The organism is Marinobacterium jannaschii DSM 6295 (assembly GCF_000620085.1).
In the GTDB taxonomy this organism is placed as follows: Bacteria; Pseudomonadota; Gammaproteobacteria; order Pseudomonadales; family Balneatricaceae; genus Pontibacterium; species Pontibacterium jannaschii.
This window is the reverse complement of sequence record NZ_KK211069.1, coordinates 45527-143744: the sequence shown is the minus strand read 5'-3', so window position 1 is coordinate 143744 and position 98218 is coordinate 45527. Positions and strand designations below refer to the sequence as shown.

General features: G+C 54.0%; 77 protein-coding genes and 1 pseudogene. 34 read left to right on the top strand and 44 right to left on the bottom strand.

Translation table 11 applies throughout. From position 1 onward, the window contains the following. The coding region (locus Q354_RS0123165) for a transposase (protein ID WP_027859700.1) at positions 1–237 on the bottom strand (237 nt) is incomplete at its 3' end. Positions 238–309: 72 nt separating this feature from the next. Between Q354_RS0123165 and Q354_RS27000 the strand changes: the two are divergent. Continuing rightward, positions 310–1302: pseudogene (locus Q354_RS27000) on the top strand (IS256 family transposase); the annotation flags it as partial. Positions 1303–1460: 158 nt separating this feature from the next. Here the strand turns inward: Q354_RS27000 and Q354_RS0123155 are convergent. Both Q354_RS0123155 and Q354_RS0123145 read right to left on the bottom strand, forming a co-directional pair. After that, complete coding sequence (locus Q354_RS0123155) at positions 1461–1760, bottom strand: hypothetical protein (protein WP_156948467.1); 300 nt, start codon at positions 1758–1760, stop codon at positions 1461–1463. Between the two features lie 1348 nt (positions 1761–3108). Next, positions 3109–3783 (bottom strand): hypothetical protein, encoded by a 675-nt coding sequence (locus Q354_RS0123145; protein WP_156948466.1) that lies wholly within the window; start codon positions 3781–3783, stop codon positions 3109–3111. A 194-nt stretch (positions 3784–3977) separates the two neighbouring features. Between Q354_RS0123145 and Q354_RS0123140 the strand changes: the two genes are divergently transcribed. Next, a complete protein-coding gene (locus tag Q354_RS0123140; protein WP_027859696.1) occupies positions 3978–5024 on the top strand; it encodes an IS110 family RNA-guided transposase in 1047 nt (348 codons plus the stop codon). 464 nt (positions 5025–5488) lie between these two features. Here Q354_RS0123140 and Q354_RS0123135 read toward each other — a convergent pair whose 3' ends face one another. From Q354_RS0123135 to Q354_RS0123120, 3 genes are all read right to left on the bottom strand, one after another. Continuing rightward, on the bottom strand, positions 5489–6118 hold the full coding sequence (locus Q354_RS0123135) for a hypothetical protein (RefSeq protein WP_027859695.1): 630 nt from the start codon (positions 6116–6118) through the stop codon (positions 5489–5491). A gap of 816 nt (positions 6119–6934) precedes the next feature. Continuing rightward, a complete protein-coding gene (locus Q354_RS27735; protein ID WP_051560575.1) occupies positions 6935–8752 on the bottom strand; it encodes a diguanylate cyclase in 1818 nt (605 codons plus the stop codon). A gap of 414 nt (positions 8753–9166) precedes the next feature. After that, positions 9167–10069, bottom strand: coding sequence for a LysR family transcriptional regulator (locus Q354_RS0123120; RefSeq protein WP_156948465.1), 903 nt, complete (start codon positions 10067–10069; stop codon positions 9167–9169). A 103-nt stretch (positions 10070–10172) separates the two neighbouring features. Between Q354_RS0123120 and Q354_RS0123115 the strand changes: the two genes are divergently transcribed. Beyond that, positions 10173–11315: an oxidoreductase gene (locus Q354_RS0123115; RefSeq protein ID WP_027859693.1), complete on the top strand. Its 1143-nt coding sequence runs from the start codon at positions 10173–10175 to the stop codon at positions 11313–11315. Positions 11316–11448: 133 nt separating this feature from the next. Here Q354_RS0123115 and hutH read toward each other — a convergent pair whose 3' ends face one another. The 5 genes from hutH to Q354_RS0123090 form a co-directional block, all read right to left on the bottom strand. Further along, positions 11449–12981 carry a histidine ammonia-lyase gene (gene hutH / locus Q354_RS0123110; RefSeq protein ID WP_027859692.1) on the bottom strand — a complete coding sequence of 511 codons (1533 nt, stop codon included), beginning with the start codon at positions 12979–12981 and terminating at the stop codon, positions 11449–11451. A 56-nt stretch (positions 12982–13037) separates the two neighbouring features. Then, a complete protein-coding gene (gene hutU, locus Q354_RS0123105; RefSeq protein ID WP_027859691.1) occupies positions 13038–14711 on the bottom strand; it encodes a urocanate hydratase in 1674 nt (557 codons plus the stop codon). Between the two features lie 90 nt (positions 14712–14801). After that, positions 14802–16085, bottom strand: a complete 1284-nt coding sequence (gene hutI, locus Q354_RS26985) for an imidazolonepropionase (protein ID WP_051560581.1) — start codon at positions 16083–16085, stop codon at positions 14802–14804. A 304-nt stretch (positions 16086–16389) separates the two neighbouring features. Then, complete coding sequence (gene hutC, locus Q354_RS0123095; RefSeq protein WP_027859690.1) at positions 16390–17100, bottom strand: histidine utilization repressor; 711 nt, start codon at positions 17098–17100, stop codon at positions 16390–16392. A 93-nt stretch (positions 17101–17193) separates the two neighbouring features. Further along, entirely contained in the window at positions 17194–17775 is a 582-nt protein-coding gene (locus Q354_RS0123090; protein WP_156948464.1) for a hypothetical protein, read from the bottom strand. Between the two features lie 219 nt (positions 17776–17994). On the opposite strand from Q354_RS0123090, the gene Q354_RS0123085 reads away from it, so the two are divergent. Together Q354_RS0123085 and Q354_RS29055 are read left to right on the top strand one after the other, a co-directional pair. Beyond that, positions 17995–18618 (top strand): MipA/OmpV family protein, encoded by a 624-nt coding sequence (locus Q354_RS0123085; RefSeq protein ID WP_027859688.1) that lies wholly within the window; start codon positions 17995–17997, stop codon positions 18616–18618. A gap of 13 nt (positions 18619–18631) precedes the next feature. Further along, the gene (locus Q354_RS29055; RefSeq protein ID WP_169828931.1) at positions 18632–18739 is read left to right on the top strand and encodes a MipA/OmpV family protein; all 108 of its coding nucleotides are present in this window, start codon (positions 18632–18634) and stop codon (positions 18737–18739) included. 131 nt (positions 18740–18870) lie between these two features. Here the strand turns inward: Q354_RS29055 and Q354_RS0123075 are convergent, their stop codons facing one another. Next, positions 18871–19602 carry a GntR family transcriptional regulator gene (locus Q354_RS0123075; protein WP_036231298.1) on the bottom strand — a complete coding sequence of 244 codons (732 nt, stop codon included), beginning with the start codon at positions 19600–19602 and terminating at the stop codon, positions 18871–18873. A gap of 782 nt (positions 19603–20384) precedes the next feature. On the opposite strand from Q354_RS0123075, the gene Q354_RS0123070 reads away from it, so the two are divergent. Then, positions 20385–21671: an NCS2 family permease gene (locus Q354_RS0123070; RefSeq protein WP_245601119.1), complete on the top strand. Its 1287-nt coding sequence runs from the start codon at positions 20385–20387 to the stop codon at positions 21669–21671. Positions 21672–21763: 92 nt separating this feature from the next. Here Q354_RS0123070 and Q354_RS0123065 read toward each other — a convergent pair whose 3' ends face one another. The 4 genes from Q354_RS0123065 to ercA form a co-directional block, all read right to left on the bottom strand. Then, positions 21764–24340, bottom strand: coding sequence for a hybrid sensor histidine kinase/response regulator (locus Q354_RS0123065; RefSeq protein ID WP_027859685.1), 2577 nt, complete (start codon positions 24338–24340; stop codon positions 21764–21766). Further along, entirely contained in the window at positions 24333–25478 is a 1146-nt protein-coding gene (gene nosP / locus Q354_RS0123060; RefSeq protein ID WP_027859684.1) for a nitric oxide-sensing protein NosP, read from the bottom strand. Before nosP ends, Q354_RS0123065 begins: the two co-directional genes overlap by 8 nt. 246 nt (positions 25479–25724) lie before the next feature. After that, complete coding sequence (locus Q354_RS0123055; protein WP_027859683.1) at positions 25725–27479, bottom strand: PAS domain-containing hybrid sensor histidine kinase/response regulator; 1755 nt, start codon at positions 27477–27479, stop codon at positions 25725–25727. After that, positions 27463–28626 carry an alcohol dehydrogenase-like regulatory protein ErcA gene (gene ercA, locus Q354_RS0123050; RefSeq protein WP_027859682.1) on the bottom strand — a complete coding sequence of 388 codons (1164 nt, stop codon included), beginning with the start codon at positions 28624–28626 and terminating at the stop codon, positions 27463–27465. Before ercA ends, Q354_RS0123055 begins: the two co-directional genes overlap by 17 nt. Before the next feature lie 372 nt (positions 28627–28998). Between ercA and Q354_RS0123045 the strand changes: the two genes are divergently transcribed. Beyond that, positions 28999–30132, top strand: a complete 1134-nt coding sequence (locus Q354_RS0123045; RefSeq protein ID WP_036231295.1) for a porin — start codon at positions 28999–29001, stop codon at positions 30130–30132. 634 nt (positions 30133–30766) lie between these two features. Here Q354_RS0123045 and Q354_RS0123035 read toward each other — a convergent pair. Then, complete coding sequence (locus Q354_RS0123035) at positions 30767–32158, bottom strand: MFS transporter (protein ID WP_027859680.1); 1392 nt, start codon at positions 32156–32158, stop codon at positions 30767–30769. A 170-nt stretch (positions 32159–32328) separates the two neighbouring features. Between Q354_RS0123035 and Q354_RS26980 the strand changes: the two genes are divergently transcribed. Next, on the top strand, positions 32329–32865 hold the full coding sequence (locus Q354_RS26980) for a hypothetical protein (RefSeq protein WP_051560572.1): 537 nt from the start codon (positions 32329–32331) through the stop codon (positions 32863–32865). Between the two features lie 61 nt (positions 32866–32926). Here Q354_RS26980 and Q354_RS0123025 read toward each other — a convergent pair whose 3' ends face one another. Together Q354_RS0123025 and uraH are read right to left on the bottom strand one after the other, a co-directional pair. After that, a complete protein-coding gene (locus Q354_RS0123025; protein ID WP_027859679.1) occupies positions 32927–33217 on the bottom strand; it encodes a hypothetical protein in 291 nt (96 codons plus the stop codon). 355 nt (positions 33218–33572) lie between these two features. Beyond that, on the bottom strand, positions 33573–33923 hold the full coding sequence (gene uraH / locus Q354_RS0123020; protein ID WP_027859678.1) for a hydroxyisourate hydrolase: 351 nt from the start codon (positions 33921–33923) through the stop codon (positions 33573–33575). Positions 33924–34321: 398 nt separating this feature from the next. On the opposite strand from uraH, the gene puuE reads away from it, so the two are divergent. From puuE to Q354_RS0122975, 9 genes are all read left to right on the top strand, one after another. Further along, positions 34322–35245 (top strand): allantoinase PuuE, encoded by a 924-nt coding sequence (puuE, locus tag Q354_RS0123015; RefSeq protein WP_027859677.1) that lies wholly within the window; start codon positions 34322–34324, stop codon positions 35243–35245. After that, positions 35242–35763 carry a 2-oxo-4-hydroxy-4-carboxy-5-ureidoimidazoline decarboxylase gene (gene uraD / locus Q354_RS0123010; protein WP_027859676.1) on the top strand — a complete coding sequence of 174 codons (522 nt, stop codon included), beginning with the start codon at positions 35242–35244 and terminating at the stop codon, positions 35761–35763. The genes puuE and uraD overlap by 4 nt, the downstream gene beginning before the upstream one ends. A 43-nt stretch (positions 35764–35806) precedes the next feature. Next, on the top strand, positions 35807–36805 hold the full coding sequence (gene alc, locus Q354_RS0123005) for an allantoicase (protein ID WP_027859675.1): 999 nt from the start codon (positions 35807–35809) through the stop codon (positions 36803–36805). Positions 36806–36815: 10 nt separating this feature from the next. After that, the gene (locus Q354_RS0123000; protein ID WP_027859674.1) at positions 36816–37313 is read left to right on the top strand and encodes an ureidoglycolate lyase; all 498 of its coding nucleotides are present in this window, start codon (positions 36816–36818) and stop codon (positions 37311–37313) included. A gap of 56 nt (positions 37314–37369) precedes the next feature. Continuing rightward, complete coding sequence (locus Q354_RS0122995; protein WP_027859673.1) at positions 37370–38566, top strand: urate hydroxylase PuuD; 1197 nt, start codon at positions 37370–37372, stop codon at positions 38564–38566. A 464-nt stretch (positions 38567–39030) separates the two neighbouring features. Beyond that, positions 39031–40473 (top strand): nucleobase:cation symporter-2 family protein, encoded by a 1443-nt coding sequence (locus Q354_RS26975; protein WP_084332732.1) that lies wholly within the window; start codon positions 39031–39033, stop codon positions 40471–40473. 121 nt (positions 40474–40594) lie between these two features. Next, entirely contained in the window at positions 40595–41947 is a 1353-nt protein-coding gene (locus Q354_RS0122985; protein WP_027859672.1) for an 8-oxoguanine deaminase, read from the top strand. A gap of 122 nt (positions 41948–42069) precedes the next feature. Continuing rightward, the gene (locus Q354_RS0122980) at positions 42070–42786 is read left to right on the top strand and encodes a DUF5020 family protein (protein WP_027859671.1); all 717 of its coding nucleotides are present in this window, start codon (positions 42070–42072) and stop codon (positions 42784–42786) included. 226 nt (positions 42787–43012) lie between these two features. Beyond that, on the top strand, positions 43013–43618 hold the full coding sequence (locus Q354_RS0122975) for a TetR/AcrR family transcriptional regulator (protein ID WP_027859670.1): 606 nt from the start codon (positions 43013–43015) through the stop codon (positions 43616–43618). Between the two features lie 707 nt (positions 43619–44325). Here the strand turns inward: Q354_RS0122975 and Q354_RS0122970 are convergent. Further along, positions 44326–44712 (bottom strand): VOC family protein, encoded by a 387-nt coding sequence (locus Q354_RS0122970; protein WP_245601118.1) that lies wholly within the window; start codon positions 44710–44712, stop codon positions 44326–44328. Positions 44713–44739: 27 nt separating this feature from the next. Further along, a complete protein-coding gene (locus Q354_RS0122965; RefSeq protein ID WP_027859668.1) occupies positions 44740–45324 on the bottom strand; it encodes an SOS response-associated peptidase in 585 nt (194 codons plus the stop codon). Positions 45325–45512: 188 nt separating this feature from the next. Between Q354_RS0122965 and Q354_RS0122960 the strand changes: the two genes are divergently transcribed. Further along, positions 45513–45803, top strand: coding sequence for a hypothetical protein (locus tag Q354_RS0122960; RefSeq protein ID WP_027859667.1), 291 nt, complete (start codon positions 45513–45515; stop codon positions 45801–45803). A 108-nt stretch (positions 45804–45911) separates the two neighbouring features. On the opposite strand, the gene Q354_RS0122955 is transcribed toward Q354_RS0122960, so the two are convergent. The 9 genes from Q354_RS0122955 to Q354_RS0122915 form a co-directional block, all read right to left on the bottom strand. After that, positions 45912–47000, bottom strand: coding sequence for a site-2 protease family protein (locus Q354_RS0122955; protein ID WP_027859666.1), 1089 nt, complete (start codon positions 46998–47000; stop codon positions 45912–45914). 103 nt (positions 47001–47103) lie between these two features. Then, positions 47104–48147 carry a restriction endonuclease gene (locus tag Q354_RS0122950; protein ID WP_027859665.1) on the bottom strand — a complete coding sequence of 348 codons (1044 nt, stop codon included), beginning with the start codon at positions 48145–48147 and terminating at the stop codon, positions 47104–47106. Between the two features lie 28 nt (positions 48148–48175). Beyond that, positions 48176–51472, bottom strand: a complete 3297-nt coding sequence (locus tag Q354_RS0122945) for a DEAD/DEAH box helicase (protein ID WP_027859664.1) — start codon at positions 51470–51472, stop codon at positions 48176–48178. Positions 51473–51480: 8 nt separating this feature from the next. Continuing rightward, the gene (locus Q354_RS28380) at positions 51481–53001 is read right to left on the bottom strand and encodes a restriction endonuclease subunit S (protein WP_027859663.1); all 1521 of its coding nucleotides are present in this window, start codon (positions 52999–53001) and stop codon (positions 51481–51483) included. After that, the gene (locus tag Q354_RS0122935; RefSeq protein WP_027859662.1) at positions 52998–54593 is read right to left on the bottom strand and encodes a class I SAM-dependent DNA methyltransferase; all 1596 of its coding nucleotides are present in this window, start codon (positions 54591–54593) and stop codon (positions 52998–53000) included. The genes Q354_RS28380 and Q354_RS0122935 overlap by 4 nt, the downstream gene beginning before the upstream one ends. A gap of 5 nt (positions 54594–54598) precedes the next feature. Then, entirely contained in the window at positions 54599–55708 is a 1110-nt protein-coding gene (gene fic / locus Q354_RS0122930; protein WP_027859661.1) for a protein adenylyltransferase Fic, read from the bottom strand. Between the two features lie 138 nt (positions 55709–55846). After that, the gene (gene hsdR, locus Q354_RS0122925; protein ID WP_027859660.1) at positions 55847–59374 is read right to left on the bottom strand and encodes a type I restriction-modification system endonuclease; all 3528 of its coding nucleotides are present in this window, start codon (positions 59372–59374) and stop codon (positions 55847–55849) included. A 195-nt stretch (positions 59375–59569) separates the two neighbouring features. Further along, positions 59570–61507 carry a methyl-accepting chemotaxis protein gene (locus Q354_RS0122920; RefSeq protein ID WP_027859659.1) on the bottom strand — a complete coding sequence of 646 codons (1938 nt, stop codon included), beginning with the start codon at positions 61505–61507 and terminating at the stop codon, positions 59570–59572. A gap of 217 nt (positions 61508–61724) precedes the next feature. Further along, the gene (locus tag Q354_RS0122915; protein WP_027859658.1) at positions 61725–62156 is read right to left on the bottom strand and encodes a GlcG/HbpS family heme-binding protein; all 432 of its coding nucleotides are present in this window, start codon (positions 62154–62156) and stop codon (positions 61725–61727) included. 684 nt (positions 62157–62840) lie between these two features. Here Q354_RS0122915 and gcl point away from each other — a divergent pair. The 6 genes from gcl (at position 62841) to Q354_RS0122885 (ending at position 70046) form a co-directional block, all read left to right on the top strand. Further along, positions 62841–64616 (top strand): glyoxylate carboligase, encoded by a 1776-nt coding sequence (gene gcl / locus Q354_RS0122910; protein ID WP_027859657.1) that lies wholly within the window; start codon positions 62841–62843, stop codon positions 64614–64616. 69 nt (positions 64617–64685) lie between these two features. Beyond that, positions 64686–65468 (top strand): hydroxypyruvate isomerase, encoded by a 783-nt coding sequence (hyi, locus tag Q354_RS0122905; RefSeq protein ID WP_027859656.1) that lies wholly within the window; start codon positions 64686–64688, stop codon positions 65466–65468. A gap of 25 nt (positions 65469–65493) precedes the next feature. Beyond that, positions 65494–66396 carry a 2-hydroxy-3-oxopropionate reductase gene (locus tag Q354_RS0122900; RefSeq protein WP_456085371.1) on the top strand — a complete coding sequence of 301 codons (903 nt, stop codon included), beginning with the start codon at positions 65494–65496 and terminating at the stop codon, positions 66394–66396. Positions 66397–66479: 83 nt separating this feature from the next. Further along, complete coding sequence (locus Q354_RS0122895; RefSeq protein ID WP_027859654.1) at positions 66480–67763, top strand: glycerate kinase type-2 family protein; 1284 nt, start codon at positions 66480–66482, stop codon at positions 67761–67763. Then, on the top strand, positions 67750–69180 hold the full coding sequence (pyk, locus tag Q354_RS0122890; RefSeq protein WP_027859653.1) for a pyruvate kinase: 1431 nt from the start codon (positions 67750–67752) through the stop codon (positions 69178–69180). Before Q354_RS0122895 ends, pyk begins: the two co-directional genes overlap by 14 nt. 185 nt (positions 69181–69365) lie before the next feature. Beyond that, entirely contained in the window at positions 69366–70046 is a 681-nt protein-coding gene (locus Q354_RS0122885; protein ID WP_027859652.1) for an HAD family hydrolase, read from the top strand. 93 nt (positions 70047–70139) lie between these two features. On the opposite strand, the gene Q354_RS0122880 is transcribed toward Q354_RS0122885, so the two are convergent. Beyond that, positions 70140–70817, bottom strand: coding sequence for a hypothetical protein (locus Q354_RS0122880; RefSeq protein WP_027859651.1), 678 nt, complete (start codon positions 70815–70817; stop codon positions 70140–70142). Between the two features lie 684 nt (positions 70818–71501). Between Q354_RS0122880 and Q354_RS0122875 the strand changes: the two genes are divergently transcribed. Further along, complete coding sequence (locus tag Q354_RS0122875) at positions 71502–72914, top strand: sodium-dependent transporter (RefSeq protein WP_027859650.1); 1413 nt, start codon at positions 71502–71504, stop codon at positions 72912–72914. Positions 72915–73010: 96 nt separating this feature from the next. On the opposite strand, the gene Q354_RS0122870 is transcribed toward Q354_RS0122875, so the two are convergent. Next, entirely contained in the window at positions 73011–74216 is a 1206-nt protein-coding gene (locus tag Q354_RS0122870; protein WP_036231289.1) for an NADH:flavin oxidoreductase/NADH oxidase family protein, read from the bottom strand. 201 nt (positions 74217–74417) lie between these two features. On the opposite strand from Q354_RS0122870, the gene Q354_RS0122865 reads away from it, so the two are divergent. Next, on the top strand, positions 74418–75344 hold the full coding sequence (locus Q354_RS0122865) for a LysR family transcriptional regulator (RefSeq protein WP_027859648.1): 927 nt from the start codon (positions 74418–74420) through the stop codon (positions 75342–75344). 112 nt (positions 75345–75456) lie between these two features. Here the strand turns inward: Q354_RS0122865 and Q354_RS0122860 are convergent, their stop codons facing one another. Continuing rightward, entirely contained in the window at positions 75457–76368 is a 912-nt protein-coding gene (locus tag Q354_RS0122860) for a LysR family transcriptional regulator (RefSeq protein WP_027859647.1), read from the bottom strand. A 110-nt stretch (positions 76369–76478) separates the two neighbouring features. Between Q354_RS0122860 and Q354_RS0122855 the strand changes: the two genes are divergently transcribed. Further along, positions 76479–77321, top strand: a complete 843-nt coding sequence (locus Q354_RS0122855) for a pirin family protein (RefSeq protein ID WP_027859646.1) — start codon at positions 76479–76481, stop codon at positions 77319–77321. A 50-nt stretch (positions 77322–77371) separates the two neighbouring features. Beyond that, entirely contained in the window at positions 77372–77965 is a 594-nt protein-coding gene (locus Q354_RS0122850) for an isochorismatase family protein (protein ID WP_027859645.1), read from the top strand. A gap of 156 nt (positions 77966–78121) precedes the next feature. Here the strand turns inward: Q354_RS0122850 and Q354_RS0122845 are convergent, their stop codons facing one another. Beyond that, positions 78122–78703, bottom strand: a complete 582-nt coding sequence (locus tag Q354_RS0122845) for a TetR/AcrR family transcriptional regulator (RefSeq protein ID WP_027859644.1) — start codon at positions 78701–78703, stop codon at positions 78122–78124. A gap of 109 nt (positions 78704–78812) precedes the next feature. Between Q354_RS0122845 and Q354_RS0122840 the strand changes: the two genes are divergently transcribed. Then, positions 78813–79352, top strand: a complete 540-nt coding sequence (locus Q354_RS0122840; RefSeq protein WP_027859643.1) for a carboxymuconolactone decarboxylase family protein — start codon at positions 78813–78815, stop codon at positions 79350–79352. Between the two features lie 66 nt (positions 79353–79418). On the opposite strand, the gene Q354_RS0122835 is transcribed toward Q354_RS0122840, so the two are convergent. After that, entirely contained in the window at positions 79419–80318 is a 900-nt protein-coding gene (locus Q354_RS0122835; RefSeq protein ID WP_051560570.1) for an AraC family transcriptional regulator, read from the bottom strand. A 203-nt stretch (positions 80319–80521) separates the two neighbouring features. Between Q354_RS0122835 and Q354_RS0122830 the strand changes: the two genes are divergently transcribed. Genes Q354_RS0122830 through Q354_RS0122815 form a run of 4 tightly spaced genes read left to right on the top strand, consistent with a single transcriptional unit; the run spans position 80522 to position 84846 of the window. Continuing rightward, positions 80522–80983 (top strand): (2Fe-2S)-binding protein, encoded by a 462-nt coding sequence (locus tag Q354_RS0122830; protein WP_027859641.1) that lies wholly within the window; start codon positions 80522–80524, stop codon positions 80981–80983. A gap of 10 nt (positions 80984–80993) precedes the next feature. Next, the gene (locus Q354_RS0122825; RefSeq protein WP_027859640.1) at positions 80994–83192 is read left to right on the top strand and encodes a xanthine dehydrogenase family protein molybdopterin-binding subunit; all 2199 of its coding nucleotides are present in this window, start codon (positions 80994–80996) and stop codon (positions 83190–83192) included. 53 nt (positions 83193–83245) lie between these two features. Then, complete coding sequence (locus Q354_RS0122820; RefSeq protein ID WP_027859639.1) at positions 83246–84262, top strand: XdhC family protein; 1017 nt, start codon at positions 83246–83248, stop codon at positions 84260–84262. Next, positions 84259–84846 carry a nucleotidyltransferase family protein gene (locus Q354_RS0122815; RefSeq protein ID WP_027859638.1) on the top strand — a complete coding sequence of 196 codons (588 nt, stop codon included), beginning with the start codon at positions 84259–84261 and terminating at the stop codon, positions 84844–84846. Before Q354_RS0122820 ends, Q354_RS0122815 begins: the two co-directional genes overlap by 4 nt. On the opposite strand, the gene Q354_RS0122810 is transcribed toward Q354_RS0122815, so the two are convergent. The 5 genes from Q354_RS0122810 to Q354_RS0122785 all read right to left on the bottom strand — a co-directional run bounded on the left by Q354_RS0122810 (position 84838) and on the right by Q354_RS0122785 (position 88927). Further along, entirely contained in the window at positions 84838–85833 is a 996-nt protein-coding gene (locus tag Q354_RS0122810; protein ID WP_027859637.1) for an AraC family transcriptional regulator, read from the bottom strand. The genes Q354_RS0122815 and Q354_RS0122810 overlap by 9 nt on opposite strands. A 14-nt stretch (positions 85834–85847) precedes the next feature. Further along, positions 85848–86630 (bottom strand): SDR family NAD(P)-dependent oxidoreductase, encoded by a 783-nt coding sequence (locus Q354_RS0122805; protein ID WP_027859636.1) that lies wholly within the window; start codon positions 86628–86630, stop codon positions 85848–85850. 193 nt (positions 86631–86823) lie between these two features. Continuing rightward, entirely contained in the window at positions 86824–87141 is a 318-nt protein-coding gene (locus tag Q354_RS0122795; RefSeq protein ID WP_027859635.1) for a BolA family protein, read from the bottom strand. Then, positions 87141–88496, bottom strand: a complete 1356-nt coding sequence (locus Q354_RS0122790; protein ID WP_027859634.1) for a DUF3422 family protein — start codon at positions 88494–88496, stop codon at positions 87141–87143. The genes Q354_RS0122795 and Q354_RS0122790 overlap by 1 nt, the downstream gene beginning before the upstream one ends. Positions 88497–88564: 68 nt before the next feature. Then, positions 88565–88927: a hypothetical protein gene (locus tag Q354_RS0122785; protein WP_027859633.1), complete on the bottom strand. Its 363-nt coding sequence runs from the start codon at positions 88925–88927 to the stop codon at positions 88565–88567. A gap of 114 nt (positions 88928–89041) precedes the next feature. Between Q354_RS0122785 and Q354_RS26970 the strand changes: the two genes are divergently transcribed. Beyond that, positions 89042–89746: a hypothetical protein gene (locus tag Q354_RS26970; RefSeq protein WP_051560568.1), complete on the top strand. Its 705-nt coding sequence runs from the start codon at positions 89042–89044 to the stop codon at positions 89744–89746. A 133-nt stretch (positions 89747–89879) separates the two neighbouring features. On the opposite strand, the gene Q354_RS0122775 is transcribed toward Q354_RS26970, so the two are convergent. From Q354_RS0122775 to ycaO, 4 genes are all read right to left on the bottom strand, one after another. Continuing rightward, the gene (locus Q354_RS0122775; RefSeq protein WP_027859632.1) at positions 89880–93317 is read right to left on the bottom strand and encodes an SbcC/MukB-like Walker B domain-containing protein; all 3438 of its coding nucleotides are present in this window, start codon (positions 93315–93317) and stop codon (positions 89880–89882) included. After that, positions 93314–94195, bottom strand: coding sequence for a DUF4194 domain-containing protein (locus tag Q354_RS26965; RefSeq protein ID WP_084332730.1), 882 nt, complete (start codon positions 94193–94195; stop codon positions 93314–93316). The genes Q354_RS0122775 and Q354_RS26965 overlap by 4 nt, the downstream gene beginning before the upstream one ends. Beyond that, positions 94196–95599: a Wadjet anti-phage system protein JetA family protein gene (locus Q354_RS0122765; RefSeq protein ID WP_027859631.1), complete on the bottom strand. Its 1404-nt coding sequence runs from the start codon at positions 95597–95599 to the stop codon at positions 94196–94198. A gap of 222 nt (positions 95600–95821) precedes the next feature. Then, the gene (ycaO, locus tag Q354_RS0122760) at positions 95822–97555 is read right to left on the bottom strand and encodes a 30S ribosomal protein S12 methylthiotransferase accessory factor YcaO (protein ID WP_027859630.1); all 1734 of its coding nucleotides are present in this window, start codon (positions 97553–97555) and stop codon (positions 95822–95824) included. Positions 97556–98218: the final 663 nt, after the last annotated feature.

Sequence of the window (98218 nt, the reverse complement as noted above, 5' to 3'; positions counted from 1 at the left end):
AATCTCAGCTTTGAGGCGCTCTTCGGCATACATCTTCTTGAGGCGACGGTTTTCTTCTTCAAGCTCTTTCATGCGAGCCATGAGCGAAGCGTCCATACCGCCGTACTTGGCGCGCCATTTATAGAATGTAGCGGAACTCATGCCATGTTCACGGCACAGCTCAGGCACAGGCGTACCTGCTTCAGCTTGCTTAAGAATCGCCATGATCTGGCTGTCGGTGTAACGCGATTTTTTCATGCAGAATCTCCTGCGTGTAGATTACGAGAAAATTCTACTTTTGAGCACCGCTAATTCTCGGGGGGATTACCCTTTGAGCTGGACACGCCCCGTGATCGCAACGGCTCTTTTGAGCCACAAACGGTTAAGAAACATCAGACCCGGCTCACCGACGAGATGGAGCGGAAAATCATCTCATTGTTCGCCTTGGGGAACAGTTACCAGAACATCCGTGAACACTTGGTAGACCTGTACGGCATGGAAGTCTCTAATGGCACAATCAACTCCATCACAGACCGCCTGGTTCCAGAACTAAGGGCTTGGCAGGAGCGTGAGTTAGAGGCGGTGTATCCCTTTGTTTGGCTGGATGCCATTCATTACAAAATCAAAGAAAACGGACGCTTTATCTCCAAGGCGGTCTATACCATCCTGGGGTTGACCATCGAGGGGAAGAAAGAATTGCTGGGCCTGTATATCTCCGAGAGCGAAGGCGCACGCTACTGGCTCAATGTGCTGACGGACCTGCAGAACCGAGGGGTAAAAGACATCCTTATCGCGTCTGTCGATGGTCTGAAGGGCTTTCCCGAGGCCATCGAAACCATCTACCCCCATACCGAAGTCCAGCTTTGTGTGATCCACCAGATCCGTAACTCCCTGAAGTATGTGGCCAGCAAAAATCAGAAAGCCTTCATGTCGGACCTGAAATGCGTGTACAAAGCAACGACTCAAAATGCAGCTGAGCAGGCGCTGGACGAACTGGAAACGAAGTGGGGTCAGCAGTATCCACTGGTGATTAAAGCATGGCGCAGTAAATGGGATAACCTGTCAGTATATTTCAAGTATCCAGAGTACGTACGCAAGGCGATTTATACGACGAACGCGGTTGAAGCGGTGCATCGTCAGTTCCGAAAACTGACAAAAACCAAGGGCGGCTTCGCCAATGAAACGGCTTTACTCAAACTGCTCTATGCCGGTATGTTAAAAGCCTCGGAGAAGTGGACGCACCCCGTGCAAAACTGGAATCTGACACTGTCTCAGTTGAGCATCCACTTCGAAGGCCGGATCGACGAATACGTCGATCTGTAAAACCCGGATGACACAGAACTATGAACACCCTCGACACAGAACTATGAACACCCTCAGAGAGCCAAATTGTGCGATACCGAATTGGAAGTTGTCCTGATTCAGAACAACCTCCTTAGTAATCACTAACTAGTCTGCTAACCCGTTCCCACTTTCAAATATTAGGCCGTAAGCTCACGACGAATACGCTGAAATTCTCCTCCTTGATCAGGGAAAGTAAGAATGGAGCGGTAGGGATATCCTTCTTCAGTAAGGTTGAATATTATACTTATCTTTGAAGCTTCTTGATCAATATTGAAAGTTAACACATGATTTTTGTTAAAAAAGGCTTCACCATCTGAGTTGTACTCCAAACATCCAACGTTACTTCCACCAGCCACTTCATCCGTAATCCCATCTTTAAGATGCACTCTAACGAATTGTCCATAAGTCGTATCATTACAGACTTGATTAGCTTCCATGATGCTTCCCATAATTTTCCCTATAAATTAAGTTTTAAATCCAGCGTCTAGGGCTCGTTAACGCTGGCTGTTGAGTCTAATCGCTGCGTATCAGGAAATTATTTTTCGAACACCTGACCCTTATGGGCAACGATGTAGTATGGCTGCCGCCTTAAACTTTTCTGCGAACTCGAACAGCTATATCAGCTTACTAGTTTCCTAATAGCAGTACTGCTTTTTACTACTTCTGCATTCGGCTGGCAAGCAGCCTTCGAAAGATCTCTCTCGATAGCTAAACCACCAAGATACGATATAGCCGAACCAGGCTAAATCTAGTCGGCATATAAGTGAAAAACCAGGGACTCCCTTAGAAACATCCACCTAGAATCACCGACTGAATACGGTCAACCTCAGGTCGCCCCAAGCACCGAAAATCACCGCTGTGACTGAGTTAAACCTTTGACCCAGCTGTTCCCCACCTGTCCGGCGTATAGCTTCAGCCGTTCGATTCTTCTCAAAGCACGACTGAGCTGCAATCCCCTTAGCTGCATCGCACGTAGCCACTATTCAGCATCAATGCCGAGGCGCTATAGTATCGGCGGCAGATTACCTGGAATACGACCGCGCTTATCCTGGCTGCAACAACGCCCGTTCCAGTCGACCAGTTCCAAATAGTCCGCCAAATCAAACGGTACAGCCCGTTCGATATCAGACTGCTTCGGTGACAATGCTTTGAGCGCCAGTGACGCAGTCTCAGCCGGCTGCTACTGATACTCACGTATGCACTTGTTGTATCGAGGTAAAATCAGAGCGCTCCGGGCAATCGGCGATCGCTGCCCGAATGGGGTTCAGATCGACATACGCCATACAGGCCAGCAGCCCCTGAGTTTTAAATCGACCTTCCTAATCAGTAAACACCGTCTGTAAATTTTGGTGGGTGTCCTTTTTCTCTGTAACGAGTCCGGTAGCCGGAGGCTGCGAACTGCAGTAACCAATTACGTTGCACTACGTAGTCTCTTGATCGATAGAAAGAACATAACTAACAGCATTGGCACGAACCAAGCGTACATTCCGAGCATTACTCCATCTACTGAAGAAAACTGATGCGCTGATAGGACTATTTTTAATAGAGCGACAATACCGATTACGTGAAATAGCCAATGTATATCTTTCCCTTTCAACGTCTTAAAAAGCACCACAGCAGGAACCGCAAGAAGAGCCCACCAAGCTACGATTGATGATTCTAATGGTCCGGTATAAATCTCCATTACCATCATCAATAGCTGAAAGAGCGTATACACGACTAGGTAAACCCACAGCAACCCCCTTAAAAACTTCATTAGAATCCTCTTGAGACATAACGTCCAAATCAGCCAGCGCTGTCAGGCATCGGCTGTATTTTCTTGCTCTGCTCCGCTACAAGATGCGTTTTGAACTGGACCATAACAGGTAAAGTCATTAGACCTATGATTTGAACCAGGCCAGATGTGACGATGTTCGCTATGATTCCAGAAATTGGAAGCATACCAAATACTAAGATGAGCACATACTCAATTGCATAAATGGCAAGCCATACGCCACAAAGAAGAAAAGTGACACGGAAAACCCTGCCCTGCAGCAAGGAAGCGCTAGAAGCCACTGCCTCAATTGGGCCTTGGTTCTCCTGCAATATATAGATTGGCGCAAAGAATGAAGCGGCCATGATAATGACCCCTAGAATTATGAAGATCATCATGCCAAGCATCGTAGCTATACCTATATAGGCCGCTGCCATTATGTAGATGATGATTTTTGCAGAAGTAACCTCAACTGCCTCACCCCTAGACTTGAAGAGAACTTGAAGGCCCGCAAAGGCAACCATGGCCTGAAGAATCATTTCTACTGCAGAGAGCAGGAACTCTACAAAGCCATTTAATTTCTCACTGAATACGGTAGAGACAGCACTAAGAGCTACGACAGCAACTATCCATGGCAATGTTGCTATTACCAAGGGCTTTAGCTGGACTAAAAATTCCGACCAACTTTCCTTCAGAACTTCAAGCATAGTGATCATCCATGTTTTTGAGCATAACGCCTCGACTTGTGGAAAATTTGCCTTTAGCTGCGCAGTCGCGTTAATTTGTCCAGCACCAGCTTGCTCGTGCGGTGCAACATCACTTTGATACTAATTGAGCCTTCTCCGTTCAGCCAGGCATTTACCTAGGCTGATAGGTGACCAAACCAATCCGGAGAAGGCTAATGAGATTCTACACCAATAATCACCACTACTACTGTGGTATCGATCTACATGCCGGGGTCCTGTATGTCTGCATCCTCGACGCGTCCGGTAATGTCGCTGTTCACCAGAACATTCCGGCCACCTCGATTGATCTGATTGACGTACTGGCACCATTTTTGAGGCAAGACCTGGTCGTCAGGGTGGAATGTATGCATTGCTGGTACTGGGTTTCCGACCTCTGTCGGGACTTCAAAATTCCGTTTGTCCTTGGGCACGCACTTTATATGCGTGCTATTCATGGTGGCAAAGCCAAAAATGACAAAATTGACTCCCTCAAAATTGCCCGATTAATTAAGGGTGGTATGTTTCCTCTGGCATACGACTACCCTGCCGACATGCGTGCAACCCGGGATCTACTCCGGAGACGCGAACACCTGATGCGTAAACGGGCTGAGTTGCTCGCCCATATTAAAAACACCAATAGTCAGTACAACCTGTCTGCCATCAATCTAAATCTGCGTTACGTGCAAAACCGGGCAAAAATCAAAGATCGCTTCGACGATCCCAGCGTACAACGCAGTATGGATATGGACCTCCACCTGATCGATTTCTATGATCATGAACTCAGCGTGATCGAGTGTTTCATCGAAAAACAGGCGAAACAACACGGCTATCAGGACTATGTCTCGCTGCGCTTGATACCCGGTATCGGCCAGATACTGGCCCTGACCATTCTCTATGAAATCGGTGATATCCGGCGCTTTGAACGTGTCCAGCAGTTTGCTTCATACGCCCGACTCGTGAAGTGTAAAGCGGAGTCTGCCGGCAAACGCTACGGCACTTCCGGTGCCAAAATCGGCAATGCTCACCTGAAATGGGCTTTTTCAGAAGCCGCTGTCGGCTACCTGTGTTCCCCCCCCCCCAAAGGTCAGGCATATTTAGCAAAACTACAAAGACGCATGAGTAAAGCCAAAGCCCAGTCAGCCCTCGCTCACAAGCTGGGCCGTGCCGTATTTTTCATGCTCAAACGAAGGCAGGTGTTCGATGAAACTCAGTTCCTAAGTTAAGCGGAAGCTGTCCAAGCGAAACACATAGCGGGCGTCATACGGTTAAAGTGATCAATAAGAGGGCCGGACAATCCGGTAATACCTGAGGCCTGACCTCTTCACCTCAGTATCACACTCACCGACAGCCCGGGGCCTTGATGAGATGGGCAGCTTCCGCACCTGAATCTAATAATTCGACTGTGTACGCTCTGACTGATCCCGCTACTAACGGGTACACCCAGGTGATCCAACCCTCCTTGAATAGGACAGTCAGAGTTACCGAGTAATTTCTAGCGGCCCATTCGGAGCCGGACTTCCGATATGGCAGCACTTCTGGTGCGTAAGAGACCCTCTATATGTGTTTGTTACCACACAGTAGGCAACTCAAAGAAAGACGAAGTATGTCGATCGAATTATTAAAGAGTACCCATGAGGAAAGCCTCAGGGGCTATTTCGCCTATTGACTTGGGGACGGCTCATATGTGTTATGCAGGGCCAAAATATTTAACTAATGCGAATGAAATAGCTGCACCGAATGAGCCTGATACAAGAGCTATTACTAAATCATCTTTTTTTCTTTTGAGAAATGATTGTTTAGTATTTTTTTCTTCGGTTAATACAACAACTTTATTATTAATTTGGTACTTAATTACAGGGTAAATACTAAGAAGCACTATCAATAGCATTGCAGCTGCATATTTATATTGGCCTGCTACAATGAAAGCCCCGAAACCAATGGCTGGCAAGGCTGATAAAAAATTAGTCACTTTACCGAAATGACGTCGTTGCCGATGGTTTAGTATGTCGCTTATTTTTGATACAACTCCTCTTTGAGAGGTATTGTCCTCACTTATGTATATACGAACACCAAAAGTCCTTAGATCTATTGAAATATATGGCTGAGATGTTCGAATGTAGATATCAGAAAATCTATCTGTGTCAGTGTTGCGCACTAGTTCATCTAGCTCTTCTGGCTCCACCTCATGATATTCCCCTGTTTGAAGCTTAACTTCACCACAAGATTCAGTAAGGATGTTAAGTATCTCCCTGACGTCATTCAGGTAGAGAGTGACGGATGGGAAGTCTTCAAAAGATTTATTTGCAGATCTTTTCATATTTCCTGCTTACTGAATGTGAGGGGCAACGCTTCGCTCACAAGTCCTGCTTATGCTCTTTATAAGCAGGACTTGTGCAGCGACTTGTTGGACTGCACCGCCGTGCGAAAACATCCGCCACTGACGATATTAAAGGTGGTTCCACTGAACTATTCAGTGTGAGATTTCTCCGAAACCGATCAATTATCCTGATAAACCAGCCCATATCCCGATGCAGCCTTGCCGTGAACTCGTCGGTATGCGTCGTTCAGACGCGCATTCTGCGGTTCACGGTACAGCAAAAATACCAACGGAGATATTGGACATTTTCTGAATTTCACTCGTTTGAGATAACTCAGCCCACTAACAGCCCATTTAAAAACTATTGTTAGAAGTGTTCTGATGATATTTATCAGTCAGGTGTCAGCTCCAACAGTCAATTTGACGGATATCTCCAGAACATTGATTCAATAATAGTGGGTAAGTGTATTATTCTACTATCATCTTTAAGCATTATTCCAAAGTCCTTCTGTGGAAAATTGTCAAAGTGGCGTCTATCCTTGCACACCTCTTCGCCATATAAAACCACAGTATAATAATTTCTATGTCTTCGCCATTTATACGTGCATGCGTGATCAGGTTTGTGGCGACATTACAGTAAATGTTGGATTCCCGATGACTATCTTAACCACCGCAGTGTAAATCTGTATCTGTAAAACCAGACACCACTTAGTGAGGGAAAACAAAGCACAGCGTCATAAACAAAACCTTGGAAGGGGCTATTAAGCCCCTTCCACTGATAGCTCAGTCGCAAACCAACAGGTCAACGCAATCTGCTTAATACTGTTCATCCTTCCACATATCCCGGGTAAAGCGTACCGCCTGATTACGGCCCGTATCTTTGGCCTGATACAGGGCTACATCGGCATATTTCAAACCCTTCCACAGAGACTCATCATCGCCGGGGAATTCACTCACACCAATGCTGATGGTCTTGGTGATGCGTTCGCCCGTATCCAGGGTAAATTGATGGTCTTCAAAGGTCTTACACATCTTCTCAGCAATGGTGAGGGCTTCTCCTGGCTCTACATCCACCAGCATGATGAAGAACTCCTCGCCGCCAAAACGGAAGATAAGGTCTGCATCACGCACGCTGTTCTTCAGGATCTTGGCGGTTTCAACCAGGATCAGATCGCCCGCATCATGGCCATGGGTATCATTCACCTGCTTGAAGTAGTCCAGATCACACATCAGCAAGCCAATGGTCTTCTTACGACGTATGGCCCCCGAACAGATATTAGTGGCGGATTCCTGCAGGAAACGGCGGTTATGCAGACCGGTAAGGGGGTCAGACAAAGCAGACTCTCGTAATGTGGCGGTCAAGCGCTTGGACTCAATAACCGGCAAGGCTTCCTTGATGTATTGAGCGGCCTTATCCACCTGATCGGTCACATTCAGACGGGTTTCATTGTCCTGCTCACCCGTAAAGTTAAACTGCACCACGCCAATGGTACTGCCACCAATGGTCATAGGAACGCACACGTGGTGGCTATTACCATGATCGATGAACTGCTTACAGACCTTCGGGAAATCGTATGAGCTGATGGCATGGCCAGTGCGTTTAGCCTTACACAGATTGCAGTTATCCAGTATTTCCTGATTACAGACCTGATTGTTCTCGTTCAGGGTCAGTGGATACACCTGCTTCATGCGCTTATGGATATCATCCACCTCAAAAATCACCGGCGATTCCAGCTTGAGATCCTGAGTGAATACATCGTAAAGGCGGGAATAAACATCCTCCATCACATCATCTTCCTCAATCACCTTGCGGAAGGTAGTGAGGTCACTGATGGACTCCATCAGCGCGTTAAACTCGCTGGAGAGCGCACCAATTTCATCGATAGAGGTGATGGCAATACGTTTACGGAGATCAACATCCCCCTTGCCCTGAGCCACATCTTTCAGGCCGTCGATCACCCGTTCCAGACGTCGGGTCAGGGAGCTACCCACCCACCATGCCAGCGCCATGGTAAGCAGGGCGAAAAAAACGCCTCCGGCAATAGCCAGGTTGCGCAAGTTGAGGATCTCTTCCTGCACATCATCCAGATAGATGCCGCTGCCTACGATCCAGCCCCAGGGCTTGAAACTCTTGACGTAAGAGAGCTTGGGTACCGGCGCCTGCTCACCGGGTTTGGGCCACATATAGTCCACAAAACCCGCACCATAAGCGTTGGTAACGTTAACGAACTCTTTAAAAAGCAAAGTCCCGTTGGGGTCAGCAAAGTCGCTCAGGTCTGTGCCGTTCAGCTTAGGGGCTGTGGGGTGCATCACCATGCGGGGGTGGGTGTCATTGATCCAGAAATATTCCCGACCGCTGTAACGCAGGCCATTAATGGCCCGCTTAGCACGCTCTTTGGCCTCCTCAGTCGATAGCTCATGATTCTCCACCAATGACTGATAGTGGGTCAGTACACCAAAGGTCACCTCCACCGCCTGACGGGTGGCGTCCTTCTTACCTTCCATAATGCGTGACTCAATGTGGGGGATAAACACCATAAAGGTAACAGCCAGGATAATTGATACCCCGATAAACGAGGTCAGCAGGATTTTTGGCAGGATTGGCCAATTGCGCAGATACAACGATTTCAGCATGGCGTGCTCAAACTAACTACCTGATAGGACGGTCATTATTTTTGAAAATTAACATTAAAGCAATGACCGCCGTATATATGGGATATAGAAGTCTGTCGCTTTAACTCTCTGTATTTAGATTATTTATCTGCCTCATAAGGCGAACCCTTCGGCTCTGCTGCGAAATAACAACGGGTTGAATACGCTATAGAGAGCGAACCCATCCTTTAATGTAGCGCGCTAACACGAGCGTAATCCGCAATCGACCAGAGTAATGCTGGCTATATTTGGTGCGCGTACCCGGCGCCAGAAATACGGCGAATAGAGATCGGGATAATAGTTCTTTTAGCGACAGTGTTAATTCACACAAATAAAGATCGAACGCTCAAGTAAATGGGCTTGAAGGAAACATGCTCACACCGCTGGTATTTAATATCATTCGGCCTGATTCAAACGCCGGTATAAAAAGTCCTGCAGCAATTTCAGGCGGTGTGGAGCCATATGGTCTTTTGGTCGGAGGGCAAAGAGTGACAGGGCTTCAGTATCGAAATCGGTCAATATCGGCGTTAGGCGACCGCTGGCAAGATCTTCATTCACCATAAACTCTGGAATCAACATGATGCCCTGCCCGGCCAGCAATGTCGTATGCAGGAGCTTACTGTTGTTCGACTGCAGATAGGGGTCGATATAGAGGTCCAGTGTTTTTCCATCCTGAAAGAACTGCCACTTAGGTGTCGCACCCGGATTGAGGTAGATCAGGCAGGCGTGTTGTTTCAGCTCCTGAGGATGAAGCGGCGTACCATTTTCTGCCAGATACTCCGGGGTGGCACAGGCGATATAACGATACTGGGTGATGCGCTGGCACAGTAAGGCGCTGTCCGCCAGCTGGCGACTCAGGCGCAGCACCAGGTCATACTCCCCTTCCAGTACATTGACATGCTGATCATTGAGCTGGATATCCAGCCGGATCTGCGGATACATTGCCATAAATTCGGTCAGTAGCGGTGCCAGGTGACAGAGGCCCCAGGTCATGGGTGCACTGATACGCAGCTTCCCCTGCGGGCTGGCCTGGGTTTCGGTCAGCTCATCTTTCAGCGCCTTCCACTGCCCCAGCAGTGTTAATGCCTGCCGGTAGCAGCGTTCGCCACTGTCGGTGATCTGCATATGCCGGGTGCTGCGCTTGAACAGTGTAGTTTCGAGTTCTTCTTCCAGGCGCTCAATCGACTTAGATACCCGAGCAGCCGAGATCTTTAGTCGCCCTGCGGCTGCCGTAAAGCTCCCCGACTCCACTACCGCTTTCAAAACCCTGAGGCTTTCGAGTTGATTTATACCGGCCATATTCAATAAAAAGTTATTAAAGATTCAATTAAGACCGATATTCACACTCTTTTTATTGGGTGTCAAAGTAGCCGGGACTTCAGACAACCCGGAGAGTTTAACCATGACAACCGCATTTTCAGCACTGTTTGAACCCGGCCGTATCGGCCACCTTAACCTTCGCAATCGGCTTGCCGTTGCCCCAATGACGCGGGTCAGCGCCAATGACGATGGCACTGCGACTGTGCCTATGCGTGACTACTACCAGCAGTATGCCAAAGGTGGTTTTAGCATGATTATCAGCGAGGGCCTGTATACCGATCAGTTATACAGCCAGTGCTATCAGCAGCAACCCGGTATCAGCAGCCCAGAGCAGGCTGACAGCTGGTCTGCCATTGTCGATGCGGTTCATGCCAAAGGCAGCGTGATCATTGCGCAACTGATGCATGGCGGTGCGCTGTCACAATTCAACAAATACCGATCTGAGGGTCCGCACTCTGCAGGCTACGGGCCTTCAGCAGTACAACCACTGGGCGAGCAGATGAAAAACTACTACGGATCTGGCACCTACCCGGTACCAACGGCAATGACACCGCAGGATATCAGGGACGCTGTACAGGGCTTTGCGGATGCTGCGGCCCGGGCAAAATCAGCCGGTTTTGACGGGGTGGAGATTCACGGTGCTAACGGTTACCTGCTTGATCAGTTCCTGACGAATTACACCAATCAACGCGACGATAAGTACGGTGGCGACCTGAAAAATCGCCTGCGGATCTATCTTGAGATTATCGACGCGGTGCGTAAAGCGGTCGGGCCGGAGTTTGTCGTTGGCGTACGCTTCTCACAAACCAAGGTTAACGACAGCCGCTACAGCTGGCCGGAGCAGCTGGAAGCCGCCGAGGAGATTTTCGGCGCGATGCGTATCGCCGAGGTCGATTACCTGCACACTACCGAGCCTCTGCTGACCCGGCCCGCCTTTCAGGCTGACAGTACGGCTCCTGATGGCCCTTCACTCGCCACCCTTGCCAAACAGGCCAGCGGCTTACCGGTGATTGCTAACGGCGGAGTATCAAAGCCGGAGCTGGCTGAGACGGTACTGGCTGATGGCCAGGCCGACCTGATCGCGCTGGGTACAGCGGCATTGGCAAACCCGCTCTGGCCGCAGTCGGTACTGAACAATAAGGCCCTGAAGACCTTTGACTACGCCATGCTGTCACCCATCGCTAATCTCGAGTGCGCAGATCGCTATTTTGCGGCTGCAGATTAGTGGGCTTGTAGCTTTCAGCACTGTGCATTCCTGCCAGTACAGGCTTCGCTATAGGGCTGCACACTGAAAAAAGAAAAGCCCCTGCTATCTGTTGATGGCGGGGCTTTCTTCGCTTCCGGAAAACGGATTAGCCTCAGAAACCGGGCAGTATATTATCGGGCATATAGCGGTTAAAGGTAGCCCGCTGAATCAGCGCCTTGGCCGCTTCGATATCCGGTGAGAAATAGCGGTCTTTATCATAAAACCCTACCACTTTACGCACTTCGGCTTTGGCCTGCTCCAGTAGCTGACTGGACTTCAGCGGCGCGCGGAAGTCCAGTCCCTGACAGGCGGCCAGCATCTCGATCGCCAGTATGCCCGCCGTATTGTCAGCCATATCACGCAGACGACGCGCCGCGAAGGTCGCCATTGAGACATGGTCTTCCTGATTGGCTGAGGTTGGCAGACTGTCGACTGATGCCGGATGAGCCAGGCTTTTGTTTTCCGATGCCAGTGCGGCCCCGGTGACCTGGGCGATCATAAAGCCGGAATTCACCCCGCCATTGTTAACCAGAAACGGCGGTAACTTGCTGAGGTTGGTATCGATCAGCAGGGCCATCCGACGTTCTGACAGCGATCCGATCTCGGCGATAGCCAGTGCCAGGTTATCGGCGGCCATCGCCACCGGCTCGGCATGGAAGTTACCGGCAGAGATAAACTCATCTTCGTCAGCAAATACCAGCGGGTTATCAGACACCGAATTGGCCTCGATCAGCAATACATCGGCGGCAGAACGGATCTGTTGCAGGCAAGCCCCCATCACCTGGGGCTGACAGCGCAGGGAGTACGGGTCCTGCACTTTTTCGCAACGCTGGTGAGAGGCACCCAGTTCGGACGCGTCGCACAGCAGGTGACGATAACAGGCCGCCGCATCGATCTGCCCCGGCTGGCCGCGTACCGCATGCACCCGGTGATCGAACGGCTTGCGGCTGCCCAGCGCGGCTTCCACGGACAGAGCACCGGCGACGGTTGCGGCGGCATACATATCCTCGGCAGCAAACAGCCCCTGCAGAGCAAACGCCGTCGACGCCTGAGTACCATTCAACAGCGCCAGCCCCTCTTTCGGTGCCAGGGTGATCGGCTGCAAACCTGCGATCTTCAGCCCCTCGGCCCCGGACAGGCGCTCGCCCTTGTAAGTCACTTCACCCTCACCCAGCAGCACGGTGCTCATATGGGCCAGCGGTGCCAGGTCTCCGGAGGCGCCAACCGATCCTTTCTGTGGCACACAGGGATAGACTTCGGCATTGAGCAATGCGATCAGCGCATCCAGTACCTGCAGGCGGATACCGGAGAATCCCCGCGCCAGCGAGTTGAGTTTCAGTACCATCATCAGACGGACGCTGTTCTCATCCATTAATTCGCCAATGCCTGCCGCATGGGAAAGTACGATGCTGCGCTGTAATAACTCCAGATCCTGCGGCTCTATCAGGGTGTTTGCCAGCAGGCCAAAGCCGGTATTGATGCCATAGACGACACGGCCCTGTTCCACTACCCGCGCCACGGCTGCACTGCTGGCGTCGATGCCTTCAATGCTGGCGGGATCCAGCTCCAGGCGCACTGCTTCATTGTTAATCCGACGCAGTTCAGCCAGGGTCAGCTGGCCGGGTTTAAGGGTTAGGCTTAGCATTATTTTTATTCCTTAAATTCAGTCGGTTAGGTTACTTATCTCAACTAGCTTTGCAATCAGTCCTGCAACATCGGAAGATCAAGCCCCTGCTCTCTGGCGCAGTCTTTTGCAATCTCGTAGCCCGCATCGGCATGACGCATCACGCCACTGGCGGGATCGTTATGCAGCACCCGGCCGAGGCGCTTTGCCGCCGCCTCGGTTCCATCAGCGACAATCACCACGCCGGCATGCTGGCTAAAGCCCATACCCACGCCGCCGCCATGATGCAGTGAGACCCAGGTAGCGCCACCCGCGGTATTGAGCAGCGCATTCAGCAGCGGCCAGTCAGATACTGCATCAGACCCGTCCATCATCGATTCGGTTTCCCGGTTGGGGCTGGCAACCGAGCCGGAATCCAGATGATCACGGCCGATCACCACCGGCGCTTTCAGTTCGCCATTCTTAACCATCTCGTTAAAAGCCAGTGCCAGACGCTGGCGGTCTTTCAAGCCCACCCAACAGATCCGTGCAGGCAACCCCTGAAACGCGATCCTTTCCCGCGCCATATCCAGCCAGTTGTGCAGCATCGGGTTATCCGGGATCAATTCTTTGACCTTCTGATCCGTCTTATAGATATCCTCCGGGTCACCGGACAGCGCTACCCAACGGAATGGCCCGATCCCTTCGCAAAACAGCGGCCGGATATAAGCCGGTACGAAGCCCGGAAAGTCAAAGGCATTATCGACACCGACTTCAAACGCCATCTGACGGATATTATTGCCGTAATCGGTGGTGGCCGAGCCACGCGACTGCAGCGTCAACATGGCACGGACCTGTATCGCCATCGACTCTTTGGCCGCCTTCACCACCGCCGCTTCATCCTGCTGGCGCATTTGGGCAGCGTATTGCATCGTCCAGCCCTGCGGCAGATAACCGTTCAGCGGGTCATGGGCGCTGGTCTGATCGGTAACACAATCCGGTGTGATGCCGCGTCCGACCAGCTCGGGATAGATATCGGCACAGTTGCCCAATAGTCCTACCGACAACGCTTCTCCTTTCGTGTTAGCACGGTCGATCATCTCCAGGGCTTCATCCAGCGAGTAGGCTTTCTTATCGAGGTAACCGGTACGCAGGCGGAAGTCGATGCGGGTCTCATCGCACTCCACTGCCAGGCAGCTGAAGCCGGCCATAGTGGCGGCCAGTGGCTGGGCACCACCCATGCCGCCCAAGCCACCGGTCAGAATCCAGCGCCCTTTGGATTCACCAGAAAAATGCTGACGCGCCATCGCGGCAAAGGTTTCATAAGTACCCTGCACAATGCCCTGCGAACCGATATACACCCAGGAGCCAGCCGTCATCTGGCCGTACATCATCAGGCCTTGCTTATCCAGTTCGTTAAAGTGCTCCCAGTTTGCCCAGTGCGGTACCAGATTGGAGTTGGCGATCAGCACCCGCGGTGCGTCTGTGTGGGTCTTAAACACGCCGACCGGCTTGCCCGACTGGATCAGTAGCGATTCATCCGCCTCCAGCCGCTGCAATACTTCGATAATCTTGTCATAGCACTGCCAGTCACGGGCAGCGCGGCCAATACCGCCATACACCACCAGATCTTCCGGGCGCTCTGCGACGTCCGGATGCAGGTTATTCATCAGCATGCGCATCGCCGCTTCGGTCAGCCAGCTTTTACAACTGAGCTGGGTGCCGGTCGGGGCCTGGATAACACGGGTACTGTCGTGACGCTGGGAAGACATAATATGACCTCATATCGGGTGGCTGGGACTGCTGCGATGTCTGACAGCGCAGCAGTCTTTGCATTTCTGATTATGTATTTTTAAGTATTGTTACCGGCGCAGGTCGGTACTTCCGCCCCGGTTAGTGAAAGTCACTTCGCCGTCGAAAATTCGTTGTCTGATCGGGTTGGTGCCAAACTGGCAGGCCAGTTGCGCCGGTCGCTGGATATCCCACAGCACCATATCGGCGCGCATACCAACCCGAAGCTGACCCAGCTGATCGGACTGTCCCAGGGCCCGGGCGGCATGGCGGGTGACCCCTGCCAGCGCCTCTTCCGGGTTCAGTGCAAACAGGGTGCAGGCCATATTGAGCATCAGCTGCAGGGAAGCGATCGGGGAAGATCCCGGGTTGAGGTCGCTGGCAATTGCGATCGGCACGCCAGCGCGGCGCAGCGTTTCAACCGGCGGTCGCTGGGTCTCTCTGAGATAGTAGAAGGCACCCGGCAATAAAGTAGCGACGGTACCGTGTTTTGCCATCGCGTCGATCCCTGCCTGATCGAGGTATTCCAGATGTTCGGCCGACCAGGCCCCGAATCCGGCCGCCATCTCCGCCCCATGCAGATTGCTCAGCTGCTCGGCATGACATTTAATGCCCAGTCCCGCCTGGTTAGCGGCAGCAAAAACCCGGGCACACTGTTCCGGGCTGAAAGCGATGGTTTCACAGAAGGCATCCACCGCATCGGCCAGATTCTGTCCAGCCGCGGCGGGAATCATCTCGTCGCAGACGAGATCGATATACTGATCTGCCCGCCCCTTATACTCCGGCGGCAGTGCGTGGGCCGCCAGCAGACTGGTGCTGATACGGACCGGATAGATCTCGCCCAAACGGCGCGCCGCCTGCAGCATCTTCAGCTCTGATTCCGTGGTCAGGCCATAGCCCGACTTAATCTCAATCGTAGTGACCCCCTCGCGGATTAAGGCTTCCATACGCGGCCGCGCCATCGCTACCAATTCATCAACACTGGCCGCCCGGGTTGCAGTCACCGTAGACAGAATCCCGCCACCCTGGCGTGCAATCTCTTCATAGCTGGCACCGTTAAGCCGCATCTCCGCTTCATTGACCCGGTTACCGCCAAACACCAGATGGGTATGGCAGTCGATCAGCCCCGGTGTGATCCAGCCTCCGGCAGCGTCGATAATTTCACCATTGAACGCAGAGAGATCAGCCTGATCCTGTAGAGCGATCAAACTGATCAGTCCATCTTTCACGCCGATAAGATGTCCGGTCAGTGCCCCGTAGGGTTCGGCCCGGTCAGGATCAAAGGTTGCCAGACGGGCATTTAGCCAGATCCGGTCGCAGCGGTTTAGCGCGATAGTATTTGCAGTGTCATTCATCTCTAAACACTCATCGAAGCTTTTATCGGCTGTCACTGGTTAGAGGAACCGGGCTTCGGTTACTGCCTGTGATCTATCCAGTGACCTATTGTATATACATTTATATACCATTAAATTTCCGAGGGAAACCTCTCCACACCTTCGATTGGACAATTTTTTTACAGCAGGGATCTGCCTGTGATTTCAGACCATAAGAATGCGGCTGTGATTCAGCTCGAATCACAGCCGTATTTTCAATTACAGTATGGCCCTGTAGATAGTCGCCTGACCAGCGTCAGGGCATCGGCGGTGGTGGCCGCAAATCTCAGCCTGACAGGTTTGCCAGCGAGCGTAGCTTGTAACGTGAGCCGGGATGGGTGAGGCGGGCAAAACTGATCAGATGACTGTCAGACCATGTGCGGCGATTGACCAGCAGGCAAGGCTCACTCGCGCTGATATTCAACAGCTGGCAGGCCGTCGTGTCCGGCAGGATGGCTTCAACGATATGTTCCACATTGGAGACCGGACACACTTCTGAGAGATATTCATTGGGGGTTTTGCGGGTAAAGTCCTGAGACAGGTAATCAGGCACCCAAGCTGGAGAGACAAAACGCGCCTCCAGTTGAATCGGCTTGCCATTCTCCAGATGCACCAGCTGACTGTGATAGACCGCGCTACCCACCGGCAGGCCCAGCTGCATCGCCACCTGCTCGTCAGCTTCCACCGTCGCCATCGAGATCAGCTCACAACTGTACTGATGACCACGCAACCTAACCTCTTCGGCGATATTCTTTACATCCAGTAACGGTGATTCGGCTTTCTGGTCACTGACGAAGGTGCCCAGTCCCGGATGGCGGTTGAGGGCATTCTCCTGCACCAGGTCGCGGATCGCCTTATTCACCGTCATGCGGCTGACGTCAAACTGACGGGCGAGATCAACTTCGGCAGGAATCTTCTCTCCCACCGCATACCTGCCGGACTGAATAGCCTGCTTCAGGTATTCCTTGATCTGAACGTAACGGGGCTTGGTACTCACCTGAAATCCTGCGTCTGCGTGAACGATGACGCTATTGTATATACTTTTAATCAGATCATGAAATATCAGGCTCTGTCACTCTGCGATAGCCCGCTACCAGCCCGCCTCCGGCCAGCTGATAGCGGTGACTTTCAGATCAGCCTCCAGTGCCTGCTCCAGCGACACCTGTTCCGGATTGATATCAACCGTGGCTGCCAGTTGTTGGGTGGACAGGCTGTACCAGATTTTTCCGCCGCCGATAAAGTTGTGGTGGTGAGCCGCACCATATCTGAATTTGCTGTCACGCTTGGCCACCAGCGAACGGATTCCCTCCCCAACGCGGATACCATACTGGTCCGGTATTTCGGCGCTGTGGATCTGTAACAGGTCAATATCTACGGCCTCCGCCTGGATATCTGCGGCGCTTTCAATAAAGGATGTCAGCGAGAATAACACCTCGCCCTGCTGATTGATCAACTGGTAGTAGTGATACGCCAGCGAATCGCCCTCTGCGCGCTGATAGTGTACCTGCAGCGCCGGAAACAGGGCCTGCAATGACGGGCCGGATATACGCGTCTGTTCAGACAGCTGCAGAGGACCCAGCCGGTCTGCGCTGAGCGTAAGAGAATCATCCCTGTCACTGCATCCAGCCAGAGTTACAACCACCACCATCACTGTCAAAGCGCACCACTTCATTAACGTCTCCCTAAAATTGCTGCCGGTGGGTTCGGCTCCAGGCTGTTAGCCACACGTTGCTGGCACGAGCTACCAGACTTCCTTAGCTGATCGGCTTTTCTCACTTTCACCTGGCCGGCAATAATAGTTGCAGCACCGCCCCAGCCGTTAACGTGATCTTAACCCTTGATCTTTTAGCATGGCGGCAAAAATACAGAATATCGAATCCAGGAGCCTTTCATGTCTCATAAGCGCCATATTATCACTGCTGCGGCCGCCTCTTTATTATTACCCGCCGCAACTCAGGCCGAGGAGCTTGAAATTGGCCTGGGCCTTGGTATCAGTGCCGGACAATCTATCTACCGTGGCGTGGATACCCAGTATCAGGCGATCCCCCTGCTGAACCTACAGTATGGTGCCTTTTACCTTGAAGGATTCGAAGCGGGCTATCAGATCGCCGATAACGATCGCTTTAACCTCTACGCCGCCCTTGCAGCAGATAGCCTCGACGGTGAGAGAACAGACGGCGACCTGCTGGATGACCTGGGTGATGCCGACAGCGGCGTTAACCTCAAGCTGGGTGGTGAGTTTTACACCCCGGCCGGTATCCTTGGTGGCTATATCGCACAGGATGTCAGCGATGAACACGAAGGCACCGAATTGAATCTTAGCTGGGCTGTGCCAACAAAGCTGGCTGGCGTGCAACTGAAACCGGCGGTCTACGCCACCTGGATGAGTGATGAGCTGACCAACCACTACTACGGTGTCTCGGCTGCTAACAGCCGTCCGGGCCGTGCCGCCTATACGGCGGATTCCGGCTGGCGCTATGGCGTCGAAGTGATGGCACAGTATCCCCCTGTCTGAACAGTGGATCATGATGGGCGGCGTAACAGCAGAATGGTACGGCGATGAGGTGACCAACAGCCCGATCGTCGAAGACGACAATGCACTTTCAGCCTTTATGGGCGTCAGCTACCGCTTCTGATTGTTGCGCCCCCCGGTGTAATCCAGAGTGCAATCCAGAGTGCAATATAGATGAAGCCTGCAAAAAGAAAGGGCCGCTGAATCACTTCAGCGGCCCTTTCCAGGTGTTAACACGCGGGCTTATTATTGCGTCTAGCGGCTAATCAGATGCGAGAATACCGCATGCAGGTCGTCAGATGCGCCCTCGCCATCCAGGTTCAGCTTGGCTTCGATATGATCCAGATGGTGCATCATCAGCTCGACGGCTTTGGCCTGCTCGCCGGACTCAATGGCGGCGATCAGCTGATTATGCTCATCAAAGGAGCAGTGTGACTTACCACCGGTCTCATACTGGGCGATGATCAGAGATGTCTGGGAAACCAGGCTACGCTGAAAGTTCAGCAGCGGCGCGTTTCTAGCCATCTTGGCCAGTTGCAGGTGAAACTCACCGGATAGACGGATACCTGCACCGCGGTCGCCGCGATCGAAACAGGCTTGCTCCTCCACCACCATGCCACGGATGATTTCAATCTGCTCCTTAGTCGCATGCAATACCGCCTGTTCTGTCACCGCCTGCTCGACAATACGGCGGGCCAGAAATACCTGCCTCGCTTCATCTATCGTCGGACTGGCAACGACGGCTCCCCGATTGGGCCGCAGGATAACGATCTGTTCATGGCCTAGACGTGACAGTGCGCGTCGGATGACGGTACGGCTGACGCCGAATATCTCACCCAGTGCTTCTTCATTCAACTTAGTGCCGGGCGCCAGACGCTGTTCCAGGATGGCATCAAAGATATGTGCGTAGACCACATCATCCTGAGTTCCTGCTTTACTGGTGCCTTTTACAGGCTTGTTTGTGCTCAGTTGCTCTTTTACTGACATAAGACTCTGTCCTGGCTTTTTCTTTCCCGCCTCTGTTGCTACCTGACAAAGCGGAATTTCCTATACCTGTATCGCAGTCCCAATGACCAGGCTGATTCCAGGCTGACAAGCACCTTAAATAGTACACAATAAGGGTTATTTTGTACACATGACAGAGCCTCCACTCATTGCGCAATGTGACATAGAGTCCTGGCCGAACAATCCGGTGCTTCAAAGGCCGAATAGAGCTCTGGAAGCGCCTGATTCTGATTAATCGCTTAATATTCACTGAAAAAATTGCATACATTACAACGTGAACAGCCGCCATACCTTAAAGCACCAGGAATAGCGATTTTTTTATCTTTAATATCAAACAATTAGATAGATATTACCGATAATTTTCTGATCTGAATACGGCACTACAACAAGCAGAAAACGGAACAAGCACACAACAAAAACGGATGCAGAATAGAAATTTTCATATACAAATAAGCATTCATTATTGGAATCGATTGTACACAATGCAATAATGACTCTCGCAACCAATTTGCAATACAGAGTGTTTAGTCGCCTGTAGCCCGGTTAATCCAGCCTCTGAAATCTGCCTTTCAGGCAGTCAGAGATGAAACGACAGGTCACAGGCCCCCACCTCAAGGGCACCGTGAGCAGCACGCTAATTAATAACAACAAACCGGCGTACTGGAACCACAAACAACAAATGAGGAACACAAGTTGTGGATAGCGTTAAACAAGAACAACTAAGCGCGGAATTCTCTCAGAACGATGAAGGCAACCGTAGCTTTCTGGATCGCTTTTTCAAACTGAAAGAGCATAACACCAATATCCGGACTGAATTGATTGCCGGCCTGACAACCTTTGTCACCATGGCTTATATCATCTTCGTCAACCCCAACATCATGGCAAACGCCGGTGTCGACCACGGCGCCGCCTTTGTAGCAACCTGTTTAGGTGCTGCATTGGGTTGTTTCCTGATGGGCTTGTATGCCAACTGGCCGGTAGGCCTGGCACCGGGCATGGGGCTTAACGCCTTCTTCACTTACTCTGTTGTCGGTGAGATGGGTTACGACTGGCAGGTTGCACTGGGGGCTGTATTTATCTCAGGGGTGATCTTTGTCATTCTGAGTATCTACAAAATCCGTGAAATCATGCTTAACAGCATTCCACTCAGCATCCGCTATGCGATGGGCGCCGGTGTTGGACTGTTCCTCGGTATTATCGGCCTTAAGACTGCAGGTATTGTGGTCGACAACCCGGTAACGCTGGTCTCCCTGGGTGACTTCAGTGACCCACGTGCCTTGCTTGCCGGTGTCTGCTTTCTGGCGATCGCCGTCCTCTCCTACCGTAATGTTTTCGGTGCCGTTCTGATCAGCATCCTGGGTGTCACCGCCATCGGCTGGGGCTTAGGTCTGGTTGAGTATCAGGGCCTGGTTTCAATGCCACCTAGCATCGCGCCGACCTTCCTTGCACTGGATATTATGGGTGCACTGGATATCACTATGGTCAGCGTTATTCTGGCGTTCCTGTTCGTGAACATGTTTGACACCGCCGGTACCCTGATGGGGGTTGCCCACCGTGCCAACCTGATCCGTCCGGATGGCTACATTGAAAACCTCAGCAAATCACTGAAAGCCGATTCTGTGTCCAGTGTTGTCGGTGCCGGCCTGGGTTGCCCACCCGTGACCAGCTACGTAGAAAGTGCTTCAGGTGTTGCGGCAGGTGGCCGTACCGGTCTGACCGCAGTCGTCGTTGGCGTGCTGTTTGTTGCGGCGATGTTCCTCTCTCCGCTGGCCGGTATGGTGCCTGCCTATGCCACCGCCGGCGCGCTGATCTACGTCGCCATGCTGATGATGACTGGTATGAGTGAGATCACCTGGAAAGATCTGAGTGAAGCGATTCCGGCAATCATCACCGTGGTGATGATGCCGCTGACCTTCTCCATCGCAAACGGTATCGCGCTGGGCTTTATCACCTACACCGTGATGAAACTGGCCACCGGACAGCGTGAGCAGATCTCTATCAGTATCTACGTGCTGACCGCGGTATTCGTCGCCAAGTTCGTCTTCCTGTAACAGAGCGCTGTAAAAGATCGCCCGCAGCGCGGACTCCTGCAATGACGTCAGGTCATTGCCGGGGCCGCGCTGCGGGCGATCTCATTTCTGAATTAAACCAGTGTTTCCAGCATATGCATCAGGGTGGTTTTCAGCTTCAGCGGCCGGACCGGTTTATTCATCAGCATATAGCCCAGCTCACGAATCTCTGCTTTTAACTCTTTGCTGTAATTGGCCGTGATCATCAACACCGGCAGCGGCATATCGATCGCCCGCCTCACCCTGGCGGCAGCATCTATACCGTTGTGACCGTCATCCAGATGGTAATCGGCAATCAGCAGATCCACTTCTGCCGCCTCGGCATCGACCTTCTGCAGCAGATCCTCCGCCGAAAGTGCCGTGGTGATATCAGCCCCCCAGCCGGTCAGCAGGGTTTCCATCGCTTCGCAGATGGCCTGATCGTTATCGATCACCCAGATTCGGGCACCGGCCAGTCGCTCGATGATATCCGGCAGCACCGGCGTATGGCTGAGGTTGTTCGGCAGCGTCTGCCCATAGGGGACTTCAACCGAGAATACCGATCCGGCACCTTCGACTGAGGAGACCGATATCTGGTGCCCCAGTACTCCGGCGATCTTGTCGACAATGGCCAGCCCAAGGCCCAGCCCTTTATCCTGACCACTTCCCGGACGCTTCAGGCGCTCGAACTCCTGGAAGATCTGCACCAGTTTGTTCTGCGGAATACCGACTCCGGTATCCCATACCTCTATGACCAATCCAGTTTTACGATGGCGGCAGCCCAGCAACACCCGGCCACCTTCGGCGGTATAACGAATCGCATTGGAGAGGAAGTTACGCAGGATACGGGCGAGCAGCTGGGAGTCCGAGTGGATGACCGCATTGCTGGGCACAAACCCCATACGCAGGTTTTCACTCTCGGCAATACGGCTGTATTCGGTCGCTATGTTCTTCAGCAGGTCGTTGACGTTAAACGAGATCTTATCGGCGACGACAACCCCGGCGTCCAGTTTTGAGATATCCACCAGAGTACTGAGCAGTGACTCCACATCCTCCAGCGAGTTGCCGACGGCCCGGGTCAGGTTACGGGTCTCACCCTGCAGCGGATGCTCGCTAAGCGCGCCAACAAACAACCGGGCAGCGTTCAGTGGCTGCAGCAGGTCATGACTGACGGCGGCAAGAAACTTGGTCTTGGAAAGGTTCGCCTGCTCCGCCGCTTTAGTGGCCTCACGCAAGCGGTTTTCCATCAGTCGCCGTTCGTCGATCTCGGAACGCAGCTGATCGTTAAGATCGGTCAGTTCGGCAGTACGCTCTTTGACCCGTCGCTCCATATGTTCGTAGGCATTCTGCAACTCGATAGCGGTGCGACGGCGCTCGGTGATGTCACGGATCATCACGAAGAAACCCACCGCCCGGCCGGACTTATCCATGTTGGGTACGTAGGCTTTCAGCATGTAGCGCAGTTCGCCATCGGCATTACGTTCATCCAGCTCGAAAGAGACACTCTCGCCGGCAAGCGCTCGCTCAATATAGGGCGTCAGCCGCGGCATCTGATCCTGACCATGCACCAGACTGATATGTTTGCCGTTCAGCGCATCCCGAGGCCAGCCATACCACTCGTCATAGACCTTATTGGTAAAGCGGTAACAGAGGTCTTCACCTACATAGGCGATCAGCGCCGGGACATGGTCGGTGATCAGGCGAATCCACTGCTCACTCTGGCGCAGGGTTTCCGCATAGCGATGGCGCTCGGTGATATCGGTATAGGTTGCCACGTAGCCACCGCCGGGTAGCGGATGGCAACGCACTTCGATTACCTGGCCATTGTCACGCCGCAATTCGATATCGGCGAACTCTTCCGGCTGCTGCAACGGGCGCAACAGGTTAGGTTCTGCGCCGATCAGGTACTCGATGCAGGTATGGTCGGAGATATGCTGGTTTTCCAGCCCGAGCAGTTCGAGGAAGCGTCCGTTCCACAGCTCCAGCTCGCCCTGATTATTGATCAGCACGACCCCCTGAGACAGGTTATCGACCGCACTCTGCAGCAGTTCGGTTTTCTGTGCCAGCGCCTGTTCGCGGCGAGCGGTTTCAGCAGCTTTGAGGTCGCTGATATCGGTATAGAGTACCACCAGGCCGCCATCACTGGTCGGCCGTTCACTCATCTGCATCCAGCGCCCGTCACAGAGCCTGAATACCTTGCTGCCGTCATTATTGGCGCCATACTCCTCACAGATCAGGCCGTGCTCCAGCGACAACCGGCGTACGTCCTGGATGGCGGTGCCGGTTTCGATGGTGACACCGGAACCTTCCCAGAATTCGCCAAAACGATTGTTGAACAACACAATACGTCGTTCACGATCGAACAGCACAAAGGCATCGGAGATGCTCTCAATCGCATCGGTCAGGCGCTGATGGGCAGTGGCAGCCTGATCATTGGCCTGTTGCAGGGCGTGATGACTGACTTTGAGTTCAGACAGTGCCGCATTCAGCGCCTCGGTGCGTTCACGCACCTGCTCAGAAAGGGTGACCGAATGTTCGAAGGCAGCATAGGCGCTTGAGCCCTGCGAGCCGCTGGATTCGATCCGCTCAATCAGCACGCGGTTAATCCGCCGCAACTTACTATTTTCGTACTCCAGCGCAGCCAGCCGCGCTTCAAGCGCCGGATCAGTCATGACCTGAGCCTCCGATTGCCACCGCCGTAAAGGTCTGGTTCACATGCATCCCTTCGATATGTTCACCATAGGTATTGAAGCCAATAACGCGGTTTTCCCGCAGGAAGTCGGACATCTCCCGGTCACGTCCGCGATACTCGGTTTCCAGACGGCGCAGGAAACAGTCGCAGCCGATCACCAGTTGCGGCTTACCGATCTTCTGGCCGATACGCTCCATCTCCTGCTGCAGTCCCGGCATCATATCGCCCGGTTTCATCACCGTCAGGACGATGCCGTTTTCGATGGCACAATAGAATGTCAGGCTCTGGTCATCATTGACCCGCTGGATGGAGCGCACATAATAGTCATCGCCCAGCCGCACGCCGATCGGTTTCAGCGCAAAGGTCTCAAGGTCCAGCTCTTCCAGCGGCACGCCAACCGCCCGGGCGTACTCACGCGCCGCCGGTTCAGCGTTTATCTCCTGCACCGTGCGGCTTTCACTGTCGGCTGCCGTCACTACCAGCTTCTCCTGCTGGCTTTCCATATGGTGGGTGCTGAACACCTCAAAGTCGCAATCGGTATTAAACAGCATCACCACGGCGGCATCGGTACGGAAACGGCCATTCACAAATACATGGGTATGGGCCAGGTGGATGTCGTCACCGGCCGAACCGCCAAAGTGCGGAATACTACCCAGTGCCGCATTCAGCGCCAGCAGTACGTTCTCTTCTTCACTGGACAGTCCGTCCAGCAGGGTCAGGGCAAAGCTGTTGCCCTTAATCGGTGCGACCTGTCTTGGCCGACAGCCTTCCATCAGTTGCCCGACCAATGCCTGCGCATCGGTCAGCCTGAACCCTTCCAGCGTCTCGATGACGGCAGCCTCAACGGCGAAGTGTTTGCGATTAAACCCAATCGCCGTAATGCAACCCTGGCCATAGCCCTGCGGCGTGATCTCGCCGGCCGTAGTGCAGCCCGCCAGCGGCAAGTCACCGAAATGGGCCTCCAGCTCGCTGGCCAGCCGTTCCAGGTCATACTCAGCAGAACAGAAGAACAGCACAAAGCCCAGTCCGGGTGAAGACAGTTGCTGATAGAGCTCAGCCGCCGCCTGCTGCGGATTCTGGCTCTCGGAAAATGCGGATGTTACGGATTCTGAATTCATCACCTGTTCTACACCTGGAAAACGCCTGATCTAATCCCATACTAGCGACAGGGCAATAGTCGGAAAATACTACTTGCGACCCTGCACCTATGTCGGCCCCACCGTCAAAGTTGCCGGAAACACGGGGAAACAGCAGCTATATAACGCTAATCGAAGGCAATTTCTGTTAATCCACTGACAGCGGCCTGTCCGGCCCGGGTTAGTACTTTGGCACTAAATACACAGAGCAGTGGAATGCAATGCTATTCAACCCAGCAGATGCGTCAGTAGCGCCCTCAGCTTGCCCGGCTTCAGCGGTTTATTCAGTACCGGCAGTTTCAGACGGCGGAACAACTGGCGACTTTCATCACTGCGATCCGCTGTGATGATCACGGCTGGCACCTGTTCGCCCAGCATATCGCGCACAGCGCGAATCGCCTCGGTGCCCAGCCGGTCGTCATCGAGATGGTAATCGGCCAGTACCAGGTCCGGTTTAAAGTTGTCCTGCCGACATAACCCGATCGCCTCCTGCTGGTCGCAAGCCAGCTGCAGCTCGCAGCCCCAGGGAGCGAGTAAGGCCTGCATACTGATCAGGATATTCTCTTCATTGTCGATCACCAGGATACGCGCGCCCTGCAGGGCGTCACTGGGTAGGATGCCCTGAGACAGGCGCTGATTTCTGACGGCCGGGAGTGTTGCCGTCGGCACATCCACGGCAAACATCGAGCCTTTACCCGGCACAGAATGCACCCGTATCGGGTGCTCCAGTACCCGGGCGATACGATCCACGATCGCCAGTCCCAATCCCACGCCTTTACGTTCGCTGCCTTTCTTCCGCTGCAGCTGACGGAACTCCTGAAAAATCTCATCCAGCTGCTCCGGTGCTATGCCGTCGCCGGTATCCCAGATCTGGATACTCAGCTGGCCCTGCTGCCGGCGACAGCCGATCAGAATCCGTCCGCTGGCGGTATAGCGAATGGCATTGCTGATAAAATTGCGCAGGATGCGCCGTAGCAGTCGCAGGTCAGTCTCTACCGCCAGACGGCTGGGTATCGCGGACAGGGTCAGTCCGGCCTGACTGGCAACCGGCTGAAACTCCTCCACCAGTCCGCTCAGGACATGATCGATGGCAAAGATATCCCGCTCCGGCTGCACCGCATTCTGGTCCAGTCGCGATATCTCCAGCAGGTCGGTCAGTAGCTCTTCAGCGCCATCCAGCGCCAGATGCACCCGTTCGACCAGATGCTTTTCATCGCTGCCCAGTGATCGCTCGCGCAGTGCCGATACCAGCAGCCGGGCGGCATTCATTGGCTGCAGCAGGTCGTGGCTGGCAGCGGCGAGGTACTTATCTTTGCTCAGGTTGGCCTGCTCGGCATCTTCTTTTGCCGCTTCCAGCTGGCGCTGAATCTGCTCACGCTCGCTGATCTCAACCCACAGTTTGGAGTTAAGCCGGGTCAGCTCCCGGGTGCGTTTCTCGACCCGGGCTTCCAGCTCCGCATTCATCTGCTTCAGCTGGTCCTGATTACGTCGCCGCTCCGTTATATCCTGGACGAAGGCTTCGATCTGATCCTGGTCGGCATCCTGACGCAGCAGCAGGTTGATCGATACACACACCGGCTCCCCTCCGGCCCGGGCCATCAGGGTTTCATAACCTTCAATGCTGCCACTCTCCTGCAGCTGAAGGGTCAGTTGTTCGAAATCACCGTCGTGGAAAAACAGGGCAGCGGCCTGCTGATCGAGCGCCCCGCTCAGTTGCTCGCCATCACGATAACCGCAGAGACGGGCCATCGCCGGATTAACGGCCAGCAGTTTGCCTGAGATATCGGCCCGGAAGATGCCGTGCAGGGCATGGTCAAACAGCCATTTGTAGCGATTGCGCTCTGTTTCAAGCTCATCAATCTTATGCTCAAGCTCGGCATAGTAGCTCTTGCGCGCAGACTGGGTGCCTAAGCCGATAAGATCCTGAAACGTCGCCTCTTCACGTGCCTCTACTGCTGCATCACGTTTAGAGGGCTTCTTCATAGACAACCTCTACATCGCGTTTACTCGACTTGCGTGGATTGGTGAGGATGCAGGGGTCAAGCACTGCCTTCGCCGACAGCGGTGATATATCGGCATAGTTAACACCGATTTCGGCCAGTTTCTGAGTCAGGCCGACGTGACCTTTAAGTTCAATTACCCGCGCCATCAGCCGCGCCTTCACTTCGGGCGTAGTCAGGCCGCGGGTATCCAGGCCCATGGTCTCAGCCACCACCTTGAAGCGGTCCGGCGCAGCGTTGTAGTTAAAATCGATCACATGCTCCAGCAGCATGGCGTTGCAAAGGCCGTGCGGCAGATCGAGATAACCACCGAGGCTGTGTGACATGGCATGAACAGCCCCGAGAATGGCGTTAGAGAACGCCAGCCCGGCCTTCATGGAACCGAGCATGATCTGTTCGCGCAGCTGAATATCGGCCGGATTGGCGATCAGTTGCTCCAGATTGCCATTGATCAGCCGGATCGCATCCAGCGCATGCATATCAGTCAGCGGCCCTGCTGCCGTGGAGACAAAGGCCTCAATGGCATGCACCAGCGCGTCGACACCGGTGCAGGCGCTGAGAAACGGGTCCATAGTGGCGGTGGTTTCCGGGTCGATCAGCGCCACATCCGGCACCACGGCCTTACTGACGATGGAGATTTTCACCCGTTCGGACTGGTCGTTAATAATTGCGAACTGGGAAACATCGGCGGACGTACCGGCCGTGGTGGGGATAAAGATCAAGGGCGGAATCGGTGCATCGATCCGGTCGATACCTTCGTAATCGAGGATAAAGCCACCATTGGCACTGACGATACCAATCCCCTTAGCACAGTCCATCGGACTGCCGCCGCCTACCGCAACGATGACATTGCACTCATGTTCGCGATAAAACTCGGCACCGCGCATCACCTGATCTTCGCGCGGATTGGGTGATACATCGGTAAAGGTGACATATTCGATTCCCTCCTCTTCGAGGGAATCTGATACATCTTTCACCCAACCGGCTTTCTCCACACCGGGATCTGAGACCAGCAATACCTTGCGCGCACCAAAGGTTCGCGCATAGTTCGCAACGGTTTTACGTGCCCCGGCGCCGAAAATAATCTCCGGAGAGACAAATTTTCGCAGTTTCGAGAAATCACTGCTCATCGGTTTTCTGCCCTTTAGGCCCGGTATAGTGCCGGTACCTGTTTATATTTTTTATTATCTGCTTTTAAGTCAGCTTAAAAACTCAACTACGACTGTGCAACTGGTCTTTGGACCTGATTTTTGCGCCTTTTTTACGCAGCTGCAGCAAAAAAGTTACTGCTTCAGTGCCATGCGTCTGTGTTCCAAAGGCTTACTACCAGCCGACCGTTCGTCCTGAACCATACAGAACGAACGTTTTGTAACTTGAAAGTACCACTGATTCAGATACATAGCACAATTCTTATCGACTCTCCCCGTCCTGATAATCGTTTTGCCTTCCATGGTGAGCGTGCCAGCAATGGCTGGCGCACAAAATTGAAAACGGGGAACATAATGAACAATAAGAAACTGCTTCCAACGCTTCTATCGCTGGCTGTTGCCGCGTCGCTGAGCACTCAGGCCCAGGCCGGTATTGAGCTGTACAATAAAGACGGCACCACCTTCAGTACCGACGGTCTGGTGAACACCTTTCTTGTCAGCAGCGACATAGACGACAGCAATGATGCTCTCGATCGTACACAATCCCGCGTAAAGATGGGTTTCCTACCAAACTGGATTGGTTTCAATTTTGCGAAGGACAATGGCGATATCAAACTCGGTGCCCGTTCATCTTTCTGGGTAAGTATTAACGACTCCGACCCTAACCGGGCCTCATCGGCTGGCCACGGCGTAACCGATACCGGTATCGATGTGCGTCAGTTCTATGGCACCATCGAAAGCGACTGGGGTCAGGTGCTGATCGGTAAAGACTTCTCGCTGTTCAACCGTTCCAATATCCTCGGCGATGAACTGCTGCTGGGTTACGGTCAGGTTAACAGTGACGGCCTGGTAGATGGCGGCAATGTCTCTTTTGGTAATATCGGCACCGGTTACCTGTACCCGTTCCCCAACGCCCAGATCACCTACCGCAGCCCCGAATCACAGGGCTTCCAGATCGCAGTCGGCCTGCTGGACCCGAGTAAATCCGGCACCCTGTCAGAAGAATCAGCACCGCGGCTGGAAACTGAGGTTACCTACAAGACATCGCTCGCTGGCGCAGATATCAAGGCCTGGCTGGGTGGTATGAGCCAGAGCAGTAATAACGGCGCCGCCGATATTGATTCCAGCGGGGTCTCCTACGGCGTCAATGTTAAAGCGGGACAGTTCTCCGTCAGCGCTTCTGGCTTCGATGCCGAAGGTGTCGGTACCGCCGGGTTATCGAATTTTGTAACCGCCGACAGTGCCGATGTCGAAGGCTATCTGATCCAGACCGCCTACAGCTTCGGCCAGGAACGACTGGTTCTGTCCTATGGTGAAAACAGCGGCGGTACGACGCCGGGGGCCAATAATCTGGATGCAGAAAACACCGCCATTGCCCTCTTCCACACGGTCAATGACAACCTGAAGCTGGTGGCGGAATATGACCAATCTGAAACCGCCAGCCGCGAAACTGACACCATCGCCCTGGGCGCGGTACTGACCTGGTAACGGCTGCCCTTCCGGGCCTCATGCTGGATTGACTCCCTCCACAGTGCCGTGATTGTCGTGCGGCTTACCTGCGGGGCCCGGCCTTCGATACCGCTCAGCTCCCCCTTCGCTGCAGCGGTTTTTTACCTATATTTCACTGATGTTTATGAAATATTAAGTTTTGATGACATTTCTTCATCTTAATTGACGATGTCGCTTTCAGACTATACTTTGGTACGGGCATTTGGGGCAGGCGCCAGAAAGTTGCTTAAAAACAACGAATTATATGCGCTAACCAAATGCGGCTTGCATCGGGCACAGCCGGGACAGGCTTCCGGAGATTAACAATGCCCATGCGGGTAATACCTTTATGGAAAACGTGGTGTGAACCACCCTATTCAGTGGAGTCTGAAGACATGGCTAAGAAAATTGCAAAGAAAGACCTGAAGAAAGCGATCAAAGCACGCCAGGCTAAAATCGCCAAGCACGAAGGCAAGCTGAACAAGCTGCAGAAGCTGCTGAAAAAAGCGTAAGCTGACAGCACAGGGTCATCCCAACTGCCTCGCAGATAGATCAGGATGGCCCTGGCCTCAAACCTCCCGCCCCGCCCAACCTCTTTTCAAACTCAGCTTCAATCCAGACAGCTGTAAATATCTTAAGCAGCCTCAGAACGTCCCCGTGAATAGGAAAAGTAGGCCGCCAGCAAGGTGTAGCCCAATGCCAGTGCCAGCGTAAAGCGGATTACGGTGAGTAACTGAGGGTACTGCTCAGGTCCGATCTCTGTCGCCCCCAGCATCAGGTTAAACAGCAACACCACAATTGCCATGCCAAACATGTTCCCCTGCGTTCGCGCCAGATTAAGCAATGATGACGCAATTCCCAAACGCTCCCTCGGTACCGACGCCAGTGCCGCATTACTGCTGGGTGATGAAAACAGGCCGAAGCCAAGCCCCTGCACAAACAGCCCCGAGACTAACAACGAGGTGTTGGCCTGACCGTCCAGCATCAGCAGAATCGCAAATCCCGCCCCGAACAACAGGCAGCCTAGAGTAGCGATAAGATGTGCCGGAAAGCGATCAGACAGCCGTCCTGCCAGCGGGGAGACAAACGCCATTGTCAGGGCCTGCACCAGTATCAGCTGGCCCGACTCTGTCGGTGACAACCCCTGAATATACTGTAGATAGAGGCTGAGCAGAAATAGCACGGGGGCATGGGCACCATACATAAACAGGCTGGTCAGCATCGACCGGTTCAGCACCCGGTTTTCCCGCAGAGCCCGAAGCCGGACCAGAGGATACTCGACACTGAGCTGCTGCCTGACAAAGCACCAGAGCAGCACAACGCCTGCGCCGATCAGAACCAGATAAAGAGGCTCTGGCAGACCGGATAAGCCGATAAACAGCGCCGTCACCCAGAGGGTGAACAGCAGCGATCCGGTCCAGTCGAAACGCTCCTTTTTACCCTCTTTTTTGGCTAATCGGACATTCACCACCACCAGCAACACGGCAATAATAATCAGGGGTACCGGGCCCCAGAAGACACTGCGCCAGCCGGAGTATTCCGTAAGCCAGCCGCCGATCAGCGGCCCGCATGTCAGGCCGAGATAGACGGATGTGGAGGTCAGGCCGAGTGCCGTGCCCCGACTACTGTCAGCGAAGACCGAACTGACAATCGCCATCGCAGTACCAAACACCATCGAACTGGACAGCCCCTGCAACAGCCGCACCACAAGCAGCTGATCGACATCCTGCACCACAAGCACCAGCAGCGAAGACAGTGCGAAACAGAGAGTCCCGAAAATATAGACCCGCTTCGCACCGATCATATCGGCCAGCCTGCCCGCCGGGAGCATCAGCACTACATTGGCCCAGAGGTTTACCGTCGACAGCCAGCTCAGCTTCACCGCATCTGCCTGCAGCTCGCTGGCAATTACCGGCAGAGCGATATTCACGGCAGACATCGACTGAGGTATCAGGAAGGTAGCGACACAGATCGAAACCAGTGCCAGCCAGCGGGACGCGGGCTGAGATGAAGATGTGTGGCTCATATCGATGTAGTCCGGTGACGACAGCTGCGTGCCCAGAAATCAGGAGGCGGCGGAAATATTAAAAAGGGGCGCGATTATAACAATGCTATCCCGTCGGGTGTATAGCAGCCGGGCCGGGATGTTTGATCTATATTGGGAAGCGCCGGCAGTAATAATCAGGGAGCACAGCGATGACAAAAACCATGGCTTTTCTTACAGCAGCCATTGTCCTCAATGGTTGCCAGTCTCCTAAGTATCAACCGGTCAGCAATAATCTGCCCCGACTCGAGATTCAACTGGCAGACCGGGGGTGGAATGGCGAACAGATTCCGACCGACCAGATCTGCGCCAGGGATGGCGGCAAGGCAGCCACGCCCCCGCTTCGGGTCGGAAACATTCCCCCAGAAGCCAACGCCATCATTATCGAGTTTAATAACCGCGACCGGCGCGCCCTGCGCAAGAATGGCGGCCTGGGCAAGATCGGCTTCTGGATCGAGCAACAGACCGAAATCATCCTGCTGCCGGTTGAGGCAGAAACGCTGAATGTCGAAGCCCCGGCCTTTGTCGAATCAGACAGCCGAGGCGATAGCGTCGGCTATCAGCCCCCCTGTTCCGGCGGTAAGGGGCATCGCTACTTTGCGCTGGTCAAAGCCGTTTTCAAGCCGATAAGTGATGAAGAGAAAGCCCGCCTGCTGGCGATCGGTAAGATTGAGCTGGGGCGTTACTAAACCCATCAGATAATGAGACCGGTCGATAGCACCAAACGAATGCCCCGGGAAAGATACCTGGTCAGTAACCCTCGCCGCGCAGCGATTCTGACAGATTTTCACAGGGTCGGGCGCTGCCGCTGAAGTACTTTTTGTAATGTTGATAGCCATTCAGGCTGTACCGCTCGGAAACGCTCTGTTGTTCCTGACTCACTATCATCGTCTCCAGCTGGCGTGTCAGGTTCCAGAGCTGGCGATGAATCCGTGCAGCATCCTGAGTACGCCCGCGGTCAAAGAACTGATGTTCGCAAAACCTCGCCATTCCGGCGAGTCGCGACAACGAACGAATCTGGTCCAGGTTGTCCTCTGCCATAGCACCGCCGGACAGGCTTAAGGCGATAAGCGTACAAAGCAGGCCCGGCACTTTAATAGCACGGTGCCGACATCGGATATGAATAGTTTGAAGCACGATGGCCAGTCTCATTCCTTGGCTGAATAGCGCTCATTATATACCCGAACCCGGTGCAATGGCGTTGCAACGAAGGGGTTTAGTGAGAGCGGTTAGCGTCAGTTGTGACTGTCAGGCAGTCGCACTGCCAGAAGATGGCCGGAGACAGACAAAAAAATCCCCTCCGATGCAATGACAAAGGAGGGGCAAGGAAGATATGACGGACTGAGCGCCGCCACACAACGGACTCTGCAAAAGACCTGTAAACCAATCCAGAGTATTAGCTACCGCGATAGGTCGAGTAGCTGTAAGGAGATATCAACAGCGGAACATGGTAGTGCTCAGCTTCATCAGCTATACCAAAGCGGATCACAACATCCCCAAGGAATGCGGGTTCAGGCAGCTCTACGCCAAGGCGGCGGTAATAGTCAGAGACTGCAAACTGAAGCTCATAGACACCTTTACGAAACTCATCTTTCTCCAGTAGCGGCGCATCAACCCGGCCATCATCATTGGTGGTTACGGTTTTCAGCAAGCTACGCTGCTCACCAATCTGATAAAGCCTGATCTCAATCTCATTGCCCGGTACACCATGTGCCGAGTCGAGTACATGTGTCGTTAGATAACCCATATCCAGTGGATGCCAGCTGGCACCTTCCTCCTGCTAATCAAGTGAACCTCAGGGCGCTTTCAATCCCACGCCCAGCCGATAGATCAATTTTTACCAATGTTTTGTATACAATGCAAATTGTTTTTGTACTTTAGCATACACCTGTATTTTCCTCTCACCTCATCCTTATCTTCGGGAAATCTGGCGCTTCAGGCAGCGGTAACAACTATTGTGGGCGGTGAATCTGCGGCAACTTCAGCATTGATACCATGAATATTTTTAGAACAATTACCCTTTACTAAAAGAAACATCTTTGTATACAATCAAAAAACACCTGAGAAACATACGAGCTACACTTGTCTATACAATATAGACAGAGAGTGGCTCTGGAACACTAACCTGATTTTAAGGAGTAGACGATGAGTGACGCTTACCCACGTGACCTGATCGGCTACGGCGCCAACCCTCCCCATCCTCACTGGCCTAACGACGCCCGTGTGGCCGTTTCCTTTGTACTCAACTATGAGGAAGGCGGAGAGCGTTGCACTTTGCACGGAGACAACGAGTCTGAAGCGTTTCTCTCGGAGATGCCGTCCGCTCAGGCGCTACCCAATGTCCGCAACATGAGTATGGAATCCTGCTATGAATATGGTAGCCGCGCAGGTGTATGGCGCCTGCTGCGCCTGTTTGATAAGCACAATATTCCGCTGACGATCTTCGCCGTTGCGATGGCAGTAGAGCGTCATCCCGAGGTTGCCAGGGCGATGGTGGAAGCCGGTCACGAGATTTGCAGCCACGGCTATCGCTGGATCGACTATCAGTACATGGATGAATCAGAAGAGCGCGACCATCTGGAACAGGCGATCGAGATCATCCGCAAGGTTACTGGCGAGCGGCCGCTGGGCTGGTACACCGGCCGCAACAGCCCGAACACCCGAAAGCTGGTGATGCAGGAAGGTGGTTTCCTCTACGACTCCGATGCCTATGACGACGACCTCCCCTACTGGGTCGCAGGCGCCGATAAGCCCCATCTGGTCGTCCCCTACACCTTAGATGTCAATGATATGCGCTTTGCCACGCCTCAGGGCTTCAACAGTGGCGAGCAGTTTTTTCAGTACCTCAAAGACAGCTTCGACACCCTGTACGAAGAAGGTGCCGAGACGCCGAAAATGATGTCGATCGGCCTTCATTGCCGACTGGTGGGTCGCCCGGGCCGGATCGCAGCGCTGGAGCGATTCCTGCACTACGTCCGCAGTCATGACAACGTCTGGTTCAGCCGCCGTATCGATATTGCGCGTCACTGGTACGAACACCATCCCTATAAAAAGGACAGCAACGCATGAGCACCTCCCTGTTTCAGACCTGCCAACCCAGCGAAATGAGCCGCGAAGCCTTTTGCGAAGTATTTGGTGATATCTACGAGCACTCAGTATGGGTTGCGGAAAAGGCATGGGATAACGGCCTGACCCGCCAGCATAACCAGGTCGGCGTACTTCACAGCCTGATGTCTGACCTGCTGCTGTCGGCAGACAGAGCAACGCAGCTGGCGCTGATCAATGCCCACCCTGACCTGGCCGGCAAAGCCGCCGTGCGCGGCGAGCTGACCGAAGCCTCCACCTCCGAGCAGGCAGGCGCCGGTATTAACGAGTGTACGGCGGAAGAGTTTTCCCGCTTTACCGAGCTGAACGATGCCTACAAAGAAAAGTTTGGCTTCCCTTTCATCATGGCGGTGAAAGGCAGCAACCGGCACCAGATTCTGGCGGCCTTTGAGGAGCGCATTCACAACACACCTGAGAAGGAGTTTGAGCGCGCCCTGACGGAGATTAACCGGATCGCGCTGTTCCGACTGGAAACGCTGTAACCCGTCCAGCCTGATCCCCAAAATCAATACGGATAATAAAAACATGACACAAGCTTCAGATTTCGAAAAGTACATCAACCTGGCGGATGAACGCCTGGGCACCAAGGCCCTCTATGTCACCGACGACTGGTTTGCCGATGTAAACCGCATGTTCCAGCCGGAGCCGGCAGTATGGAAAGAAGGTGTATTCGACGACAACGGTAAATGGATGGACGGCTGGGAGTCCCGCCGCAAGCGCTTTGAAGGCCACGATTACGCGGTAATCAAGCTGGGCGTACCGGGCACCATCAAAGGCGTTAATATCGACACCTGCCACTTTACCGGTAATTTCCCGCCATCCGCATCACTGGAAGCCTGTTTCAGCCCCGATGCCGACCCATCCGACAACACCGAATGGCATGAAGTACTGCCCGCGGTTGCGCTGCAGGGCGACAGCGAACATATCCATGCTATCGAAGATGACCGGGCCTGGACCCATGTCCGTTTCAACATCTACCCGGACGGCGGTGTTGCCCGACTGCGCATCTACGGCGTGCCGTTTATTGACTGGGCTAATGTCGACAGCAACGAACAGATTGATCTGGCGGCATCACTGAATGGCGGCCGCGCCCTGGCCTGCAACGACCAGCACTTCGGCCATATGCGCAACATCCTGAACCCGGGCCGTGGCGTCAACATGGGTGATGGCTGGGAAACCGCTCGCCGCCGTACACCTGGGAATGACTGGGTCATAGTAGCGCTGGGCCATCCCGGCGTGATTGAACGAATCGTCGTCGATACCCATCACTTTAAAGGCAATTACCCTGACAGCTGCTCTATCCAGGCGGCCTATGTGAAGGGGGGTACCGATGCCCAGATCGAAACCCAGAGCCTTTACTGGAGCGAACTGCTGCCCTCCCAGAAGCTGGAGATGCATCAGGAGCACAGCTTCAGCGAGCAGATCAAGGACCTCGGTACGGTCACACATGTCCGCCTGAATATATTCCCGGACGGGGGGATCAGCCGCCTGCGTCTGTTCGGCAAAGTCAGCGCAGCAAAGTGAGCAGCTAATCATGAACGAACTGACGATCGAGCCATTAACCGCCGAAGCCTTTGCTGAATTCGGTGACGTGATCGAAACACGCGACCGCGATCACTTCATGATCAACAACGGATCGACCAAGCGTTTTCACGCCCTTTCGACCGTGGATCTGGCCGGCGAAGATGCCCGCGCGATTATCAGCATCTTCAGAGCAAAGAAACTGCAGTATCCACTGGCGATCAGCATGGTGGAACGCCATCCCCTTGGCAGTCAGGCGTTTATTCCCCTCAGGGGCAACCCGTTTCTGATTGTTGTCGCTCCGAAAGGTGACAAACCTCAGCCTGAAGACCTGCGGGCCTTTATTACCGACGGTACTCAGGGTATCAGCTACGGTCGTGGTGTCTGGCACCACCCGATTCTGACCATCGCCCCGGAAGATGACTTTCTGGTTGTCGACCGGGCCGGGTCAGGCAACAACTGTGAAGAGATTCACTTCGAAGCTGCGCAGCAAGCTGTGCTAGCCCAATAATAAAAACTGACCGGCATGGCCCGAAACATGCCGGCGACTATATCAAGGAGTACGTTATGGATCCTCATGTTACCGAATGGCTAAACCTGGCGGTGCGCTGGGTACATATGATTACCGGTATCGCCTGGATCGGAGCATCCTTCTACTTCGTCTGGCTGGAAAACAACCTTGACCGCCGCAGCCCGAAAGAGGGATTGTCCGGCGATCTCTGGGCGATTCACGGTGGTGGTATCTACCATCTGGAAAAATATAAACTGGCACCGCCACAGATGCCGGAAACCCTGCACTGGTTTAAGTGGGAAGCCTATTTCACCTGGATCAGCGGTGTCACACTGCTGGCCGTCGTGTACTACCTGAACGCTGAGCTTTACCTGATTGCCCCGGGCAGCGGCCTGAGCCCTGCTACGGCGATCGCTATCGGCGTCGGCTCACTGATTGCAGGCTGGTTTATCTATGACTTCCTGTGTGACTCTGCACTGGGTAAAAAGCCCCTGCTGCTTGGCGTCTTGCTTTTCGTACTGATCATCTTTGCTGCCTGGGCCTTCACCCTGGTCTTCAGTGGCCGTGGTGCCTTTATCCATGTCGGCGCCCTGATCGGTACCATCATGGTAGGTAACGTATTCCGGACCATCATGCCGGCCCAGCGTGGTCTGGTCAGCGCAATCGAAGAGAACCGCCAGCCTGATCCGGCCCTGCCTGCCAAAGCCTTGCTGCGCTCTCGTCACAACAACTATTTCACGCTGCCGGTGCTGTTCATCATGATCAGCAACCACTTCCCGAGCACTTATGGCAGTGAGTTTAACTGGGCGATACTGGCCGCTATTGCAGCTCTGAGCATTCTGGTGCGCCATTACTTCAACACCCGTCATGACGGCCAGAAGTTCGCCTGGGCGCTGCCTGCCGCCGCAGTCGGCATGATTGCGCTGGCCTTTGTTTCTGCACCTAAAAGCGCAGAAGTGTCCCAGGGCGCTGCTGCCGGAAAAGCTGCAGTACCGGTATTCGCCGAAGTATCTGACGTCATCAGTAAACGCTGTACAGTCTGTCATTCAGAGAGTCCCAGCAGTGAGATGTTTAAAACGGCGCCCGGCGGTGTGATGTTTGATAGCCCTGAGCAGATCAAAATCCTGGCACCACAGATCTTTGCCCAGTCCGTTGCCTCCAATGCCATGCCATTGGGCAATATTACCGGTATGACTCCGGAAGAACGTAATATGCTGAGAGACTGGATCCAGCAAGGTGCTGAGTTGCACTGACACAAGGGAGACCGGGCGCAACGTCCGGTCTCTTCGCTACTCCCCGAGCAATGTTGTCGATAGTGCTGTTGCCGCGTGCCATCCTGGCTAGCGGCCTTTTTGCTTTGTATACATAAATTCAATTTCATCTGACATATTCATAGTAACCAATGCCCGGCCATAGCTGAATCGACTACAGCTATTCATCCCCCTTCCCGTTAAAAGATCGCCAAAAAGCACGATATATTCGGACTTTTATACGATTTACCGCCTTATTCATAACTTCTTATTTAAAAAGCACCAATATTTAGCCTGAAAATTGTTGTACACATTTTGATACATTTATGTGGACACAAGACAATGTGATGCATATAGTTTTTAACAAGCTGACCTCCGGGTCAGTGAGTAGATGGTGTTCTTAGTGGCAGCCCGGTCAGATGAGCGGGCTGGTGACCTCATAAAAATAAGCAAAGGTAATCTCCACAATGGCGACCAGTCGAAATCACAACTACCGTCAGAAAAGCGCCCAATCGGATCTGGTGTTTGGTCTTGATGACAAACCCTCCCCGTCGGTGTCGATGTTTGCGGCACTACAGCACGTACTGGCGAGTTTTATAGGCATAATTACACCAACGCTGATTGTTGGTGGTGTACTGGGTCTGGGCGCGGAAGTGCCCTACCTGGTGAGCATGGCGCTGATCGTCTCAGGCGTCGGCACCTTTATCCAGGCAAGACGCTTTGGTCCTGTCGGCTCTGGCCTGCTCTGTGTTCAGGGCACCAGTTTCGCCTTCCTGAGTTCCATTCTGGCTGCGGGCTTTATCGTGAAAAACAACGGTGGCGGCCCCGATGAGATACTCGCAACAATATTCGGCGTCTGCTTTGTCGCCGCCTTTGTTGAGATATTCCTCAGTCGCGTTATCCATAAACTGCGTAAGATCGTCACGCCGATTGTGACCGGCACCATCATCACCCTGATCGGCCTGTCGCTGATTAAAGTGGCGATGACCGATATCGCCGGAGGCTACGGCGCATCGGACCTGGGCCATCCGGACAACCTCGGACTGGCAGCGCTGGTGTTAATGACCATTGTGGTTTTTAACCGTTTCCAGTTTCAGATTTTGCGTCTGAGTGCGGTAATTGCCGGCCTGACCGTAGGTTTCGCGGTAGCCTGGTCGATGGGTAAGGTGGACTTCAGCGGCCTGAATGAAGTTGCCCTGATCGCCATTCCAGAGCCGTTTAAGTATGGCTTCAGCTTTGATATCGCAGCATTTATACCCATCGCAGTGATCTTCCTGATCACCCCGCTGGAAACCACCGGCGACCTGACGGCCAATAGCATGGTCTCCAAGCAGCCGGTATCCGGCCCGGTATACATCGAGCGTATCAAGTCCGGCGTACTGGCGGATGGCGTGAACTCGGCAATTGCCGCGACCTTCAACAGCCTGCCGATGACAACCTTCAGTCAGAACAACGGTGTTATCCAACTGACCGGTGTTGCCAGCCGCCATGTAGCGTTCTTTATTGCCGGTATCCTGGTGGTGCTGGGCATGTTCCCGCTGATCGGTGGCGTGTTGCAGCAGATGCCGAAGCCAGTGCTGGGTGGTGCAACGCTGATTATGTTCGGCACCGTATCGATTGCCGGTATCAAGATACTGGCCGAAGCCGGACTTAACCGCCGCAATATCCTGATCGCCGCCACAGCGATCGGCATTGGCCTGGGCGTAAGCAATGTACCTGAAGTGCTGCAGGCAATGCCGCCAGCCATCAAGAACATTTTTGGCTCACCGATCAGCCTCGGTGCATTTACGGCCATCGCCCTCAACCTCTTTCTGCCGGCAAGTTCCGATGAGATTGCCAATACTGCAGAGTCCGCAGCAGAAAATACCGCAAGCGCATCATCCGAGCCCTCTGAAAAGTCCGTTGCATAAACAGCGACACATCGTCTTTCAGACGGGCAACCTGTCCGCTACAGAACCTTTCCGGATTGTTCTGTAACGGCTGACTACATCCGGGCAGATTAAACAGAAGTCTGAGGAACTTAGTATGCCCATGCAGCACGCACGCCGCCTATGGATTAAAGCCCCGGCGGCCACCCTGGAGCCGAGCTATGCCGGTGGAATTGTTATTACCGGTTCGACAATCAGTGAACTGATACCGGCAGGAGCATCCCCCTCCAGCCCGGTTGACGAGGTATTTGATGCCGCAGAACACGTCCTGTTACCCGGCCTTATCAATGCCCATCATCATTTTTATCAGACCCTGACCCGGGCATTTCCAGCCGCGCTGAACAAAGAACTGTTTCCCTGGCTGAAAAGCCTTTACCCGGTTTGGGCGGAACTGAGTCAGGAGATGGTCGAGGTATCCACCCAGATTGCCCTGGCCGAACTGCTACTCTCCGGCTGCACCACGGCCAGCGATCATCACTACCTGTTTCCCCGCGGGCTGGAGGAAGCGATCGATATCCAGATGGCCCAAGCTGAAAGACTCGGGGTACGGGTCCATCTCACCCGGGGGTCCATGAGCCTCGGTGAAGATGACGGGGGCCTGCCGCCGCAGAAAACCGTACAGGAGGAGGAGGTCATCCTGGCCGACTCCGAACGGCTGATAAAGCGCTACCACCAGAGTGACGATGGTGCGATGCGCCGTGTCGCCCTGGCCCCCTGCTCGCCGTTTTCTGTCAGCGAAGCCCTGATGAAAGCCTCGGCCGGGTTGGCAGAACAGTATGGTGTACGCCTGCATACCCATCTGGCGGAAACCCATGATGAGACTGAATTCTGCCAACAGATGTTTGGCCTGAGGCCGGTCGATTACCTGGAAAAAGTCGGCTGGCTGAACAATAAGGTCTGGCTGGCCCACGGCATCCACTTCAATGATGAGGAAATTCAGCGCCTGGGGCGTAACGGTGTCGGCATCTGTCACTGTCCGTCGTCCAATATGCTGCTGGCATCGGGACAGTGCCCGACACTGGATCTGGAAGCTGCGGGCAGCCCGGTTGGACTGGGTGTCGACGGCTCTGCCTCCAATGACTGCTCGAACATGATTCAGGAAGTACGTCAGGCGCTGCTATTGCAACGCTTACGCTATGGCGCTTCCAAAATCACGCACCAGAAAGTACTGGACTGGGCAACACGCGGTTCCGCAGCCTGTCTCGGACGTGACGATATCGGCACCATTGCGCCCGGAAAGCAGGCCGATTTCGCACTCTTCAGGCTCGACGCCCTGCGCTTTGCCGGGGCCGGTGACCCATTGGCGGCACTGGTACTCTGCGGCGCAGACCAAGCCGACCGGATGATGGTCGCGGGAGAATGGCGGGTTAAGGACGGCGAAGTAGCCGGGCTCGACCTCAAGCGCCTGATGGCAAGGCAGCGCGAGCTGGCCGCTCAGCTCGCAGCAACGGTTTAAGGACCCGTCTCCGGCCTTTGCCGTAGCGGAGGCCGGAATCACGACGAACAGGATGTTTCATTCGCGGGGTTACAACCCTAAAACTAAAATCTATAAAAACAACAATTTAGGAAAACTACTTCATGCATCTGAAGAAATCAGCTTTATGTGTACTGGCGGGACTGGGAATCACAGCGCAGGCCCAGGCAGAGATGTTCTGGAACGATTTCAGCATCAGCTACCTGAATGGCGACAACTATGAAGTTGGCGACCCGGAACGCGAGGTGATCACCTTTGAGCATGCCAGTGGCCATAGCTGGGGCGACACCTTCCTGTTTGTCGACCGACTCAAATCTGATAATGGCGATACTGAAACCTACTTCGAGTTTTCCCCTCGCCTGAGCATCGGAAACCTGAGCGGCAGCGACCTCTCCTTTGGCCCGGTTAAGGATGTCTTTCTGGCGACCACCTGGGAGAGCGGCGAAAACTTCGATAACATTCTCTACGGTATTGGCTTCTCTTTTGACGCCCCCGGCTTCAACTACCTGGATGCCAACATCTACCACGCCAGCAATGAAAATGGCGAAGATGACGAGCAGCTCACCCTGACCTGGGGCCTGCCCTTCAACATCGCCGGCGGCGAGTTTCTTTACGACGGCTTCCTCGACTGGAGCACAGCAAAAACCGGTGGTAGTTCCGAGATGAACTTTACCTCCCAGCTGAAATGGAACGTCGCTAAGGCGCTGGGCCATGATGCACGCTTTTACGTAGGGCTGGAGTACGCATACTGGAACAATAAGTTCGGTATAACCGATATTGACGAGCGCAACCCGTCACTGCTGGTAAAATGGCACTTCTGAGCCAGCTGAACTGAACGCCTGACCCCTTCATCCTGAAAGCCAGCCGTTTGCTGGCTTTTTTATATCTGGCCGCAAGCCAAATAACACACCAATGCCCCCGACCCTGCGGGCCCACTCAGGGATCAGCGCTTGAGAAAATCCTGACCCCGGTGATAGTATTCGCCCCTTACTTTATCTTGGAACAGGCGCCTGCCCAGCAGTCACCGCCCTTGGGAGTCAGGAAACCTTGGCCAGCATCCGCGAACGCAACAGAGCAACCATCCTTACCGTAGCCAGTGAAGTCTTTGCCGACAAAGGCTTTGCTGCCACCAAGATAATCGATATCGCCAACAAAGCCGGCTTACCCAAGCCCAATGTCTACTACTACTTTAAAAGCAAAGAGATCCTCTACCGTTCGGTACTGGAATCGGTAGTAGAACCCCTGCTGGCCTCATCTGAACCCTTCGAAATCTATCAGGATCCGGAAACGGCGTTACGGGAATATATTAAAGCCAAGATTACCATCTCCCAGAACTACCCCAGTGCTTCCAAGGTATTTGCCAGCGAGATCATGCATGGCGCACCTCACCTGCCCGAGGATATTACCGAGCGCCTGATGGAGCAGACCCGCGCCAGTGTCGCCCGCATTGAACAGTGGATCGCCGACGGGCAGATGCAGGCGGTCGACCCGAAGCATCTGCTTTTCACCATCTGGGCATCCACCCAGACCTACGCCGACTTTGACTGGCAGATCACCGCAGTCACCGGAAAAGAGAAGCTGGACCAGGAAGATTACGACACCGCCGCCGAACTGATTACCCGCCTGGTACTGGCCGGGACACTGCCTGGCTAGCACCCCATGGCGCGGAGCCTCAAAGCGGAACCCCGGGATTCCTGCAAGCAGGGCTCATCTCTTCAGCACTCACACTTACGTGACGGCATTCAACCGGCCCGCAAATGGCAATACAAAGCGCAGTGAATCTCTCAGCTATCGGCTGGCAAAGCTTTGCCAGCCGATAACTACGCAGATCTCCTACCTTAACCGACACCTGGGCACCCTACTCCCGCGCAGCAAGAACCGGCAACCTACACCATCCGCGACCTGTATACGCTGTAACACTCATATCCCCATACTCATACCTCCATACTCACATCTCCACGATCGGCGCTGTAAGAGCCATCGGGATCACATCCAGGCCAGGCCTGAGCGCCCCGCCTGAGGCCACAGGCACCTGCAGCCGGCATGGCTCCCAGCCCTGATTAACCGGTCAGTTTCACGGAAACGTCAGCACCAAGGCCGATAAGAAAACCTGCAATAGGAACACGCAAGATAACGGTATATATAAATCCCGATATTTTCTGACTTTTAAGTCAATTTCCAATTGACCCAAAAGTCAGGTTTTGCTGTAATGAAGGTGCTCTAAGGGCCCCCTGAAGGTGAGCGATTGCACTTCAGAACCGGGGTTACTCTGTATATCAAAGTTGGCTTTGAAGCCCCATCCTTACCGATGGGGCTTTTTTTTGACGATACGACAGCAGCGACAGAGACAGCAGATGAGATCAGCGGTGCTGATCGATCAGTATCGGATTGCCATCGGGATCGGTGACGATAAAGCTGGCGGGCCCCGCCTCACTTGCGCAGCTTTCATCCTGCTCGATAGGGATATCTGACGCGCTCAGTCGCTGATGCAACTCCCGAATATCGGTAAACGTCTCCAGCTGATTGCCCTGCTGATCCCAGCCGGGATTAAAAGTGAGCATATTGCGTTCGAACATGCCCTGAAACAGGCCAATCAACTGGTCGCCGTTCTGCATAATCAACCAGTTTTCAGCCTCATCACCGCAGCTCGCGCTGAAACCAAGCTTCTCATAAAAGGAACGGGAAGCTTGCAGGTCCCGGACAGTCAGGCTGATAGAAAAGGTGCCAAGTTGCATAGAAAGTTGCATAGAAAACTCCTTAGCTCAGGCGACGCTTTAAGCGGCGCAGATCAGGAAAGACTGAGCATCATCTCCGCCCAGCATCGTGCCGGCAGTGGCCATATCCCCCTGCAACCATTGCCGGACACAATCAGGCCTGATAAACAGCGGCATACGGTGATGGTAAGGCAGGCAAGCGGGATTGGCAGGTCGGGTAAGGGAGACAAACTGACCGCCCTCTTTATCAGGACAGCCACGCGCGGGATACCAGACCGCAGCCATCAGCAGAGGTAAACCCGAAGGCTCAGTGAACAGGTATTTCTGTTTATGCCCCTCGCCTTCTATGCGCCATTCATACCAGCCGGAACAGGGTATCAGGCAGCGAGTAGCGGCAAATGCAGCTTTGAAGGTAATTTTCTCCGCGACTGTTTCCGCTTTAGCGTTAATCAGAAGCCGTTTTGCCCAGGCCGGCTTGATGCCCCATTGCAAATCAAGCTGCGTAGGCTGTTGCAGTGAAACAACCGCAGCCACATTGTCAGTCGGACGCAGGTCACTGTTGCTGTGGGCCTGAAACCTGATACCCAGTAGCTCACTGACCCACTCACTCAGTGGCGCGTCTGATACGTTTAAACGTCCACACACTTTTTGTCACCCTGTTCGCGGCTTTGGCTTCCTTTAGTATAGTGATTGCCAATCTCCGCGATCCAAAGCCTGATTTATCGCAACGACGCGACTAAAAGATCGCCAGACTAAACCTTTAGGTGGTTTTTGAATTGGTGTGATATTGCTAACGTAGGGTCTTCGGGCGAATCAGATAGGGACATTGTTCCATGAGTATTGACCGCGAAAGCATCTGCGACATTCTGCTTGAAGCTTATCCAACAGCCAACAGGAGCTACATTGATGGCGCAATTGAAGGCGCCCTGGACCATGTAGTGCGGATTTTCTCAGCCAGCGCACTGCAACAGATCAGCACCCAGCGCTGGGCAATCATCCTGTGCACCGCGGCCAAACCCAAGGGCCAGTCGCACTGTGATTTCTACACCCAGGTCCTCGACATGGTCTATGAGGAACTGACCCGGGCCAGGCGTTCGGCACCGGACCTTAAGCTGGTTAAATAGATCGGCACCTAGCCTGAACTGATCGCTTTTACCTTCCCTGCCATTTGCAGCAGGGCTAAAACCAAACAGCCACGGAATTCCGGGGCTGTTTGGTTTCAGGCAATGTTATCAGCTCTGCAGTACTTTCAGCGGTAATCCCAGTACCGCATCACCACTACCGGCAAAGTAGATGATAATGCCGACCAGGCCCGCCACCGTCAGCAGGTACCAGACAAAGGAGAATATCTGACCGTAACGATCGAGCGGCAGTAACCGGCTGTACTGGCGGTAGCGCCACTCCAGCAGGATCTCCACACTGCCGATCAGAAGCAGGAAGCCGAGCAACGCCAGTCCGAAGGTATAGCTGACATAGACTCCCGCCACCGCAGCCAGGATGCAGACCACCAGCCCGACAATACTGTTCATCGAAAAGCTGATGCTCTTGAGGATATGCCCGCCATCCAGCGGCAGCACCGGCAGCAGATTAAACAGGTTCAGCAGCGCATTGAAGGCCGAGAGTCCGGCAAAGATCATCTCACCGGTCATCCAGTAAGCCAGCAGTAGGAGTACTGACATCCCCAGACCAAAGGTCGGCCCCATAATGGCGATCACCACATCCTGCCAGCGGGTGTTGACCTTATTCTCACTCAGCGCCAGGCCACCCAGAAACGGAATCAGGTAGATCCCCTTGGTTTTCATACCAAAGTGCTTCATCGCCCGCACATGGCCGTACTCATGCACCACCAGACAGGCGATCAGCGCCAACGCAAACTGCAGCGAAAACAGCCAGGCGTAGGCCGCGACGCTGAGGCCCGCCAGCAGCACTTTGATCACCTTGGCGCTCTTAAACAGCTTAAATCCGAGTGAGGCCAGCCCCATCATATTCAGCTGCGGCCTTTCAGGCGTCACGACCGACGGTGTCGAGCTTCCCAGATCATTGCCATCACGCGCCCCCTCAGCCACCGCCTGATCGTTCACCAGTGCGCGGTAACTGATTGAAAACGGCTGCCACTCCAGATCAAGAATAATGCTGCAACGAACACTGCTTTCATCATGCTGGTGCTGCAGCTCGAAATGGTGCTCGATTGGCTCGCCGTCATCCGCTGAAGCAACCCGCTCTGATACCAGCTGGTTGTCCCAGTAAAGCTGTTGCCAGCCAGCCATATTGCCCTCAAGACGCAGGGGACGTCCGAGAAATTCCGTATTGAGTAGTTCCACTAGCCCGCCTCACAGAAAATTGTGCGGCGATTGTAGCAAGGAGCTGATCGACTCTCACCCATTAGAGCTCGAGCCGAGGTGATGCACACAGGTTCATTAGGCTTTAACTTTCAATGCTAGCAACAGTCCACACACGCTTAAGTGGCAGCTCTGCTTTAATCGATTCATCCAGTTTGTCGTAATGTACAAAGAGCTGTTCCAGCAGATCATGCTGAGTCCATAAACGAACCCTGAAGAAGCTGGACGCTAGTTCTTTTTGGACATTGGACCGAAAACCTCCCCAAGAGACGAATAATCCCTGTGGGGCGTTGAACTTGGTCATTGCCCCGATCAGCTTATCTACCGTAGGTCTGTCTACCAGACCATCACCAGACTTTACCTCCACACAAATATTCTGCGCTCCGAATCCCATCGGACCATCACCAGCGAGGATATCAACACCACCATCCGCCCCTTCCGGGCTTTGCCAGCAGGTATAACCTTTAGCTTCGAGAATCGCTGTCACAAGGCGCGTAAGATTGTGTCCCTTAAAGCGGGCCTTAATCAGCTTGATGATTTGATCGTGAGCGTAAGATTCCAGATCAGACTCAACCTGTTCATCAGTCGCATCTGACTCAACTGAACCTGACGAAGGTGCAATGATCTGCTGGTTACTTTCTGCTTTCCAGCCATTAGCCTCCATCTGATCCAAACGAGCTTCGGCATTATTTCTCTGGATACGACAGATTGTGAGAAAGGCCCCAAAGCTGTACAACAAGTCTTGTGAGAAGTGAGAACGTGGCACTGCATCCGGTAGCCACTGAATAGACCGCCAGTGATAGAACGGGTTCTCAGCTGAGGCATCATGCTGGTATTCAGACGTGATCCGCCCAATATAGATCACTGGCTGAGTTTTAGACGGCAGAATAACCCGATCACCAATCTGCATTGTTCGAGCGAATGGCCAGATCTGGCTGGCATGGTTCATCAGTTTTTTTGGCTTGGCATCACTATCCAATTCAGCCAATACTGAAATTAATTGCGCTCTATCTTCAATCTGAGTTAACTCTGCGTTCAATTCATCCCAGGTAAGGTAGATCCGGTTTTCCTGAATAAACTTTTGTTCGTATTCACCCTGCGCGCCCGCTCTTACTAACCAAACTGCCATTAAAAATCCTCAATTAGTGCGAAAAAGGTTAAAAGAACCGATCCAATAGGGACAATTCTCCATCAGTGACATGAAAACTATTTTTGTCCACATTATCATCGCCCACCAGCTCACCGGTGCTTTGATAACTTTCCATCTCCTCACATAGCAGGTATCTGGACTGCTCTCCTTTCACCCAATCGCTACGATTACCCAAAATAAACAGATGTTTCTTAGCCCTGGTTACCGCTACGTTCAGCAGATTAGGCGTACTGTTTACCCAGCTAATGCCCCCACTCTTTTTACGCACGGTAGATGCAGCCAGACAGAGGATAACCACGCCTGCTTCCTTGCCCTGGAATGTGTGTACGGTACCGATATTGTTCTCAGCAAACACTTTCGGATCAGCGCCTTTATCAGACCTGGACAACACTTTACACATCCATCCTTCGTTCTTGCTTAGCTTCGCGGCTTTGTTCCACTTATTCTCCAGCGCTTTAGCCATCTTGGTAAACGGTGTAATGACAAAAATACCGTCTTCAATTACATCAGGATGCTCCTCTGCCAGGAATCGAATCAGTGTGAGCGCCGCATCCGCTTCCGCATCGTTGATATATCCTTCGGACTGAACTTCCTCCGGTTGTTCGACCACATTTACCCACCCGCTTTTAACTGAGCTTGTCTTGCTGCTGTGGGTTGCTAATACCATCTTTCCGTCATACGCCATCTGATTGGCAATACTGAACATAGGGTCGACACAACGTCGATGGACCAATAGAGGAATTCCGATACGTCTATGCCCGATCATAGAGTAAAAACCAGAGGCACGATCGGCAATTGACTGCGCCGAAAGCATCTTGACCAGATAGTCATCGCCCCACTTGCCTTCATCGCCTTGCACAGATACCGGCATAAAGTCTGCTGCAATATCCCGGTCTATAGATTCAGGCGTGGTTACCACCGGCTCAATTTGAATAGGGTCACCAACGAAAATGGCCTGACGACTCCTTTGCAATAAGCCCGCCACATGGTAGTTCACCGCTTGTCCGGCTTCATCGAACATCACCAGACCAAAACCCTCTTTCTTTTGCATCAGCTTGAACTGCGTCTGAACCGATGACAGTGAAGTGCTGACCACAGGAAAAAACAGGAATAAAGTCGCCCACACGTGCTGATATTCCGGTTGGAGTTCAAAGGTTTCAGAACGGCCATCAATCAACTGCGATAACTCATCCCACTGTATTAAGAGCGCTTTCGCAACGCTTTCAAGAAGCGCCTCGTTTAGTGCAAGTGCGGCAATAAACAGCTCCGAACGTCGTCCATTTATATCCTTACTGCCCAAGGGGCTGGACTTCTGCAACCGTTGCTCAGCCGACTCATCCGACTCACCATAGTTACGGGCATAGGAGTCAGGAAAAAGCAGGTGGTCAGAGATATTCAGTCCACTACGCCCCGCACTCAGTTCGATATTCGTTAATTCCTGATAACAAAGCTCAAAACACGCGCGAGCTTTAGCTAATTTCTCTTCGACTCTTTTATCCCCGAGACCTATCCCAAACCACTGGCGTTTGAAATCGTTTAACGCTTCAAACATATCGGTACATGCTGCTTCATCAGCATCCATCCAAAGCTTGCCCGCCAGTTCAGGCTCATCGAAACCCAAGGCCACTTTATTCAGACAGTTACGAAACGCTCCAAGAAATACTGCGTGCTTCTGATATGCTGGGGTTTTCTGCAGATCACTGGCAAGATCGATTAATAGCGCCTTTTTGTTCAACCTGGCGACATAGTCAGTGATCAACTCTTTCGCACGGGAAGCCTCGGCGCTTTCCAGCCGCCGGATAAGATCGTTCAGAGAAAACGGGTCTCTCAGGTTTCGAAGGTGAGCTTTTAATCGTTCAAGAACAGGTTTGAAATTTCCGCGATTGGACTGATTGCCCAATACCGCACAAAACGTCCCCCAATCCCCGATGTTGGCCGCACTCTTGAAATGGCCAATCTGATCCTGATAGGCCGTGTGGATTTTCGATAGTTGGGGCAGTTCACGGGAGATATTTTCAACCGCTTTGTTATTACTGGAAGCGACGACCATGCTATGGGCCATAATCGCCTCGACCACCGCATCAGAGCCTAACCAATCATCACCTATTGATAGATCCGCCAACGCACGGGTTCGAGCAACAAAGCACGCAGCTATCACATCCTTTAGCAAAGTTGTTTTGCCAGTGCCGGGCGGACCGTTAACAGCCACCACGGGATGGGACTGTGTATCCAACGCTGTATTAACCGCAAAGGACTGCAGCAAACTCAAACCATAATCAGGATTTTCAGGCCAGCGCCCGGAAATAACCCTGGCGGTGTGAGCATGGAAGAACTCGCCATTATCCAATGCGGAACCAACTTCAACCTGGTTGGCGTGACCAAACAGGTATTTTCGCAGCGGTGTAGAAAGACTATCCGTACCATTGTCCATCACCTTATCCAGCAAGCGTTCCAGATCCTTTACGAAGAAAGGCCCCAGCTGCTGATTTTCATTGCCATCGGGATAGAAACAGAAGCGCCAGCGGAAACTGATCTCACCATCGCGGAATCGATGCCCTATGTAGGAATCATCGTATCCCGCATCCAGCGGCTGACTTTGTTCAGCCATAAAGCGATGCGCAGCGCTATTGGGCCAGAACTGTTTTGCTAACAGTCTGTTAACAATTTTGGCACATCTGTAGAGCGTTTCGGTATCAAGCCCCTGACCATCTGCAGACGACAGCTCCCGTGTAATGAGGCCTTCGATATCCTTCAGACGGGCATCCATCCATTCATAGAGCGACATATTGTCAGGTACCGATGCCTGGCATTTACGATACAGGGTACGGATTGATGCCAGATTCACCGTCTGATCGGCTACATCATCCGACAGTTTCCAGATGATGCAATGACGCACTTCATCCCACTGCGGCACCATCGCCTGAGACACCAGAAAGGTTCTGGGTACGTTATAGTTCGGATGCACTTCCGAGTTGTACATCAGGTACCCGGCATAATGGCATTGGAACATCAGTACCAAGCGGCTTTTATCGGTCAGTTCTAACTTACCTTCCCGGATCTGCCGTTGGGTGTTTTTACCCCAAACTTCAGTAAAACGCCCTGCCGGGTGAAAGTGTTTGTTTACGGGTGACGGGCATGTGGGTAGATCGAACAGTTCAGATTCGATCCAGTAACGTAAGATCCCCCTACATCTATCGGCCAAAGGATCAAACCTTGACGGTGCAACCGAGCAGCCGTAAGAGGAGTATTCATCCAAGCGCCAGCCGAAGAGTTTTCCTAACAGCTCTTTGAAAATCCCTTTCATTTTATAACTTATGTCCTTTTTTTACGGCCTTTCTTCTGTGGTGCCAGTTTTTCCTGTTCCGCTTTTATGCGCTCCAGCAACGCCTGTGCTGAATTTTCACCGGAGATCAGTTCTGGATGCTCGGCACGCCAGTCCACGGTGAGTTCACCACGGAAGGCTTTGGCGAGGATGGATTGGGTGAGGTTATTGACCTGTGACTGGGCTTTTTTCACTTGCTGTTCAATCTGTTTTGCAATTGCTAGGTGCCCGGAAACCCTTCTAACAATTTCTTCTTGTTCATCCAGCATCGGCAATGGTATTCGAAATGCTTTCATTTTACCGATACCTAAATCAGGTACTCCTACACTTTGAACTCCATCAAATGCTTGCTTGATTATACTTTCACAAGAAATTACCAACCTCAGAAATGCACCATCAATTACCCCACTTGGGGTTACGATTGCCATCGCATGACTTACCCCGTAATTATGAGGCAAGGGCAAGCTAACTGATTTTCCAATGGTCCCAATTCGGGTAAATGCGAAGGTAGTGTGTGTAACTTCATACCGTTGTTTCTGTTTTTGTAATTCTTCGTCCGTAATTTTTTTTCCCTTATTGAAATCAACTGAATCGTTTCTAGTAATATTTTCACTAGATATAAATGGAAGTCCATCATCAACGTACTTTGGCATGCGATGGGACGGATTAGGATCAATCACTTCTGCAACATTTTCTAATGAGACCGAAACCCAGCCCAGTTCATCATTCTCAATGATTACAGGATCGCCGAACTTCTTCCAATTATCACTTTTGGGCCTTTTTCCCTTTCTCTTAAATTCCCTCTCTTTTGCCTCAAACCATTCACGTTCCATAATTTCCTTAAGCTGGGGAACATCATGTTTCCCTAGTGCCGATCTTTCACGCCAAGTTTTAGTAAGTTCACCTGAAGTAGCAGCGGCTAGGACGGATTGGCGGAAGCGTTTGAGAATGACGGGGATGGCATCAAGGCGGGCTTTAATGCTGTCGACCTGTGCCAGCAGGTTATCCAATCTGTCAGCGATCTCTTTTTGTTCAGCAATTGGTGGCAAAGGCAGAGGGTAACTTTCAACAAACGTTTTTGGCACACGTTTATGGCCTACGGAACCAGACATGTTTGTCGCGCCGTTAACCAAAAACGCCTTTGTCTTCACCAATGCCAGAAGCAGTTTCGGATTGATCGCGTGACCAATAGGCCGTAATACATAATACTCAGTGCTACCCGCACCCCATCCAGAAGGGAAGCCCTCAATAACTGCTGCCTTACTGTTTTCAAAACATGGAGTTATCTTGGCAAAGATCGCATCCCCATCGCGAAACTGAGTAAAGCCTTTCTTTACACTTTCCCATTTACGAAGTTCAAATTGGCAAGTCCCGTGAAAGACCGTAGGCACTCCAGCCATAGGCATAAAGCCTACGTCCAGCTCATCGGCTAAACGTTCTTTAGGGTTTAGTAAACATACAGTTGAGATCGTGGAGCTTTCCCACCCCTCAGGTAAAACAACCTCACTCACGGCTTCACCTCAGCATCCATTGTCAATACATCTGCTAACAACTGCTTCTGCACCGTCGCTTGGTCTCCAGCACCCAACGCCTGCATCAAACCATCCAACTCACGCAATGCCTCTGTCAGCTCACTCATGGCTTCTGCGGCCAACAGTTCCGGCGCTGGCAGGTCGGCGGCATCCACACTGTCGCTGTCTTTTAGCCAGCTGATATCCAACGAGTTGCCTTTGGTTTCGGCAATATATTCACGGCTGAATCTGCGCCAGCGAGAGGTTGTTTCAACCTGCTCGGTATCTGTATCAGTAAATGACCAGTCCCCTGCAGTGCGCTCACTAGTTCCGTTAGGGTCTTCACCGTAAAGCGCTTCAAACGGTTTCAGATAGGTTTCATTAAACGGGGTACGCTTACCAAAACTTGGCATATTGGTACGCAGGTCATAGACCCAGACGTTCTCTGTACAGTTCTCTTCCTGATAAGTATCCGTAGCGCTGCCCTTGGTGAAGAAGAGCACATTGGTTTTTACACCTTGGGCGTAGAAGATGCCGGTCGGTAATCGGAGGATAGTGTGCAGGTTACACTTATCCATCAGGTCACGACGAATATCAGTACCTTTACCTGCTTCAAACAAGACGTTATCCGGTAGTACCACAGCAGCACGGCCACCGGCCTTCAAGTTGCGGTAGATATGCTGCAGAAACGCCAGCTGCTTGTTACTGGTGTCGTAGGTAAGATCATCACGGGTGATTGAAGCCTCACCGCCTTTAGAGGTACCGAAGGGTGGATTGGCTAAAATAACGTCTGCTTTTTCCAGGCCGGCTCCGACCTGACCGAGAGCGTTCCCTAAGTGAACGACACCTTCGTCATCACCTTCCATCCCATGTAACAAACAGTTCATCAGTGCTAAACGGCGGGTTCCCGGTACCAGTTCAACCCCGATAAAGGCTTTGTTTTTCTGGAATGCCTGTTCCTTTGCATCCAGATCAAACAGGTCATCAGTCTGTTCTTTGATAAAGGCATCAGCAGCGATCAAAAAGCCTGCTGTACCGGCTGCCGGGTCCTGAATCTTTTCACCCGGTTGAGGCTTGATACAACGCACCATGGAGTTAATCAGAGCTCGCGGTGTGAAGTACTGCCCCGCTCCGGATTTGGTTTCGTTGGCGTTCTTCTCCAACAGTCCTTCGTAGAGGTCACCCAGCCCATCTTTCTGAGCACTGAACCAATCAATCTGATCCAGTGACTTCACCAACTGCTCAAGGTGGCGGGGCTCACGCAGCCGGGTCTGCGCATCTGCATAGATTGCACTGATCAGCGGATCATCATGCACAAGGTTATCTTCAGCATCCCAGCCGGTAGATAGTGACAGCAGAATACGCTTGTAATCGTTCAGCAGATTAAGGCCCGACTTACCGTTAATGTCAGTCCAGCGGCACCCTTCCGGCAACCTGTGCTTCTGCAGGGTACCGTTCTCAGTATTCTCATGAACCATCTTGATAAACAGCAGCAGAACCAGCTCAGTCACGTAGTCGCTGTAGTTGATGCCGTCATCACGCAGTACGTCACAGAGGTTCCAGAGTTTTTGTACGATATCGTTATTTGTCATTCGGGCTATTCCATTGAATATGCTGGATACTGATTGCCGTCCTGCGTCATCAGTGTCATTAATTTTGGGTGTACGAACAGCTTCTCTTTACCGACCTGCATCTCGTGTAACACGCCTATTTCACAGAGCTGCTTAAGATAGACAGAAGCCGTCTGTCGCTTGGCAATTTCACTCTCGACCAGATTACCGATGCGGCAGTATGGCTGTTCAAAGATCAGTTGAATCAGTTCATAGCTGTAGATTTTGGGCAGTTGTTCACGCACAAATTCTGAGGTGTGTTCTAGCAACGAGCGAGTCGCCGCTATTTTCTCTGTCGTCCAGCGAGCGGTATTCTCCACCGCCTGCAACATAAAGATGATCCAGGGTTCCCAGTTCTGTTCACGGGTAACGTCCAGCAGAAGCCTGTAGTAATCCTGTTTAAACCGGACGATATGGCGGCTCAGATAAAGAATTGGCAATGTCAGCAGCTGCTGGTCGATCAGATACAGGATGTTCAACACGCGCCCTGTACGACCATTACCGTCAATAAAGGGGTGTATCGCTTCAAACTGGTAGTGCGCTACGGCCATCTTTACTAGCGGATCGATGTCATCCTCAGCATTGAGAAATCGCTCCCAGTTACTCAACAGCTCTCGAATAACATGCTCGCCTTCGGGTGGTGTGTAGATCACCTCACCAGTCGCCTGATTGCTTAGGTTAGTCCCGGGCACTTTGCGCACATCCATATCCATCGATTTGATGGTGCTACATACTTCCAAAGCGGTGGTGACACACAGCGGTTTGCGCTCCAGGTGAGTAAACCCTTGATAAAGCGCTGTTCGGTAGCGCAGCGCTTCCTTGGTCATAGCATCGGCCTGACTGTCTTCTTGCGCAAACTGGAACAGTTTATCGGTAGTAGTGACGATGTTCTCAATCTCAGAGCTGTCCTTCGCTTCCAACAAAGGCAACAGATTGATCAGCATGCCTTGGTTAGGCAGCAGTTGACCGGCCTGTTTTAGTTCAGCTAACGCAGCCCGTGCTGATATACATGCTTTAAGCACTGACTTAGTTTCAAAATCTTGGCTTGGAGGCAGTTGGGGCAAATCGTTGAAGGCTCTATCTGGCTGCCAGCTCATGTTTACTAAATCCACTTTTTTCGACACACCGGGAGCTTATGTCGATCGTATCGACATGTAAACAAGATATGTCGATTTTCTCAGGATTTTTCGACACATAAACCAGATATGTATACTTTCTTTTATTTTTTATACATATCATGAAGCCGACTGCCAAAGGCTGTCGTTAAGACCATCCAGCACATCATCCAGCTTCTGCCCTAACGCTTTATCCAGCTGCTTGGCTCCGCCTGGAAAAGCCGGGATAGCGCTAATCGTCTCTCGATCGATAATCACTTCATGAGTCAGCTGCTTGGACAGGCGATCAAGCCACTTCCTTTGCGCGGGTGTCCATTGATGCTGGCCATAAATGCTCTGCATTGCGTTCTGCACACGCTGTTCAAAAGGCAGCAGCGCTTCACCCAATGCGGCCTGCCGGATATGGCCGATGATACTGGCTGCGATATCCTGATTAGTTTTGTTACGCCATGCTGATTGCAACGAAGCCTCACTGTAACCCGCCCCATCCAGCATGATGCGAATCTCTTTCAGCTGTTCCCGGGTCAAATCTCTCGGTTTGCTAACAACAACGGAGAGTGCAGCGGACTGGTTGATCTGTTCTCGGATGAACTGAGCGAAGCTATCCAGATAGTCAGCAGGCTTTTCATAGATGCCGTAGCTCTGCTCCCGGACCTCAAGCACGTCATGATGATCAGAAATCACCGGGTAGTTCTCGCTGCCTAAGAACTGACGTACTTCATCTAACTGATTCAGTATTCCCTGATGTTGCTGCATAAACGCTGAAGCCTGCTTCGGCCCCAATGAATGAAGGTGCTGATGAAGTTTCTTAGGCTCGACACCCCAGAGCCGCTCCAGTTCATCCAGTTTCTGTTTCAGCTGCGGCTTACGTTCTGCCTTTTTCTCGGCTTTGCGTAACACTCGCATCACCTTCTGACTGAGCTGACTCAGAACAGCATCCGCATGTGATTCGTTCTCTGACTCACCCGGTGCCTCTAAAGCTTGCTGTAGCTGCTCTGGATCGGTCAGTTCTTCAACCAACTGCTCCAGGGTGATATTCGGGTCTTTCACAAGCGGCTTCATTGTAGAAACCGGCTCAAGAGCAGCATAGATATCGACTGGGTCGTAGATACGGAATACTGTTTTACCGATCTCGTCGCAGCGGCGAGTGGCACGCCCTACCATCTGTTCGTAGAGAATTCGTGACTTCACCCGGCGAAGGAATACAAGGTTGCAGATCTCTGGTACGTCAATACCGGTCGTCAGCAGGTCGACAGTTATTGCGATATTAGGATAGCGCTCGTTTTTGTACTGGCGGATCAGTTGATCCACTTTATCGCTCTGGCCAGTGATCTTAACAACCGCTGCCTGATTGTAGTCGCCGTTATACAGCTCTTTGAAAGCGGCATCTAAGAGACGCTTCACCATGTCCGCATGCAGGTCAGTCGCACAGAAGATCATGGCTTTCTCATCACCAAAGGGATCAATCTCCTGAGCCAGCTGTTCGCAGATAACACGGTTAAAGTTCTCGTTGATCACTCGCCGGTTAAACGCTTCGATTTCGAAATTCAGCTCATCATCCAGCTCAGCAGATTCAACCTCACCCGTCTGGACATTGATGGCTGATACCTCACTACCTTTCTCAAACCTGATGCCATGCCTGGACAGCAATGTCTGATAGCGGATCGGAGGTTCATGATCGATCAGCCAGTCATCCGCCACCGCTTCACGATAGGTATAGGTGTACACCGGTTTACCGAAGATATCGCTTGTGTGCTTGGCAGGCGTAGCGGTTAAACCAATTTTGATCGCATCAAAATAATCCAGCACGCGACGATAACTTGAGAGATACTGGCTCGCATCCCGGGTTGCCAACTCACCTTCTGTCATCTCCTGATCAAGCGTATAACCACGGTGGGCTTCATCCACAATGATGCAATCGAACTGATCCACAAGCGGTGGCGAATCCGACATAAAGATGCGTTTCACCATCGCTTGTACAGTGGCTACCTGTATCCGGGTTTCAGCCTCCGCTGCCATATCCCCCAGTTCGGCAACATTGTAGATTTTCGAGAGGGTCTGGCTTTGCTCAAGCGGAGCTTCATTAATCGCATCAAGGGCCTGCTGGCCAAGTGCACTTCGGTCCACAAGGAAGAGTATGCGTTTAAAGCGTTCTGCTTTGAGGAAGCGGTACATCAGCCCGATGATGGTCCGGGTTTTGCCTGTACCGGTAGCCATCGCCAGCAAACAATGTTGCTGATTATTCTCCAGTGCGGTCTCAACTGACTGAATAGCCTTCTGCTGGTAGTCACGCAGCTTTAGGTAAGAGAAGCCCTCCTGCTGTAACGTTTTCTGCGCTTCTGCTTTGCTGCGCTTAAGCAAGTCCAGCAGACCCTCAGGACTGTGGAACTGCTGTAACGCTCTCGCGGTATTACTGTTATCGCGCACATCCCGGAACCAGGTCCCGGATTGTTCTGCCAACTGTTTAATGAATGGACGACCATTACAGGAATACACGAAAGGTACATGGTAGTGAGCATCCTGATCATCCGGCCAGGCAACCGTCTGACCAGCTAATGTCCAAGCCCCCGTCTGACTGACTTCAACCCTGAACCCTTTTGAGTAACGCTCAGCCTGGAGGATTTTTCCCGCAACGTTGCTGTTCTCTTTCTTGGCTTCAATCACTGCCACCGGAACCAAGCCGCAAAACAGTACATAGTCTGCCCGGCCCTTCTTTCCCCGGAACTGAGTTGGCCATTCAGCAATCGCCTTGTTGACACCTTTCTCCGGGCGACAGCCTTTCTGATAGGTCAGCTCTTGGGTATCTACTTGCCAACCCACTTCCTGGAGCTGCTGGTCGATAAGGATACGTGTCAGCTCTTCATTGAGTGTGATGTGTTGCGTCGCTTTACGCGTGCTTTGACCGATACTTTTCTTCTGTTCTGAAACCTGACGAGTATCCTTCCTGGCCAACTCGTCCTGCAACTCTTTGACACGCGCTTCAAACTCACTTAGCTGCTGCGTGAAGGCAGACTCGCTTGTTTCTGACTGTTCTGACAGCTGCCTGGCTTCAGCATCCATCTGCTCAGCCAGTACAGCGTACTCTTCCTTCTCACGCTCCAACAACTCAGTTAATTGCTGACTCGAGTCCAGTTGTTGATTGGTTTCTGACAGTTCAACCTTTAGCTTTTCAATCTCCGTTTGCAGATCACGCAGGTGATGACTCGGGTCCTGAGGGGGGATAAAGGCCCCGGCTTTGAAACCGGAAGCCTTGCTGCCGAATGAGCGATGAAACCAGACAGCCAGCTCACGCGCCAGTTTAAGGCCATCCAACGCTTCTTTATGGCGTGTTCGAAACTGGTGGGTCGCCTTGTTGCCCTCGATCCGCAAGGTCTGAAAAAGATTGAGAACGACACGCTCCAGACCCACTTCTCGATTGAGCCGATAAAGCAGGTCTGACTGACTGGTACGGTCATCAAACTCCAAGCCGCAACGTGCTGCAATATCCTGAGCAAATGCTTCGCCCAGCTGACGCAGTTTGATCAGTGTAGTGTTAGGGTCACTAGAGAACGACCTTTCTGCCAACGTTGCCAGCTGTTGAAAGATCGGATCATATTCTGCCAAAAAGGCAAAATTACTTTGTGTTGTTGCGGCAGTTGTCTGAGCCATCGTTCCCTCGCAGCACGTAAAGCGGCTAATTTCAGTCCATTAATGCATGATACTGATTAGCAAGGAAAAGACTAGGCCAGTTGCACCTTGGGGTAAGCCGGTATGCTGTTTCGTTCAGGCTATAGCTTCCCGAAAAACATCCCGGCTTATTTACAGTGTTTTATGACTGTTATTGGTTTGAAGATGTAATGATCACTAATAGCGGAAACGCGACATGGTTTCGCCCAGCTGTTCGACTGAGTCCTGCAACGAATCACAGGCGCTGGCGGACTGCCGTGCCGCCGCCAGGGCGCTGTCGCCGGCATCACTGATCAGGACCGTGCTTTGTGCCACTTCCTCTACCACCAGCGACTGCTGACCGAGATTCTCGGCAACACGTTCGTTCTGGTCGCTGATGCTATGGATTGCGCGTTCGATTTCGGAAAAGGCTTCACCGGCACGGTCGGCCTGTTCAACCGATCGCATACTGCTTTCCAGCGCCTGATCCATCACCGACATGGCGCTGCCTGCGCCATTTTGCAGCTTGGTAATAATGCTCTGAATCCGGCTGGTCAGCTGGTGGCTCTTGGTCGCCAGTCCGCGTACTTCATCGGCAACGACGGCAAAACCGCGTCCCTGTTCTCCGGCCCGGGCCGCTTCGATTGAGGCATTCAGCGCCAGCAGGTTGGTATTGTCAGACACTTCCCGGATCACCACCAGCAGGCTGCCGATCTCCTGTATATCCTTGTCCAGCTGCTGAATGACGCTGTTGGCATCGCGGATCGCCTCGGAGAGCTGATTATTCGCTGTCCGCGCCTGCGTCAGCAGGCCGGCACCGCCAATCGCCTGTTCACGCACCGCACCGCTGGCCCCGGAGGCGTAGCCGGCAATCCGGGTGATCTCCTGAATGGTCGCGCGCATCTGCTCCATCGACGATGCCACCTGCACCACCCGCTGCTGCTGGTCGTTGACGTTGTCGATGGTGGTACCGGCACTCTCAATCACATCCTGCAGTGTTTCCGACACCTGCGCCCGCACCCTGTCCACCTGGCTGATTGAGGCCTGAATACGGGATACAAAGCCATTGAAGCCGTTAGCCAGCTGGCCGATCTCATTGGTTTCACGCATATCGAGCCGACTGGTCAGATCGCCGGCGCCTTCGCCAATATCGGTCAGCAGCAGGGCGACCTTTTTCACCGGCGCCGATACGCTGCGGCTGATCCAGAATACCGGCACCAGCAATATCAGGGATAACAGCGCCACCAGCTGCATAACACCGGTGAATGCCGCTTCCAGCTCGGCAAACACGGCATCCTGGGGAACGGTCGCCACCAGATACCAGCCCAGGCTGGGGATATAGCTGGACGCCAGGAACTGATCCTCTCCATCCAGCTGGGATTCAGACACGTGAAAGCTCTGGTGGCCGGTCAAGGGGTCCGCCAACGCACCTATACCCGGCAATGTCGCCAGGCGGGCGTTATTCACCAGCGCAGTATCGGTATGAACCTTCACCAGCCCATCGGCATCGACCAGAAACACCCGTCCCTGGCCAGCTATACGGTGGCTGTTTACCTGTGCCGCAATCTCGCTCAGATTGACGCCGACACCGGTTACCGCCAGATCATCACCGGCACGCGCCATCCGGTAGTTGACGAAGGCCATCATCACGCCGATCTGCTCATCCAGATCCAGTGCCAGCTCGTAGGTCTGCCCCCCGTTGAGGAAGGCGTAAAACCACTGATCCTGCTGCAGATCCGGGCTGAGTGTTTTCCGCAGGCCCTGATCGGTGTAGTAGCGCCCGTCAGGGGTAACCACAAAGGCCATTTCAGTGTTATAGCTACTCACAATCTGTTTCAGCTGCTGACGCAACTGCGGTTCAGTGACAGTACCCTGTTCGATAGCGTCGGCCAGCAGGCTGTTATTGGCGATACTGCGTCCGGCATCCAGCGTCTGACTGATGCGGTAGTCTACCGATGCCGTGATACGGCCGAGGATATTGGGAAGTTCTTCTGTAAGCAGACGTTTTTCGGCAATCTTTGCAGCCTGATAAACGGATATCGCACCCACGGTACTAAGCGACATTACCAGGGCAAGGCCGAACAGCAACGTCAGTTTAGTTTGAATGGACGCGGATACAGCCCCTGAAATGCGCATAGTTATCTCCGGTACTGGGCCCCTCGGGATCGGACCCTCGAGATCGCTTCCGGCCCATCCCTGCCCTGAGCTTTGCACCACCGGCCGCCTTGCTTTACGCGCGTGCTGAGCAAGGGTCGACGCCACCTGACAACCGGAAAACGATCGGTATTTTTATTGTTGTAGCAATCCTTCTTTCCCACGACCCGGAGAAATACCGGGCCGTGGGGCCTGACTATCAGGCGTTGCAGCGCAGTCCGGCAGCACGGATACCTTCAATGGCGCACAGCTCATCGATATCAGAGGTATCCCCGCTGATGCCTACCGCGCCCAGCACTTCGCCACCGGCTTCGGACATCACCAGCACCCCGCCTGGGACCGGTACCAGATTTCCCTGCGCCAGCGTATTCAGTGCAGAGATGAATGCCGGTCGGTTTTCAGCATCCAGTCCGATCTCCCGTGACGACTTGCCCAGAGCCAGTGCGCCCCATGCCTTACCGATCGCGACATCCGGACGCAGCATGCTGGAACCATCCTGGCGTTGCAGCGCGATCAGTTTGCCTCCCTGATCCAGCACCGCCACGGTTAACGGTGCTGCCCCTACCTCAGTGGCATGCTGAAAGGCGTTTTTTGCAATTTCATTCGAAGTGTTCAGATTCAGAACGGTCATCGGTCAATCTCCATTTTTAAACATAAGGAAACCTTTATCGCAGGCGGACTAAGGCCCGCTTGCGCTGGATAAACGATCTGGCGAATCCGGTTAACACCCACCAGCCGATACAGATCTGCGCCTGCATCAGCCGGCCACCCAGGTGACAAACCTCTATGCTGAACAATCAGGTGCCGGGGCGGCATCCCTTGGCTCGCACACCCCGGACTTTTTCCGAACCACGCCCAGCCGAGGAACGCCGTCCGACGAACCGGCCTGCTCCGCCAGATTCTTTTATTGATCGATCTGGTCTGAAGCCCGCACAGCCCGTTCCTGTACATACATCCTGCGCACAGAGTGCGGGTCACGCTTTTACTTCGGGATAGAAGCGGTTCAGGATTGCACGCACTTCCACATCACTTATGTATCCATATATTGGGAAACATGTTCTGCAGACAGTCCTAGTTGTAATCGATAGGATGACAAAAATACATACTAAAGTTGTACATTTTTTTTATTTTTTGGGCACAATATAAATAACGCAGCCCAACAATACGACCTAAGTCTATGTTTGCAGGCGATTTTCTCTCGAAATACACCCGCATTTAAAGATACACCTCATTTCTTGACCCAAAAGTCAGCATGTGTTTAGAATTATTGGACACATTCGTGTATACAATTATTTTAAAACGAGGTGGAAGAGTAATGGCCAGAATGAAAGCGATAGAGGCAGCAGTGCTGGTAATGGCACGCGAAGGTATCGATACCGCATTCGGTATACCGGGCGCTGCTATCAACCCTATGTATGCTGCATTAAAGAAACATGGTGGGATTGATCACGTACTCGCGCGCCATGTGGAGGGGGCTTCTCATATGGCCGAGGGCTATACCCGGACCAATCCAGGCAACATCGGTGTCTGTATCGGTACATCCGGCCCTGCGGGTACTGATATGGTTACAGGCCTCTACTCCGCATCTGCGGACTCAATTCCGATTCTTTGCATTACCGGCCAGGCCCCGACAGCCCGCCTGCACAAAGAAGACTTCCAGGCGGTAGAGATCTCCAAAATCGCCGAGCCGGTCACCAAGTGGTGCACCACTGTACTGGAGCCTGCGCAGATTCCGTACGCATTCCAGAAAGCATTCCACATCATGCGTTCCGGCCGCCCGGGACCGGTACTGCTGGATCTGCCATTTGACGTGCAGATGGCCGAAATCGAGTTTGATATCGACGCCTACGAGCCGATGGAAGTGCACAAGCCTGCTGCAACCCGCAGCCAGGTTGAGAAAGCACTGAGCATGCTGAATGAAGCAGAGAACCCGCTGCTGGTTGCCGGTGGCGGTATTATCAACGCCGATGCCAGCGACAAACTGGTGGAATTTGCCGAGATCACCGGCCTGCCGGTTATCCCGACCCTGATGGGCTGGGGCACGATTCCGGACGATCACCCACAGATGGTCGGCATGGTAGGTCTGCAGACCTCTCACCGCTACGGTAACGCCACCCTGCTGGCCTCCGACTTTGTACTGGGCGTGGGTAACCGCTGGGCCAACCGTCACACTGGTGGTGTCGATGTCTACACCGAAGGCCGCAAGTTCGTTCACGTTGATATCGAGCCAACCCAGATCGGCCGCGTATTTATGCCGGACTACGGCATCGTATCGGACGCCGGAGCGGCGCTTGAAGTGTTTATCGAAGTGGCACGTGAATGGCGCGAAGCCGGCAAGCTGAAAGACCGCAGCAAGTGGCTGTCCGAATGTCAGGAGCGTAAGCGCACCCTGCAGCGTAAGACCCACTTCACCGAAACGCCGATCAAGCCACAGCGCGTTTATGAAGAGATGAACGAAGCCTTTGGCAAAGACACCTGCTATGTCAGCACTATCGGCCTGTCCCAGATCGCGGCTGCGCAGTTCCTGCACGTCTACAAGCCACGCCACTGGATCAACTGTGGCCAGGCGGGTCCCCTGGGTTGGACTGTGCCGGCGGCGCTGGGTGTCGCCAAGGCCGATCCTGAACGCAACGTTGTTGCCCTCTCCGGTGACTACGACTTCCAGTTCATGATCGAGGAGCTGGCGGTCGGGGCGCAGTTCAAGCTGCCGTATATCCACGTGGTAGTAAACAACTCTTACCTGGGTCTGATCCGTCAGGCGCAGCGTGGATTCGACATGGATTACTGCGTACAGCTGTCATTCGAGAACGTCAATGCACCGGAACTCGGCAGCTACGGTGTCGACCACGTTGCGGTAGCGGAAGGCCTGGGCTGTAAGGCGATCCGTGTACGCGATCCGGAAGAGATCAGTGCCGCACTGGCTCAGGCCAAGGCACTGATGGCCGAGCATCAGGTACCGGTCATCGTAGAGATCCTGCTGGAGCGTGTAACCAACATCTCCATGGGTGTTGAGATCAACAACATCAATGAATTTGAAGATCTGGCAGAAAACGCGGCCGATGCACCGACCGCGATCTCTCTGCTCGACTGATCTGAAATAGACATATCCCAGCTGGCTGCCCGGTTTTAACCGGCGGCCAGCCCTAACCAAGGAGCATTTATGCCACGTTTAGCAGCCAATCTGTCGATGCTGTTTACCGAAGTCGATTTTATCGATCGCTTCGAAGCAGCTGCAAACGCAGGGTTTAAAGGAGTTGAGTACCTGTTTCCCTACGACTTTGATGCCTCGCTGATCAAAGAAAAACTGGACGACAACGCGCTGGAACAGGTGCTGTTCAACCTGCCGGCAGGCGACTGGGCCGGCGGAGAACGCGGCATCGCCTGTCACCCGGACCGGGTTGACGAGTTTCGTCAGGGTGTCGATAAAGCGCTGGAATATGCGGCGATCCTCGGCAATCAGCAGATCAACTGTCTCGCCGGTATCGTACCTGCCGAGGTGACACCTGAAGCGGCAGAAGCCACCTTTATCAGCAATATCCGCTACGCCGCTGACAAGCTGGCCGCCGCCGGTATCCGTTTGGTGATGGAAGCGATCAACACCCGCGATATTCCGGGCTTCTTCCTCAATAACACCGCCCAGGCCGTGGCCATTCGTGAAGCGGCAGGCAGCGACAATCTCTACCTGCAGTACGACATCTACCATATGCAGATTATGGAAGGTGACCTTGCCCCAACGATCGAAGCCAACCTGGGTGTCATCAACCATATCCAGCTGGCGGATAACCCGGGACGCCATGAACCCGGCACCGGCGAGATCAACTACCACTTCCTGTTCGATTTTATCGACCAGCAGGGTTACGACGGCTGGATCGGTTGCGAATACAAACCGACCACCACCACCGAAGCGGGCCTCGGCTGGCTGAAGACCCACAATCAGATTTAAACCAGTAAGCGATTAAAAGCTAACAATCCGGAGAATAACAATGGCTAAGATTGGATTTATCGGCACCGGCATCATGGGTAAGCCCATGGCAAAAAACCTGCAGGATGCAGGCCACACACTGTTTTTCAGCGAACACTTCGACAAGGCTCCGGCCGACCTGGTCGGTGACAAGGGGATCGCGCTGGCGAACCCTAAAGAGGTTACCCAGGAAGCAGAGTTCATCATCATCATGGTGCCGGACACCCCTCAGGTTGAAGATGTTCTGTTCCGCGAAAACGGCGTTGCAGAAGCGGCCGGCGCGGGCAAGGTGATCATCGATATGAGCTCCATCGCCCCGCTGGCAACAAAATCTTTCGCCGAGCGTATCAACGCCACTGGCGCTGAGTATCTGGATGCCCCGGTATCCGGCGGTGAAGTCGGTGCGATTGCCGCCAGCCTGACCATCATGGTCGGCGGTAGCGATGCAGCCTTCGAGCGCGCCAAGCCACTGTTCGAAGCGATGGGTAAAAACATCACTCTGGTGGGTGGTAACGGCGATGGTCAGACCACCAAGGTTGCCAACCAGATTATCGTAGCGCTGAACATTCAGGCAGTGGCTGAAGCCCTGCTGTTCGCATCCAAGGCGGGTGCTGATCCGGCCAAGGTACGTGAAGCACTGATGGGCGGCTTTGCCTCCTCCAAGATTCTGGAAGTACACGGCGAGCGCATGGTTAAGGGTACTTTTGATCCGGGCTTCCGTATCTCGCTGCACCAGAAAGACCTTAACCTGGCCCTCAGCGGTGCCCGCGAAATGCAGATCGGCCTGCCAAACACCTCCACCGCTCAGGAGCTGTTTAACAGCTGCGCCGCGCTGGGTGGCTCCAACTGGGACCACTCCGCCCTGATTAAGGCGCTGGAACACATGGCGAACCACTCAATTCGCGACTAATCGTTAAGAAAACGCCACACCCAGGGAGGCCGCAAGGCTTCCCGCTTCACGCCCGTTATTCCGCTCGATTCAGGAGAAACCCGATGATGACTGACCCCCAAACCTTTCTGACCGACCTGTTCGATACGGCGGTGAATGTCGCCCATCCCCGGCAGGCATTGGCGCCCCATCTCCCCGCGGACAAATCCGGCAGAGCGGTGGTCATCGGCGCTGGCAAGGCAGCTGCATCCATGGCACAGGCACTGGAACAGACCTGGCAGGGTGAAATCAGCGGACTGGTCGTCACCCGCTACGGCCACAATGCAGATTGTGAAAAAATCGAAGTCGTCGAAGCAGCCCATCCGGTGCCGGACGACGCCGGTCTCGCCGTAGCAAACAGGGTGATGGCGATGGTCGAAAATCTCACGGCGGATGATACGGTAATCTTCCTGCTCTCAGGCGGTGGTTCCGCCCTGCTGTCATTGCCGGCACCGGGTATCAGCCTGCAGGATAAGCAGCAGCTGAATAAGGCGCTGCTGAGATCAGGCGCATCCATCAGCGAAATGAACTGCGTCCGCAAGCACCTCTCCGCCATCAAGGGCGGACGCCTGGCAAAAGCCTGCTATCCGGCCACGCTGTACACCTACGCGATATCCGATGTACCGGGTGATGAAGCCACCGTAATCGCCTCCGGCCCGAGCGTCGCCGATCCCACCACCTCGGCTGAGGCGCTGGCGATTCTGCAGCGCTACGAAATCGATACCCCGGCGCATATCCAGGCATGGCTGAATGATCCGGCGTCCGAGACCGTGAAGGCGGGAGATCCCTGCCTGCAGAACAGTCACTTTGCCCTGATCGCCACCCCGCAGCACGCGCTGCAGGCCACACTGGATAAGTGTGAAGCAGACGGCATCCCTGCGCTGGTGCTGGGCGATCTGGAGGGCGAATCCCGCGAAGTCGCCAAGGTACATGCGGGCATCACACAACAGATCATTAAACACGGTCAGCCGATTCAGCCGCCCTGCGTCATCATCTCCGGCGGTGAAACCACGGTGACCGTGAAAGGCAACGGCCGCGGCGGCCGCAATGCAGAATTTCTGCTCAGCCTGACAGAAAGCCTGAAAGGTCAGGCCGGTGTCTGGGCAATCGCCGCCGATACCGATGGTATCGATGGTTCCGAGGACAACGCCGGCGCCATCATGACACCCGACAGCTACAACGATGCACTGGCACAGGGAATCAGCGCCACCGATATGCTTGATAACAACGATGGCTACGGCTACTTCGAAGCCCTGGAGCAGTTACTGTTCACCGGCCCGACCCGCACCAACGTTAATGACTTCCGCGCCATCCTCATTCTGGGAGACCCAGCAAATGATTCAGAATAAGAAAGTAAAAATAGTTGCCACACTGGGCCCTGCTATTAAAGACAAAGCCGATATCCGCCGCCTGGTAGAGAACGGTGCCAATGTATTCCGCCTCAATTTCAGTCACGGTGAGCACGCTGATCACGCCGAGCGCCTGCAGTGGATTCGTGCGGTGGAACAGGAGATGGGCACACCGATCGGCATCCTGATGGATCTTCAGGGTCCGAAGCTGCGTGTCGGTAAATTCGCCGATGGTGCGGTTATCCTGCAGAAAGGCCAGGCATTCCGGCTCGACCTGGACAACGCCCCCGGCGATACGACACGCGCCAGCCTGCCCCACCCCGAGATTATCGAAGCACTGAAACCGGGCATGAACCTGTTGCTGGACGACGGTAAGCTGCGGCTGAACGTAACCGCAGCTGATGCTGAAGGTGTCGACACCGAAGTTCTGGTGGGCGGCGAGCTGTCCGATCGCAAAGGCGTCAACGTACCCGAAGCGGTGCTGGAGCTGAGCCCCCTGACGGAAAAGGATCATCGCGACCTGCAGTTCGGCCTTGAAATCGGCGTCGACTGGGTCGCCCTCTCCTTCGTACAAAAACCGGAGGATATTGCCGAGGCCAAGGCGATCATTCAGGGTCGCGCTTTCCTGATGGCCAAGGTCGAGAAACCCAGCGCCGTGGAATACCTCGATGAGATCGTTTCCCAGGCTGATGCCATCATGGTTGCCCGTGGCGACCTCGGCGTAGAACTGCCTGCCGAGACCATCCCGGCAATCCAGAAACGCATTGTTGAAAGCTGCCGCCAGCAGGGTAAGCCGGTTGTGGTCGCCACCCAGATGCTGGAGTCGATGCGTAACTCACCGGCACCGACCCGTGCCGAGGTAACCGATGTTGCCAATGCGGTGTATGAAGGCGCTGACGCCGTGATGTTATCGGCTGAAACCGCTTCCGGGGACTACCCGATCGAAGCGGTCAGCATGATGCGTAAGATCATCCATGAGGTCGAGTCTGACCCCAACTACCTGGCGCGACTGGATATAAACCGCCCCTTCCCGGACGCGACCGTATCCGATGCGATCAGCTGTGCAATCCGCCGTATCAGCCGGATTCTGCCGGTTGCGGCACTGGTGAACTATACCCAGTCCGGTACCACCAGCCTGCGAGCTGCACGCGAGCGGCCTAAGGCACCGATCCTCAGCCTGACGCCGAGCCTGACCACAGCACGACGCCTCACCGTGGTCTGGGGTATCCAGTCACTGGTCGATGAAAGCTTCTCGGACTGCGAACACATCGTAGAAGCTGCCTTTGAAGCGGTGGAACAACGCGAGATGGCCGACGATGGCGACATGCTGGTGATCACTGCCGGCGCACCGTTCGGCCGTCCCGGCTCGACCAATATGCTGCGTGTAGAAACCTACGAAAGCGGCAAGACCGCCTGAGCATTGCTTTGACAGCCGGCCCTGACCGCCAGGGCCGCATTTTCCTCTTACTGGCAAGCCGGTGCGTGCAGCACCCATGTACAACCCGGCACTTTTAGGCGCGATCCTATGCCGCGCCCGGGGGAAGTTCTGCTTCCCCCTTTTTTATTTCGATTTTACTCCAATGGCGACACGGGACTATTCCTATGCGTTACCTGTTATTCGACCTCGACGGAACCCTGCTTAATACTCAGGAGGGCATCCTCTGTGGCGTCCGCCATGTCCTGCAACAACAGGGATTATCACAGCTGGCCCGGGAGGTCACGGCGCAGCAGCTGATCGGCCCCTCCCTGCGGGACAGTTTTTCCAGGCTGTTACAAACCGAGCAACCGGCCCGGATTAACAGCGCCATTAACCGCTTTCGTCACTACTACCTGAGCAAGGGGATCTACCAGTATCAGCACTACCCCCATATCAAGGCAGCACTGCAACAGCTGAATCAGCGTGGCTACGGCCTGTTGGTTGCCACCAGCAAACCACAGATGCAGGCTGAGATACTGCTGCGCCACAGCCATCTGGCGCCCTACTTTCAGGCGATATATGGCAGCGACGACCAGACACCGGGTCACAGTAAGGCCCTCACCCTGAAAAAGATCCTCGACCAACACCAGATTGCGGCCCATCACTGCAGCATGATCGGCGATCACCGTCTCGATATAGATGCCGGAAAGCAACAGGGCATGAATACGGTCGCGGTTAGCTGGGGTTACGACCCGCTGGACCAGCTGCAACGCACCGACAGTGATGAACTGATCCACACCCCGCAGGCGCTGCTAAGACTGTTTCCGGTCACCGAAACCAGCTGGCAGGCCAACCTTGCCATCTGACACTGCGCAGAAACACCAGCGCCGAGATGCAAAAGCGCCGGACAGTACCCACACTGCCCGGCTTTTCAGATGCTGACTGAAAGCCTACGCCTGTCAGGCAACCACTTCCTTCTGCTTCGGATAGATAAAGAACTGGGCGATGATCGCCAGTTTCAGTAATGCGCTGACACTGCCAAGCATGATCAGCGGCCAGCCATCGGTCAGCCCCAGCACAAAACCGAATGCCACATTGGAAAGATCCTTACACATGAAGACGGCATTCATCGGCAGCGACAGGGCTCCGGTAGTTTTCTCCAGCCAGATTTTACGGATCTGCTGGATACCGCCCTGCACCATCACCACCGTAGCGCCCAATGCCAGCACAACCGAGGTGGTGCGACCGACCACCAGCACCTGCTCGCGAAAGAAAAAAGCCACCACGGCGATCACCATACAGCCCACTCCGACCAGAAACGGCAGGCGCTGGGATAGCTGGTGGCGATCAACATACAATTCAAACAGGATCAGCAAAGTCATCAGCGCCGCAAACAGGCGGGTAATGAAGATATAGGGTTCGATCTCGTCCAGCATGATCGAATAGAGAAAGAAGGCATAAAACGCTATAAAGCTGGAAAAGAAGGCATTTGCAGACAATGACTGGGTTGCATAACCGCTGCTGAGCGCCAGCTCAGAACCCTTACGTTTCCTGATACGGCGCAGCTGGTCGACCAGTCCGAACAGACAGCCAACAAAGAACACCGAACTTAAAATGCCGAAAAAGTTGTATAACATCAGTTTTCTCTTACCCCTTACCCGGACCGCCAACAGAGCGATCAGCTAAAACGGGGCGCAATCTAACACAATCCGGCAACACCAGTCGGTGCCAGAGCGTCATTGAGATAGGCACCAGCTCCGGCAGAAACCAGAGAGCTATTCTGCTCGCTCATCTCTTGTACAAAGGTATATCTTCAAATTATCAAATTTACTGTTGACGTTTACGTCAACGTAGATGTAGATTTACCCAGTCGCTCTACCCGGGCGATAAAGGAAGTACCTGAATCAGCGGCCTATCGGCCGGTTGAAAAACAATAAGACAGGAGCGACCCGCCGTGATCCGGCACAGGGTACGCGAGGCCAGATTATGAATCTGAAACAGATCCTTTTCTCATTCTGTAATACGGACAGCGTCTCTGCTTTCCGCTCAGCTCAGTGTTCAATCCACTCTTCCTGCCTGCAAGACACCTTTTCGCATCGCATTCACTGCCGAATACCCGTTGCGAAAATATCACCGCCCCACAGCTGATTCAAAACCGACCGCCGGATAATTCCGAAGCACTGTGGTTTTGTGCAGCCAGCACATCACGGCAGTGGTCTGTCTTCAGCTATCCGGTAATCGTTATACAACCTCAAAGACCAGGTCAGCGCTTAAATGCTGACTGATTCCAGACAAAAAAAATAAAGATCTTGGAGCAAAACGTGAGCAAGTTAACGCAAAATCTCTCAACAGACGCAACAGAACCCCAGGGCCGTCAGGCCAATACCATGTGGTCTTCCCGGATGGCCTTTATCCTCGCCGCCAGTGGTTCCGCTGTCGGGCTGGGTAACATCTGGAAATTCCCGTATATCACCGGTGAAAACGGTGGCGGTGCTTTCGTACTGGTTTACCTGCTATGTATCTCTATTGTCGGCATCCCGATTATGATTGCCGAGGTGATGATGGGACGCGCCGGCGGTAAGAGCCCGATTAACAGTCTGCGCGACCTGGCACAGCGAAACGGACTCAGTACCCGCTGGGTCGGAGTCGCCTGGCTTGGCGTTATCGCCTCTTTTCTGATTCTCTCCTTCTACTCCGTTATCGGCGGCTGGGCGATCAGCTACGTGGGCCATGCCGCCAGCGGCAGCTTCGCCGGGGCCGACGCCGACGCTATCGGCGCTATGTTCGGCGGCCTGCTCGGCGATGCCGGTACCCTGATGATCTGGCACAGCATCTTTATGGTGACGGTGATCATGATCGTTGCCCGCGGCCTGAAGTCCGGTATGGAGAAAGCGATTAACCTGCTGATGCCACTGTTGTTCTTCTTGCTGCTGGTGATGGTTGGCTATGCTGCCAGCACTTCAGCATTTGATCAGGGCTTCAGCTTCCTGTTCTCTGTCGACTTCAGCAAACTGACAACGGCCGGTGTACTGACCGCGCTGGGCCACGCCTTCTTCACCCTGAGTCTGGGTATGGCGGTCATGATCGCCTACGGTTCTTACCTGCCGAAAAACGTATCTATCGCCAAAACAGCCGTCACGGTTTCCATCGTAGACACGCTGGTGGCGCTGCTGGCCGGTCTGGCGATCTTCCCGCTGGTCTTTGCAAACGGCCTTGAGCCGGGTGCGGGTCCGGGCCTTATCTTCCAGACTCTGCCACTGGCGTTCGGCAAGATGTCCGGTGGTGTGCTGTTCGGTACACTGTTCTTCGCCCTGCTGGTTGTCGCAGCCTTCACTTCCGCTATCTCCCTGCTGGAGCCGGTAGTGGAATGGCTGGAAGAGAAGAAAGGTATCAACCGCTTCGTCGCCACCCTGATCGCAGGCGGAACTGTCTGGCTGCTGGGTATCGCTACCGTACTCTCACTCAACGAGTGGGCTAACTTCCACCCGCTGGCCTTTATCCCGGCCTTCGAAGGTAAGACAGTATTCGATATCCTCGACTACGTTACGTCTAACCTGATGATGCCACTGGCGGGCCTGCTGACTGCGGTACTGGTTGGCTGGTTCATGAAACGTGAGATGGTTCGCCAGGAACTGGCGATGGACAGCGAAGGCGCTTTCAATGGTCTGATGTTCGTCCTGAAGTTCCTGACCCCTGCTGCGGTCATGGTTGTATTTATCTATAACCTGATCTGATAGTCCGCTGATAAAGGAGCCTGATCATTCAGGCTCCTTTCTAATCACATAGTAATACCCCCTCAGGGCACAGCCCAACATTAGATCCGCTATCCGTTATGCCTGCCCGAAACGCTCGCGCCAATTAGCGCTTCGCATCTCATCACGTTCCTCGTAAAGCCTGATCGCCGACGAAAGATCCACCTCAAAACGACTCTCGTTACCATTGGCCAATGCGGTGAGCAACATCGTATACCACGCCGTGATTCCACCCGGTGGCACTGTCTCAAACCGGGGAAAAGCCGGGGCAGCCGCTTGGCCGGACAGCCAGTCATTTGCAAGTGCCGGGTTCAACACCATCGTCCGGGCCAGCCCGACCGCATCCACCGCACGGCTCGCCAGGGCAGCGCCAACCTGATCACCCGTTTTGAAGCCGCCGGTTGCCTGTAAAGGTATGCAAGTAACCTGCTTAGCCCTGGCGGAAAAATCGACAAAGTAAGGCCCGCTGGCAACATTATCCGTACAGGCCTTAGCGCCCGGAAAATAGGTACCGCCGCTGACCTCTATCAGATCAACTGAGGTCCGGTCGAGCATAGCCACCAGCTCTAAGGCATCGGCCTCTGTTAACCCTCCTTCCAACTGATCCGACGAATTGATCTTTATCCCCACGGGAAACCGCGGGCCAACAGCACGCCGTACCCTGTCTATTACCTCGACAACTATCCGGGCACGGGCTTCGATCGAGCCGCCATATTGGTCATTGCGCCGGTTGAAAAGCGGTGACAGGAACTGACTGAGCAAAAAACCATGACCGGCATGGATCTGCACACCGGTAAAACCTACCTCTTTGGCGAGCATTGCGGCTCTGGCATACAGTTGAGGCAACTGCTCCACGTCGGAAACGGACATACCAGCACAGGCGAAATCGCCGATCTGCAAGGCTGATGGCCCGGTCGGCCGGCTGATCGCCGAGTGCGAAAGCGCGCCGGCATGACCTAGCTGCGGCCAGATATGCGCCCCCTCTACCGATGCCCGGCGGGCCAGAGCCTGTAAGGTCAGAAGATCGGAATCCGCACTAAACACCAGGTTGCCTGGCTTTTCGGGAAAACGGGGATCCCCCTGCACTTCGCCAATAATCGACAGGGCAACGCCACCTTTTGCCCATCTTTCGTAGAGCCTGATCTGAGCCTCTGTCGGATTACCCTCACCATCGGCAAGCGAATCAGACATCGCGGATTTAACCAACCGGTTCTTTAACTCTGCGCCACAAGGAAGCTCCAGTGAGCGCCCCATAAGATGGCGAATATCTGTACCTTCGATCATATCTGCCTCATAAAAATGCCAACCTTGGTTTCTCCACAGCGGCCTCCAGAACTAACTCAGAAACGATCACTGAGTCTGAATACTGCCGCGCTCCGAAGCGCCCTGATAGCGCGTTACCGATGGGATTCGAGACATTATCGTTTTAGTTTTATAAACTAAAAACACAGCAAAAATATAAACACTATTAAAATATATTTAATAATGAACACATCAGACCTGAGTCTGTTTATCCGTATAGCGGAAACCGGCAGCATCACCGAATCGGCCAAACAGCAGGGCATATCGACTGCCGCGGCCAGCACTGCACTCAGACGGCTGGAGAAGCAACTCGATATCCCGTTGTTTGTCCGGACAACCCGGCAGCTACGGATTACCTCTCAAGGCGAACAGTTCCTGTTTCACTGCCGCCAGGCATTGGCCAGCCTAGACCAGGGTCGCATCTCGGCGCAGCAGTCTCAGGGAGAGATCGCCGGAGAACTGAGACTTTCAGTATCCTCAGACCTGGGACGCAATATCGTTTTACCCTGGATGGACGCGCTGATGGACCAGCACCCTTCCCTGACGATTAACCTGATGGCGGGCGACTCTCTGTCAAATTTCTTTGTCGACGACGTTGACCTGGCCCTGCGCTATGGCAAACCAGAAGACTCAAACCTGGTTGCCTTTCACATTGCAACAATACCGAGAATCACCTGCGCCTCTCCCGCCTACCTGGCCAGGTTTGGCGAACCCACGCACCCTGAGGATTTAAGGAAGCACAACTGCTTGCTGTACCGACTGGATGGCCGCCTTTTCAATACCTGGGAATTCACCCACAACACAGACTGTTTCAAGATTAAGGTCGGCAGCAACAGGATCAGCAATGACACCGACATTGTCAGACGCTGGGCTGTCGCCGGCAAAGGTATCGCCCACCGCTCAGCGCTTGATATCGCTGCAGATCTGCAATGCGGGAATTTGGTGCAGGTTTTACCGCAATTTCAGTCTCCGCCCGTTCAGCTCTATCTGCTTTGCCCCAGCAGAAAACAGGTCACTCCCACCGTGATTGCCGTCAGGGAGAGGCTGCGGCAAAAGTGCGCTGGGGTGGTCGCCAGCGGCAAGGTTCCCCAATTTTCAGAAGACGCTTAAAGCCGCGCTTTCCTGACGACGGAAAGCGCCCGGTGACGTTGCATCGGTCACGCTGCATCAGAGCCACGACCGCCTATTACGTATTCCAAGCCCCGGCCTCATTACCTATTGCTTAGAGTTCCTGGCTTTCCCAGGGCGCATGGGGAGAGGTCGCCTCAAGCACGTAATCAATAAAGGTCCGGACAACCTGCGCCAGATGTCTGTGCGAGGGATAAATGATATAGATACTCTGTTCAGGGACAGAATGCCCGGCTAATACCTGAACTAATTCCCCTTCCCTTAGTGATTTGATTACCAACGGCTGAGGTACCTGAGCGATTCCCATACCGCTGCGGGCGGCTGCTACAACCAACTGCATGTTATCGACTGCATAGCGCCCTTTAACAGGCACCGAAATTTCCGCGTTGCCAGCCGAGAGCGTCCAGTACTGGTCTTTTATACTCCTGCCCATGATGACGCATTCATGCTGACTCAAGTCTCCAGCAGAGGTCGGCCAGCCCGCCTTTTCCAGATACCGTGGACTGGCACAGAAGACGCTTTTCTTCGGGCCGATACGGCGGGCTATCAGGCTGGAATCCTTTAGCTGGCCACTGCGGAAGGCTATATCAATGCGTTCTTCGATAAGATCGACATAACGGTCTGTTACTTCCAGCTCTATCTGCACCTCAGGGTAGAGGAGCAAAAAGTCACTGATCCAGGGCTGCAAATAATTGACGGCAAACTCGGTTGGCGAGGTCATTCTCAGCAATCCCGTTGGCATTGCCCGGGACTGCGATGCCAGTGCAGAGGCTTCTTCAATTTGTGCCAGATTCTGCTGACTGCTGGCGAAAAACTGCTGACCGATATCGGTTAGCCGCAGTTTTCGCGTCGACCGTTGCAGCAGCCGGACCCCCAGTGCATCTTCAAGCTTCTGCACCTTCCGGCTCACGGTCGTTGAAGGCATCTTCAGCTGCTTGCTGGCTCCGACGAAACTTCCTGCCTCCACTACTTTGACAAAGACATAAACTTCGTTGAAATCGATCATTCAGCCATTACTCACCTTAATGGGATAGTAAAACCCAACTATACCATCTAATCGATCAACGAAAGATGGCATAGCATGGATCCATCGCTAATGTTCCGGAGGATCAACAGATGAGCCGCTCGATAACAGAGATCAGAAACGGTCGCCAGCATGGTCCCGTCACCAGCTTTGTCAGCCAGCATAACGTTGCACAGCTCAATCCCTTTGTACTTTGGGATCACTTTCAGGCAGAAGGACTAGAGGGCACCACGGGGTTTGGCTTTCACGGCCACTCAGGCGTCGCAACGATCTCTTATCCGGTGGTCGGCGATATCATTCACGAAGACACCGACGGCAATCAGGGTAAGCTTGAGGCCGGAGGCGTGCAGCTGATGGCATCTGGTGCCGGTGTCTTGCATAAAGAAACGGTTTATCCGCATCAGGGCGATACCGATGCATTCCAGCTATGGACGCTGTTACCTCAAGACGGGTTCGAGATGGGGCCTGTAACTTACTCGCTGGCTCAGAAAGAGGCAGTGCCGGTCGTTGCTACCTCGGACAGTGAAACAAAAGTCCTGGTAGGCAAACATGCTGACGCAGTCAGTCCCGCCAGACACTGTGTCGATATCACCTATCTTGAGATCAGACTTAATCCTGAGGCGACATGGGCACATGCTGTGGCGAAGGGCCAGAGTTCCGGCTTTATCTACGTGCGCTCGGGTGAGGTATCACTTAATAACCGATCCCTGAGAGCCAGGCAGCTTGGTGTGCTGAATCAGTCAGATGCCGATTTCAGTCTAACGGCGGGCAATGCCGGGGCGGTCATTATGGTGGCTTTAGGCCAGCCGCTGCAGCAACCCATTATCAGCTCAGGTCCGTCCATCCATTCAAGTCGGGAACGTCTGGCTAAGGGTACCGGCAACATCCAGCGCTTGACCACATCACTCCGGGAAACGTCGCGCAAAGCTGTCTGAGTTATCACCACCCAACAGATCCGGCACTTCAATGCCTACGGGAGACCATCATGAAATCACCACTATTCACACCAGAAAATTCCGCTATGTTACTGATCGACCATCAGGTCGGCACCATGGGCTGGGTCGGTTCCGCCAGTCTGGAAGAGATCAAAATGAATACGATCGCACTGGCTAAAGCCGCGGATGCAGTAGGAATGCCTCTGATCCTGACGTCCAGTATGGAAGATCAGGCCCAGGGGCCACTGTTTGAAGAGCTGCAACAGGCAGTACCCGCGGCTTACGCCAATCGCGTACTACGCGGCGGGGTGGTCGACTCGATGAAGGATGAAGGCTTTGCCAAGGCGGTCAAAGACACCCAGCGCAAGAACCTGATCATCGCGGGCATTACAACGGATGTTTGCGTGGTTTATCCCGCGATTACCGCGGTATCCGAGGGCTACAACGTGCAGGTTGTCGTTGATGGTTCAGGCTCACCGACGCAGACCGCAGACGAGACCGCGTTACGCCGTATGGAAAGCAATGGCGTGACATTGACTACCACCAACCAGCTGATTGCTGAACTGGCACAGGACTGGAGCACCGACAACGGTCAGAAACTGATGCAGGTATTGTTTCAGGAGATTCTGTCAAAACAACACTGAAGCGCTGACTGAGCAGTGATCTACCTCAAGCACCTTTTCACCAAACGCTGATTGAAGGGGTGCTTGAACAGATGCCAGGCTAATCGTCAGACCAGCGACTGGACCTTATCGTCAATCTCCAGCTTCGGCCGCCTGATCCTATACTCAACACTCCTGTTAGCGCAATGGCGCAAAGGCATCATCGAGCAGTTGCATCACCGCGTCCCGGTCACCGGTGCTTTTCAGATAGCTTCTCAGGCCAATAAACTGTACCTGCAGGCCACGCGCTACCCGACGTGGGTCAAGCTGGTCAGAGAGCTCTCCCAGGCGCTGGGCCTGTTCAACAATTTCACTGAACAACAGCTCCGTCTGCCGCAGTGCCTTCTCCGCGGTTTCACGCAGCAGGGCCTGGTCTTCATTCAGCTCCGACAGGGTTTTCACCAGCATGCAGATGCTGTCGCCACCAACAATCTCAGGATCGAATAGCACCCGCTCGAAATAGGCCCGCAGTCCATCAAGCTTGCGTGGCTGTTTTGCGAGGCACTGCTGCAACAAGTGGCGCATCTGCTGCCGGTAATGTTGCAATGTCTCGGCATACAGCGCCTCTTTACTACCAAACGCGGCATAGATACTGCCCGGGCGCATATTGACCGCCTGCTGCAGGTCACGGGTAGAAGTCGCACGGTAACCCTGACGCCAGAACAGCAGCATCGCTTTGTGAATCACCTCTTCCCGGTCGTATTTAGCAATATTTGGCATCGCAGGTTCCGCAACAGTTAGTTGTGTGAATTTTAACTTGATCAGTTGCTCAAGTCCAAGTACGGTTCAACTTGAGCGACTGATCAACATGAATGCACAAGGAATCCCTATGAACGACCTGAGAGTACACGACTACGAGTCCGCCCCCGAGGCAGCCAAACCGCTGCTGGATAACTCCATCAAGGGTTTTGGCTCTATTCCCAGCCTGCACGGCGTCATGGCAGAATCACCTCAGCTGCTGGAGGGCTATCAGATGCTGCATAAGCTGTTCCAGCAGACCTCCTTCAACAAGGAAGAGCTGACCGTGGTATGGCAGACCATCAACGTCGAGCATGAGTGTCACTACTGCGTGCCGGCACACGCCGCTATCGCGCATATGATGAAGGTGGACCCGGCCCTGACCCAGGCGCTGCGTGACCGTACTGCTCTGGGCGATGACAAGCTGGAAGCCCTGCGTAATATGACCTTATCTGTAGTTCGCAGCCGTGGCCGTGTTGACGAGGCTGAAGTAGCGAAATTCTATGCGGCCGGATATGGCCCTAAGCAGGTACTGGAGATTATTCTGGGACTGTCCCAGAAGGTAATGAGCAATTACGTCAATCACCTGGCCGATACGCCACTGGACGCGCGTTTCGCCCAGTTTGTCTGACCGGGCCTTTAATAAAAGCCGCGCCGATATCCCGATGCGGCATCTCTGTTTGAAGGGTAAGCCGGCTCAGTGAGCCGCGCTACCTTCATGTATCGCGGCCCGCACCATAACCTGCACATCCCGCGGCGATTCGCCGAAGAAGCGCTTAAATTCGCGGCTGAACTGCGATGGACTGCCATAGCCTACCTTCCAGCACGCCTCCGCAGCCTGGCTGCCATTCAGCAACAGCGTGCGCGCCTTATGCAGACGCAGGCTCTTCATAAACTGCAACGGTGACATGCTGGTAGCCTGCTTAAAATGCTCATGTAACGAAGAGGGGCTCATACCCGCAACTGAGGCCAGCTCCTCCACCACCAGCGGCCGGTGATAGTTCTCCTCGATAAAGTGAATCACCGGTGCCACCCTGTTGGCGCCGCTATGCTGGGCAATACTGTTACGCAGCATCTCACCGCGCGGCCCCTTCAGTACCTCGTAGAAGATCTCTCGCTTGACCGCCGCCGCTAACACATCTGAATCCATCGGGTCCTGGCAGGTCCGGATAAGGCGGGTAAAGGCATCGGTCAGGCGCTCGGTCAGCGGGCAGGCGCTGATCAGGTCAGGTATCTGATCACGCTGCAATAACGAGTGTCGATCCATCTCGACAATAAGTTCGCTCACTATATAGCTGTCGATGCGCAGGCTGAGTCCCAGATAAGGTTCATCCGCAGTTGCTTCAGGCACTTCTCCCTCAACCGGCATCGCAACCGCATTGATCAGATAGTTATTGGGATCGTAATCGTAGTAGCGATCGCCGGTATAGACCCGCTTACGGGACTGTGCGACCACACAGATTGTCGGTTCGTAACAGAAGCGGTTACGCCCCACCACCTGGTCAGAGCGGTAGAGAAAAAAGCCATCCAGCAAGGTGGCAGTAATACCCTCATGCGGCGCATGGTCGGCTATTACCCGGGCAAGTTGTTCGCTCACTATCGTCTCTCCAGTAGCAACATTCAGACTGCTGTTCTGGTGGATTATGGCACCAGTTTCGCTATTTGCTCCATAAAGCCGGCGGATGTTTGGAGAAATGAGCAAGAACTCTGGAGAATCCTGCTAACCCAAAACCACTTCTGCAGACCAGAATTAATCTCATTACTCGTTTTTGAACGGCGACTACCAAGGTGAGGTGATTCATGTCTGTTACGTTGCAAATTAACGGTGTCCAGCATCAGCTGGAGGTCAGCGAAGATACACCGCTGTTGTGGGTGTTACGCGACCATATCGAATTGACCGGGACCAAGTTCGGCTGCGGCATCGCCATGTGCGGCGCCTGTACTATCCATCTTGACGGCCAGCCCGTACGCAGCTGCAGTATGCCGGTTGCGGCGGCGGTTGGCCGCCAGATCACCACCATTGAGGGGCTGGCCAGCAATGCCGCTGCCAGGGCGGTACAGGACGCCTGGGATGAGCTGCAGGTTCCCCAGTGCGGTTACTGCCAGTCGGGCCAGATTATGTCCGCCACCGCCCTGCTAAGCGAGAACAGCAGCCCAGATGACGCCGCGATCGATGCAGCCATGTCAGGCAATATCTGTCGCTGCGCCACCTACCCTCGCATCCGCAGTGCTATCAAATCCGCATCTGAGAAGCTGAGCTAAGGAGCGCCCCATGCTACATCGTATTCAGTCCTCCCCCGCCGCCACGATGCGTACCAGCCGTCGCGGCTTCCTTAAGCTGGTAGCCGGAACCGGTGCCGGCCTGACGCTGGCGGTCAATATGCCCGCGGTCGCTGCAGATAGCTCTGCGACAGGCGCCAACAGCGCAGGCAATGTTGACGTACATGCCTTTGTCCGTATTACCCCGGATGACACAGTCGTGGTGATGATCAAGCACCTTGAAATGGGTCAGGGCACCTTTACTGGCCTGACCACGCTGATAGCCGAAGAGCTGGATGCCCGCTGGGATCAGTTACAACCGGAACACGCGCCGGTGGACACGGCCCGCTATAAGAACCTGCACTGGGGTGCCCAGGGCACCGGCGGCAGCTCCGCTATCGCCAATGCCTTTACTCAGATGCGTATTGCCGGAGCCACAGCGCGGGCCATGCTGATCGGTGCCGCTGCAGAGCTATGGCAGGTCGCCAGACGTGACATCAGCGTCTCTCAGGGTGTTGTATCCCACACTGCCAGTGGCCGCAGTGCTACGTTTGGCGAGCTGGCCACGGCCGCCGCGAATCAACCGATCCCGGCCCAGGACAGTCTGCGCCTGAAAGACCCCGCCGACTTTATCTATATCGGCAAGGAAAACCTGCGCCGTAAGGACACGGGAAAAACCAACGGTACGGCTGTCTTCACCCAGGATATTCAGCTACCGGGGATGCTGGTGGCCGTCGTTGCCCACCCGCCACGTTTTGGCTCTGAAGTCACCGGCTTCGATGCCAGTGACGCACTGAAAGTCAAGGGCGTGGTCAACGCAGTTCAGATACCCTCCGGTGTCGCAGTCCTGGCCAAAGATACCTGGGCCGCCATGCAGGGGCGCGATGCGCTGAAGGTCGAATGGGATCATAGCCAGGCATATCGGGGTAACTCGACCGACATGATGGCTGACTTCCGCAAGCGATCAGAGAAAAGTGGCCCGGTGGCCAGCTCCCGGGGCAACACCAGCAGCGTACTGGGCCAAGCCGAGAAGGTAATCAGTTCCTCGTTTCAGTTTCCCTATCTCGCTCATGCCACGATGGAACCGATGAACTGCGTGGCACTTATCAATGACACCGGCTGTGAGCTCTGGAATGGTGAGCAATTGCAAACCATCGACCAGGCGGTTGTCGCAGCAAATCTTGGCCTCCCGGCCGATAAAGTTAAGATCAACACCCTGTTTGCAGGCGGTAGCTTTGGGCGCCGCGCCAACCCAAACAGTGACTATGTGCTCGAAGCAGTGCAGATCGCCCGCCAGGTAAAAGGGACGCCGGTAAAACTGGTCTGGACCCGGGAAGACGACACCCGGGGAGGCTACTACCGCCCGGCCTACGTTCATCGTGTTGAAGCGGCCCTTGATGCCGACGGTCTGCCCCTCGCATGGCAGCAGCGCATCGTAGGTCAATCGATCGCTCAGGGCACAGCATTTGAAGCCTTTATGATTAAAGACGGCATCGACAGTACCTCTGTTGAGGGGGCGGCAAACCTCGCCTATAGCGTCCCCAACCTGCGGGTTGAATTGCACACCGTCAAACTCCCGGTCACGGTGCAGTGGTGGCGTTCGGTAGGACACACCCACACGGCCTTCTCCACCGAGGTGGTCATCGACCAGCTGGCTAAAGCCGCCGGAAAGGACGCCGTCGCATATCGCCTGGCCCTGCTGAAGGAGCACCCCCGTCATGCCGGTGCACTGAAGCTGGTGGCCGAGAAGTCCGGTTGGGGTAAGCCTCTCGCCAAGGGGCACTATCATGGCGTCGCCGTGCATGAGTCCTTTAACAGCTATGTGGCACAAGTTGCTGAGATCGCAGTACATGAGGATGGCACTTTTACCGTCGAGAAAGTGACCTGTGCGGTGGACTGTGGTGTGGCAGTGAACCCGAATATCATCCGCGCCCAGATGGAAGGCGGCATCGGCTATGGCCTCTCTGCTGCCCTGATGAGCGAAATCACCCTGGAGGATGGACAGGTACAACAGTCCAACTTCCACGACTATCAGGTCGCCCGGATGAGGCATTCACCGCAGATCGAGGTGCATATAGTGCCCTCTGCCGAAGCCCCCACCGGCGTGGGCGAACCCGGCACACCACCGATCGCGCCTGCCATTGCCAATGCTTTGGCGGCGGCTACCGGAGAGTGGCAGACAGTGCTGCCTCTGAAAGGCGCCCGTCTCTGAGCCCAACGGAACCGGCCTCTGGGCCGGTTCCTCATTGTGGAAACATAATCACTATGTCTAACCACCTGATAGCCCTTCTCAGCCAGTGGTATCCCGAGCGGGACCGTACGGACTGGGTGCTGGGCACAGTCTACAAGACGGAAGGCCCCTGCTATCGAAAGGCCGGCGCAATGATGTTGTTCAGCGGCCTTGGACAGCAGCTTGGCATGTTGAGCGGCGGCTGTCTGGAATCGGATATCCAGACCCATGCCCGGCGCATCATGCAACAGGGTCACAACCAGCTACTTTGCTACGATGGCAGCGACGAAGATGATCTTTCCTTCCAGCTGGGTATCGGCTGCGGCGGCACCGTTTATATCCAGCTACAGCCCGTGAATGCGGCAAACCATTACCTGCAACTCGACCGGTTGCTGCAACTGTTGCAGCAACGTCGTCACGCCCTCTACTATCAGCCGATCGGTGAGGAGCATGCCCCGGTTCATCTGGAGATCCTTGACCAGCCCGCAGAGTCAGCCGCACGGCTTCAGCAGCTGGAGCAGCAACCCACGCTGATCACACCGATCACACCGCCCCCCCATATCACCATTATCGGCGGCGGCCTGGATGCCCGCCCAGTCGCAACTATCGCCAAACAACTGGGTTGGCAGATCAGCCTGTGGGATCCACGGCCCGCAAACGGTCGCCGGGAGTTCTTTATGCAGGTCGACCATCTGTTCGGTGCCGATATATCTGAGCTGATCGATCACCTGCACCGGCAACCGGCGCAGGCGGCGATATTAATGAGTCATAATATTCAGCTGGACGCAGGCGCCCTGCAGGCGCTACATCAACTGCCACTTCGCTATATAGCTCTGTTGGGGCCAAACAATCGTAAGCAAAGGGTGTTGCAGGAAGCAGGACTGGCATGCAGCGATTTCTACTTCCCGCTGGCCGGCCCGGCCGGGCTGAGTATTGGCGGCGAGCTGCCGGAAAGTATCGCCCTGTCGATTATCTCCGAGTGCCATGCGGCTCTGTTTGGACGCCATGGTGGCTCGTTCAGTGACGCTCTGCAGGCCGGAGCTGATCGATGAGGCTGGCGGCGCTGATCCTTGCCGCTGGACAGTCCAGCCGCTTTGGTGGCTGCAAGCAGCTGGCAATACTTGGCGACAGTCCGCTGTTACAACACAGCATCGATGCTGCCGGGGCGCTCGGTGGCCCGGTCTATGTGATTGGAGGCCGCTGGCAGCGCGAACTTGAACTGGCTTTTGCACGCGGTAGCCTCAAAGGTGCCCGGCTGATCCACAGTCCTGACTGGCAACAGGGAATGGGACACTCCATCGCCAGCGGTGTCAGTCAGCTGGAAGATCACTATGACGGCATTCTGATTATGCTGTCCGATCAGGTGGCATTGAAAGCCGCCGCTATCAGCTCCATCGCACAGCAGTTCAGCGGTGAGAACATCGTTTGCAGCTACTATCAGGCACGCCGTGGTGCCCCGGCGCTGTTCGGACGCAACGCCTATGCCGAGCTTTGCCGGCTGCAGGGCGATAAAGGCGCGCGCTCACTACTCAATGATCCCACACGCCATATTCAGGTTATCGATATGCCGGATGCCGCGATCGATATCGATACGCCGCAAGAGCTGGCGGCGTTCGCAGCAACAGGCCTAATGTAGCTGGTCCCGGTAGTGCCCCGGTGAAATTCCCTTCCAGGCGCTATAGGCCCGGATAAAGGAGTTGGCTTCCTGAAAGCCGAGCATAAAGGCGATCTCGCCCAACGACATCCGGGTCTGTTCCAGGTAATGATCTGCAAGCTCTGCACGGACCTCCCCTAATACAGCCTGAAAACTGGAGTCTTCTGCGGTCAGTTTCCGCTGCAGAGTGCGTTTGCTTATTGCTAACGCGGATGCAACCGTTTCGATACCGGCCTCGCCGCCAGGCAGCGCCTCCATCAATACTGCCCGCACGCGCGCTACCGTCGAGGCGTTACTGTCCAGATCCGCCAGCTGACGATTGAGCTTATCCTCAAAGAACGACCACATCGAGCGGTTGGCGGTAAGAAAGGGCCGGCTTGCATCCGCTGCACTGAAGGCAATACTGACCTGGGCTCCGAGCGTCGGCTGACAGCCAAAATAACCGGTATAGGCGGTCAGGTTATCCGGCAGCACCGGCAGACAAACCGATACCGGTTGCAATGGCTGACGGGTGCCCAGGCGGGCCAGCTGGGTAAAGAAAACCGCTTCGCTCATACCCAGCGAAGCTGGAATCGGCGCTGCATTGCCGTAACAGTCAAGCGTCAGCGTGGTGTTCGCATCATCCTGCTCTATAGTCAGGGTCATAGGGCCAATCAGGGGTTTGTAACGGCTCAGCCGGCTGACCGCTGTATTCAGATCATCGCTGCATAAGGCCGCAAAGATCGGCGCATCAAAGGCTTCAGCCGAGAGACTTTCCGCCAGTAACAAAGGTAATTCACGTTCACCGGCCGCAAGCTCGATGCCCTGCCAGAGACGAAAATACTCAGCCGGTGAAAGGCTGGCATTGTCACGGTTAAACAGGTCAGCGGGCAAACGGGCGAGCGCCAGCACGGATGACGGTTCGATCTGCATATCGATTAACATCAGTTTCCAGCTGGCGCTTACGGTAAACCGGGATACATGCTTCATGGCCATACCGTTGCCTATTTCTTTTCCATAAACTGGCGCGACATTTTCAACACCCGCTTACGGGACAACAATGGGATAATCCAGTTAAGCATGAATTTAAGCCCGCCCTCATTGAAACTCACCAGTTCGCCCCGCTCCATCGCCTTATAACCACATTGCGCAACAGACGCCGGGCTTTTAGCATTCTTCCAAATATCAACGCCATCCAGGTCAGCCGCTGCAACAAATCCGGTCGCGACCGCGCCCGGGCACAGTGCCGTGACGCTGATGTTATGTTCTGCCACCTCCTCTGCCAGCGCCTGGGAGAACGAGGTTACATACGCCTTGGTGGCATAATAGACCGCCTGCAGCGGCCCTGGCATAAATGCCGCTGTCGATGCGACATTCAGAATACGCCCCTCACGTCGTTCAACCATCCCCCGCAGATAGTGATGGGTCAGGCTGGTTAATGCCGCCATATTCACCTGCATCATGGTCTGCTCGGCCTGCAGCGAACGTTCATGAAACAGGCCGTGGCCGCCGAAGCCCGCATTGTTGATCAGAGTCGAGACCTGAATCTCAGCCGCTGCCGTCTGATCAAATATCCGCTCCGCCGCGAGTGGATCAGAAAGGTCCTCAGCGATCACCATAACATCAATATGATGTTTCGCTTCCAGCTCGTCTTTAAGCGCCTGCAGTTTCCCCAGGCTGCGCGCCACCAGCACCAGGTCTCCGCCCCTGGCGGCATGGATGCGCGCAAGTTCCATCCCGATACCACCGGAAGCACCTGTAATCAAAGCGGTATTATTCGCTGCCATCTGCTGATCTCCTGCTGTTCTCAATATGATGGCGCTATTTTAGGCCGGGAGATCACGCCAGACACTGGCAGCCAGCGCCAGGTTACTCGCAAAAGATGCCAATGTGATATCTTCTGACGCCACCTGAGCCTGCGGCATAAAAAAACCACCGACTATGCGGTGGTTTCTTCTTCAGGCTGGACGAGCAGCAGGCTTAATGATCCGCTTTGGAGCCGCCCATACACTCTGGCGAGGACGGGATAGCACCGTTACGCGCCTGCCACTCCGCCTGAGTATACAGGTGCATGGACAGCGCATGGATCGGGTTCTGCATCTCGTCGCTAAGCAAGCCGAAGATCAGCTGGTGGCGCTGTACCAGTCGCTTGCCTTCGAAGTCGTCAGAAACCAGCGTCAGCTTGAAATGACTGTCGGTAGCCGGGCCTGAGTGCATATGGCTTTCGTTCTCAATCTCCATATGCAGCACGTTTAGGCCTGCCTGAAGTTTAGTTTCAATCGTATTCTGGACGCTCATCACTGTTCCTTCACGTTTTTGTCCTGCTTTGACTCTTTCGCCATCGCATGGAACTGCTTGTGTATGCGTCGGGTCGCCAGCCAGACAGTGGAGATCACCACCGGAACGGCGATACCGAGGGCGATATTTTTATCAAACTCGACGCCGGATTCATAGACTGCACCCATCAGGTGTTTGATCAGGCCGATGGTGTAATAGCTGATTGCCGCCACCGACAGACCCTCGACGGTGTGCTGCATCATCAGCTGCACATGGGAGCGGCGATCCATCGACGCCAGCAACTCCTGGTTTTGCGCCTGTATCGACAACTCTACCCGGGTACGCATCATATCGGCCACCCGGTCGATTCGGCGGGAGAGGTTTTCCAGCCGCTCACTGACCGCTTCACAGGTACGCACCGCCGGAGTCAGGCGGCGGGTCATAAACTCATTCAGTGTCAGGTGTCCGGACACCTCATCCTCGCGCAACTCGGTCAGGCGCTGCTGCAACATATCATGGTAGGCACGGGTTGCACTGAAACGGAAGGTAGAGCGGGCGCGACAGGCCTCAACCCAGGCAGCCATGTCCGTCAGCTTTGACAACAGGGCCTGCTCATCGACATTATCCTGTGCCGACAGGTCCTGGGTGATATTGGCCAGTTTTCGGTCCATCTCCCCGAGCTGGGGCGAAAATTCCCGCGCCATCGGCAGTGCCAGCAAAGACATCAGCCGATAGGTTTCGATCTCCATCAAGCGCTGACAGAGACGGCCCATCTGACTGTCACTCATCGCCTTGTTGTAGATCAGAAAGCGGCCGAAGTTGTCGCTGTGCAGCTGGAAGCTGGTCCAGACCCGGGCATCACCTGATTGCGGGCTGCTACCCACCAGACGCATGCCTTCAAAGTAGCGTTTCACCTTGGGCAGCATCAGCTGGTCGCGTTGCTCGCTCTGTTGGCGCACGTCTTCGACGGCGATATGAAAGGCCCCCACTACCTGTCCGGGCACGGATTCCAACCAGCCATCGGGTAGTGGTGTCAAGCCGCTGCAGTCGAAGGGGTTACGGCAATGGGTCACGTCCAGATTGATCAGCGTATAGCTGGTGAACTCCATATGTTTCTCACGGCGCACCCGGAAAGTGCCGAAGTCAGCCTGATAGCAGACACCGTCTTGCTGCGGCTCTTCCATACCGAAGTGGCGATAAAGCTGCTTCAGGTGCTCGAACTGCTGCTCTCGTACAGTTTCATCGGCCAGCACGGCAAGATACGTAATACGCGCAGGGCTGGGGATGACCTGGAATGGCCGTGAGTGCAGTTCGGCATAGAGCGCGTCCCGCATCGGATGCATATCCAGTGAGCTGGGCAATACGGCCTGATTCATCGTCTACTCCCGCAAAATAATCCATTCATATCGCTTAATGAGCGCCAGATCAACAATCTGGCAATTTCTCAGACGTCCAGCGCAGCCATCAGTAACGGCTCCGGTGACAGGTCGATCACCATCACCTGAGGCTGTAACTCGAACCACTGCTGGAACAGCTCAAAGCTCAGCTCATGGGGCCAGTGGTCGCCAATCTCATCCCAGGCAGCCAGTTCGTTGTCGAACATCTGACGCCAGTGCTGCTGCAGTGCCTGGTTGAGGTCTTCTTCGCTGGACACCTCGTCGATCAGGTAGGTGGTGCCTTCGCGCCGGTGCTCTTCAAGGCTCAGTGCCTGGTTCAGGCCATCAGCATCGACCTCCAGCTGACCAACCCAGTCAACAAAGGGTTGCTTTGGCAGGAGTGAGTAGGCTGAACGGTTTAGCAGTTTCATCGTATATCCTGTTGTTTCCAGCTTCCCGCAAGGTCGGGGGGCCGATATAATTCAAGGTTTCCACGTTGTCCTAATCCGGCGTTCAGTGCCGGGTTCATTGCCCTTCGAGACAGAATGATCATCAAAGTGCTGCCAGAGCTGCAAAATCGTCAACAATGGATTGAGTTCTGCCAGCGTAAGCATCCCTATTGCTATATTCAACAACCGGAGTGTCTGGTCGATATGCAGAGTACTTATCTGCAGATCAGCCTGTTACAGGGCGTCCGACATGGCAAGGAAGCGGTCAAATACAGCTTGGGCTCCCGCCTCTCGCCTGAGCCTGCCTGGAAACTGATTACCGCCTGCAACTGGCAACTGACGACCATTATCGCCGGACTGGCCGAGCTGGATTTTAACAGCAACGTCCGCGACAACTCCCTGTTGGGTATTCATACCGACCTTACGGTACGAAAATTTTACGCGAAAGAACGACGGATCATACCGCCCGGTAGCATCGGTTTACTAGCACCTTTGAACGAGCCCCCCCAAACATGGTATGCCAGGGCCCTGCTTCGGTTAATCAGTCACCGCCAGTTTACCGACCTGCGTAATGAACAACTGGTTTTACCCGCCGGAGATGACAGCTTTGCAACGATTCCCGCGCCTCAGCCCGAGCAGCTGCAGATGGCGCTGGTGAACGAGCCCAGGCGCTGGCGTGGTGAACGCGATGGACAGAGGCTGTACCTGCTGCGGGATGAACAGGCCTTCGCCAGCCTGATTCCTGATCTTAAAAAGCCAGAGCCGCGCTTGAAGCTGCGACGCTTGCAGCCCGTGATTTAGCCGCTTCATTATCTGCCAGATGCCTGACGGCCAGCAGCTGTGCGGTGCAATCAGCCCTCCGTAAAAGCTCTGTCGCCCACAAAAAAGGCGCTTCCGGTTGGAAACGCCTTTCTTATCGATCATTGCCTGATGATCAGGCCGGATCGACCGCCAGTTCTGCTTCAATCTCAGCGTCGATCTCAGCCATTAGCTTGCGTGGGTTGTCGGAGTTGAGCAATTCCTTACCCTTCTCGGTGGGGAACTCGACATCGATATCCACTACCCGGCCGTCACGGCAGACGTTGATGATGGTATCCATACAGGAGCTGAGCAGGCTGTACTTCTCATCCGGTGCCGCAATGATGGTCTGCAGTCCCAGGTCGCTCATAAAGCCAAGCGAGGTCATGGTGTTCTCAGAGTCGAGTTTGTTGAACGCCTCATCGAATACCGACAGACTCATACCGCCCAGCACCTTGCCATCGGCGTCCTCTCGCAGTCGATAGGTGGCGCCCATTGCGGCCGCGATCGCAACATAGAACGGTACCTGATGCTCACCACCGGAACCGGTCTTGATACGCTGCGTCAGGGTAGTCTTGCGGTTGCCGTTGAGGTCTTTCACCACCAGCTCGAAGTTGTAGAAGTTACGGTAATCCTGCAGCAGGCTACTTTCACCCTCATCTTTCAGTACGTCGTGGATACGCGCCAGAGCATCGTAATGAGGCTTCTTGTCGTCGAACTTCATATCGAACAGCGAGCCGACATTAGCCTGGTCCATACGGGTGTAGGCTTCCACCAGTTCCAGAATATCTTTCAGTTCCGGGTTCGGTGTCATCTCGAAGCTATACATCTCGCGGTTAAACGGACGATGCTTGAGGTGCTGGTTCAGCTCGCGGATCAGATCCTTGATCTTGTTAATCTGGTCGTTAAGGTGAGCCACAAAGTCAGAGCGGAAAGTGGTTTCGGCTTCGACACGGGCACGCTCGGCTTTCTGGGTGTACTCGGCCAGCTCTGAATCACGTAACGCCTGAGTGGTTTCATCCACAAAGCGCACCAGATCTTCATGGCTGGACTGGGCATCGATATTGTCCAGCCCCTGATGGGACAATCCACCACCATGGAATTTGCCTTTGTACTGAGCCACCGCTTCACGCACGGCGTTTTTCTTCCGCTCATGCAGGCTCATTTCCGACTGGGCTTTTTTCGCCGCTTCAAAGATGATGCGATCCAGATCACCGGTACAGGTCTCGTCCAGGTAATCCCGTTTTTCCTGGGCGGACTGAGCATCGAAGGCTGCGCGGTCGGCACATTGCATGCGGGCACGGGCGTGATCTTCCATCTCCTGATCCAGCACTTCCAGCGCCGCATTGTCCTTAATGATGGAGGTACGGGCGCGCTGCAGCTTATCCATCAGCACACGCTGCTGCTGTTCGGTCTGTTTCTGGTTTTCCGCCAGTTCAGCAATGCGCTGCTGGATACCGGAATCATCATGGTTGCGCAGGTCAGTGATCGCCTGACGCTGGCCATCAATTTCGGTATTCAGCTGATCGCGCTGTGTCACCAGATCAAACACACGTTCGGTGACGCCCGTCAGGCTGGTCGCCAGGTTGATCAGGTTATCGCGCAATTTCTCCAGCTGTTCGTGCTGTTTGCCCACCTGGGCAAATTCAGCCACCAGCTGATCCATCTGCTTACCCTGTTGCTCCAGATGGCTGGTACGGCGGCGGATGCCCATAACCGGCTGCAGTTCATTGATGGCCGTGGTTGAGCCTTCACTCTGCAACATGCAGTCATAGGTCAGGGCACGCTCATGCTTCAACAGCTGGTTTTCGGTTTCGACCGCCATCACGCCACCCAGGGCGCGGTTCATATAGGCGCGGGCATGCTCGTTATCGGTCTCGATAAAGTGCGCCAGAGAGCCCGCCTTATAGCGATCAAGCCACTCGTGGGATCTGGTGGTGTTGATAATTCGGCAGCCTTTGAGGTGGCGGCCTTTGCGGCGATACAGGGTAATTGCTTCCTTTACCCGATCAGGATCGACCACCAGCGCTTCACGGCGGGCTCCGAGGAAGGACTCGACCGCGACACGCCATTTGTCGTCGTTGATATCCACCAGCTCACAGATCGGCGTCGACTCGATACCATAGTCGTTCAGCAATTCCATCAGCTCAGAGGTGTTACGGCGCACCGGAGCGCGACCCTGCTTGAGCTGCTCGACGGCCGATTTCTGATCCTGAATCACGCTGCGCAGCTCGTTGATACGGATCACCGAAGATTCGTAACGACGGGCAATTTCACGGCGCACCGAGTCGATATGCTTTTTCAGCGCCTTCAGGTTGTTGTCGACGGCGACCGGCTCCATCGGCCAGAGGTCGGACATCAGCTCCTGACCACCACGCCACAGCTCTACCGATTCTTTGACCACCGGCAGGAAACTTTCCGGCAGGAACTGTTCGGCATTGGCAAAACCAACGGTGCTGCGCAGCAGGTTATAGACGCGCTGAATCTTGTCTTTCACCACGTTGACTTCGTGGGTACGGGCTTCAACCGCCGCCTCCAGTGCCTTGATCTTATGGGCACTGTCTGAGTTGTTAAGCTCGGCGCGGGTATCCGCCAGCTGCTGCATGACCTGATTGAGCTTTTCGCTGTTCTGCTCAAGCTGTTGCTGCAGGCTCTCTTCCTTCTCCTGACTGGTTTCCAGGCGCTCCTGCACCTCTTCCTTCTTCAGGTCGGCATTTTCAAAGCGGGTTTCATGCACTACCCACTCGTATTCAGCCGCGTTGCGAACGTTACGAGAGATGCCCTTACAGAGGTCCTGTACGTTTTCCAGCTCGGCGATACGATCGGCAACTTCGCGGGTTTTTTCCTCCATCGAGCGATATTCATCGAGCGATTTTCGGAAAGCTCCCACATGAACGATATTCTCATCCAGTACCGATTCACGGATAAAGCGGGTCGGGCTGTCGATCGGCACGAACTTCAGGGCATTCTTGAAGTTCTTGACGAACTTATCATCGTCGTTCGGCATATCCTTGTCGAAACTCAGATGGGTCACCATATCGCGGATAAAGCGGCTGGCGCGCTTCTCCAGCACCATATCCGGGCACTGTTTCAGCAGGTTTTCCTTCACATCGTTCCAGGCACGCGGCATACGCCCGTCGCCCTGCACAGTGGTGAAGTCATCCAGGTGAACAGAGAAATCCGGCAGGATAAAGCGACCGAGTACATCTTCTTCCGCCGTTGCGGTCGACGCGCTGATGGCAATGCCGATGCAGGTCTCTTTCGTGGTTTCGGTATCAAAAAAGCTCAGCGCCATGTAGCTGATGGAGTCTTCACGCGCCGTTGCTTTCTGGCCGGAAGAGTCCAGGAAACCCAGGCAGTAGGTGCGCAGGCTACGCTCGCTCTTATCACCGGCAGAGGCGTTAAAGCTCAGGTGACGCTTATGGCCACCCATCAGTACGGTCTGGATAGCATCCAGCAGGGAAGATTTGCCGGAACCGTTCGGGCCTACAATCGCGACATTACCCTTGATCGGAATTTCAACCGCACCCAGTACATACCAGTTTACCAGTACGATTCTATTGAGCTGCTTCATTCAGCGCTCTCCTCTGCTACCTGTTCGTCCTGCTTATCGGTCTGTTCGGCTGGTTCGCCCGGCGCTTTCGCAGTCTCCTGCGTTGCCTGAGCATCTGCACCCGGCGCCTCTTGCGACGCAGCATCACCGCTGTCCGCCTCGTCAGCGGCCTGGTCAGCTTCATCGCTGTCTGACTTCCCGGTGCTGCTGTCCGCTGTATCCTGCGCAGACTCAGCTTTCTTGTCTTCGCCATCAGCCGTCGTGTCAGTTGTAGCCTGATTGTCAGCGGGCGCTTCGTCTTCATCGGCTTCAGGCGCATCGGTGTCGCACAATGCTTCCAGCTGACGGATATAGTCCTCAACCACTACATAGCGAATAGACGGATTAATCTTCAACGGGATGTTCTTCGGGTCGCTCACCTCTGGTTTGCCACGCTCGATAATGCCGTGGCGGGCAAACAGGGAAAGAATCTCTTTCAACCGCGTCTCATTCGGCAGGTCTTTACCGGTGAGGTTTTCGTACAGGCTGAGCAGATCATAGGTCGAGGTAAAGGCCTTGCCGGCTTCGACCTCAAAGCCTTCCAGCTTCTGCTCATATTGCTGCCGCAGGCAAAGCAGCAGCAGGGATTCATCCAGGCGCAGGCGCATAAAGCGCTCTTCACCTTTCGGCAGTATGCCGAGATAGGCTTCGTCAGGCTGATAGATAAAGGACCAGCCGATCGCGGCGAACAGATTCTTGAAGTAGTCAATGTTGGCCGCTACCAGAAAGTAGCTATCGCGATGTCCGGGACGGTCGGCATACAAAAACTGATGGGTCAGCAGCTGGTTGGCGGCACGAACGAAGTCGTCCTCCTTGTATTTATCGCTGCGACTGATGGATTTCTGCAAATCACCTAACATTTAACCTTTCCTTTCAATCACGAAATCCCGACATTCAACCATATCGGCTACGCGTACGTACTGGTCGGAGATACTGATATCAAATTTCGCCACCGTCTTACTGGCCTTTTTGCCGAGAGACTTGAGGTGACGGACATAACTGAAACAGATGTAGTCTTCGACGGACTCGATAGTAAACTCCGTCGCGGCCAGACTGTCGCGTCCGGCCAGATGGCGCTCAAGGTACAGCTCGATCTTATCGGCCGATACCTCCCGGCGCTCTTTGTGCTCTTTAAACAAGCGGCGCAATTCGAGCACTTTCGGATCGATCGTCGCCTGGGTAATCACCCGGGGCTGGGTTTCAACCCGGCGTCTCACCGGTGCCCTGACACTGCCCGGTGACAGGAAGCCCACTTCATCCAGCGTATCGATCTTCGGATAGAGTTCTTCCTGCTTACGACTGATCTGGGTGATCACGCGTGACAGGCGTGCCGCCATTCCCGGCGTCGTCTTATCCATATAGCGAACGGTGTCCGCCACCCGTTTTTCAAGCCGATAGCGGAAGTCATCAATGGTATTCAGACGCTGATCAACCGACTCAAAGATGCGGATAATGCGGTTAATATGCTGGTGCACCATCGCTTCGGCATCGTGGTATTCGCTGTCGAACTGCTGCTGGTAATGCTTGGTCAGCAGATCGACTTTCACCGTGTCGAACTGCAGGTCACGCAACAGAGCCAGGATCTGACGCCGGAAACGGAACGGGTTGTTGTTGGTCTTCAGGGTCTTGTAGTCAGAGACCAGAATATGCTCAACAAAGCGTTCGAAGAAGTTACGTACGATCTCCTGCGGATTATTGGTCTGGGAGAGATTGATCTTCAGCTCCCTCAGCCCCAGCATCATATCCGTCAGGTGGGCGCTGAAATCTGATGCCGTCTGGGACGCCTCTGCCAGCGTGATACCACGTCCGGCCGGGTCGTTGATTGCCGCTTCCAGCGAGGAAAGAACGTTCAGTACGGCACCACCGTAGCTGCGTTTTTCCAGTCGGGCAATCGATACCAGCGAGCGCAACAGAAAGCTGATCGAGGGCGAAAGCAGCACATAAGTGCGGTAGATCTTCTGTTCCTCTTCCAGCCAGCCGGTGGCAACCAGCCGACGATAGATCCGGCTGGCATACTCCGCACTGGAGCGAGGCGGCTCTCTTCCCTCTTCTCCGTCGCCCTCCTCCGGTTCCCAACGGCGAATACCATGACGCACCACGGCATCTTCTATGGTGGAACGCACCAGGTCTTTGGGAACGAAGGGGTCGATCAGATCTTCATCGAAAAATACGTCAGCTACAGCCTGCAAAACCGCCTGGTATACCTGGCGGTTTTTACCTGCAAGCGGTAGAAACAAGTCATCCGGGAGCTTGTTAAAAAGCATCTGAACCCTGCATACAAAACACCCTGCAAAGGGCAAAATTCCTGGATACCGGGCGCAACAACGACGCAACCGTCAGCGCTGATTGATGCGATGACAGGGCTGGTCTGATACCCAATACCCGATTAAATAGACTAAAGGTGGGGATTCTAGCCCAGTGACCGCCAACAAAAAAGGCTGCTCAGGCAGCCTTTTTCATGTTATCGCCTCCGGGCCAGGCCCGTCTCAGGCTGCTTTTCGCTTGGCCTTCTGCACCTTTTCATACACCGACAGCAGTTTCCGGTGTGTGGCGAAATGGTTCAGCGAACCATCATCGACCGGCAGATCGGCAAATACCTCATCTCCTTCCAACATCCGCTGGCAGCGACTAAAGCGTTCTTCGCCGTGAATCTGTTGCAACAAGGCCTGGTAGTCCGCCAACTGGCGTTCTTCATCAAGCGCAAAGGAGAGTAGTTCACCAAGGCAGCGATGCAATGCCATGCGTGCCGACGGTAACTGCCCGAATCCCTGCACCCAGTGGTTCCAGTCCAGCGCCTGCTGCAGGTCACCGGTTCTTAATGCCAGGAGGCTTTTCAGTTCACCAACCCTCAGGTTGGCCCAGGCAGTATTGGCATCCGGGGCAATGCCGACCAGTTCGGTAACTTTTTCCTGCTCGGCTATAGCGGCATCTTCCAGCTCATCGAGCAACTGACCACAGGCGTCGCTGCTGAGGGCATTCAGCCGCAGACAAGCCTCGCGGAAAGGCAGGCCACGATTGTTGTTGCTCCAGAGAAGTTCATCCACCGGATAGACTTCTGACATGCCCGGCACGACGATACGGCAACAGTAGATGCCCAGGTGCTCGTAGTCTGTGATGTAGATGTCCATGTCGACGCGATGGATCAGATAACAAAGATGTTCGAACTCCGTTCTGGAATCACCTTCTGTATTCCAGGGGGTATACTCGTAATCTGCATCTTCTGACAACAGATCCCAGGCGACGATACCGCTGGAATCGATAAAGTGGGTTTCAAGGTTATGTGGATCAGCCACATCCTGCAGGTCAAAGGTCGGTGGCTGGAAACCGGCCAGCTGGTTGAGCGCCCGTCCCTGTAGCAACTCCGCCACCGCCCGTTCCAGCGCAACTTCAAATTTTGGATGGGCGCCGAAGGCAGCAAAGCACCCACCATTTTCCGGATTGATCAGCGTCGCATTCACCAGCGGGAATTTACCCGCCAGAGAGGCATCGTTGATCACAATCACAAAACCGTGATCTCGCAGGGCGTCGATTGATGCCTGAACGGCCGGGTACCCTGCCACCACTTCATCAGGAATACGCGGCAGGCTGATACCCGACGACAAGATTGTATTCTTAATATGCCGTTCGAAGATTTCAGACAGTGCCTGTACCCGGGCCTCGTACTTATTGTTACCCGCAGCCATGCCGTTACTGACATAGAGGTTACCCAGTACATTGACCGGGAACCAAACCGTTGCACCGGTGCGCTGACGGGTGAATGGCAATGCACAAATGCCGCGGGCAGTATTGCCAGAGTTCAGATCAACCAGCATTGAGGCCTTCAGCTCGCCCTTCATGTCGTACTGGAAAAGCGAGGGTTCATCCAGCAACTCCGCAGGAAGCTGGTCGGCGGTTGCAGGAAACCACTTCTCATTGGGGTAATGTACGAAGGGAGCCCGGGCGTAGTCATCTCCCAGGTAGTAGTCGGCGAAAAAGTAATTTGTCCCCAGCCGTTCGACAAATTCACCCAGCGCGCTGGCCAGTGCGGCCTCTTTGCTGGAGCCGCGTCCATTGGTAAACAGTATCGGGCATTTTCGATCACGAATATGTACCGACCACACATTGGGCACTGGATTCAGCCAGTGAACTTCTTCCAGATCAAACCCCAGTTGTTCCAGGGTGGTAGTCATGCGGCTGATAGAGTGTTCCAGCGACGCATCTTTACCGGGAATCATCGTCATCTAGTGCATCCTCTTTTGGAGGTATCAGGCATTCAATTCGTCTGCGGGGAACCACGACCCGCTAGCAGATCCGTTCAGGTCGTTATCCCGGGCACTCCCACTGAGACCGGCTGGCACCGTTTCAGTCAGACAGTTACCAGCGCTATTTGCCAGTGAAGCCTGTTCTATATGTTTTTTATTGCGCAACAGTACAACTTTTTAGACAGAAAAGGCAGCGCCTTCACTCCTTCAGCCGACCTGTTTGTTTAACTTTCTCAGCGGTGACCTCAGAAGTCATCACAGTCGATCCCCATCGCTCGCCAGGCAAAGCCGGATGGCCCCAACCCATTTCGGATCGATAACTCTATTATCCGTAATTGAAAATACATAAACCACAGCTTCTGAAGAACTGATCAATTAGCAGCCAACCCTTGCTGATCATTAAGCAAACAACCTGTTCCAGCGTCCTGCTGTACTACTTTTAATCAATCTCTTTCGCCAGATTATAGCTGAATCAAATACACAGCAATGAACGCTAATTTTTTGATAAATTTACGAAAATTGCCTTGACGGTCTCATGGGCGGTCATTAATATACGCCGCCACAGATGAGGTGTTCCCTGATAGCTCAGTTGGTAGAGCAGTAGACTGTTAATCTATTGGTCGCTGGTTCGAGTCCAGCTCG

Coding starts and splice junctions, on each gene's coding strand:
- Q354_RS0122995 (WP_027859673.1), top strand. CDS start 37,370: ATGGATCCTCATGTTACCGAATGGCTAAACCTGGCGGTGCGCTGGGTA.
- Q354_RS0122885 (WP_027859652.1), top strand. CDS start 69,366: ATGCGTTACCTGTTATTCGACCTCGACGGAACCCTGCTTAATACTCAG.
- nosP (WP_027859684.1), bottom strand. CDS start 25,478: ATGAATTCAGAATCCGTAACATCCGCATTTTCCGAGAGCCAGAATCCG.
- Q354_RS0122895 (WP_027859654.1), top strand. CDS start 66,480: ATGATGACTGACCCCCAAACCTTTCTGACCGACCTGTTCGATACGGCG.
- Q354_RS0123155 (WP_156948467.1), bottom strand. CDS start 1,760: ATGGAAGCTAATCAAGTCTGTAATGATACGACTTATGGACAATTCGTT.
- Q354_RS0122970 (WP_245601118.1), bottom strand. CDS start 44,712: ATGCAACTTTCTATGCAACTTGGCACCTTTTCTATCAGCCTGACTGTC.
- Q354_RS0123025 (WP_027859679.1), bottom strand. CDS start 33,217: ATGGCAGAGGACAACCTGGACCAGATTCGTTCGTTGTCGCGACTCGCC.
- puuE (WP_027859677.1), top strand. CDS start 34,322: ATGAGTGACGCTTACCCACGTGACCTGATCGGCTACGGCGCCAACCCT.
- Q354_RS0122935 (WP_027859662.1), bottom strand. CDS start 54,593: ATGACAAATAACGATATCGTACAAAAACTCTGGAACCTCTGTGACGTA.
- Q354_RS0122840 (WP_027859643.1), top strand. CDS start 78,813: ATGAACGACCTGAGAGTACACGACTACGAGTCCGCCCCCGAGGCAGCC.
- pyk (WP_027859653.1), top strand. CDS start 67,750: ATGATTCAGAATAAGAAAGTAAAAATAGTTGCCACACTGGGCCCTGCT.
- Q354_RS0123120 (WP_156948465.1), bottom strand. CDS start 10,069: ATGGCCGGTATAAATCAACTCGAAAGCCTCAGGGTTTTGAAAGCGGTA.
- Q354_RS0122830 (WP_027859641.1), top strand. CDS start 80,522: ATGTCTGTTACGTTGCAAATTAACGGTGTCCAGCATCAGCTGGAGGTC.
- ycaO (WP_027859630.1), bottom strand. CDS start 97,555: ATGACGATGATTCCCGGTAAAGATGCGTCGCTGGAACACTCTATCAGC.
- Q354_RS0123085 (WP_027859688.1), top strand. CDS start 17,995: ATGTCTCATAAGCGCCATATTATCACTGCTGCGGCCGCCTCTTTATTA.
- Q354_RS0122795 (WP_027859635.1), bottom strand. CDS start 87,141: ATGAGCGTCCAGAATACGATTGAAACTAAACTTCAGGCAGGCCTAAAC.
- Q354_RS0123135 (WP_027859695.1), bottom strand. CDS start 6,118: ATGAAAAGATCTGCAAATAAATCTTTTGAAGACTTCCCATCCGTCACT.
- Q354_RS0123000 (WP_027859674.1), top strand. CDS start 36,816: ATGAACGAACTGACGATCGAGCCATTAACCGCCGAAGCCTTTGCTGAA.
- Q354_RS0122825 (WP_027859640.1), top strand. CDS start 80,994: ATGCTACATCGTATTCAGTCCTCCCCCGCCGCCACGATGCGTACCAGC.
- Q354_RS0122880 (WP_027859651.1), bottom strand. CDS start 70,817: ATGTTATACAACTTTTTCGGCATTTTAAGTTCGGTGTTCTTTGTTGGC.
- Q354_RS0122810 (WP_027859637.1), bottom strand. CDS start 85,833: ATGAAGCATGTATCCCGGTTTACCGTAAGCGCCAGCTGGAAACTGATG.
- uraD (WP_027859676.1), top strand. CDS start 35,242: ATGAGCACCTCCCTGTTTCAGACCTGCCAACCCAGCGAAATGAGCCGC.
- Q354_RS0123140 (WP_027859696.1), top strand. CDS start 3,978: ATGAGATTCTACACCAATAATCACCACTACTACTGTGGTATCGATCTA.
- Q354_RS0122820 (WP_027859639.1), top strand. CDS start 83,246: ATGTCTAACCACCTGATAGCCCTTCTCAGCCAGTGGTATCCCGAGCGG.
- Q354_RS0122960 (WP_027859667.1), top strand. CDS start 45,513: ATGAGTATTGACCGCGAAAGCATCTGCGACATTCTGCTTGAAGCTTAT.
- Q354_RS0122920 (WP_027859659.1), bottom strand. CDS start 61,507: ATGCGCATTTCAGGGGCTGTATCCGCGTCCATTCAAACTAAACTGACG.
- Q354_RS0122865 (WP_027859648.1), top strand. CDS start 74,418: ATGAACACATCAGACCTGAGTCTGTTTATCCGTATAGCGGAAACCGGC.
- hsdR (WP_027859660.1), bottom strand. CDS start 59,374: ATGGCTCAGACAACTGCCGCAACAACACAAAGTAATTTTGCCTTTTTG.
- Q354_RS0122870 (WP_036231289.1), bottom strand. CDS start 74,216: ATGATCGAAGGTACAGATATTCGCCATCTTATGGGGCGCTCACTGGAG.
- Q354_RS29055 (WP_169828931.1), top strand. CDS start 18,632: ATGGGCGGCGTAACAGCAGAATGGTACGGCGATGAGGTGACCAACAGC.
- Q354_RS26980 (WP_051560572.1), top strand. CDS start 32,329: ATGACAAAAACCATGGCTTTTCTTACAGCAGCCATTGTCCTCAATGGT.
- Q354_RS0123145 (WP_156948466.1), bottom strand. CDS start 3,783: ATGCTTGAAGTTCTGAAGGAAAGTTGGTCGGAATTTTTAGTCCAGCTA.
- Q354_RS0122855 (WP_027859646.1), top strand. CDS start 76,479: ATGAGCCGCTCGATAACAGAGATCAGAAACGGTCGCCAGCATGGTCCC.
- Q354_RS0123115 (WP_027859693.1), top strand. CDS start 10,173: ATGACAACCGCATTTTCAGCACTGTTTGAACCCGGCCGTATCGGCCAC.
- Q354_RS0122790 (WP_027859634.1), bottom strand. CDS start 88,496: ATGAATCAGGCCGTATTGCCCAGCTCACTGGATATGCATCCGATGCGG.
- Q354_RS0123055 (WP_027859683.1), bottom strand. CDS start 27,479: ATGAAGAAGCCCTCTAAACGTGATGCAGCAGTAGAGGCACGTGAAGAG.
- Q354_RS0123065 (WP_027859685.1), bottom strand. CDS start 24,340: ATGACTGATCCGGCGCTTGAAGCGCGGCTGGCTGCGCTGGAGTACGAA.
- Q354_RS0122945 (WP_027859664.1), bottom strand. CDS start 51,472: ATGAAAGGGATTTTCAAAGAGCTGTTAGGAAAACTCTTCGGCTGGCGC.
- hutH (WP_027859692.1), bottom strand. CDS start 12,981: ATGCTAAGCCTAACCCTTAAACCCGGCCAGCTGACCCTGGCTGAACTG.
- hyi (WP_027859656.1), top strand. CDS start 64,686: ATGCCACGTTTAGCAGCCAATCTGTCGATGCTGTTTACCGAAGTCGAT.
- Q354_RS0123075 (WP_036231298.1), bottom strand. CDS start 19,602: ATGTCAGTAAAAGAGCAACTGAGCACAAACAAGCCTGTAAAAGGCACC.
- Q354_RS0122915 (WP_027859658.1), bottom strand. CDS start 62,156: ATGACCGTTCTGAATCTGAACACTTCGAATGAAATTGCAAAAAACGCC.
- Q354_RS0122815 (WP_027859638.1), top strand. CDS start 84,259: ATGAGGCTGGCGGCGCTGATCCTTGCCGCTGGACAGTCCAGCCGCTTT.
- Q354_RS0122805 (WP_027859636.1), bottom strand. CDS start 86,630: ATGGCAGCGAATAATACCGCTTTGATTACAGGTGCTTCCGGTGGTATC.
- Q354_RS0122785 (WP_027859633.1), bottom strand. CDS start 88,927: ATGAAACTGCTAAACCGTTCAGCCTACTCACTCCTGCCAAAGCAACCC.
- Q354_RS0122765 (WP_027859631.1), bottom strand. CDS start 95,599: ATGCTTTTTAACAAGCTCCCGGATGACTTGTTTCTACCGCTTGCAGGT.
- hutU (WP_027859691.1), bottom strand. CDS start 14,711: ATGTCTTCCCAGCGTCACGACAGTACCCGTGTTATCCAGGCCCCGACC.
- Q354_RS0122985 (WP_027859672.1), top strand. CDS start 40,595: ATGCAGCACGCACGCCGCCTATGGATTAAAGCCCCGGCGGCCACCCTG.
- Q354_RS0122950 (WP_027859665.1), bottom strand. CDS start 48,147: ATGGCAGTTTGGTTAGTAAGAGCGGGCGCGCAGGGTGAATACGAACAA.
- Q354_RS0123035 (WP_027859680.1), bottom strand. CDS start 32,158: ATGAGCCACACATCTTCATCTCAGCCCGCGTCCCGCTGGCTGGCACTG.
- Q354_RS0123090 (WP_156948464.1), bottom strand. CDS start 17,775: ATGAAGTGGTGCGCTTTGACAGTGATGGTGGTGGTTGTAACTCTGGCT.
- Q354_RS27735 (WP_051560575.1), bottom strand. CDS start 8,752: ATGCTGAAATCGTTGTATCTGCGCAATTGGCCAATCCTGCCAAAAATC.
- Q354_RS0122850 (WP_027859645.1), top strand. CDS start 77,372: ATGAAATCACCACTATTCACACCAGAAAATTCCGCTATGTTACTGATC.
- Q354_RS0123045 (WP_036231295.1), top strand. CDS start 28,999: ATGAACAATAAGAAACTGCTTCCAACGCTTCTATCGCTGGCTGTTGCC.
- Q354_RS26970 (WP_051560568.1), top strand. CDS start 89,042: ATGATCATCAAAGTGCTGCCAGAGCTGCAAAATCGTCAACAATGGATT.
- hutI (WP_051560581.1), bottom strand. CDS start 16,085: ATGAATGACACTGCAAATACTATCGCGCTAAACCGCTGCGACCGGATC.
- Q354_RS0122775 (WP_027859632.1), bottom strand. CDS start 93,317: ATGAAGCAGCTCAATAGAATCGTACTGGTAAACTGGTATGTACTGGGT.
- gcl (WP_027859657.1), top strand. CDS start 62,841: ATGGCCAGAATGAAAGCGATAGAGGCAGCAGTGCTGGTAATGGCACGC.
- alc (WP_027859675.1), top strand. CDS start 35,807: ATGACACAAGCTTCAGATTTCGAAAAGTACATCAACCTGGCGGATGAA.
- Q354_RS0122860 (WP_027859647.1), bottom strand. CDS start 76,368: ATGATCGATTTCAACGAAGTTTATGTCTTTGTCAAAGTAGTGGAGGCA.
- uraH (WP_027859678.1), bottom strand. CDS start 33,923: ATGGGTTATCTAACGACACATGTACTCGACTCGGCACATGGTGTACCG.
- Q354_RS26975 (WP_084332732.1), top strand. CDS start 39,031: ATGGCGACCAGTCGAAATCACAACTACCGTCAGAAAAGCGCCCAATCG.
- ercA (WP_027859682.1), bottom strand. CDS start 28,626: ATGAGCAGTGATTTCTCGAAACTGCGAAAATTTGTCTCTCCGGAGATT.
- Q354_RS0122845 (WP_027859644.1), bottom strand. CDS start 78,703: ATGCCAAATATTGCTAAATACGACCGGGAAGAGGTGATTCACAAAGCG.
- Q354_RS26965 (WP_084332730.1), bottom strand. CDS start 94,195: ATGTTAGGTGATTTGCAGAAATCCATCAGTCGCAGCGATAAATACAAG.
- fic (WP_027859661.1), bottom strand. CDS start 55,708: ATGAGCTGGCAGCCAGATAGAGCCTTCAACGATTTGCCCCAACTGCCT.
- Q354_RS0122980 (WP_027859671.1), top strand. CDS start 42,070: ATGCATCTGAAGAAATCAGCTTTATGTGTACTGGCGGGACTGGGAATC.